At 33.8% G+C, this 115,343-nt stretch carries 93 protein-coding genes, 1 tRNA gene and 1 pseudogene (2 of these 95 running past the window's edge); 46 read left to right on the forward strand and 49 right to left on the reverse strand.

Annotation, left to right across the window (positions count from 1 at the left end):
* On the reverse strand, positions 1-454 hold the 5' portion of the coding sequence (locus QYS47_RS03720) for a chemotaxis protein (RefSeq protein ID WP_322347768.1). Its footprint begins 143 nt before the window's first position; the window shows 454 of its 597 coding nt (coding positions 1-454); the start codon lies at positions 452-454; its stop codon lies off the left edge, out of view.
* A 171-nt stretch (positions 455-625) separates the two neighbouring features.
* On the opposite strand from QYS47_RS03720, the gene QYS47_RS03725 reads away from it, so the two are divergent.
* The 6 genes from QYS47_RS03725 to QYS47_RS03750 all read left to right on the forward strand — a co-directional run bounded on the left by QYS47_RS03725 (position 626) and on the right by QYS47_RS03750 (position 5,283).
* Positions 626-955, forward strand: a complete 330-nt coding sequence (locus QYS47_RS03725; RefSeq protein WP_302127816.1) for an ArsR/SmtB family transcription factor — start codon at positions 626-628, stop codon at positions 953-955.
* Between the two features lie 45 nt (positions 956-1,000).
* Positions 1,001-1,468, forward strand: coding sequence for a DUF6428 family protein (locus QYS47_RS03730; protein ID WP_322347769.1), 468 nt, complete (start codon positions 1,001-1,003; stop codon positions 1,466-1,468).
* A gap of 29 nt (positions 1,469-1,497) precedes the next feature.
* A complete protein-coding gene (locus QYS47_RS03735; RefSeq protein WP_322347770.1) occupies positions 1,498-2,112 on the forward strand; it encodes a low molecular weight phosphatase family protein in 615 nt (204 codons plus the stop codon).
* Positions 2,112-3,158: an ACR3 family arsenite efflux transporter gene (arsB, locus tag QYS47_RS03740; RefSeq protein WP_322347771.1), complete on the forward strand. Its 1,047-nt coding sequence runs from the start codon at positions 2,112-2,114 to the stop codon at positions 3,156-3,158. Before QYS47_RS03735 ends, arsB begins: the two co-directional genes overlap by 1 nt.
* A 174-nt stretch (positions 3,159-3,332) precedes the next feature.
* On the forward strand, positions 3,333-4,799 hold the full coding sequence (locus QYS47_RS03745) for an alpha/beta hydrolase family protein (RefSeq protein WP_322347772.1): 1,467 nt from the start codon (positions 3,333-3,335) through the stop codon (positions 4,797-4,799).
* Positions 4,800-4,953: 154 nt separating this feature from the next.
* Positions 4,954-5,283, forward strand: coding sequence for a hypothetical protein (locus QYS47_RS03750; protein ID WP_322347773.1), 330 nt, complete (start codon positions 4,954-4,956; stop codon positions 5,281-5,283).
* Positions 5,284-5,307: 24 nt separating this feature from the next.
* Here QYS47_RS03750 and QYS47_RS03755 read toward each other — a convergent pair whose 3' ends face one another.
* Positions 5,308-6,447 carry a hypothetical protein gene (locus QYS47_RS03755; protein ID WP_308357712.1) on the reverse strand — a complete coding sequence of 380 codons (1,140 nt, stop codon included), beginning with the start codon at positions 6,445-6,447 and terminating at the stop codon, positions 5,308-5,310.
* A gap of 342 nt (positions 6,448-6,789) precedes the next feature.
* Between QYS47_RS03755 and QYS47_RS03760 the strand changes: the two genes are divergently transcribed.
* Complete coding sequence (locus tag QYS47_RS03760) at positions 6,790-7,935, forward strand: Na/Pi symporter (RefSeq protein WP_322347774.1); 1,146 nt, start codon at positions 6,790-6,792, stop codon at positions 7,933-7,935.
* Here the strand turns inward: QYS47_RS03760 and QYS47_RS03765 are convergent.
* The gene (locus QYS47_RS03765; RefSeq protein WP_322347775.1) at positions 7,924-8,154 is read right to left on the reverse strand and encodes a cytochrome b5 domain-containing protein; all 231 of its coding nucleotides are present in this window, start codon (positions 8,152-8,154) and stop codon (positions 7,924-7,926) included. The genes QYS47_RS03760 and QYS47_RS03765 overlap by 12 nt on opposite strands.
* Before the next feature lie 268 nt (positions 8,155-8,422).
* Between QYS47_RS03765 and QYS47_RS03770 the strand changes: the two genes are divergently transcribed.
* A complete protein-coding gene (locus QYS47_RS03770; RefSeq protein ID WP_322347776.1) occupies positions 8,423-8,806 on the forward strand; it encodes a SpoIIAA family protein in 384 nt (127 codons plus the stop codon).
* A gap of 122 nt (positions 8,807-8,928) precedes the next feature.
* On the opposite strand, the gene QYS47_RS03775 is transcribed toward QYS47_RS03770, so the two are convergent.
* Together QYS47_RS03775 and QYS47_RS03780 are read right to left on the reverse strand one after the other, a co-directional pair.
* Positions 8,929-11,238, reverse strand: a complete 2,310-nt coding sequence (locus QYS47_RS03775; RefSeq protein ID WP_322347777.1) for a M1 family metallopeptidase — start codon at positions 11,236-11,238, stop codon at positions 8,929-8,931.
* Between the two features lie 20 nt (positions 11,239-11,258).
* Complete coding sequence (locus QYS47_RS03780; protein ID WP_322347778.1) at positions 11,259-11,846, reverse strand: HupE/UreJ family protein; 588 nt, start codon at positions 11,844-11,846, stop codon at positions 11,259-11,261.
* A gap of 85 nt (positions 11,847-11,931) precedes the next feature.
* On the opposite strand from QYS47_RS03780, the gene QYS47_RS03785 reads away from it, so the two are divergent.
* Positions 11,932-12,432 carry a DUF6702 family protein gene (locus tag QYS47_RS03785; RefSeq protein WP_302127807.1) on the forward strand — a complete coding sequence of 167 codons (501 nt, stop codon included), beginning with the start codon at positions 11,932-11,934 and terminating at the stop codon, positions 12,430-12,432.
* A 39-nt stretch (positions 12,433-12,471) separates the two neighbouring features.
* Here QYS47_RS03785 and QYS47_RS03790 read toward each other — a convergent pair whose 3' ends face one another.
* From QYS47_RS03790 to QYS47_RS03800, 3 genes are read right to left on the reverse strand one after another with little or no spacing between them, the layout of a single operon-like run.
* Positions 12,472-13,350 carry a YicC/YloC family endoribonuclease gene (locus QYS47_RS03790; protein ID WP_322347779.1) on the reverse strand — a complete coding sequence of 293 codons (879 nt, stop codon included), beginning with the start codon at positions 13,348-13,350 and terminating at the stop codon, positions 12,472-12,474.
* A gap of 9 nt (positions 13,351-13,359) precedes the next feature.
* Positions 13,360-16,620, reverse strand: a complete 3,261-nt coding sequence (locus QYS47_RS03795; protein WP_322347780.1) for a hypothetical protein — start codon at positions 16,618-16,620, stop codon at positions 13,360-13,362.
* Position 16,621: 1 nt separating this feature from the next.
* A complete protein-coding gene (locus QYS47_RS03800) occupies positions 16,622-17,680 on the reverse strand; it encodes an NAD(P)/FAD-dependent oxidoreductase (RefSeq protein WP_322347781.1) in 1,059 nt (352 codons plus the stop codon).
* Positions 17,681-17,814: 134 nt separating this feature from the next.
* On the opposite strand from QYS47_RS03800, the gene QYS47_RS03805 reads away from it, so the two are divergent.
* From QYS47_RS03805 to QYS47_RS03830, 6 genes are all read left to right on the forward strand, one after another.
* Entirely contained in the window at positions 17,815-18,459 is a 645-nt protein-coding gene (locus QYS47_RS03805; RefSeq protein WP_308357702.1) for an MBL fold metallo-hydrolase, read from the forward strand.
* 6 nt (positions 18,460-18,465) lie between these two features.
* Positions 18,466-19,149, forward strand: a complete 684-nt coding sequence (gene pssA, locus QYS47_RS03810; RefSeq protein WP_322347782.1) for a CDP-diacylglycerol--serine O-phosphatidyltransferase — start codon at positions 18,466-18,468, stop codon at positions 19,147-19,149.
* A gap of 41 nt (positions 19,150-19,190) precedes the next feature.
* Positions 19,191-22,565: a type IX secretion system sortase PorU gene (gene porU / locus QYS47_RS03815; RefSeq protein ID WP_322347783.1), complete on the forward strand. Its 3,375-nt coding sequence runs from the start codon at positions 19,191-19,193 to the stop codon at positions 22,563-22,565.
* A 25-nt stretch (positions 22,566-22,590) separates the two neighbouring features.
* Entirely contained in the window at positions 22,591-23,763 is a 1,173-nt protein-coding gene (porV, locus tag QYS47_RS03820; RefSeq protein WP_308357699.1) for a type IX secretion system outer membrane channel protein PorV, read from the forward strand.
* A 31-nt stretch (positions 23,764-23,794) separates the two neighbouring features.
* On the forward strand, positions 23,795-25,054 hold the full coding sequence (locus tag QYS47_RS03825) for a M16 family metallopeptidase (RefSeq protein ID WP_308357698.1): 1,260 nt from the start codon (positions 23,795-23,797) through the stop codon (positions 25,052-25,054).
* 73 nt (positions 25,055-25,127) lie between these two features.
* Positions 25,128-25,733 carry a YkgJ family cysteine cluster protein gene (locus QYS47_RS03830; RefSeq protein ID WP_322347784.1) on the forward strand — a complete coding sequence of 202 codons (606 nt, stop codon included), beginning with the start codon at positions 25,128-25,130 and terminating at the stop codon, positions 25,731-25,733.
* A 63-nt stretch (positions 25,734-25,796) separates the two neighbouring features.
* Here QYS47_RS03830 and lpdA read toward each other — a convergent pair whose 3' ends face one another.
* Genes lpdA through QYS47_RS03850 form a run of 4 tightly spaced genes read right to left on the reverse strand, consistent with a single transcriptional unit; the run spans position 25,797 to position 31,998 of the window.
* Positions 25,797-27,200, reverse strand: coding sequence for a dihydrolipoyl dehydrogenase (gene lpdA, locus QYS47_RS03835; protein ID WP_322347785.1), 1,404 nt, complete (start codon positions 27,198-27,200; stop codon positions 25,797-25,799).
* 46 nt (positions 27,201-27,246) lie between these two features.
* Positions 27,247-27,597 carry a four helix bundle protein gene (locus QYS47_RS03840; protein WP_302103428.1) on the reverse strand — a complete coding sequence of 117 codons (351 nt, stop codon included), beginning with the start codon at positions 27,595-27,597 and terminating at the stop codon, positions 27,247-27,249.
* A gap of 51 nt (positions 27,598-27,648) precedes the next feature.
* Entirely contained in the window at positions 27,649-29,232 is a 1,584-nt protein-coding gene (gene odhB, locus QYS47_RS03845) for a 2-oxoglutarate dehydrogenase complex dihydrolipoyllysine-residue succinyltransferase (protein ID WP_322347786.1), read from the reverse strand.
* A gap of 27 nt (positions 29,233-29,259) precedes the next feature.
* Positions 29,260-31,998, reverse strand: a complete 2,739-nt coding sequence (locus QYS47_RS03850; RefSeq protein WP_308357694.1) for a 2-oxoglutarate dehydrogenase E1 component — start codon at positions 31,996-31,998, stop codon at positions 29,260-29,262.
* A gap of 606 nt (positions 31,999-32,604) precedes the next feature.
* On the opposite strand from QYS47_RS03850, the gene QYS47_RS03855 reads away from it, so the two are divergent.
* From QYS47_RS03855 to QYS47_RS03890, 8 genes are all read left to right on the forward strand, one after another.
* Complete coding sequence (locus QYS47_RS03855; RefSeq protein WP_308357693.1) at positions 32,605-33,201, forward strand: 30S ribosomal protein S16; 597 nt, start codon at positions 32,605-32,607, stop codon at positions 33,199-33,201.
* 12 nt (positions 33,202-33,213) lie between these two features.
* Positions 33,214-33,750 carry a ribosome maturation factor RimM gene (rimM, locus tag QYS47_RS03860; protein ID WP_308357692.1) on the forward strand — a complete coding sequence of 179 codons (537 nt, stop codon included), beginning with the start codon at positions 33,214-33,216 and terminating at the stop codon, positions 33,748-33,750.
* On the forward strand, positions 33,740-34,420 hold the full coding sequence (gene trmD / locus QYS47_RS03865; protein WP_302127784.1) for a tRNA (guanosine(37)-N1)-methyltransferase TrmD: 681 nt from the start codon (positions 33,740-33,742) through the stop codon (positions 34,418-34,420). Before rimM ends, trmD begins: the two co-directional genes overlap by 11 nt.
* A gap of 102 nt (positions 34,421-34,522) precedes the next feature.
* Complete coding sequence (gene rplS / locus QYS47_RS03870) at positions 34,523-34,873, forward strand: 50S ribosomal protein L19 (protein ID WP_308357691.1); 351 nt, start codon at positions 34,523-34,525, stop codon at positions 34,871-34,873.
* A gap of 121 nt (positions 34,874-34,994) precedes the next feature.
* Positions 34,995-35,834: a hypothetical protein gene (locus QYS47_RS03875; RefSeq protein ID WP_302103431.1), complete on the forward strand. Its 840-nt coding sequence runs from the start codon at positions 34,995-34,997 to the stop codon at positions 35,832-35,834.
* The gene (locus QYS47_RS03880; RefSeq protein WP_322347787.1) at positions 35,827-36,429 is read left to right on the forward strand and encodes a class I SAM-dependent methyltransferase; all 603 of its coding nucleotides are present in this window, start codon (positions 35,827-35,829) and stop codon (positions 36,427-36,429) included. The genes QYS47_RS03875 and QYS47_RS03880 overlap by 8 nt, the downstream gene beginning before the upstream one ends.
* Positions 36,430-36,503: 74 nt before the next feature.
* Positions 36,504-39,317 carry a carbamoyl-phosphate synthase large subunit gene (gene carB / locus QYS47_RS03885; RefSeq protein WP_308357689.1) on the forward strand — a complete coding sequence of 938 codons (2,814 nt, stop codon included), beginning with the start codon at positions 36,504-36,506 and terminating at the stop codon, positions 39,315-39,317.
* A gap of 108 nt (positions 39,318-39,425) precedes the next feature.
* Positions 39,426-39,668 (forward strand): DUF4834 domain-containing protein, encoded by a 243-nt coding sequence (locus QYS47_RS03890; protein ID WP_322347788.1) that lies wholly within the window; start codon positions 39,426-39,428, stop codon positions 39,666-39,668.
* Here QYS47_RS03890 and QYS47_RS03895 read toward each other — a convergent pair whose 3' ends face one another.
* The 8 genes from QYS47_RS03895 to QYS47_RS03930 form a co-directional block, all read right to left on the reverse strand.
* Entirely contained in the window at positions 39,669-40,571 is a 903-nt protein-coding gene (locus QYS47_RS03895) for a bile acid:sodium symporter family protein (protein WP_302127779.1), read from the reverse strand.
* A gap of 51 nt (positions 40,572-40,622) precedes the next feature.
* Positions 40,623-43,487 (reverse strand): excinuclease ABC subunit UvrA, encoded by a 2,865-nt coding sequence (gene uvrA, locus QYS47_RS03900; RefSeq protein WP_322347789.1) that lies wholly within the window; start codon positions 43,485-43,487, stop codon positions 40,623-40,625.
* Positions 43,488-43,557: 70 nt separating this feature from the next.
* Complete coding sequence (gene lgt, locus QYS47_RS03905; RefSeq protein ID WP_302127778.1) at positions 43,558-44,364, reverse strand: prolipoprotein diacylglyceryl transferase; 807 nt, start codon at positions 44,362-44,364, stop codon at positions 43,558-43,560.
* Positions 44,365-44,367: 3 nt separating this feature from the next.
* Positions 44,368-44,835, reverse strand: a complete 468-nt coding sequence (locus QYS47_RS03910) for an Lrp/AsnC ligand binding domain-containing protein (protein WP_322347790.1) — start codon at positions 44,833-44,835, stop codon at positions 44,368-44,370.
* 830 nt (positions 44,836-45,665) lie between these two features.
* The gene (locus QYS47_RS03915) at positions 45,666-45,929 is read right to left on the reverse strand and encodes a hypothetical protein (RefSeq protein ID WP_302127777.1); all 264 of its coding nucleotides are present in this window, start codon (positions 45,927-45,929) and stop codon (positions 45,666-45,668) included.
* A gap of 220 nt (positions 45,930-46,149) precedes the next feature.
* Positions 46,150-48,708: an ATP-dependent Clp protease ATP-binding subunit gene (locus tag QYS47_RS03920; RefSeq protein WP_308357683.1), complete on the reverse strand. Its 2,559-nt coding sequence runs from the start codon at positions 48,706-48,708 to the stop codon at positions 46,150-46,152.
* A gap of 92 nt (positions 48,709-48,800) precedes the next feature.
* On the reverse strand, positions 48,801-49,430 hold the full coding sequence (locus tag QYS47_RS03925; RefSeq protein ID WP_302127776.1) for a WbqC family protein: 630 nt from the start codon (positions 49,428-49,430) through the stop codon (positions 48,801-48,803).
* A 52-nt stretch (positions 49,431-49,482) separates the two neighbouring features.
* Positions 49,483-50,103 carry an L-threonylcarbamoyladenylate synthase gene (locus QYS47_RS03930; protein ID WP_302127775.1) on the reverse strand — a complete coding sequence of 207 codons (621 nt, stop codon included), beginning with the start codon at positions 50,101-50,103 and terminating at the stop codon, positions 49,483-49,485.
* A gap of 94 nt (positions 50,104-50,197) precedes the next feature.
* Here QYS47_RS03930 and mltG point away from each other — a divergent pair, with 94 nt between their 5' ends.
* The 5 genes from mltG to QYS47_RS03955 all read left to right on the forward strand — a co-directional run bounded on the left by mltG (position 50,198) and on the right by QYS47_RS03955 (position 53,817).
* Entirely contained in the window at positions 50,198-51,232 is a 1,035-nt protein-coding gene (gene mltG, locus QYS47_RS03935; protein WP_322347791.1) for an endolytic transglycosylase MltG, read from the forward strand.
* Positions 51,233-51,234: 2 nt separating this feature from the next.
* Entirely contained in the window at positions 51,235-51,639 is a 405-nt protein-coding gene (locus QYS47_RS03940; RefSeq protein ID WP_308357680.1) for an acyl-CoA thioesterase, read from the forward strand.
* Positions 51,636-52,565, forward strand: coding sequence for a YihY/virulence factor BrkB family protein (locus QYS47_RS03945; RefSeq protein ID WP_322347792.1), 930 nt, complete (start codon positions 51,636-51,638; stop codon positions 52,563-52,565). Before QYS47_RS03940 ends, QYS47_RS03945 begins: the two co-directional genes overlap by 4 nt.
* A gap of 89 nt (positions 52,566-52,654) precedes the next feature.
* A tRNA-Ser gene (locus QYS47_RS03950) sits at positions 52,655-52,739 on the forward strand.
* A gap of 217 nt (positions 52,740-52,956) precedes the next feature.
* Positions 52,957-53,817, forward strand: coding sequence for a TlpA family protein disulfide reductase (locus tag QYS47_RS03955; RefSeq protein WP_322347793.1), 861 nt, complete (start codon positions 52,957-52,959; stop codon positions 53,815-53,817).
* Positions 53,818-54,111: 294 nt separating this feature from the next.
* Here QYS47_RS03955 and QYS47_RS03960 read toward each other — a convergent pair whose 3' ends face one another.
* The 18 genes from QYS47_RS03960 to QYS47_RS04045 all read right to left on the reverse strand — a co-directional run bounded on the left by QYS47_RS03960 (position 54,112) and on the right by QYS47_RS04045 (position 79,345).
* Positions 54,112-54,933 carry a hypothetical protein gene (locus QYS47_RS03960; protein ID WP_302127772.1) on the reverse strand — a complete coding sequence of 274 codons (822 nt, stop codon included), beginning with the start codon at positions 54,931-54,933 and terminating at the stop codon, positions 54,112-54,114.
* A gap of 502 nt (positions 54,934-55,435) precedes the next feature.
* Positions 55,436-56,110, reverse strand: a complete 675-nt coding sequence (locus QYS47_RS03965) for a CPBP family glutamic-type intramembrane protease (RefSeq protein ID WP_322347794.1) — start codon at positions 56,108-56,110, stop codon at positions 55,436-55,438.
* A gap of 47 nt (positions 56,111-56,157) precedes the next feature.
* Positions 56,158-57,156, reverse strand: coding sequence for a DCC1-like thiol-disulfide oxidoreductase family protein (locus QYS47_RS03970; protein ID WP_322347795.1), 999 nt, complete (start codon positions 57,154-57,156; stop codon positions 56,158-56,160).
* Positions 57,157-57,213: 57 nt separating this feature from the next.
* Positions 57,214-57,753: a hypothetical protein gene (locus tag QYS47_RS03975; protein WP_308357675.1), complete on the reverse strand. Its 540-nt coding sequence runs from the start codon at positions 57,751-57,753 to the stop codon at positions 57,214-57,216.
* 59 nt (positions 57,754-57,812) lie between these two features.
* Positions 57,813-58,892, reverse strand: coding sequence for a hypothetical protein (locus QYS47_RS03980; protein ID WP_322347796.1), 1,080 nt, complete (start codon positions 58,890-58,892; stop codon positions 57,813-57,815).
* 98 nt (positions 58,893-58,990) lie between these two features.
* The gene (locus QYS47_RS03985; protein ID WP_322347797.1) at positions 58,991-61,936 is read right to left on the reverse strand and encodes a BspA family leucine-rich repeat surface protein; all 2,946 of its coding nucleotides are present in this window, start codon (positions 61,934-61,936) and stop codon (positions 58,991-58,993) included.
* A 406-nt stretch (positions 61,937-62,342) separates the two neighbouring features.
* Positions 62,343-63,086 carry a LytR/AlgR family response regulator transcription factor gene (locus tag QYS47_RS03990; protein WP_322347798.1) on the reverse strand — a complete coding sequence of 248 codons (744 nt, stop codon included), beginning with the start codon at positions 63,084-63,086 and terminating at the stop codon, positions 62,343-62,345.
* Positions 63,087-63,105: 19 nt separating this feature from the next.
* Positions 63,106-65,949 (reverse strand): sensor histidine kinase, encoded by a 2,844-nt coding sequence (locus QYS47_RS03995; protein ID WP_322347799.1) that lies wholly within the window; start codon positions 65,947-65,949, stop codon positions 63,106-63,108.
* A gap of 51 nt (positions 65,950-66,000) precedes the next feature.
* The gene (locus tag QYS47_RS04000) at positions 66,001-68,502 is read right to left on the reverse strand and encodes a glycoside hydrolase family 3 protein (protein WP_322347800.1); all 2,502 of its coding nucleotides are present in this window, start codon (positions 68,500-68,502) and stop codon (positions 66,001-66,003) included.
* Positions 68,503-68,768: 266 nt separating this feature from the next.
* Positions 68,769-69,467: an energy transducer TonB gene (locus QYS47_RS04005; protein ID WP_322347801.1), complete on the reverse strand. Its 699-nt coding sequence runs from the start codon at positions 69,465-69,467 to the stop codon at positions 68,769-68,771.
* 231 nt (positions 69,468-69,698) lie between these two features.
* Positions 69,699-71,261, reverse strand: a complete 1,563-nt coding sequence (gene rny, locus QYS47_RS04010) for a ribonuclease Y (RefSeq protein WP_322347802.1) — start codon at positions 71,259-71,261, stop codon at positions 69,699-69,701.
* A 50-nt stretch (positions 71,262-71,311) separates the two neighbouring features.
* The gene (locus tag QYS47_RS04015) at positions 71,312-71,596 is read right to left on the reverse strand and encodes a cell division protein ZapA (RefSeq protein WP_308357666.1); all 285 of its coding nucleotides are present in this window, start codon (positions 71,594-71,596) and stop codon (positions 71,312-71,314) included.
* 16 nt (positions 71,597-71,612) lie between these two features.
* Positions 71,613-71,909, reverse strand: coding sequence for a hypothetical protein (locus QYS47_RS04020; RefSeq protein ID WP_302127751.1), 297 nt, complete (start codon positions 71,907-71,909; stop codon positions 71,613-71,615).
* A 1-nt stretch (position 71,910) separates the two neighbouring features.
* A complete protein-coding gene (gene pheT / locus QYS47_RS04025; protein WP_322347803.1) occupies positions 71,911-74,328 on the reverse strand; it encodes a phenylalanine--tRNA ligase subunit beta in 2,418 nt (805 codons plus the stop codon).
* A gap of 390 nt (positions 74,329-74,718) precedes the next feature.
* On the reverse strand, positions 74,719-75,333 hold the full coding sequence (locus QYS47_RS04030) for a DUF1684 domain-containing protein (RefSeq protein ID WP_322347804.1): 615 nt from the start codon (positions 75,331-75,333) through the stop codon (positions 74,719-74,721).
* A 20-nt stretch (positions 75,334-75,353) separates the two neighbouring features.
* Entirely contained in the window at positions 75,354-76,670 is a 1,317-nt protein-coding gene (gene rseP / locus QYS47_RS04035; RefSeq protein ID WP_322347805.1) for an RIP metalloprotease RseP, read from the reverse strand.
* Positions 76,670-77,827: a 1-deoxy-D-xylulose-5-phosphate reductoisomerase gene (locus QYS47_RS04040; protein ID WP_302127749.1), complete on the reverse strand. Its 1,158-nt coding sequence runs from the start codon at positions 77,825-77,827 to the stop codon at positions 76,670-76,672. Before QYS47_RS04040 ends, rseP begins: the two co-directional genes overlap by 1 nt.
* 21 nt (positions 77,828-77,848) lie before the next feature.
* A complete protein-coding gene (locus QYS47_RS04045) occupies positions 77,849-79,345 on the reverse strand; it encodes a GH3 auxin-responsive promoter family protein (protein WP_322347806.1) in 1,497 nt (498 codons plus the stop codon).
* 216 nt (positions 79,346-79,561) lie between these two features.
* Here QYS47_RS04045 and lepA point away from each other — a divergent pair, with 216 nt between their 5' ends.
* The 10 genes from lepA to cas6 all read left to right on the forward strand — a co-directional run bounded on the left by lepA (position 79,562) and on the right by cas6 (position 93,334).
* Positions 79,562-81,346, forward strand: a complete 1,785-nt coding sequence (lepA, locus tag QYS47_RS04050; protein ID WP_322348414.1) for a translation elongation factor 4 — start codon at positions 79,562-79,564, stop codon at positions 81,344-81,346.
* A 41-nt stretch (positions 81,347-81,387) separates the two neighbouring features.
* Complete coding sequence (locus QYS47_RS04055) at positions 81,388-82,284, forward strand: bifunctional 5,10-methylenetetrahydrofolate dehydrogenase/5,10-methenyltetrahydrofolate cyclohydrolase (protein ID WP_302127748.1); 897 nt, start codon at positions 81,388-81,390, stop codon at positions 82,282-82,284.
* Positions 82,265-82,888 carry a 7-carboxy-7-deazaguanine synthase QueE gene (locus tag QYS47_RS04060; protein ID WP_322347807.1) on the forward strand — a complete coding sequence of 208 codons (624 nt, stop codon included), beginning with the start codon at positions 82,265-82,267 and terminating at the stop codon, positions 82,886-82,888. Before QYS47_RS04055 ends, QYS47_RS04060 begins: the two co-directional genes overlap by 20 nt.
* Positions 82,889-82,934: 46 nt before the next feature.
* A complete protein-coding gene (locus QYS47_RS04065) occupies positions 82,935-84,791 on the forward strand; it encodes an OmpA family protein (protein ID WP_322347808.1) in 1,857 nt (618 codons plus the stop codon).
* A gap of 229 nt (positions 84,792-85,020) precedes the next feature.
* Positions 85,021-88,026, forward strand: coding sequence for a SusC/RagA family TonB-linked outer membrane protein (locus QYS47_RS04070; protein WP_322347809.1), 3,006 nt, complete (start codon positions 85,021-85,023; stop codon positions 88,024-88,026).
* 18 nt (positions 88,027-88,044) lie between these two features.
* Positions 88,045-89,448, forward strand: coding sequence for a RagB/SusD family nutrient uptake outer membrane protein (locus tag QYS47_RS04075; protein WP_322347810.1), 1,404 nt, complete (start codon positions 88,045-88,047; stop codon positions 89,446-89,448).
* A 94-nt stretch (positions 89,449-89,542) separates the two neighbouring features.
* Positions 89,543-90,259, forward strand: a complete 717-nt coding sequence (locus QYS47_RS04080; RefSeq protein WP_322347811.1) for a hypothetical protein — start codon at positions 89,543-89,545, stop codon at positions 90,257-90,259.
* Positions 90,260-90,287: 28 nt separating this feature from the next.
* Positions 90,288-91,379 carry an AI-2E family transporter gene (locus QYS47_RS04085; RefSeq protein WP_322347812.1) on the forward strand — a complete coding sequence of 364 codons (1,092 nt, stop codon included), beginning with the start codon at positions 90,288-90,290 and terminating at the stop codon, positions 91,377-91,379.
* Positions 91,380-91,392: 13 nt separating this feature from the next.
* Positions 91,393-92,490: a redox-regulated ATPase YchF gene (ychF, locus tag QYS47_RS04090; protein ID WP_308357647.1), complete on the forward strand. Its 1,098-nt coding sequence runs from the start codon at positions 91,393-91,395 to the stop codon at positions 92,488-92,490.
* 64 nt (positions 92,491-92,554) lie between these two features.
* The gene (cas6, locus tag QYS47_RS04095) at positions 92,555-93,334 is read left to right on the forward strand and encodes a CRISPR-associated endoribonuclease Cas6 (RefSeq protein WP_322347813.1); all 780 of its coding nucleotides are present in this window, start codon (positions 92,555-92,557) and stop codon (positions 93,332-93,334) included.
* Here cas6 and QYS47_RS04100 read toward each other — a convergent pair.
* Positions 93,312-94,628: a type IX secretion system plug protein gene (locus QYS47_RS04100; protein ID WP_322347814.1), complete on the reverse strand. Its 1,317-nt coding sequence runs from the start codon at positions 94,626-94,628 to the stop codon at positions 93,312-93,314. The two genes, cas6 and QYS47_RS04100, sit on opposite strands and share 23 nt — an antisense overlap.
* Positions 94,629-94,686: 58 nt before the next feature.
* Between QYS47_RS04100 and QYS47_RS04105 the strand changes: the two genes are divergently transcribed.
* Complete coding sequence (locus QYS47_RS04105) at positions 94,687-95,235, forward strand: RNA polymerase sigma factor (protein ID WP_308357644.1); 549 nt, start codon at positions 94,687-94,689, stop codon at positions 95,233-95,235.
* A complete protein-coding gene (locus QYS47_RS04110) occupies positions 95,219-96,628 on the forward strand; it encodes an outer membrane beta-barrel protein (protein ID WP_322347815.1) in 1,410 nt (469 codons plus the stop codon). Before QYS47_RS04105 ends, QYS47_RS04110 begins: the two co-directional genes overlap by 17 nt.
* Positions 96,629-96,641: 13 nt before the next feature.
* On the opposite strand, the gene QYS47_RS04115 is transcribed toward QYS47_RS04110, so the two are convergent.
* The 9 genes from QYS47_RS04115 to QYS47_RS04155 form a co-directional block, all read right to left on the reverse strand.
* A complete protein-coding gene (locus QYS47_RS04115) occupies positions 96,642-97,091 on the reverse strand; it encodes an arsenate reductase family protein (protein WP_322347816.1) in 450 nt (149 codons plus the stop codon).
* A 385-nt stretch (positions 97,092-97,476) separates the two neighbouring features.
* On the reverse strand, positions 97,477-98,181 hold the full coding sequence (locus tag QYS47_RS04120; protein ID WP_322347817.1) for a DUF6048 family protein: 705 nt from the start codon (positions 98,179-98,181) through the stop codon (positions 97,477-97,479).
* Positions 98,168-98,803 (reverse strand): hypothetical protein, encoded by a 636-nt coding sequence (locus QYS47_RS04125; RefSeq protein WP_322347818.1) that lies wholly within the window; start codon positions 98,801-98,803, stop codon positions 98,168-98,170. Before QYS47_RS04125 ends, QYS47_RS04120 begins: the two co-directional genes overlap by 14 nt.
* Before the next feature lie 46 nt (positions 98,804-98,849).
* The gene (locus QYS47_RS04130; protein WP_322347819.1) at positions 98,850-99,506 is read right to left on the reverse strand and encodes a DUF4159 domain-containing protein; all 657 of its coding nucleotides are present in this window, start codon (positions 99,504-99,506) and stop codon (positions 98,850-98,852) included.
* Position 99,507: 1 nt separating this feature from the next.
* Positions 99,508-100,152, reverse strand: coding sequence for an HAD family hydrolase (locus QYS47_RS04135; RefSeq protein WP_322347820.1), 645 nt, complete (start codon positions 100,150-100,152; stop codon positions 99,508-99,510).
* A gap of 57 nt (positions 100,153-100,209) precedes the next feature.
* A complete protein-coding gene (dprA, locus tag QYS47_RS04140; RefSeq protein ID WP_322347821.1) occupies positions 100,210-101,316 on the reverse strand; it encodes a DNA-processing protein DprA in 1,107 nt (368 codons plus the stop codon).
* Positions 101,317-101,340: 24 nt separating this feature from the next.
* The gene (locus QYS47_RS04145; protein ID WP_308357637.1) at positions 101,341-101,676 is read right to left on the reverse strand and encodes a MerR family transcriptional regulator; all 336 of its coding nucleotides are present in this window, start codon (positions 101,674-101,676) and stop codon (positions 101,341-101,343) included.
* Positions 101,677-101,682: 6 nt separating this feature from the next.
* The gene (locus tag QYS47_RS04150) at positions 101,683-102,891 is read right to left on the reverse strand and encodes a CapA family protein (protein ID WP_322347822.1); all 1,209 of its coding nucleotides are present in this window, start codon (positions 102,889-102,891) and stop codon (positions 101,683-101,685) included.
* Positions 102,892-102,964: 73 nt separating this feature from the next.
* Positions 102,965-103,942 carry a M23 family metallopeptidase gene (locus tag QYS47_RS04155; RefSeq protein WP_302103505.1) on the reverse strand — a complete coding sequence of 326 codons (978 nt, stop codon included), beginning with the start codon at positions 103,940-103,942 and terminating at the stop codon, positions 102,965-102,967.
* Between the two features lie 167 nt (positions 103,943-104,109).
* On the opposite strand from QYS47_RS04155, the gene alaS reads away from it, so the two are divergent.
* The 5 genes and pseudogenes from alaS to QYS47_RS04180 all read left to right on the forward strand — a co-directional run bounded on the left by alaS (position 104,110) and on the right by QYS47_RS04180 (position 110,930).
* Positions 104,110-106,740: an alanine--tRNA ligase gene (gene alaS, locus QYS47_RS04160; protein WP_322347823.1), complete on the forward strand. Its 2,631-nt coding sequence runs from the start codon at positions 104,110-104,112 to the stop codon at positions 106,738-106,740.
* A 3-nt stretch (positions 106,741-106,743) separates the two neighbouring features.
* Positions 106,744-108,207: an Asp-tRNA(Asn)/Glu-tRNA(Gln) amidotransferase subunit GatB gene (gene gatB / locus QYS47_RS04165; RefSeq protein ID WP_322347824.1), complete on the forward strand. Its 1,464-nt coding sequence runs from the start codon at positions 106,744-106,746 to the stop codon at positions 108,205-108,207.
* Positions 108,208-108,210: 3 nt separating this feature from the next.
* Positions 108,211-109,347, forward strand: a complete 1,137-nt coding sequence (locus QYS47_RS04170; protein ID WP_322347825.1) for a peroxiredoxin family protein — start codon at positions 108,211-108,213, stop codon at positions 109,345-109,347.
* A gap of 152 nt (positions 109,348-109,499) precedes the next feature.
* Positions 109,500-109,909 (forward strand): annotated as a pseudogene (locus QYS47_RS04175) (GxxExxY protein).
* A 193-nt stretch (positions 109,910-110,102) separates the two neighbouring features.
* Positions 110,103-110,930 (forward strand): helix-turn-helix domain-containing protein, encoded by an 828-nt coding sequence (locus QYS47_RS04180; RefSeq protein ID WP_322347826.1) that lies wholly within the window; start codon positions 110,103-110,105, stop codon positions 110,928-110,930.
* 65 nt (positions 110,931-110,995) lie between these two features.
* Here the strand turns inward: QYS47_RS04180 and QYS47_RS04185 are convergent, their stop codons facing one another.
* Positions 110,996-114,433 (reverse strand): amidohydrolase family protein, encoded by a 3,438-nt coding sequence (locus tag QYS47_RS04185; protein ID WP_322347827.1) that lies wholly within the window; start codon positions 114,431-114,433, stop codon positions 110,996-110,998.
* 168 nt (positions 114,434-114,601) lie between these two features.
* On the opposite strand from QYS47_RS04185, the gene QYS47_RS04190 reads away from it, so the two are divergent.
* Positions 114,602-115,343 carry the 5' portion of a DUF6503 family protein gene (locus QYS47_RS04190; RefSeq protein WP_322347828.1) on the forward strand. It continues 59 nt past the right edge of the window, so only the first 742 of its 801 coding nucleotides appear in the window; the start codon lies at positions 114,602-114,604; the stop codon falls past the right edge of the window.

Raw genomic sequence — 115,343 nt, forward strand, 5'->3', positions numbered from 1 at the left:
TCTGAATTTCCGAGAGTTGTTTTAGATGTTGATTTGCGATTTTAATTTTATCGTTTAGATTTTTGTTGTTTTTAAAATCTTTAGTATCAATATTCTTTTCAAGTTCAATAATACTGCTCAAATCTGTTTGTAAATCATTAAAAACTCTTTCCTCTTTTTTAGTAAGTTTCGTTTTCTTGAATTTTTCAAGTTCAGAATTGAGTTCCTTATTTTTTTGAGAATTAATGATAGAAAAGTATGCGGTATCATATTCCACAAGTGCTATTTCTTTTTCATGCAAAATATTAGAGATATTAAAAATGATTTCTTTAGCTAAGAGCCTGTCCTCATAAATACTAACCACTGAATCCCTAACTCGTTGGAAATTTTTTCTGTCTATAAGGTTGGTGCTGATGATTAAAATAAAAACCATTAATATTCCTAAAATCCATTTTATTTTATTGATTAACGACATAGCAGTGATATTAAAATCTTTCCACTAAAGATAAGAATTCAGGACAGTTTCTATTAACGAAGCACATTATTTTTCAAAGTTTTTATTATATCTAGTATGTTTTTTCAGTTGTTACGATTATATCTCTTTTTAATCTGAAACATTAATCGTAATATTACGATTATAAAAATTATGGGAGCATCTAAGACCAACATATTTTCCGACCAACAAAATGAAGTAGCTCGATTTGCAAAAGCCTTTGCTCACCCAGCACGAGTAGCGATTATTGAGTATCTGTTTAAATTAAATGCTTGTGTTTGTGGTGATTTAGTAAGCGAAATAGGCTTGGCTCAAGCTACAATTTCTCAGCATTTGAAAGAATTAAAAAGCTTAGGAATAATCAAAGGAAATATTGAAGGAACGAGTGTTTGTTATTGTATTAATGAAGAAGTCTGGGATAAAATGACGCATATTTTAGATACTTTCTTTAATCAAAAATTGAGCACAACGGAGTGTTGTTAAAAAAATTTGACTCTATTAATCGTAATATTACAATAAATATTAATTATGAATTTATCAAAAATTAAAAAAGAACTCAACGGATTAACAGAAATTAGTTTTCAATTGCCAAGCGGGGAATTAGTTCCAGAGCATTTTCATGTAACCGAAGTAGGGAAAATCACTAAAAACTTTATAGACTGTGGAGGAACCGTTCGAAAAGAGGAGGTGGTTAACTTTCAATTATGGAATGCTAATGATTATAACCACCGTTTGCATCCTGAAAAACTGGTAAAAATTATTGAATTGTCTCAACAGACTTTGAATATTTCTGACGATCTGGAAATTGAAGTTGAATACCAAGGTGAAAGTATTGAAAAATACGGATTAGATTTTAATGGAGGTGCTTTTTTATTGACCACCAAACAAACTGATTGTTTGGCAAAAGATAATTGTGGTATACCTAATAGTAAACCAAAAGTTAAGCTAGCTGATCTAAATGAATCAGTTTGCGATCCAAACGGAAACTGCTGTTAATAGAAGATAAAAATAGAAACTAACATACCGTGTTTGAAAATCTAATAGTAACAATAGAGGAAATTCGAGATTTTTCAATTTCTTTAGAAAGACAAGAAAATCTAAAACCTCTTATTGAATATATCCAGCATAAAATTAATAATCAGGAAAAGGTTAATTTGAATTTTATTTGCACCCATAATTCGAGAAGAAGTCATTTATCGCAAATTTGGGCTCAAACTTTTTCTTATTATTTTGGCATTAATGGAGTTAACTGTTATTCAGCAGGTACTGAAGCTACCGCTTTGTTTCCAGCGGTGATTAATGTATTAGAATCTTCGGGATTTGTGATAAATAAACTTTCTGAAGGCTCCAATCCTGTTTACAGTATTAAATATGCTGATAATGCACATCCTATAATAGGATTTTCTAAGGGCCTTAAGCATAATTTTAATCCAAAATCAAACTTTGGTGCCATTATGACCTGTGATGCTGCATATGAAGCTTGTCCTATTGTGAATGGTGCGGACCAGAAATTTGCTATTACTTTTGAAGACCCTAAGCAATTTGATAATACCGAAATCCAGAAAGAAAAATATATAGAAAGAAGTATGCAGATTGCATCAGAGTTTTATTATGTATTCTCTCAAATTAATAATAGATAATGGCAGTGAAGAAATTAAGTTTTTTAGATAAAAACCTAACACTTTGGATTTTTGCAGCGATGGCTGCAGGAGTTGGTATAGGTTACTTTTTTCCTAATTTACCTGAAGTTATCAATACATTTAAATCAGGTACTACAAATATCCCAATTGCAATTGGATTGATTCTAATGATGTATCCACCTCTTGCAAAAGTTAATTATGCATTACTTCCAAAGGTCTTCAAAAACGTTAAAATACTATCCACTTCACTTGTGTTGAACTGGATTATAGGTCCATTTTTAATGTTTTTCCTGGCTATCATTTTTCTAAGTGATTACCCAGAATATATGGTGGGCTTAATTTTAATAGGATTAGCTCGTTGCATAGCCATGGTTTTAGTTTGGAACGACCTAGCTGATGGGAATAGTGAATATGGAGCAGGATTAGTAGCCCTAAACAGTATTTTTCAAGTTTTCGCCTATTCATTTTATGCATGGATTTTTATAACCATACTTCCGCCCTATTTTGGATTTGAAGGATCTATCGTGGATATTTCAATTACTACAATTGCTGAAAGTGTAGCGGTATATTTAGGTATCCCCTTTTTATTAGGAATACTAAGCAGAATTATTTTAGTGAACTGGAAAGGAGAAAAGTGGTATAAAGAAATATTTATACCTACTATTTCTCCCTTAACTTTAATTTCACTGCTGTTTACGATTCTTGTTATGTTTTCTTTGAAAGGAGAACTAATTGTAAAAATACCAATGGATGTTCTTATTATAGCCGTTCCTCTATTAATTTACTTTGCTTTAATGTTTCTAATAGGCTTTTTTGTTTCAAAAGCTGTAGGAGCAAAATATGATAAAACGGCTTCTGTAGCCTTTACGGCAGCGGGTAATAATTTTGAATTAGCCATTGCAGTTGCGATTGCAGTTTTTGGGCTAAACTCAGGTCAGGCATTCGCGGGAGTAATTGGACCACTAGTTGAAGTTCCAGCACTAATTTTATTGGTAAAAGTATCTTTTTGGCTGCGCAATAAATATTTTAAAACACAAGTAGTTTAGATAGCGAATAGGATACATATAGAATTCTTCAGTTATCAAAATCACTAAAATGATTTTGATTCTCAGTTAATTTTAGAATTATCGATAGATAACTTATTTAAGGTGTTATATGACATTGATTTTAAAATAGTCTAGTTCTAGCTTTGGTTCATATAGAATCAAATCAAGAACATTATGAGACTCTTTGAAATTATATTGTTGTTATCTGTTACAATTCTTCCATTTATTAAGCGCCCTTTATTGCAAAGGATTAAGTCGAACTATTTAGTTGCAATTTTAGGATCAGTTTTAATTCTACATCTTTTAATAGAAGGAGTTCGATGGCAAATGTTTCCAGCTTATTTGCTTGTAGTTATATTAGTATGGCGCATTAAAGCTGTAGATATTACTCAAAAAGCTAAGTTTAGTTTTTTAAGAGGATTAGGCTATTTTTTCATGCTTATAATATTAAGTATTTCTTGGCTTTTACCTATTGTATTACCCGTTTTTGATCTCCCGAAACCTACTGGTGAGTACAAGGTCGGATCTGAATCCTTTTATGTAAAAACTAATCTGGATGAATTGATTACAGAAGATCCTACAGATAAAAGAGAACTAATGGTGAAAGTCTGGTACCCAGTTCAGACAGAAAAAGAAGAATTAGAAGCTGAACGCTATGTAGACCAAGCAAGTAGAGAAGGCTTTGCCACAAAGTATGGTTTACCTGCATCTGCTCTTAATTATTTAGATCAGGTTGAAACATTTGTTTATAAAAATGCTCAAGTAGCCGATGGGAAATTTCCAGTAATTTTATTTTCACACGGTTATGGTTCTAAAGCTACAGCTTATTATGCTTTGCTAACTGAACTTGCTAGTCATGGTTATGTAATTATTAATATGAACCATACTTATGAAAGCCTGGGTGTTACTTTTCCAGATGGTCGTAAAAAATATTTTGATTATGATTATCAGAGAAAGATATCAGCTCATTTCATGGAGAAAATGGGGCCTGTTATTGAGGCTTTTAAAGATAGCCTGAGTTATGATCAAAGACACCCGATCGTTAGAGATGCAATCCAAGACTATTTTGAAGGTCATATTCAAGATCGCTGGGCAAAAGATATGTTTTATATCACCAATTTACTGAATGATTGGAACAATGAAGGTTTATTGAAAGGAAAGCTTGATTTGGATAGGATAGGGGCATTAGGCCACTCTGTTGGAGGGGGTACAGCTGGGAATTTGGCGATGAAAGATAATAGAATTAAGGCTGCTGTTAATTTAGATGGAATTCAATGGGGAAAGAAAATTGATACAGTTTACCATGTCCCGTATTTATATGTTTCCGCAGATTGGCCGGCTGATCATGAAGACATCAACTCCCATATCTATAAGAAAAAGAGTACTGATTATTTCTATGAAACAAAGTTATTAAAATCAGCTCATGCAAATTTCATGGATATACCTTTCATGGTAACACTTAATTCAGTAGCAGGAACGGGTGAGATTAATCCTTATTTAGGAAATAGAATAATAACTGAGTTGACGATCTCATTTTTCGATCGACACTTAAGAGGAATAGAAACAAAAGGTCCTGAAAGAGTAGCTGCTGAATATGATCTATTAGAAATGGAAATATTTAAAGGGGACTCTCTTTTATAATATAGATTCTAGTTCTTATTCTTTATTTTAACTTCCAACTAATTATTAGTTATGGTTGTCAATCACTAAAACTCAAGTTATGCGGCCTTTAATATTTTTGATAATTTCCTGTTTATTTGCGTTAATATCATTCCAATGTTCAAGTATCAATGACTTGAATGCTAATTTTTCAGGTAAGATTTACAATCATCTTTTTTATGATACCCAAGAGGAATGTGAAAAAGCTCAAGTTGATTCTAATTTTTTCATTAATTGCCATCAGCAACTTGAGTTCATTGATGAAGATAATGCCACGATTATGTTAACCGATATAATTTATGAGGTTAGATATACTGTTAAAAAAAACAAAGTCATCATCTTTTCAGAAGAAGGTGGTAATTCCCAATTTGAAAATATTGAATTTAAAATTATCCAGAATAATGAATTATTAAAAACAGACGATTCAACAGTTTGGAAAGAACAGACTGGTGAGTCTATCTGGTAGAATTCACTTAGCTAAAAAGAGTATTTAAAACACACTTGTGATACTTTCCAAAACGTCTTCTCTTAAATCAGAATTAATAGCGAATGCTAATAGTAAAGAAAGAATCAGTCCTATAGTAGCGTAAAGGAAATCTCTTCCCAAGAGTTTACCTGCCTTAGCAGAAGACTTCTTGCGTTTCTTTGCTCGTTTTTTTCCTAGCGCAATGGCTAATTCTCTTCCGCCCAATAAACCTATAAATACCCACGTAGTACTGATAGGGATGGTGCTTATTACTTTGAAATAGTATAAAAGTATGGCATATATTAAGTCAACTAAAGTAGCAGCTCTTACATCGGTTACTCCAGCTTTTTCATTTACAATGCCTTGAATTCGATCTCCTTTAAGGAAGAATAATACACCTAAACCAATAAAAATGAATCCTGCAAATCCAATAAATTCATAAATCCCTAAACTTCTAGGTAAAAATACGGCAATGTTAGCAGCATCTTGAGCAATCCAAATGGACCAAAGGGCTCCACTTGTTACCCATTGCAAAGGAGTCCAGAATTTTGCAGGCTTTCTACTTGTAAAATATTTTGAGACTAACTTTTTAACTAAAATCCATACTATAAAAGCCACTACAAAAGCTAAAATGTAACCCGAGAAGCTTTTTGATAATACTTTCCCTATTGAACTTGCCTGAGTAGAAAATGCACTTAAAAGTAGTACAGAAGTAGATACAGGCATTCTTAATCTGGTTAAGATTAAGAGTAAAACAGGAGCAGCTAATTGTAAAAAGCTAAATGTTTCAGGGGCTTCATTAAATCCTTTTGAGGCTAATCGCTGATGACTCACATCTCCATCATATACAACCCAACTGTAGGTAACCGTTGCTAAAAATATTAAGCCCATGAATAACCAGAGAATCCACCATTTTCTATGGCTGTTAGAAGCGATAAAGGTTCCTATAGTTTGAATACTGTCATTTGCAATTGCGGAATAAGCAGCAATACCAAAACCTATCCACATTGCAATATTAGGATAAGGAGTAAATATTCCACAAAGGAAAGTTAAAACAGCGATAAGGGTAATAAAAGCTTTTTCTCTTCTGGCAATCTCAAAGGTGCGGTAAGTTACCTCTGTGACCCGGCTTCTATTATACTTTTCAAATGCTTTTTTAGCCATAAAATAATATTATTCAATATTGCCGCTTAAGCAATTTTATTTTTCAAGCACAAATCTAATTATTCTTAGTGAAACAATGAGTTAAAAAATGATTAACTATGTTACTTAATTATTAATAGTATTCACATTAACTTAATTTACTTTTAAGTTAAAATTTAAAAATAGCTTTATTTGCTGTTTTTCTGCACTTTTATTCTTAACAATTGTTTTACTTCTTAAATGCAAAATTCCTTTTTTAAGATTATATTTTTGCACTTTGAAATAACCTTAAAATATTAAATCATAAAAACCTCTGTTCTACATACTAAACAAAGTTGGCAATCGATCCTGAAAAGGGGAGCATTGATTGCGTTTAATATTTTTCTATTTCTATTAGCTATAGATTTTATAGGGTATTCTTTCCGACTTTTAAATAAAGATGTTGCTGATTCTATCATTAACCTTACAGCAAATCCATTTATTAGTTTGTTTATTGGCTTATTAATTACTGCCATAATTCAGAGTAGTAGTACAAGTACTTCCATGATAGTGGCAGTGGTGGCTTCTGGCTCTTTAGATTTTTCCGATGCTATTCCCATGATAATGGGAGCTAATATTGGAACTACTTTAACCAGTACTCTGGTATCTTTAAGCTTTATTACTCAGCGAGATGAATTCAGAAAAGCAATTAGTGCAGGGGTTGTCCATGATTTTTTTAATATACTAGTTGTAGCAATATTATTCCCTTTGGAATATAATTATGGAGTATTATCTAGTTTATCTTCGGCTACCTCAAGTTTTATTTTAGGTGCTGATTATGTTGCTCAACAAAATGAATTTAGATATTTCTTATTGACAAAACCCTTTGTTCTTTATTTAGGTGAATTAATTCCATATCCGTTATTGTTAGCGACTTTATCTTTTGTTTTACTTGCTGTAGCGGTTAAGTTTCTATCCAAAACTTTGTATAAATCTATCACAGGTGGCTCAAAAGAATTTTTGCAGCGTTACTTCTTTGGTAGTCCTTATAAATCATTTTTTTGGGGAACCGTTTTTACTGCTGGTGTTCAAAGTAGTTCGGTAACTACCTCAGTAATTGTACCTTTTGTGGCTACTCGTAAAATTAATTTAAAACAAAGTTTCACTTTTATCTTAGGGGCTAATATTGGCACTACGATCACGGCATTAATTGCAGCTTTATTTAAATCAGAAGCAGCAGTAAGTATAGCATTAGTGCACTTATTCTTTAATTTAATTGGAGTTTTAATATTCCTTCCATTTCCAATCATTAGAAATATACCGGTTAAAATGGCTAAGTCATTTGGCAGGTTAGCGATGAGATTTAGAATAGCAGGTTTTGCTTATATTATTCTGACCTTCTTTTTAATTCCGTTTATCCTAATATCTTTTAATAAAGAAGATGGCATTGAAGCCAGGGATCATAAAATTGAATTGAATGGAGAACAAGATCAAACTAATAATTCTGATAAAAAAGATTCAGTTCGTTAGTTTCCCTATAATTTTAAGTTTTTCGAAGACTCTTTCTGTGTGCGGGGCATCTTTAAGCTCATCCGTTAAATCTTGACCTGACCAGTGTTCGTAATGTGTACCATTTTTCCACAACCTAGAATTGCTAACATCATATATAATACCTTTGTAAGCAATCCATATTTCCTCTCTATCTTGTCCGTTCCTCAATGCTAACTGCTGGGGGCTATAGTTTTTCATTCAGTTAATTTTATAGGCGAAATTAAATAAAACAAAATTTTATTACGTCTCCATTTAAAGCAGAATTCAAAAATAATCAATCGGTAATTATTGTTTCTTAATCCTTAAGTATTTTAAATGATACTATATAACAATAAATCAGATTCATCTAAATGAAAAACTTGTAAAAAGGGCTTTTTAACTACTTCTGTAATTTTATTAAATTCCTGCTTCCTTTTATCTTATAATTATATATTAGCTTTGTACTATTATTTATTTCTAATTGAACATGACTACAACAATTTCAGAAAACATTAAAATCGAAGAAGTACAAGAATTAAGTGCTGCAATGATCACTTTCAAAGGGGCTGTTTCAACTGATGAATATCGCCAGGCAATGGAAGCTAATTACGAATTAAGTAAAAAACCAGAAATCAATAATTGGTTACAGAATAATACTGATGCTGGTGTTTTATCATTACAAGATCAACAATGGGTTTCAAATGATTTGATACCTCGTGCTGCTCAAGAAGTAGATAAGATTGCCGTTGTAGTTTCAAAGGATGTATTTAGAAAGTTTGCGGCAAAAAATATTTTAGATAAGCAAAAAGGGAAACTCAACTTTCAATATTTCAATAGCTTAGAAGAAGCTAGAACTTGGTTGAAATCTTAACTAAGAATTTATAGGATTTAAGTACTATACAGGTGTGTGTTTTATTTTAGTGTAGGTTAACAATAATTAAAAAGGCAGGGGTGGTTCCCTGCCTTTTTGTTTTTTCTGATATTTTATTCCTATTATTTATTTCTACTCATTTCGTTATCAGCTGGCGACTGACCTCTAGGAGTATCATTTCTTCTTTTATATAATTCGAATTTGTTAGGAATATTTCTTGGTGGCCAATAGTTGTTTTCTTCGTCAGTATCAGCTGTTTCTCTTTTTGGATCTAACTGAAACTGAACCACTTCTTTTTGAGTGATGAAAACTTTTGTAGCCTTATTTTCACTTCTTCTCCATATTTCAGCTGGGTAAGTTACTGTTTCAGTACTGCCATCCTTATATGTTGCTTTAAGAATAATTGGCATTACTAAACCGCCTTTATTTTCATAGTGAATTTCATAGAAATTATATCCGCCATCTAAAAGCTCTTTTTCCTTTGAAGATAATGAAGCCCTGAAAGTCTTATATGCTTTTCTATCATCACTATCCACACTGTATGGATCATATGAATTATAGAAATCTTTTAATTCAGGATGTTTTTCCACTACAGTGGTAACTCCTGCAGCTTCATTTTTATCAGGAGTAACATGATAACTTCCTGCTTCAGCTCTTTCTTTCTTGATTTTATTTTCTACATCAGGATTTTTTGAATCGAATTTATACCATTCTACATCATTAATCGCAATGTCTACATGATCCACACTATAGAACCATCCTCTCCAGAACCAATCTAAATCAACTGCAGAAGCATCTTCCATAGTTCTAAAAAAGTCCGAAGGAGTTGGGTGTTTGAATGCCCATCTTTCAGAAAAAGTTTTGAAGGCTTTATCAAAAAGCTCTCTTCCCATCACAGTTTCTCTTAAAATATTTAAAGCGGTAGCTGGCTTTCCGTAAGCATTATTACCAAACTGAATGATATTTTCAGAGTTGGTCATGATAGGACGGATATTTGCTTTATCTCCTTTCATGTATGAAACAATGTTTCCAGCAGGGCCTCTTCTACTTGGGTAATTGGGTTCCCACTCTTGCTCAGCAATGAATTGAACAAAGCTATTTAAACCTTCATCCATCCATGTCCACTGACGCTCATCAGAGTTAACAATCATTGGGAAGAAGTTGTGACCCACTTCGTGCGTAATTACACCGATCATTCCGTATTTAGTTCTTGCAGAATAAGTGCCATCTTCAGCAGGACGACCGTAGTTGAAACAAATCATTGGATATTCCATACCATTTGCTGCCTCAACTGAGATAGCAACTGGGTAAGGATAAGGAATAGTCATTCTTGAATATACTTTTAAGGTATGAGCAACTACTCTTGTAGAATACTTATCCCATAAACCCCAAGCTTCTTTAGGATAATATGACATCGCCATTACTGTTCTGCCTTCAATGTCAACTCCCATTGCATCCCATATGAACTTACGAGATGATCCGAACGCGAAATCTCTTACGTTTTCAGCCTTATAAGTCCAAGTTTTAGTGCCTGAAGCTTTACTTTTTTCTGCTTTCTCAGCTTCTTTTTTCGTTACGATTAAAACCGGATCATCAGAAGTTTTTGATTTCTCCCATCTTTCCAATTGATCTTCAGTTAAAACCTCTTCAGCATTTTGCAATTCACCAGTAGAAGCAACAATGTGATCTTCAGGAACTGTTATATTTACTTCATAGTCACCAAATGGTAGGGCAAATTCACCTCTTCCAAGGAATTGTTTATTTTGCCATCCTTCAAAATCATTATACACTGCCATTCTTGGAAACCACTGAGTAATGGTATAAACGGTGTTATCATCGCCTTCGAAATAATCGAAACCACCACGGCCGCCCATTCTAGCTCTGTCGTTAATGTTATAATACCAGTCAATTGAGAAAGAGATTTCTTCACCTGCTTTTAAAGGCTCTTCTAAATCAATTCTCATCATAGTATTGTTGATGGTATATTCCATATCATTTCCTTCAGCATCAACTAACTTTTGAATTTTATGACCACCATCATAATCTGGATAGCCCATCATTCCGTCAATTTGCCCTTCAGTAGCTCTATCCGGCACACTGTTTTCAGCTACATCATATGTCATGCTATTTTTAGCACGCATATTTTGATCAAGCTGTACCCATAAATAAGTTAATTCATCAGGTGAATTGTTAACATATGTAATGGTTTCAGAACCTTTAATTTGATTCTTTTTCTCATCTAATGTAACATCAATTTTATAATCAGCTCTTTGTTGCCAATACATATGACCAGGTGCACCAGAAGCTGTTCTGTAAACATTCGGTGACCTTAACATATAATCTAACTGCTCGAATTTGCCCTGGTTTTGGTACTCTTGTGCAGTTGCAGCAAAAGCAAAAAATGCCAAAAAGGCTGTAAATAGTCTTTTCATATTAATTTATTATTTAAAACTTACCAAAATTTCGTTTCCATCATGATTGTAATGGCTATTCCACCAATAGCACTTGATATGATGAGTACCCAATCTCTTCTTTTTGTTCCTAATATGTCTATAAAGATAAAAGATATAAGTAAGAAACTAAGTACTACTATAATTTGACCGATTTCAAGTCCTATGTTAAAAGCTAATAACTCCATTACAATAGAACTGTTTTTACCTAGTATGGCTTTTAAGTAATTACTAAACCCTAAGCCATGAATCAGCCCAAACAACAATGCAAAGATATAATTCAATTGCATACTGCTTGATGATTTCAGGCTTCTCTCTTTCTTAAAAAGATTAGCAAATGCGGTAATAAATATTGTAACTGGAATTAAAAACTCTATTAATTCAGCTTTTATGGCTACAATATTTAAGGTTGACAAAGCTAGTGTAATGGAATGACCAATAGTAAAAGCTGTAATCAAGATTAGTACTTTGCGCCAATCTTTCATTAAGTAAATAGCTGATAAGGCCAAAACAAATAAAATGTGATCATATCCGTTAACATCTAAGATATGATGAAATCCTTCAAGAAAGTAGGCTTTAAAAGTAGACATATCCACCTATATAATTTTCAGTTTAATTTGTTTAGAAACCATAATATTACCATAATTTTGCAAAACAGACATAAGACTTTTTAAAATGATATATAGCAATTTTATAATCGGTTTTTTATGGGTGCTTAGCGGAGTTGTTCATCCCTTTTATGTTTCCATTTCTGATTTGGTCTATAAAGAAGAGACCAAATCTGTTCAAATCATGCATAAAGTATTTGTAGATGACTTCGAACAGACTTTGAACAAGCATTATAATGTAAATCTCGATATTCTGGCTATGAAGAATACGGCTGAAATTGATGAGATGTTAGAAGATTATTATTCAAAAAGATTTTCCGTTGAGATAGATGGGAAACTACAAGAGATCACTTATATCGGTAGTGAACTAGAAGAAAATGTTCTTTGGATTTATCAAGAGATTTACAAAGTGCGAAAACCGAATAGATTTAAAATTACAAATACTGTATTATTTGATGAATTTGATACGCAATCGAATTTAGTCCATACAGAAGTGGGAGGAGAGATCAAAACAGTTAGGCTGGTTGATGGGGATGAAACCCAGGAGGTAGAATTTGATTATTACTAAAAAATAAAGGCTTGGTATTTTAGTGCCAAGCCTTTCATTTTATAAAACATTTAAAGATTGTTCTTTAATTTTTTCAAGCTCTTCCTTCATCTGAATCACTTGCTCTTGTAAGTCTGAATCATTTGCTTTTGATCCCAGAGTATTGATTTCACGACCTATTTCCTGACTGATAAACCCTAGTTTTTTGCCATGAGATTCCGCTTTACTGTTAAGTGTATCAGAGAAATACTTTAAGTGAATAGCTAATCTCTCCATTTCCTCATGAACATCTAATTTTTCTGAGTAATAAATAAGTTCTTGTTCCAGTCTATCTTGATCATAATCAACTGACTGGGTAAGTTCCTTAATATTGTTTTGTAGCCTAGTTCGGATTTTCTCTAACCTTTGAGGTTCAATCTTTTTAGCATTTTCTAATTTTTCCGCTATGGTATCCACATAACTTCCTAGAATAGAACCTACTTTTTGACCTTCTGATTTACGAAAATCATTACAGCTATCTATAGCATTATTTAGCGTATCATTTATTAATTTTAAATCTTCTTCAGAAAGGTTCTCATCTTCAAACTTCATGATTTCTGGAGCCTCTAAGGTCATCTTCATAAGATCATTAAACTTTCTTCCATTAGTCTCCTCAAGATCTGAAAGCTTTTCATAGTAAGCCGTGAATAATTCTTGATCAATGTTAGGTAATGCTAATTGTTTATTCTTAGTGCTGATTTTTATGCTGACAGCAGCTTTTCCTCTAATTAATTTCTGATTGATAACATTGCGAATTTCAATCTCTTGTGCATTAAGAGTTTTAGGGAGTTTTAATGATAAATCTAAAAATTTAGAATTGAGTGTTTTAATTTCTACTTCAACAGAAATATTCTCGTTTTGTGCTTCAGCATTACCAAAGCCAGTCATTGATTTGATCATGGAAAAATATTAAAAATCGTATCCTATACTTAAACTAAGTTTTGGGTCTTGAACAATATAATCTTCAATAGGATAAGCGTAATCTAATCTTATATAATAACCTAATAAAGTTGTTCTAAGCCCTAATCCGAGCGAAGATAACCAAGGGTTTTTGTAATTTCTAATAACAGCTTTGAAATTATCAGCTTCTATATTCTGGCGGTTTATACTATTGTCTTGTGCCCAAGGGCTTCCTCCTAACCAGGCCGTTCCTATATCATAGAATCCTATAACTTGGAAATTGCGAGCAAAAGTAGAATTCATTGAATTATTACTTAACACTCTAAAAATAGGAAATCTTAATTCATTGCTTAAGAGGATAACATTTTTGCCGCTGAATTCATTTAGCTGAAAGCCTCTTAAGCCAGTTACAAATTCATGGAAAAGTAAATTCTCATTGTAGATAGGACTTTCAGATGAAGTAATTGATAAAGGATTCTCCTCTACTGTAACTTCATCTCCAGGAGCGGGCTGATTAATTCTTCTGAAAACCCAGTTTTCAACTCCACCTAACATAAAATAGGGTGAATTCTGACCTAAAAATCCGCCAACATAAAGTCTACTGGCAAATGTGATTTCTCTAAATATCTTTTGATAGTTTCTAACATCTAAATAAATTTTACTAAATGATTGACCTGCCGCAAAACCACTTGTATAATTCTCGAAAGCAACTTTTCCTCTTAAACCCTGGCGCATATTTAAACCAATGGGTTCTGAATCATCATAGATATATTCGATTTTACCTCCAAAAAGCCAATCATTTGAAAGTGGGCTTTTAGCCAAATTGTTACCTTGAGTCAGAACATTAAAGCTACTTTCTATAAACTGTCTGTAGATAACATGAGGCTTAACACTTATTCTACTATTATTTGAAAAGGGGAAAGCCCCACCAAAACTGATATTATTTAATGCATAAGTTTGATCTGTAAATCTGTCATTAAGTTTTGTAGCATAAACATCTCTTTCAAACCTTACACTATAATCAACCAATCTTTCAAGATATTGGTATTCGCCAAAAATAGAACCGCTTCTAAAATCCTGTAGAGATAAATCAAATCCTCCGTAGAATTTATTATTCTCCCTTAAGTCATTCATTTGATATCTTGAATACATGGAAAGTCCTATTAATGGATCGATTTTCCATGAGGCGGTAACATTATTTGTTGTGAAGGTAGGTTCATAATCAAAAGGCCCCATTAAGCTTGCAGTACTTCTTAGTTTGCTTAAATTCTTTAAAAGTGAGCTTTCTTCTTTGTCTTGTTCAAATTTTTGTGCTTCAAATTCAAAGTTATCTGCATCTAGCTTGGTAGAGTTTTCATTTCCTTGATTAAGCTTTTTTTGAAGACTAGATAGATTTGAATCCTCTTTAAAGTTTTTATCCTTGGGTATTTCTAAGTTATTGCTTTTCCCTGCCCCTTGATTCTTAATACTTGGATTAGGATTTAATTTTCGGCTTAATTCAACTTGCTTCCTTAATGTGGAAGGTAAAAACTTAGCTTCATTAGCATTGAAATCATCTTTTAGATAGAGTTTTTCAGTATCATTTTGATTCAGAACTACAGAATAGAGTTTCAGCTCAGGTCTGAGATCATAATTTTGAACCCCTGTTCCATAGGCAGAAATTTGGGTTGAGGTCTCTTTTTCTAGGTCGAATCGGTACAGATTGTTAATGCCTGATTTATCGCTAACATAAAAGAGGGTAGAACTATCTGGAATTACGATTTGAGTATTTTCTCCGAAGTCTTTGGTAATTTGTTTAAGCTCATTTGGCTTATCAATATCATATTCAAATAAGTTAAAATTTCTTACCATGTCTGAATATCCATAATCTATGGAGACACTATCAGTTTTTCGATTACTTGAGAAAACGATACGTTTTGTATCTGGAATAAAAGCAGGGTATAAATCGTCAAAAACATCATTAGTTAATCTTCTGATATTAGGTCTTCCTGTACTAATTAAATAAAGGTCGGATTGAGCATTAATATTAGCACTTACAACCGCTGTTTTACCATTTGGATAGATGTCAATTTGATTCACTTGATCAAATTTTCTTAAGTCACGTTTTTGAATTTTATCAGTATAAGGATTGTAAAGATTAAGAAGATTTACACCTCTATTGTAACTAACAATACCCAAAGTAGCACTATCACCCCAGTCCATAGCTGGAGCAAAAGTTTCTTCAGATTTTTCTAACCTTTTCTGTCCCCCTCTAAAAATAACTTTTTCTTGCCCGCTGCTTATCTTCCTAAGTTTAACTTTAAAATGCCCTCTGTTATTTATTGAATATGCTAAGAAGTCACCATTTGGGCTAATTTTAGTTTGGTATTTTACTTCACCTATCCACGGTTTGGAAATTTGATTTTTAGAAGATAATTCTTCTGTATCCATATTGGTGAAGTTATTAATGTAGAAATATTTATACTCACTTAAAAAGGCTTTAAAAGGTATTCCTAAGGTGTTGGTAATACTTTTTTCTTCATTCCTTATAATTCTAGTAAGGTTGAGAGTATTTGAAATATTAATTCTTCCATATTTTTCTGAAATAAAATTCCATAGTGATTGACCGGCTAGTTCAGCTTCTTTTCCTTCCAAATTTTCAATGCTTGAGGGATTATGATCAATCAAATAATTCCTAACGAAATCATCCATTTCTGCATTCCATCCATACGCTATGTAGGCTGCTGCGCCATTAATGAACCATTCTGGCACTGTAAACAATGAATTGGATTGGAAAACTTCAGATACTAAGCCCCCGCCAAAAAGCATGTCTTTGATGAATAGCTTTGAAACTTTGTAATTAATTTCTTTCCTAAGTGTTTCGAATGAACCGGAGAAGGCAACTTCTAAATGAGTTTTGAGGAAATTAGTTTGTCCACTTATGTCAAACTGAGCCTCATTGAGTCCAACATTACTTTGATTGTAATCAATATTGCTATTAAAAATAAAAATTTTGGTTTTACTATAAGGTGCATAACCCATGATGTCTGTAATCCGTAGGAAATCCTCTTCTATAGTGCTAGCAACTTGTTTAGCAAGTTTTTGTCCACCATAGTAATAATAAACATCAAAATGAGAAGTGCTATAATATTTCCAATCGAAAAATCTGTATTGAATTCTACTTTTACCAAATGTTTCCTCACTGTTTTGTGCTCGTAAAGCTTGAGGCGTAATACTTGCAAAAGTTATACTTACTATTAATAAAATGAATGTAAAGGTTCTTAATCTCATACTAACTTGAATATAATGGATAATAACGTTTAATGTTTACTTCATCATTTAATTTTTTTGAATTAATTATTGATTCCACAAACTCATTAGCAAAATATGGGGCTAATGATACACCTTTAGTACCTAATCCATTGAATATAAAAACGTTCTTATGAGCAGGATGGTTTCCAATTAAAGGTCTCCTATCTTTTGTTGAAGGTCTAATTCCTGCTACTTGATCTATAATCTCATATTTTACATTTAGTAGGTCATCTAATTTTTCTGTAAGCTGATTTCTAGCTTTTGAAGTAGGTTCATATGTAAGATTTTTCCATTCATAAGTAGCACCCACTCTGTAATAGTCTTGATGAGTATTTTTTACTACAAAAACTCCTCTATTAAAAATTACATCTTCCGGTAAAGCTTTTTCAGTTTTAATATGTAAAATCTCGCCTTTCACTGGTGCAGTAGGAACCCAATCAAAATACGAATTTCCGCTTAGGGGTCCATCGCAAAAAATTATATTTTGAGCTTTAATTTCTTGATATACAATAGTATCATCAGTTATAATCAGGCTTTTGTAGTCAAACTTTTTTTCAATGAAGGCATTAATGGAAGTTAAATACTGCTGATGAGCTTCAAGCATAGATTTCACATCTAAAAAGCCACTATGCTTCAATAATACGCCTCCAAATGGATCTTTAATAAAGTTTGTGAAATGAGATTTGGTGTAAGTATGCTTTATAAATGCTGTAGCATCATCTTCTCTACCCATCCAATCGTTCTGATCTTCTAAAGATAGAAAAGGTCGATATATGGCTTTGTCATATAAGAATTTAGTATTTAATGATTTTTCTAAATTACTATAAAAGCTTTCCAGATAGGGGAATAACTGTTCTGCTAACCAGGTTTTTTTCATTTTTCTTCCGGTAATCGGGTTGTATAAACCTGCTGCAACTTTTGAACTAGAATTAGGATTGTTTTCTGAAATAACAACAAACGACTTTCTATGAAGCTTTAAATGCTCTACTACAGAAACTGAAGCAATTCCGTGACCCACTATAATGTAATCAACTTTCATAACGAAATTTTACTTTTCAAAAGAATTAAATTATTAAAGACTATGATTGTTTCAATCCAAATCACCTTCTATAATTAAATATATTTTAGGCAATCAGCTTTAATTTCAACAAATTTGCATCAAACTATAGAGATATGATACACATTAAGCAATTTGTTTTCAATCCTTTTATGGAGAATACTTATGTGGTTTATGATGATAATAAAAATGCTGCCGTTATAGATCCAGGATGTTATGAAGGTTATGAGCAAGATGAGTTGGTAAACTTCATAAAAGATGAAGGCTTGAATGTTCAGCAATTAATAAATACACATTGTCATATTGATCATGTTTTAGGAAACCAATTTGTGAAGGATAAATATGGCGTAAAGCTATATATGCATGAGAAGGATAAACCGATTTTAGAGGCAGTCCCTACTTATTCTGCCGCATATGGATTTGCCAATTATCAAATTTCTAAACCTGATATCTTCCTTAAAGAAGGCGATATTCACAAGATTGGAGATATAGAATTTGAGGTGTTGTTTTTACCAGGTCACGCTCCAGGTCATATTGGTTTAATGAATGAAAAAGAGAAAGTATTTATAGGAGGGGATGTTTTATTTGATGGTAGCATAGGTAGAACAGATCTTCCTGGTGGTGATCACGATACTTTAATCAGTAGTATTCAAAATAAACTATTTAAATATGATGATGAGGTAGTTGTATATTGTGGACACGGTTCAACTACAACACTCGGAAAAGAAAAAGCATCAAACCCTTTTTGTGCTATAAAATAAACTGCTATGATAAAAAAGAATATACCTAATGCTATTACAGCAGCGAATCTATTTACTGGTGCAGTAGGAGTTTATTTTACTAGTCAGTTTGAATTCGAATGGGCAGCTTTTTGCATAGTGTTGGCTGCTATTTTTGATTTTTTAGATGGAATGTTAGCACGATTGCTCAAGGTTCATTCTGAAATTGGAAAACAATTAGATTCTTTAGCTGATATGGTTACCTTCGGTTTTTTACCTTCCTACATACTTTTTCAATTTCTTCAATTGAATGAAGCTGAGGTATGGAGTTTCATTGCCTTTTTAATAGCAGTCTTTTCAGCATTCAGATTAGCTAAATTCAATATTGACACTCGTCAGTCGGATGAATTTATAGGTTTACCAACTCCCGCTAATGCCTTATTCATAGGTTTTTTGATTTTTTTAAAAGGTAGTTTTTTCTCGAAATATCTGTTTGATACAGCTAGCTTAATTCTAATAGCGGTTCTTTTTTCATATCTGCTTGTGGCAGAAATCCCAATGATTGCACTGAAGTTTAAAAATTTGAAATGGCAGGATAACATCTTCAGATACCTGACTATAATAATGGCTATAATTTTAGTGGCAATTTTTCAATTTTCAGCTGTTCCAATCGTTATTCTGATTTATATCATTTTATCAATTATAAAATATTCATTCTTCTCTAGAAATTAATTTGGAAAAAACACTGTTAGAACTTTGTTTTGAGAGTTTTAATGAGAATCTCCTTCACTATCATATTGACCCTTTTCATACAAATTTTGTATGCTCAATCCGTTTTGAATAAGAATGGGATGATAAAAGTAGCTACTTCAACGGAAGGAGTTTATAAAATTGATTCTCAATTTTTAGAGGCAGCAGGAGAAAATCCTTCTGAAATAAATCCTAATAAAATTCAGGTTTATGGAATGCCCGGAGGTCATATTCCACAATCAAACTCTATAGATTATCCTTATGACCCGCAACCTTTAGCTATAAAAGTTAAGGCCAATACAAATGCTGTGTTTGAGGAGAATGAAGCTGTTTATTTTTATGCTGATGCTGTAGATAATATCGACTATAATTTTGAAAATGAATTTTATGAGTATAGCAATAATGTATACAGTGATTCAATTTACTTTTTTATTGATATAAATGCAGAACAAACCAATTCAATTGCTTCAATAAGCTCAGAAAATATCAATGTAGATCAAAGTTTTAATTGGTATGATGCTGTTTATTTTCATGAAGTAGATGAAGTAAATATTTTAAGATCTGGAAGAAAATGGTTTGGTGAATCTTTTAGTATAAATAGAACTCAAGATTTTACTTTTGAATTAAATAATGATATTGCTTCATCTGATGAAATAAGCCTTACTACTCACTATTTAGCACAAACTTATAATGAAGCAAATCTAAAAATCAGGTTAAATGAATATGAGTTAGCCAGTGAGTCACTTGAAAGAGTATCAGATTTTACAATCTTTCCTTATCGTGAAAAAGGCAAATTGCTTGAAAACCGATCAACAATAGCAAGCTCATTAGTTTCAGGATTAGAATTAAATATTTCGCTTACACATGAAGCTTTGGGTGCTGGTAGGTCTGATGGATATCTGGATTATTTGTTTCTAACGGTTCCTCAAAAGTTGAATGTTTTAAATTCTCAAATCGTAATTAGAAATAGGGGATTTCAGCAAATTGGTAATTATGAATTAAAAATAGGTAATCTTTCAAATGATCATTATGTATGGGAAGTGAGTGACCCTATTAATTCTAAGGAATTAATCATGAATAATGGGTCTTTTAAATTTTCTCAAACTGAGGAGAGAAGGGAAAGAAAATTCGTAACTTTTAATGCTAATTCTGCATTACGCCCGGAATATATAGGAACATTAAATTCACAAAATCTAAAGAAATCTACCTCTCCCGATTATTTAGTCATTACTTTTGACGGCTTTAATGAAAGTGCACAAAAGCTAGCTTCATATCGAGAAAATCATAATAATTTTAGTGTGGAGGTTGCTAAAATTTCTGAAATATTTAATGAGTTTGGTTCAGGTAGAAGAGACGTTTCTGCCATCCGAAATTATATCCGCTATTACTATTTAAAAAATCCAGACAAACTTAAATATGTGCTTCTTTTGGGTGCATCATCCTATGATTTTAAAGATAGAATAGCTAATAACACTAATTTAGTCCCAGTATATCAATCTAGAAATTCGCTACATCCGGTTTTTACTTATGCCTCTGATGATTTTTATGGATTCATGAATCAAAATGAAGGCTTTTGGGCAGAAGAATCGAATAATATTGATGAGCTTGACCTAGGCATTGGAAGAATACCCGCAAAAACAAAAAAGGAAGCTGCGGACGCAGTAAATAAAATAATTTACTATGAAACGAATCCTCAAGCCTTTAACAAATGGAGAAATGATATTTATTTCATTGCAGATGATGAAGATGGCAATATTTTTCATCGTGATTCAGAAGAACTAAGTAAATATGTAATTGATAATTTTGGATTTTATAATATCAACAAACTCTATTTAGGAGCATTTGAACAGGAAGTTTTTGCCAGTACACAGCGTTCACCAAAAATGAGAGAAGCCATTAATGATATGGCAAATAAGGGTGCTTTAATAGTGAATTACATTGGTCATGGTTCGGAAAGTAGCTGGACGAATGAATCTATTCTTAATGTAAGCATGGTTGAGGAATGGAATAATATTGATAAACTGCCGCTATTTGTCACAGCAACTTGCGAATTCGGCCGATTTGATAATCCAAATATAGAATCAGGCGCTCAGAGAATGTTACTTAAACCTGATGGTGGTGCTATTGCATTATTAACTACTTCAAGGCCTGTGGAGTCAAGTTCAAATGCCACTTTAAATCGATCTTTTTTTCAACATGTATTTAAATCTCAAAACACTAAACCTAAAAAATTAGGGGATATTATTAGGCAAACTAAAAACTCAGGGATTGTAGGGGTTAAGAACCGAAATTTTATTTTGCTAGGTGATCCAGCTGTAACTTTGGCTGAACCTGAAAGTAATGTTCAAATTACCAATATTATGAATGAAGAGGGTGAAACGGATACTCTTAAAAGTATGTCTAAAATCACAGTATCGGGTTTAATTGAGAACAATCTAAAACAAATCATGTCAGATTTTGATGGTGAACTAACTATTGAACTTTATGATAAGCCCCAAGCAACTTCTACAATCGATAAAGCAGAAAGTGAATTTAACTTTATGACATTTGATCAAGTGATCTTCAGAGGGAAGTCAAGTATTCAAAATGGGGAATTTAGCTTCAGTTTTTATGTTCCCACTGAAATAGATTACCGCATTGATAAAGGCAAGTTTAGTTTTTATGCGAAGAATGACAATCAATTAGAAGATGCATCAGGTTTTAATAATGATTTCATTGTAGGAGGTAGTTCTCTCATGTCAAATAATGATACTGCTGGTCCTGATTTGGCGTTATACCTAAATGATAGAGAATTTGAAAATGGTAATAGAGTAGGGAATGATGCTTCTTTAATAGTAGATTTGTTTGATGAGCATGGAATAAGTATTTCAAATAGCAATGTGAATCCAGGTATTACCTATTCAATTGATGGTGGGGAAGATATAAAACTTAATGATTTTTTCTATTACGATAAAGATTCCTACCAAGAGGGGACCATTGAATATGATCTACAAAATTTAAAAGAGGGGAATCATTACATAACTATTAAAGCCTCTGATGTTTATAATAATAAATCACAAGCGACTATAGAGTTTGAGGTAATTGGTGAGGACGATATCGAATTGTTAGATTTTACTATATATCCAAATCCAGCCCAATCCAATGTTAATATTCGATTACGTCAGAATAGAAAAAATGCGCAGGTTATGGTTCAGTATCAAATCATAAATAATCAGGGTCAATTAGTGTATTCCCATGAATACACTACTAATGAAGACTTCAGAATAGATCAATGGGACTTAAGAAACCAAAATGGCGAAAAACTTTCACCAGGATTATATTTTGTCAGGCTTTTTGTACGTTCTGTAGAAGATAATGCAAAAACTGACCAAATTAAAAAGCTAATTATAATCAATTAAGTATATTTGAGTAAACCAAAATAAAATGCGAGCAGCGAAATTAATATTTTTAACGGCTTTAACCGTTTTATCAACCCAAGCTTTAGGCCAAATTACTGGTCCACCTACTACAATTTCTGGGCAAGATGCTGAAAGAAATGTTATCACTACAGCTATGCCTTTTTTATTAATATCACCCGATTCCCGTTCTGCAGGAATGGGAGACGTGGGCGTAGCGCTTTCGGCTGATGCTAATGCTATGCAATGGAATGCTGCTAGATTAGCATTTGTTGATAATGAAATTGGCGCTTCTATTTCTTATTCCCCATGGTTAATGAGTATAGGCGTTACGGATATGTCTATTTCATATTTAAGTGGTTATTATAAAATATCCAAAGAGCAAGTAGTTGGCTTATCAATGAAGTATTTCGATTTAGGAAATATATTCTTCACAGATGATGGTAATACAGGGACTGATTTTTCTCCAAAAGATTTTTCAATTTCTGCTGCGTATTCCAGAAAGTTAAGCGATAATTTAAGTGCATCTTTGACAGGTAAATTTGCTAGGTCTAATTTATTTGGAAACTACACGAATAATAATCAATCAAATCCAAGCCCAGCAACAGCGGTAGGGGTTGACTTGGGAATTTTCTATACAAAAGAATTATTGTTTAGTGGAAAGGATTCTGAGTTCTCTTCAGGAATGCAGATCGCTAATATTTCTAATAAGGTTTCGTACAGTGGAGATGATAATGAACAGTTCTTACCGATTAATTTGAAAATAGGATCAGCTTTTACCTCTAATTTGGATCCTTATAATAAATTAACTATTTCAGTTGATTTTAATAAATTAATGGTTCCTACACCTAATGAAGGAGATACTATTCCAGCAACTCTACTTGAAGGTATGTTTGGTTCATTTGGTGACGCACCTGCTGGTTTTCAAGAAGAATTAAGAGAAATTACAATTTCTTCAGGTGTAGAATACTGGTATAATAATATTTTTGCGGTCAGAACCGGATATTTTTACGAACATATTACCAAAGGAGGTAGACAATATTTCACTGCTGGATTAGGATTCAGATACCAAGTGTTAGGTTTAGATTTTTCTTACTTAATCCCAACTCAGCAAAACAATCCATTAGCAGAAACGCTTAGGTTCACAGCGGTTTTCAAATTTGAAAACTTAGGGATTGCAAAAGCCTCTGTTGCAGAGTAATTCCAAGTAAATTTTCATTTAAAAATTCATTATGCTTAATAGACAAGTTGCTCCAAAAGCATATATGCTGAAGGATTTATCATTAACAAAGCCTGAAGTTAAAAAGCTTTCAAATGATGTTTCAGTTCATATTATTCAGGATGATACTAATCCTGTTTTAAAAATTGATATACTATATCCTGCTGGAAGAACAAATGATAATAAACCAGGGGAATCGCTTATATGTGCAAAGGTTTTAGTAGAGGGAACAAAGAGCTACCCTGGAAGTGAACTGCAAGAATTGTTAGATCATTATGGAGCGCATCTGGATTTTGCAGTAGATTATGATTATACAACCGTAAGTCTTTTATGTTTAAAAGAACATATAAATACCTTATTGCCTGTTCTAAAAAGTGCTATCAAAGAACCGCTTTTTGAAGATAAGGATTTTGAAAAAATAAAGCTTCAGCAACTTCAAAAAATTAGGGTTAATAATCAAAAGAACTCTTTAATCGCTACTCGAAATCTTAGGAAAAACCTTTTACAAGGAACACCTTATGCTAGCATACTTGAGGAAGATGAGTTAAATGCCATTCATAAGGAAGATATAGAAAATTATTTTAATAAGTATTTTGCTCTTCAGCCTGATATTATTGTAGCAGGTGATTTTGATGAAGATATTTTTAACTACTTTGATGAGTATTTTGGTAACCTGGAATTTAAACCAAATGAACCGCAGTATACAGGTAAACTTAATCCCAATTTAGAGGAAAAGAAGATTGAAAGAGAGGGCTCTGTTCAAGCTTCTATAAGAATGGGGGCTATTTCTATTCCTAGAGACCATCCAGATTACTTTGACTTATCTATTACCAATGAAATACTAGGCGGATATTTCGGTTCTCGTTTAATGAAGAATATTCGAGAAGATAAAGGATACACATATGGTATTTATTCTGTTTTAATCAATTATAAGCATGTCGATTATCATATAATCGGAGCTGATGTGAAGATTGACCACATAGAGGACACTATTCAGGAAGTGTATCATGAGATGGAAGATCTAAAAACTAATCGGGTGCCTGAGGAGGAGATTGAAACCATTAAGAACTATATGCTCGGTAAAATAGCCAGTAGTTTGGATACGGTTTTTCACCAATCAGAGAATTACAAAGTTAAGCTATCAGAGGGCGCTGATTACATTGATTATTTTGATGCCTATGTTAAAAGTATCAGAAATATCACGGCTGAAAGGATTTTAGAAATCAGTAAAAAGTATTTTTCTGAAGAATATTGTGTGATTAAGGTCGCTTAATCTCACTCGAAGAAAATATTTTGATGATGTAAATCTAAGCCATCGTTTTTAGGATTACATTTGTGTTCAAAATATGACCATCAAACAAAAAGTTGAGGCGGTTGAAAAATTATTCAATAGCCTCGATCAGGAGATATCCCGTTTTAAAAGTTTTACGGGAATATATTGTTATTCTTCATGTGGGAAATGCTGTAATAAACAAGATATAGAGGCAAGTCCACTGGAGTTTTTGCCACTTGCTTTTCATTGGTTTAAAACTGGCCGAGCACAAGAATTTTATGATAAGCTTGAAAATAATCAATCCTTAAACTGCATAGTTTATAGTCCGTTGTCAATTCTAGATCAAAACCAAGGCAGTTGCAGTGAATATCCTTACAGAGGATTAATTTGTAGATTGTTTGGCTATGGCGCAAACCGAGATAAGTACGGAGAACTAAGATTATTAACTTGCAAATTGATAAAAGATGGCCAGATTGAAAATTATACTAAAGCTATCGTTTTATTGAAAAATAATGTAAAAGTACCTGTGTTTACTGAATACTATCAGAAATTAATGCAAATAGATTTTCAGTTAGCCAGGGATATATTACCCATAAATAAGGCTATTAAAATAGCATTAGAAACTGTGATGCAATATTATGCCTATCGACCTTATTCTTCAGGCAAAGGAGCAGCTTAAAAGATTCAAAATAAAAAAATCCCGATAGTTTTATCGGGATTTTTTAAAACTGCAAAGCCTATTTTACATATGAATAGGTCTATTATCTGTTGCGGCTAGGCAAGCCTCCTTAACTGCTTCCATATATGTAGGGTGTGCATGAGACATACGAGAAACATCTTCAGCGGAAGCTCTATATTCCATAGCAGTTACACCAGCAGCAATCATATCAGCCGCTCTAGCTCCAATAATATGGATACCTAATATTTCATCGGTATTTTTATCAGCGATTACTTTAACTAAACCTTCCAAATCCATACTAGCGCGAGCTCTACCTAATGCTTTATATGGGAATGAGCCAGTTTTATACTTTCTTCCCTCATCCTTTAATTCTTCTTCAGTGTAGCCAACACCCGCAACTTCTGGCCAAGTGTATACTACATTAGGAATTAATTTGTAATGAATGTGAGGTTTTTGTCCGGCCATAGTTTCAGCTACAAAAACGCCTTCTTCTTCAGCTTTATGTGCGAGCATAGCACCTCTTACGACATCACCAATTGCATAGATGTTATCAACTTCAGTTTTGAGATTATCATCAACTGAAATTTTACCTTTATCATCAGTTTTTAGGCCAGCAGCCTCAAGATTTAACCCATCTGTATAAGGTTTCCGACCCACTGCCACTAAGCAATAGTCTCCTTTGATAGTCTCTTCTTTTCCTTTATCTGTCTCAAAAGTAACTTCTACTTCTTTTCCTTTATTTTCAACTTTAGTTACTTTATGTTTTAGCTTTACATCCATTCCGAGCTTTTTCATGCTCTTCTTCATTTCTTTCCCCATGCTTCCATCCATAGTAGGAATAAGGCTGTCAGCAAATTCTAATACAGTAACATCCGCACCAATTCTTTTATACACTGAGCCTAATTCTAAGCCGATTACACCACCCCCGATAAGAATCATATGTTTAGGCACTTCCTTTAACTCTAAAGCCTCAGTACTGCTGATAATTCTTTTCTTATCAAATTTAGCAAATGGCAACTCTATAGGTTTTGAGCCTGTTGCAATAATTACTTTGTCAGTGCTGAGTTCTTCCGTTTTGCCATCTGACTTTGTGACTACAACAGTGTTTTTATCTTTAAATGATCCAACACCAGTATGTACATCAATTTTATTTTTCTTCATTAAGAAGGCAATACCGTCTACATTTTGTTTCACAACATCTGCTTTGCGGTTGATCATCTGCTTAATATCTACTTTCAGGTTGCTCAGGTTTATCCCGTGCTCTTTAAAAGTAGTTTCAGCATTATGGTAATGCTCTGAAGAATCTAACAATGCTTTTGATGGGATACATCCAACATTAAGACAAGTTCCTCCTAAAGTATTATATTTTTCAATAATGGCTGTTTTCATGCCTAGTTGTGCGCATCTGATAGCTGCCACATAACCACCAGGACCAGAACCAATTACTGTTACATCGTATTTTGACATTTCTTTTTATTTTAGGTACTAAGTACTAAGTACAAAGTACAGGGTTTTAAATCAGTTTTTGTTGTAAAGAGTAAGTCATTCTTCTTATTTCACTTATTCTTTCTATTATTTCTTCAAAACTCTTTTCATTAATATATGAAAGTCGGTTAGAAAGATTGCTTTGAGTTTCTAGTTCTGCTAGAGATCCCAAAGCAATTCCTAAGAATTGATAAAATTCTTTAGGGTTATTTCTACCAGCACCTTCAGCTATATTAGAAGGGATTGATACCGCACTTCTCTTCATTTGGGATGTTAGTCCAAATTTTTCTTCATTAGGAAAAGCTGATGTTATTTTATAAATAATTTCAGCAAGATTCATTGACTGTTTCCATATTTGAAGATCTTGAAATTTATGCATTTTATTCTCAATACTTTGTACTTATATCTCTGTACTTTTGATATCAAAGCGTTAAACTCCCAACAATAATCTAGTTGGATCTTCAAGTAACTCTTTTACTCTTACCAAGAAGCTTACTGACTCTTTTCCATCAATAATTCTGTGATCATAGCTTAAGGCTACATACATAATAGGCCTGATTTCCACTTGCCCATTAATTGCAACTGGTCTTTCTACAATATTATGCATACCCAGAATTGCTGATTGAGGAGCGTTAATTATAGGAGTAGAAAGCATTGAGCCAAAAATACCACCATTAGTGATGGTGAAGGTACCTCCGCTCATTTCCTCTATGCTCAATTTACCGTCTCTAGCTTTTTTAGCTAGTCTTACTACTTCTCCTTCAATTTCATTGAAAGATAGTTTCTCTGCATTTCTAATTACAGGAACTACTAAACCTTTTGGAGATGATACAGCAATTGACATATCTACATAGTCCGAATATACCATTTCATTACCATCAATTTGAGCATTAACCGCTGGCCATTCTTTTAGAGCCATAGTACAAGCTTTTGTAAAGAATGACATAAAGCCTAAGCCTACTTCATATTTCTCTTTAAATTGCTCTTTGTATTTTTTACGTAAGTCCATGATTGGCTTCATATCCACCTCGTTAAAAGTGGTTAACATAGCCGTTTCATTCTTAACGCTTACCAATCTTCTTGCGACAGTCTTACGTAAGCTCGACATTTTCTCTCTGTTCTGAGCTCTTGCTTCTGATGAAGCTGGAACACTCTGAGTTTCAATTTTGTCTTCAGCTTTTTCTTTTTGAGGTGATGGTTTAGACTGCTGCTTTTCTGCATTTTCCGCATCTTCTTTTGTGATGCGACCGTCCTTACCCGTTCCTTTTATGTTTGCTGGATCAATACCTTTCTCCTTCAATATTTTTGCGGCAGCGGGAGAGGCATGTCCTGTTGCATAAGTTTCTTTTCCATCTTCCTGACCACTTGATGATGATTCACTTGAAGATGAACTACTTTCAGAAGAAGAGTCGCTAGGAGCACCTCCTTCAGTTACTTCGATTTTACAAATAGTAGCACCTATTTCGATGGTATCATCTTCCTGAGCAACAATTTTCAAGAATCCGTTAGCTTCTGCTGGTAATTCAAAAGTAGCTTTATCAGACTCTACTTCAGCGATTACTTCATCCATCTCTACATAATCACCATCAGACTTTAACCATGAACTAATGGTAACTTCTGTGATAGATTCTCCCACAGTAGGAACTACCATTTCATGAACTTCACCTGTCTTTTTAGGACCGCTGCCTGAAGAAGAATTACTACTATCAGATTTTGGTTCTGACTTTTCTTCTTCTTTCGATTCAGCCTTATCTTCTGATTTAGATCCCGAACCTTCAGCATTTTCATCAATCTCACAAATTACAGCCCCTACTTCGATGGTTTCATCTTCTTCGGCTTTTATTTTTAAAACGCCAGACACTTCAGCGGGTAGTTCGAATGTTGCTTTATCAGATTCTAATTCTGCAATAATTTCATCTTGTTCAACATAATCACCATCTTTCTTTAACCATGATGCTATGGTAACTTCAGTGATTGATTCGCCTACTTCAGGTACTTTTATTTCTAAACTCATGTTTTCTGAATTCTATCTTAAAAAATTTTATTTCTTATTATCTAAATCAAAAGCTTTTTCAACTAATGCTTCTTGTTCTGCCTTATGTACTTTTGCATATCCTGTAGCTGGAGATGCACTAGATTTTCGTGAAATCAACTGCAAGCCTGCTTTATTCGCAATAGTTCTTAGCATATAAGTCCAATATCCCATATTTGAAGGCTCTTCTTGTACCCAGAATATTTCAGGATCTTTGAATTTCTTCAATGCTTTATCGATTTGATTCATCGGGAATGGGTGTAGTTGCTCTATTCTTATGATGGCAACATCTTTACGTTTATCAGCTTGTTGCTTTTCTAAAAGGTCATAATATACTTTACCAGTACACAACAATACTCTTTTTACGTTTTTATTTGTTACATAATCATCTTCATAAATTTCTCTGAATTTACCATCAGTGAATTCTGATATTGGAGAAATTACTTTCGGATGACGTAGTAATGATTTTGGAGCAAATTGAACCAATGGTTTTCTAAACTCCCATTTTACCTGTCTTCTAAACATATGGAACAAGTTTGCCGGAGTAGTAATATTGGTTACTACTAAGTTTTCCTCTGCTGCTAATTGTAAGAACCTTTCAGGTCTAGCATTCGAGTGTTCCGGTCCTTGTCCTTCATAACCATGCGGAAGAAGCATTACAAGACCATTCATTCTCTGCCATTTACTTTCTGCTGAAGTGATGAATTGATCAATCATTACTTGAGCACCATTTGCAAAGTCACCAAATTGTGCTTCCCAAATGACTAATGCATTTGGAGTAGCCATGGCATAACCATATTCAAAACCTAATACGCCAAATTCTGATAATAAAGAGTTAAAGATTTTGAATTTCTGCTGTTGATTTTCTTCAATATGATCAAGATTGCAATAAGGTTCGTTTGTTTCTGCATCAAAAACATAAGAATGTCTGTGAGAGAAAGTTCCTCTTTTCACATCCTGACCAGACATTCTAACGATAGTATTTTCAGATAGTAAGGAACCATAAGCTAATAATTCTGCATCAGCCCAGTTTAACATTTTCTCATCAAAGAAATTCTTCTTTCTATCCTTAAATAATTTATCAATTTGCTTAAGAGGTTTGAAACCTTTTGGTAGACTTGTTAAAGCTTTTCCAATTTTGTCAACCAATTCTTGAGAGATAGAAGTGTCTGGAGATGCTAAAAAATCGTCAGATTTAGCTCTTCTTAGCTGTTTCCATTCTTCTTCTATTTTTTGAGGTTTATAAGGTAATGGCTTTTGTTTAACCTCATTCAATCGATCTTGAAGTTGCTTTTTGAAATCCTTTTCAAGTTTTTTGATTGAATCATTGTCTAAATCACCTCTTTCAGTCAATTTCTTTACATAAACCTCTCTAGGGTTGGCATGCTTTGCAATTTTATTGTAAAGTTTAGGCTGAGTAAATTTAGGTTCATCACTTTCATTATGTCCATGTCTTCTGTAGCATAATAAATCGATGAAGATATCTTTATGGAATTTTTGTCTGTATTCAACTGCTAAATTTGCGGCAAAATTTACTGCTTCTGCATCATCGCCATTTACGTGTAATACAGGAGCATCAATCATTTTAGCAATATCTGTACAATAGATTGATGAACGTGCATCGTCATAATCAGTCGTAAAACCTACTTGATTATTGATTACTAAATGGATGGTTCCTCCAGTAGAATACCCTTCCAATAATGACATTTGAGTAGTTTCATAAACTATTCCTTGTCCGGCAACAGCTGCATCTCCATGGATTAAAATTGGAACTGCTGCATCTGCATTGTCATTGTATTCGTCATCAATTTGTGCTCGAGTGTATCCTAAAACAACGGAATTTACAGCTTCAAGGTGAGAAGGGTTAGGTGTTAATTTAACATAAGTTTTTTTGCCACTTGTAGTTTCTAAATGACTTGAATACCCCATATGATATTTTACATCTCCATCTCCCATAGTAAGATCAGGATCTGTGTTTCCTTCAAACTCCGCGAAAATTTGCTCGTAGGTTTTATTCATAATGTTAGCTAAAACATTTAACCTACCTCTGTGAGCCATCCCGATTACTACCTCTTTCGTACCCAATTCAGAAGATCTATTAATAACTTTATCTAAAAATGGGATGGTGTTCTCTCCACCTTCAAGTGAGAATCTTTTCTGACCTAAGAATTTTGTATGCAGGAAGTTTTCAAAGACAACTGCTTCATTTAGTTTTGATAAAATTCTTTTCTTTTCTTCTAATTGAGGCTGATAGTCACCTTTTGATTTTTCAGCTTTATCAATAAACCAATCCACGATTTTTGGATCACGTATATGCATATATTCGAACCCTATGGAACCAATATATATTTTATCTAAGGCATCAACTATTTCTTTTAAGCTAGCTTTACCGATTCCTATTTCTTGTCCAATTGAGAATTTCTCGTTCAAATCCTCCTTTTTAAGGTCGAATTCTTCTAAGCTTATTCTAGCATCATGCGGTCTTCTTTCTCTAACCGGATTGGTTTTAGATTTCAAATGACCTCTCATTCTGTATGCCTGTATCAGATTACGAACATGAGTTTCTTTTGAAGAGACCTTTAAATCTGTAGCTTCGCCATTTCCACCAAAATCTTGTTGAGAAAATTCAAAACCTTCAAAGAACTTTTGCCATGAATCATCTACTGATTCAGGATCATTTTTATATGATTGATAAAGTTCCTCGATATAATTGCCATGTGCATTGGCTATATAGGTGTATTTATCCATTATGGAATTGTTTTATTTATTGATAAGCAAATATAAACACTTATGAAAAACTATTAAAATTGCTTATGCGATTAAGCGGAATCAATTGATTTTCAAATATGTTGGCACTAATAACGGTCTTAATACACTTGGTGTTTTAAAAATTGGCAATTACTTAATGTAGATCTAGATTGTGCAAAGTTTTAATAGGCAATAGGCTTTGGTCGTTTATAATTAGTAGTCATTTCAAAAGACTTTAAAAGAGTTAATATTATCTATATTTTGAATATTTTGGTATCGCGAATTGTGATTTAGGAATGGATTTGCGGTAATTTATTGTTTTAATGTAATCAGGAAAGACTCAAACTTAGATTTACTCATCGTAAATGAATCGTTGAAAAGCTTAGAAGGTGGGAAAGAAGCTGATTCAAAGGATTTTGAAAACACTAATTTTATTTGAGAATTTTAGCATAAACTCATTAACTTATTGATTATTAAGTTCCTACAGATTATAACTAATTTTTAAAAATTACTAAACTTGTGTTTCTTTTCAGAAAATTATATACCTTTGCACTCCAAATATAAAAGAGGGACGTGATCCTTCGTAATTGCTAAATAAAATAGAAAATGGCAGTAAAAATTAGATTGGCCAGAAGAGGCCGTAAAAAACTGGCGATATACGATGTAGTCGTAGCTGACGCCCGTGCACCACGTGATGGTCGCTTTATTGAAAAAATAGGTACTTATAACCCAAATACGCCTGTTGCAGCTATCGAGCTTGACAACGACAAGGCTTTTCAGTGGTTAATGAATGGTGCTCAGCCTACTGATACAGTTAGAGCTATGCTATCATACCGTGGATTGCTTTATAAAAAGCATTTACAAATTGGTGTGATAAAAGGTGCTTTAACTCAAGAAGAAGCTGACAAAAAACTAGAGGCTTGGTTAAAGGATAAACAAGCAGCTATCGAAGGAAAAGAAAAATCTATTGCTGATAAAACAGCAGCTGAGAAGAAAGCAAGATTAGAAGCAGAAGCTAAAGTTAATGAGGCAAGAGCGGAAGCAATCCGTAAGCGTCAAGAAGAAGCTGAGGCTGAAGCGAAAGCTGCTGAAGCTCCAGCAGAGGAGGCAACTGAAGAAGCACCGGCTGATGAGGCTGCTACTGAAGAGGCTCCAAAAGCTGAAGCATCTGAAGAAAACTCAGAAGAGAAAAAAGAAGATTAAAATAATTTCCCCATGAAGCTTGACCAATGCTTTCAGTTAGGTATGGTATTGAAGCCTCATGGTTTAAAAGGAGAATTATATATCTCTTTGGATACTGATTATCCAGAGGATTATGCGGAAATGGAATCAGTCTTTCTATCACAAAATGGAAAGTTGGTTCCATTTTTTATTGAGCGTATTCAATTAAAAAATAAAGAAGCCTTAGTAAAGTTTGATGATATTGACAGCAAGGAATCAGCCTTAAATTTAAGAGGATCAACGCTTCATTTGCCACTAACACAATTACCTGAATTAACTGGCAATCAATTTTATTTTCATGAGATTGATGGATTTAAGGTTTTCGATGTACAGAAAGGTGAGTTAGGGATTGTTAAGGAGGTGTTTGAAGCAGGTCATCAAGATTTAATAGGTATGGAATATCAGGGGAAAGAAGTTTTGATCCCTATTAATGATGATGTAATTCTTAATGTCAATAGAGAAGAATCAAGCATAGAAGTGAATTTGCCTGAAGGTTTACTAGAGTTATATTTAGAAGAAAATGAGGATTGATATAATCACTTGCTTGCCCAAATTATTAGAGGGTCCATTTTCTGATAGTATACTTAAAAGAGCTCAAGAAAAAGGATTAGCTCAAATTTATGTGCATGATTTAAGACAATATTCAACCCATAAGCAGAGAAGTATTGACGATTATGCTTATGGTGGTGGAGCAGGAATGGTTTTGCAAATTGAGCCTATTGCTGCTGCCATTGATGACCTTAAATCTCAACATGCGTATGATGAGATAATCTATATGAGTCCTGATGGTGAACAGTTTAGTCAACCTATCGCTAATGAGTTAGCCTTAAAAGGCAACTTACTTATATTGTGTGGTCACTATAAAGGAGTTGATGAGCGTGTAAGAGAGCATTATATTACTCGTGAAATTAGTATTGGCGATTATGTGATTTCTGGAGGGGAGTTAGCTGCAGCGGTAGTAACTGATGCGGTGATCAGGTTAATTCCTGGAGTACTGTCAGATGAAACCTCAGCCTTAACAGATTCCTATCAGGATGGATTATTAGCACCGCCAGTGTACAGTAGACCAGCGGAATTTAAAGGATTGAAAGTTCCAGATGTGCTTCTTTCCGGTCATGCTGCCAACATTGAAAAGTGGCGTTTTGAGCAAGCTGTAAAAAGAACTGAGGAACGAAGGCCAGATTTATTGAAAAAAGAATAAAAAAATATTAATATGAGATGCAAAGAATAAAATTATCCTTATATTTGCACTCCATTTTTCGGGATATAGAACCGAAACCATTATCGGAAAAAAGAAAGAGCCATGAGCGATTTGATCAAAGAAATTGAAAAAGAATATCACGAAGCAGTAAGCAAGTTTCCTGAATTTAAAGCAGGGGACACAGTGAATGTTCACGTAAGAATTAAAGAAGGAAATAAAGAGCGTATTCAGCAATACCAAGGAACTGTAATTCAAAAAAGAGGTTCTGGTAACTCTGTTACTTTCACTGTAAGAAAAATTTCTAGTGGAATTGGTGTTGAAAGAATTTTTCCTTTAATCTCTCCTGCTATCGATAAAATCGAAGTGGTAAGAAGAGGTTCAGTTAGAAGAGCAAAATTATACTACTTAAGAGGTAGAAAGGGTAAATCTGCTAGAATTAAAGAAAAAATCTAAGGATTTACATTCAACATACAAGAGGCGATTATGGAAACATAATCGCCTTTTTTTTTCGATTAGGATCATATTTAAAACGATTAAGTGAATAAATTCTTAGATTTATTCTATTTTTACACTGATGTTTGCTAAGTTTTATCAATACATAAGAGCCTTCAGTTTAGATGTGGTTGCAGGTGCTGTAATCAGCGCTCGATGGATTGGAAATTACTTTAATGCAGATATCCCTACCGAAGCAATTTTAGCCCTTGGTCTCACTGTGTGGCTAATTTATACTATTGATCATTTGTTGGATGCCAGAAAGCTCAAATCGAAAGACGTATTCCTACGACATGCTATTCATCATAAAAATGCTCCGTATATATTTGGCTTAATTGCGGTGGTAACTATGGTTTTAATTTTTATTTTACAAAGTTTAAAACCCTATCTAATTGGCTATGGATTAGCTTTAGGATTTGTAGTCTTTTGCTATTTGATTTATGTTCATTTCATTCAAAAAACTGCAATCTGGGCAAAAGAATGGTTCATTGCACTAGTTTATGCTTCAGGTATATGCCTTCCTACCTTTTCTTATATACAAGAAATCCCGCTTATCTTAATTTACTTTTGGTTGCAGCTTTTTATTCTGGCAAGTATTAATTTGATACTGTTTAATATGATTGAGTATAAAACGGATAAGCAAAATGGTTTTAATTCATTTGCTACCATTAAAGGAGCTGATTTTTCAAGAAGAGTCATTTTATTTTTATTGTTTGCTTTTGTCCTCATTTGGTCATCATCCTTTTTATTATTTAAAGCGGAGGAGCTTTTAGATTACCAAGCGATGTTTATTTTCATGGCATCCGTATTAGCAATGGTGTTAAGTAAGGAGATTGTTCTACGACAAGAAGAATGGTATAGGGTAATAGGTGATATAGTTTTTGTATTACCAATATTAGAAATTCTTTTAATCGATGGCTAATTTCAATCGCATTGCTGGGATTTATGATGCTTTGAAAAAAATAGTTTTCAAAGATCAACTAGAAAATGCAGCTCAACACTTCTTGAAGGATATATCTCAAAATAGCTCGATTATAATAATAGGTGGGGGCAGCGGGCAATTATTAAAGGGCTTTGATAATACTCACAAAATAAGCTATGTTGAGCTGTCATCTAAAATGATTGAAAAAGCTAAAAAGGTAAGAACTAATGCTGAAGTTAAATTTATTAATGCAGATATTTTAAATTTTCATTCTATTCAGCATTATGACTACGTTATCACTCCTTTTATACTAGATTGCTTTAAAGAAAATGAGTTAGAGATTATATTCTCAAAGATTGAAGCTATTAATCATACAGCTACAGTCTGGATTCATACAGATTTTTACCCCAAAAAGATATGGCAAAAAGTTTTAGTGAAGCTAATGTATTGGTTTTTTAATTTGGTCACAGGTTTAAGCACATCAAAACTACCCGATTTTGATACCATTTTTAAAAAGCATGATTTTATTTTGAAATCAAAAGCCTCTTTTTTCCATTCTATGATAGAATCCAAAATTTATCAAAAGATTGAATGACGAACTCCTTTCGATTTCGGAATTATCATCTTAATTTTGCCCAATTTATTTAGCCCAACACAAATAAAAATCTCATGCCTAAAGACAACAGCATCAAGTCAGTTCTTATCATCGGTTCAGGTCCTATTATCATTGGTCAAGCTTGCGAATTCGATTACTCCGGTTCTCAAGCATCAAGATCTTTAAGAGAGGAGGGAATAGAAGTAACCTTAATTAACTCCAATCCGGCAACTATTATGACGGATGAGGTTACAGCAGATAATATTTACCTTAAACCGCTTACTAAGAAATCAATAGTTGAAATTCTTGAAAAGCATGATATTGATGCAGTATTACCCACTATGGGAGGTCAAACTGCCTTAAACCTCGCTATAGAATGTGATAAATCAGGGGTTTGGAAAAAATACGGAGTAAAAATGTTAGGTGTTGATGTGGATGCCATTGACACTACTGAAAATAGAGAGTTATTCCGTTTGAAGATGGAAGAGCTTGGTGTAGGAGTTTGTAGAGGAGAGACTGCTACTTCTTTCTTACAAGGAAAAGAAATCGCACAGAAAATAGGCTTTCCATTAGTATTAAGATCATCTTTTACGCTTGGTGGATTAGGTGGGGCTATTGTAAAAGATCCCGCAGAATTTGATAATGCTCTTAAAGATGGTTTACATGCCTCTCCAATACATGAAGTCCTAATTGAACAGAGTATTTTAGGTTGGAAAGAATATGAATTAGAAATTCTAAGAGATAATATTGGGAATGTAATTGTGATATGTTCGGTAGAGAATTTCGATCCAATGGGAATTCATACTGGAGATTCCATTACGGTTGCACCTGCTCAAACTTTACCTGATACAGTTTTCCAAGAAATGAGAAACCTGGCCATCAAAATGATTAAAGGCATAGGTAATTTTGCTGGAGGGTGTAATGTACAGTTTGCAGTTAATCCTGAAAATGATGATATAATCGGTATTGAAATTAATCCTAGGGTTTCAAGATCATCGGCTTTGGCTTCAAAAGCAACTGGTTATCCAATTGCAAAAATTGCAGCTAAATTGGCAATCGGTTATGATTTACATGAATTAAAAAATCAAATTACAAAAAATACTTCTGCATTTTTTGAGCCATCATTAGACTATGTGATCGTGAAAGTGCCAAGATGGAACTTTGATAAATTCCCTGGCTCTGATAGAAGATTAGGTTTTTCGATGAAATCAGTAGGGGAAACTATGGGGATTGGAAGGAATTTCCAAGAGGCCCTACAAAAAGCTTGTCAGTCTTTAGAGATAAAAAGAAATGGACTGGGAGCCGATGGGAAAGAATTAAGAAAGCAGGATGAAATTCTTTACAGTTTAGAAAACCCAAGCTGGAATAGATTATTCCATATATATGATGCCTTTAAATTGGGAATCCCTTTCAAAACAATACAAAAACTTACCAAAATTGACAAATGGTTCTTAGAGCAAATTGAGGAGCTATTAGTGCTTGAGAAAGAGGTTGAGAAATATCATATAGAAAACCTTCCGAAAGAGTTGATGCTCGAAGTGAAGCAGAAGGGCTATGCTGACAGACAAATTGCCCATTTGGTAAGGTGCCTTGAAAGTGAAGTCTATAAGAAAAGGGAGGAGATGGGAATCAAGCGAGTTTATAAATTGGTTGATACTTGTGCTGCAGAGTTTGAAGCCCAAACGCCTTATTATTACTCTACTTTCCAGGAAGAGAATGAATCTGAATCCAGCGATAAAAAGAAAATCATCATTTTAGGTTCTGGACCAAATAGAATTGGTCAGGGAATTGAATTCGATTATTCATGTGTTCATGGTGTATTGGCCGCTAAAGAATGCGGTTATGAAACTATCATGATCAACTGTAATCCTGAAACAGTTTCAACCGATTTTGATACTGCTGATAAATTATATTTCGAACCTGTATTCTGGGAACATATTTATGACATTATCCTTCATGAAAAGCCTGAAGGTGTAATTGTTCAATTAGGAGGTCAAACAGCTCTTAAATTAGCTGAGAAACTAAACCGTTATGGTATCAAAATCATAGGGACTTCTTATGAAGCCTTAGATCTAGCAGAAGATAGAGGTTCATTCTCTAAGTTGTTAGCTGATAATGATATTCCGTATCCTAAATTCACCGTAGTGGAAGATGCAGATAATGCTCTTGAGGTTTCTAAGGATATTGGGTTTCCTATGCTCGTAAGGCCATCATACGTATTGGGTGGACAAGGAATGAAGATTGTGATCAATGAGCAGGAGTTGGAAGAACATGTTGTAGATGTTTTAAGAGACATTCCAGGTAATAAAGTATTGTTAGATCATTTCTTGGATGGTGCTATTGAAGCGGAAGCTGATGCAATTTGTGATGGTGAAGATGTTTACATCATTGGGATAATGCAACATGTGGAACCGGCCGGGATTCACTCTGGTGATTCATATGCTGTATTGCCTCCTTATAATTTGGGAGATTTAATCATCACACAAATTGAAAATTACACTAAAAAGATTGCCTTAGCACTAGAGACTAAAGGTTTGATCAATATTCAGTTTGCAATTAAGAATGATACAGTTTATATAATTGAGGCAAATCCGAGAGCTTCCAGAACCGTTCCATTTATTTGCAAGGCTTATAATGAGCCTTATGTAAATTATGCTACTAAGGTGATGTTGGGTGAAAAGAAAGTGAAAGATTTTAAATTTAATCCAACGAAGAAAGGATACGCTATTAAAGAGCCAATATTCTCCTTCAATAAATTCCCGAATGTGAATAAGGAATTAGGTCCAGAAATGAAATCAACCGGGGAATCAATCTATTTTATTGATGATTTAATGGATGATTATTTCCTTAAAATTGTATCAGAACGAAACCTTTACTTAAGTAGATAGTAAATATTAATAGCAAATTCCTTTGGCTTAGCAGGAACCTTAGCTAAAGGAATTTGTTGTTTTTTATAGTAATGTACTAATTTTGGCAATAGCCTTAGAAAAAGAAATATGTTTAAGTTTTTATTAATTCTCTTTTTAATTGGATACTTATTTTTCAAGATAGGAGGATTTATATTCAGATTATTTTTAGGAAGAACAGCAAAAGCTGCCCAGGAAAGACAATATCAGCAAAATAATAAAGGAAGAACCACTAAAGATGGAGTTCATATAGATCATATCCCTAACCAAAAGGGTAAAAGATCCGGAGGTAATTTTAAGGGTGGTGAATATGTAGATTACGAAGAAGTATAATTACTGAGCAAATACTTTTCTTCCTGACCAAATAAAAGCGATGGTAAGCCCGGCAATAATATGCCATATTCCCCACCAACCTGCAATTATCGCCATTCCACCTATACCATCAAAAAAGTTGAAAATTAAAACAAGGCCAAGACCTGAATTTTGTATTCCAGTTTCAATAGAAATGGCCTTTCTTTCTTTTTCTTCTAATCCACTTAATTTCCCCATCCAATAGCCACTTAAGAATGCTAAGCCATTATGGAATAAAACAATTACAAAAATGATGTGAATGAATTCAATGAAATAATTGGCGTTTTTCATAAAAGCAATCACAACAAAAGCAGCAAAAATAACAATTGAAAGGATGTTCACGGGCTTTCTGATTTTGTTTGCAATCTGGGGTTTATATTTAGCAAAGCTAACTCCTAATACCACAGGTATTAAAATGAGATATAAAATGGTTGAAAACATATCCCATACATTAAGGGAAATGCTGCTCTTTAAACTTTCAGCACTTGATATAAATGATGACCAAAAAGCAAAGCTAAATGGTGTCATGAAAATAGCAGCTGAAGTGGTTAATGCTGTTAAACTAACTGATAACGCTGCATCGCCTCCAGCTAATTTGCTGATAAAATTACTAATATTACCGCCAGGACAGCAGGCTACCAGAATCATTCCTAGTGCCATACTAGGGCTTGGCTCAAAAATAAAAATAAGGATTAACGTTATGATGGGTAAGATAACCCACTGAGAAATCAGCCCAACTAATGATGCTTTAGGGTTTAAAAGAACTCTTTTAAAATCTTCCACTCTCAAGTCTAGTGCAACACCAAACATGATAAAGCCCAACAAAAAATTTAACAACAATAAGCTTTCGCTATTGAAATTAAGCGTTACTTCATCCATATTCATAAAGCGAATATATGAAAATTTATAATGCTGGCCTTGAAAAAATTATCACATTCAAGCTTTCAATTCAGCTTTTAGAAATTTGCCTGTGTAGCTATTTTTTAATTTAATAATTTTTTGTGGTGTACCTGTGAATACAATATTTCCACCGCCAGTTCCACCTTCAGGCCCTAAATCAATTAGATAATCAGCCACTTTTATCACATCCATATTATGTTCAATAACTAGAACAGTATTTCCCTTATCAACCAGTTTTTGCAAAACTGTTAAAAGGTGCTCAATATCTTGGAAATGGAGACCTGTTGTCGGTTCATCTAAAATATAGAATGTATTTCCAGTATCTTTTTTCGATAGTTCAGTGGCTAATTTTACTCTTTGAGCTTCACCCCCTGAAAGAGTAGTAGCATGTTGGCCAAGCGTAATGTATCCTAAACCAACTTCTGATAATGTCTTTATTTTTCTTAAGATTTTAGGTTGATTAGTAAAAAACTCAACTGCTTGTTCAACCGTCATATCTAATACATCCGAAATAGATTTACCCTTAAATCGAACTTCTAAGGTTTCCCTATTATATCTTTTGCCTTTACAGGTTTCGCAAGGAACGTGAACATCTGGCAAGAAGTCCATTTCAATTAGTTTCATTCCTGCTCCTTCACAGGTTTCACATCTTCCTCCTTTTACGTTAAATGAGAACCTACCCGGTTTGTAACCTCTAATTTTAGCTTCAGGAAGATTACTAAATAATGCTCTTATGTCAGTAAAAACTCCAGTATAGGTAGCCGGGTTTGATCTTGGGGTTCTGCCTATAGGGGACTGATCTACTTCAATTACTTTGTCTAAGTGCTCTAATCCTTTGATTGAGTCATGTTCCATCGGATCTTTTTTAGATCGATAGAATTTCTGATTCAAAATACGGTAGAGGGTATCATGTATCAGAGTAGATTTACCACTACCTGACACACCCGTAACGCACATCATCGTTCCTAAAGGGAAGTCTACATTAACATTTTTAAGGTTATTTCCTTTGGCTCCTTTTAATTGAAGTTTCTTGCCATTTCCTTTTCTTCTTTCCTTTGGGATTTCAATGGCTAATTCTTCTTTTAGGTATTTAGCGGTTTTACTGTTTTGTTTTAAGAATTCATCAGGATTACCTGCTGCAACAATCTTTCCGCCATGTCTGCCGGCTCCTGGCCCAATATCTAATATAAAGTCTGATGCCAGCATCATATCTTTATCATGTTCGACTACCATAACAGTATTCCCTAGGTCTCTTAGGTCTTGCAGAGCAGCTATAAGCTTTGTATTATCTCTCTGGTGTAATCCAATACTAGGTTCGTCTAAAATATAAAGAACGCCTACTAATTGAGTTCCTATCTGTGTGGCAAGTCTTATTCTTTGTGCTTCTCCACCCGAGAGTGTTTTTAAAGGTCGGTCTAAGGATAAATAGTCAAGCCCCACATCAAGCATAAAACCTAATCGCTTCCTGATTTCTTTTAATACTTCAGCTCCAATCAGATTTTGTTTTTCTGATAATCTACTTTCAATCCCCTCAAACCAATTCCCTAAATCTCCTATGCTCATTAACGCTAATTCAGAGATGTTTTTACCATCAATCAGAAAGTGAAGTGATTCTTTTTTTAGCCTAAGACCATTACAGTCAGGGCATTTCTGAATGACGGTATATTCTTCAAGCCAGTCACGCATTTTATCTGTCCCACTTTCCTGCTGCTTTTGGAGAAACTTAATAATTCCTTCGAAACTAGTACTCCATTTTGTGCCTGGATATTTTTTAGAATTAACCTCAACCTTCATTTTACTCCCATAAAGTAGTACATTTAATACTTCTTCTGGAAATTTCTCGATTGGGGTACTGAGGTTTACATCCGTATTCTTTAATAAAGCATCTACCTTTTTAAAGATCCATATATCCCTATATTCACCTAGAGGAGCGATTCCACCCCTGCTAATGCTCAATTTAGGATTAGGAATAACGGTTTCTTTTGTAATGTTCTCTAATTCTCCTAAACCTTTACAAGTCGGACAGGCTCCATAAGGAGAGTTAAATGAAAAACTATTAGGAGCAGGTTCGTCATAAGCTAAACCTGTTTCAGGATCCATCAAGTTTTGAGAGAAATGATGAACATTTCCATCAGTATCTCTCACCATCATGATGCCATTACCATGCTTTAAGGCTGTTTTTACAGATTGGGTGATACGATATTTATCTTTTTTATCTACAACAATACGGTCAACCACTATCTCGATATCATGGGTTTTGTATCGGTCAACCTGCATACGAGCATCTATTTCTAGAATCACTCCGTCCACACGGGCTTTTGTAAAGCCCATCTTTCTAATTTGTTGAAAGAGTTCTCTGTAATGACCTTTTCGTCCTTTTACAACTGGAGCTAAAATGCTAAGTTTTGCATCAGGGAATTCACTTATTAGATGCTCAATAATTTGATCTTCAGTCTGGCGCTGCATTTTCTTACCCGTTTTGTAAGAAATAGCCTCTCCAGCTCTTGCATACAAAACCCTCAAGAAATCATAAATTTCGGTTAGGGTGCCGACAGTTGATCTTGGGTTTTTAGAGGTAGTTTTTTGTTCTATTGAAATAACAGGGGATAGTCCATTAATTTTGTCAACATCGGGTCTTTCCATATTCCCAATAAAAGAACGGGCATAGGCAGAAAAGCTTTCCATGTACCGTCTTTGCCCCTCTGCATAAATTGTATCAAAAGCTAAGCTTGATTTACCACTACCGCTAATACCTGTAACTACTACAAGTTTATCTCGAGGTATCGATATGTCAATATTCTTTAAATTATGCTCTCTGGCACCAATTACTTCAATAAACTCTTCCTGACTTGCTGTAGTAGCGTTTTGTGTATTATTTTTGGCTTCTTTTGTTAAACTCATCCTCTAAATTTCTAACTTGCTAATTTACAAAATAGCATAGAGGATTGTTTCGTTTTAGGAAAGATAAATTCTAATTAGATTTTTTGATTCCTCTATAAATAAATATCCAGCCTATAATAAAATAAGGAATACTGAGCCATTGCCCCATATTTAATGTCATATCCGCTTCGAATGCAGATTGATCAGCTTTCACAAATTCAATGAAAAAACGGGCAATGAATACTAATACAAGCATTAAACCAAATACAAATCCGTTTTTATATTTCTGCTTTTTGTCTACCCAAAATAGAATTCCAAATATTAAGAGATAGGATAGAGCTTCATATAATTGTGCTGGATGTCGGGGAATGTTATCTATTTGTTTAAAAATAAATGCCCAACTTACATTCGTGGCTTTACCTATAATTTCTGAATTCATAAGGTTGCCTAGGCGGATAGAAGCACCAGCCAGTGGGACTACCAAGGCAATAGTGTCAATCATCCATATTTTACTGATTTTATTTTGCCAGGAGAAAATAATAAGTGCTATAATAACTCCAGCTCCACCGCCATGACTAGCTAAGCCTTGATATCCAATAAACTCAAAAGTAGGGGAGAATCGAAAAGGAAGTAAAATTTCTAAAAGATGGTTTTGATAATATTCCCAATCATAAAATATGCAATGCCCCAACCGAGCTCCTATCACTGTTCCGATTACTAAATAAACAGCTAAATTATCTAGTAGTTTAGTATCAACATTATCTCTTTTAAAGCGCCATTTTACGAATTGATAGCCTAAAACAAATCCTATTCCGAAAAGAATGGAATACCATCTTAATTGATAGAAACCAAAATCAAATACTATTCCGTCAGGATTCCAGATAATGTAGTTGAGCATTATTTATGATTTATTTAGTTGAACTTGCCTTTTTATACTTTCCTCCAAAGATATAAAAGTCTCTGTTCTTTCTATCCCGGAAATAGGTTGAATTGAATCATGTAATATGTTTTTAAGGTGATTGGTGTCTCTACAAACTATTTTTACAAACATAGAATATGCTCCTGTAGTATAATGGCAATCGACTATTTCAGGTATTTCCTTTAAGGCTGCTACCACATCATCGTATAAAGAGCTTTTTTGGAGATACACTCCTAAAAATGCCGTTACATCCAAACCTAGTTTTGACAAATCAACTTGTAGCTGAGAATTTTTAATTAAGCCTAGTTTTTCCATCTTTCTCATTCTGACATGTACAGTCCCTGGAGAAACAAATACTTCTTCGGCTACTTCAGTGTAGGGTTTTCGCGCATCCTGCATTAGGATATTTAATATGGCTAAATCTGTATTATCAAGTTGATAATTTTCCATATGGTTTGTGATTATAAATTACATAAAAATTAATAAATATCATCTAAAATTATTGAATCTGTATTTATTATCAAATATTATTAAATAATATTTAAGTAATTGATCTTTTTATTACCTTTGAAATATCAGAAAGGCAAAAAGTGCTGATCAGAATAAATTTTGTAGAGTGATGGAATTGGCAAACATGCCCTCCTGTCTCGGGGGTGGAGATTTGGGATAAAGCACAGTCGTTTCACGATAATTTCCTTTTGGGAATCTCAAAGTAGTTTATCGTGGAAACTGTAGCCTAACTACTCCTTGGAGGTTCGAATCCTCCCTTTACAGCAAAAAGTATAAACGGTTTACTTTTTATTAAAATAAATTGTAAGGTGATGGAATTGGCAAACATGCCCTCCTGTCTCGGGGGTGGAGGTTTGGGATAAAGCACAGTTGTTTCACGATAATTTCCTTTTGGGAATCTCAAAGTAGTTTATCGTGAAATCTGTAGTCTAACTGCTCTTTGGAGGTTCGAATCCTCCCCTTACAGCAAAATGCAATGAAGAGCTTTGTATTTTATCAATTTGATTGTTGAAATCTCTAGTGATCAGAGTTGAAAGGTTAACTTTTATTAAGCGTGGTTATTTGACAAGTACAATCTTTTGTACTTGTCGTTAACTTAAGCTATTACACTGTAGGGTGATGGAATTGGCAAACATGCCCTCCTGTCTCGGGGGTGAAGGTTTGGGATAAAGCACAGCTGTTTCACGATAATTTATGTATCCCAAAGTAGTTTATCGTGGGATCTGTAGCCTAACTGCTTCTTGAAGGTTCGAATCCTTCCCTTACAGCTTTTATCTGTATAGATATATTCCGTTATAATTAGATTTGCTCATATTACAAGTCTGAACTCCTTGAGCAATGAAATGAAATAAGATTTCTTTTGCCTCATCAATTTGTACTTTTTGGAAAGATATTTCGTCTTTAACGTTAAGAAGTGATGCTCGTTCAATGGAAGCTATTCCAATTTTCCATTCAGAACTGTTCCCACCACTTAAATCAATTAAGCTGCTGAATTTATCAATTATATTTTCTTTTTTTGATACGGCTGTGTGCATGATTCCCTATTTTATTTAAGTTAAATCTCGTTTAATAAATCTTAAATTCAAATTAATTCTATTAATTATCGGTTAAGTGCAACAAATAGGGTATTAATTCCTCTAATTCTAGGATAGAAATCTCATATTACATATGTAATATTTCATGAAATTATTGAAATATATTATTAGTAGGATGTTAGTCATAAAAAAAGACCGATATTTCTATCGGTCTCTTTTATTATTTCGTATCCTCTTTTTTATTTTCTTTCTTATCGTCCTTCTTCTTTTTCTTCTGCTTGATGAAGAGGTGTTCGCTCTTGCCATCGTGATCTGCTATGATGGAATCGCCAATTTTTATTTTTTCATTTAATATTTCTTCCGCTACTAAATCTTCTAAATATTTCTGAATAGCTCTGTTCAATGGTCTTGCGCCATATTGTTGATCATATCCTTTCTTAGATAAGAAGTCTTTAGCTGCTTCAGTTAAATCAATATCATATCCTAAAGAAAGCATTCTGTCAAATACTTTTTTCAATGAAATATCAATGATTTTATGTAAGTGCTCTCTTTCAAGACTATTAAATACAATAACATCATCCAATCTATTTAGGAATTCAGGACTAAATGCTTTTTTCAAGGCATTTTGAATGGTTGATTTCATCACCTCATTAGAGTTCTCCTCTTTTGCGGCTGTTGAGAATCCTATTCCAGCACCAAAGTCTTTAAGATCACGCACTCCAATATTTGAAGTCATGATGATAATTGTATTTCTAAAGTCTACCCTTCTTCCTAAACCGTCAGTAAGGATCCCATCATCCAATACTTGAAGCAATAGGTTAAACACATCAGGGTGAGCTTTTTCAATCTCATCTAATAAAACTACCGAATAAGGTTTTCTTCTTACTTTTTCAGTAAGCTGACCACCCTCTTCATACCCAACATAACCCGGAGGCGCACCCACTAGTCTTGATACGGAGAATTTCTCCATATACTCACTCATATCAATTCTGATTAGAGCATCCTCTTTATCGAATAAATAAGTAGATAAAACCTTTGCTAACTCAGTTTTACCAACACCAGTTGGGCCTAAGAAAACGAATGAACCAATTGGTTTTTTAGGATCTTTCAATCCAATTCTGGTCCTTTGAATTGCTTTTGAAAGTTTTTGAATTGCTTCATCCTGACCAATTACATGACCTTGAAGGTCATCTGCCATTCCTTTAAGTTTAACGCTTTCGTTTTCAGCCACGCGTTTAGTAGGAACGCCAGTCATCATAGCAATTACCTCAGCAACATTCTCTTCCGTTACGGTATATCGCTTTGCTTTGGTTTCATCTTCCCACTTTCTCTTTTCAGTTTCTAAGTCCTCAATAAGCTTTTTCTCAGTATCTCTTAATCGAGCTGCTTCTTCGTATTTCTGACTTCTTACAACTTTATTCTTTTCTTTTTTGATGTCCTCAATTGAAGCTTCTAACTTAACAATTGAATCTGGAACATGGATATTATTTAAGTGAACTCTAGCCCCAGCTTCATCCATCACATCAATTGCTTTATCAGGCAAGAATCTATCAGAGATATATCGATCACTTAACTTCACACACGCATCAATAGCCTCGCTAGTGAAATTTACATTATGGTGATCTTCGTATTTATCTTTAATATTGTCTAATATCTCTTTTGTTTCTTCAGGAGTAGTAGCATCTACCATTACCATTTGGAAACGTCTTGCTAATGCACCGTCTTTTTCAATATATTGACGATACTCATCTAAAGTTGTGGCACCAATACATTGTATTTCGCCTCTTGCTAAAGCTGGCTTAAACATATTGCTCGCATCTAATGATCCTGATGCACCACCAGCGCCAACTATAGTATGAAGCTCGTCAATAAATAGAATGACATTTGGAGATTTCTCCAATTCATTCATTACAGCTTTCATTCTCTCCTCAAACTGTCCACGATATTTGGTACCCGCCACTAATGAAGCAAGGTCTAAGGTAACTACTCTTTTATTGAAGAGTACTCTTGATACTTTTCTTTGAATAATTCTTAAAGCAAGACCTTCAGCAATGGCTGTTTTACCAACACCTGGCTCACCAATTAAGATTGGGTTGTTTTTCTTTCTTCTTGATAAAATTTGGGCTACCCGTTCAATCTCTTTTTCACGGCCTACAATAGGATCAAGCTTATCTTCCTCTGCCATTTTGGTTAAATCACGGCCAAAATTATCTAAAACAGGTGTTTTAGATTTTTCACTTGATTTCGATCCTCCTGAACTACCGGATTCTCTTGAACCTCCGCCAAAAATTTTACCAGAATCCTCATCGCTGTCCTCAGTATCAGAAGATGCCATAGGATTTTGTGTTTGATATTCTAAAAGCTCTTTAATAACGTCATAATTAACATCAAACTTCTCCATTACTTGAGAGGCAATATTGTCCTCATCTCTAAGAATAGAAAGTAATAAGTGCTCAGTACCAATTAATTGACTTTTAAAAATCTTTGCTTCTAAATAAGTAATTTTTAATACTTTTTCAGACTGCTTCGTAAGAGGAATATTTGCTAAGTTTTTAACATTATTTGTAGCAGTTCCTCTTGTACTTCTTTCTAATTCGCCACGAAGTTCATCGAGCGAAACGCCAAGCTTTTTCAAAAGACTGATCGCCACACCTTCACCTTCTCTTACCATTCCTAAAAGTAAGTGCTCTGTACCTATATAGTCGTGGCCCAATCTTAAAGCCTCTTCTCGGCTTAAAGAAATAACCTCTTTAACTCTGTTTGAAAATTTTGCTTCCATATGCTTACTGCTCGATATTCTAAAATTATATGTCCGAAGACATAATTAAATGTAACTATTATAAAAACTAAATAAAAAACTTAAGGTTTAATTTATTTAATTTTTGACTGTTTAATAACAGTTTTTGTGTTTGGTCCTTCATTCATGATCAAGTCCAATACACTTAAATTTGACTCAAATTCATTGCCAAAACTTTGGCCATAGGGAATGGACTTATAAAATTTGTTTAAAAAATTGGCTTTTTTAGGATGTATTAACGATCTGGCGTCTATAACGTTTCCTGAAACACTTTTTTTATAGCTGACTGATTCGGTAATTTTTATAGGTTGATTTGTGATTTTGAGACAGATTGTCAGTAAATCAAAATTTAAATCCCATAACAAATTATATTTCTTCTCATAGATGGATTTAAATTCTTCAGCAAAAAATTCGAAAAAAGGAGATTTACCATAGCAGGTTTGAATGGTTCTCCAGTGTTTTTTATTCCAAGATTGAGAATTATCTATTTTAATATCCTTGCTTTTAATTTTTTTATTTGCGCCAAAGAGTGGAACAGTCAATACTTCAATTTGCTGTGAGGATAATAAATGACACCTATTTCTGTAGGTTTGCTTTTCAAAATATTCCTCTGCTTCAAGAATTAATTCATTTTGACCTTCAATAGCAGAAAAAAAAGCAATAGAAGGAAGGTATTGTAAGTCTATTAATATGGAGTTTTCCATGAATATGTGATTTTCCAAGTTGATTTGAAAAATAAAGAGTTGAGAAATAGGATTATTGAACCTCTCCTAGTCCTTCACGGATAATTTCTGCTGGCTCAACAGTGCAGTCAATAACGGTAGATGGGATATTTTTACCATAACCACCATCAATCACGATATCCACAAGATTTTTAAAATTCTCATAAATCTTTTCAGGATCAGTTGGGTATTCCACTATGTCATCATCTTCACGAATTGAGGTCGAAATCAAGGGGTTTCCTAAACTTTTCACTATTTCAATAGGAATATTATTGTTAGGGATTCTTATCCCAACCGTTTTTTTATTCGCATTTACGATTTTAGGAACATTACTGTTTGCAGGTAAAATAAATGTAAAAGGGCCCGGTAAATTTTTCTTCATGATTTTGAAGGTAGGAGTAGACAGGTTTTTTACATAATCAGAGATATGGCTCATATCTTCACATATAAAAGACAAATTAATCTTTCCTGGCTTTATTCCTTTTACCCAGCATAGTTTATCAATGGCTTTTCTATTGGTTAAATCACAGCCTAATCCGTAAATAGTATCAGTAGGGTAGATGACAACGGCACCATCTTTTAATCGCTCAACTATGTGCTTGATTTTCCTAGGATCAGGATTTTCTTCAAATAATTTTATAAATTCTGCAGCCATATACAATTATAATCAATTTGAAGTGAATTAAGATAGTTCTAGCCCAAACAAAATTTCTAAATTTGCATTTTAAAATGTAGAAATCAATAAGTGTATGAATAGAAATAAATTTTTAATAGGTTTTGTAGTAGTGTTTTCTATCTTACTAACATCCTTTGTCTTTTACTTCTATCAAGTGTTCTTCTCTGAAAATATTTTAGTGGAAAAGGGAGATGAAATTATTTTGATAGAAGAGGATATGGATTTCAAGGATTTGCAGGATATGGTGTATGATAGAGGAATTGTAAATGATATGTTGTCCTTTAGTTTTGTGGCTAAAATTCTGGAATACCAAGAGAATATGAAGCCGGGTTTGTATTTGATGAAAAAGGATATGACCAATCTTCAAGCAGTAAGAATGCTTAGGGCAGGTAATCAGGTTCCTACCTCTACTACTTTTAATAATGTTAGATTAAAACCGGATTTAGCAGGCAAAATTACGGATAATCTTCAGGCAGATTCAGCTCAGTTTCTGAAGTTATTGAATAATGATTCATTGATTACTGCATATGGTTTTAATCAGCAAAACATCATGAGTATGTTCATTCCTAATACTTATGAAGTGTATTATACTATTTCAGAGCAAGCCTTATTTGATAAAATGTATGCCGAATATCAAAGGTTCTGGACAGACGAAAGAAAACAAAAAGCAGAAAAATTAGGTCTAACGCCTTTAGAGGTAAGTGCTTTAGCTTCTATCGTTCAGGCAGAGAGTGTTCAGTCAGATGAAAGACCAAAAATTGCTGAAGTATATTTAAATAGACTGGAGCGAAATATGGCACTTCAGGCAGATCCTGCTTTAGTATATGCAGTGGGTGATTTTACTATTAAAAGAGTGCTAAATGTTCATAAAGAGGTAGATTCTCCCTACAATTTGTATAAATACAGAGGTTTACCACCAGGGCCAATTAATTTACCTGAAATAGAATCAATTGATGCAGTTTTGAATCCCGATGATCATAATTATCTTTATTTCTGTGCGAAGCCTGATTTTTCTGGATATCATACTTTTGCCACTAATTTAAGGCAGCATAATATTAATGCCAGAGCTTATCAAAACGCATTGAATCGTTCAAATATTTATAGATAATTATGTATCAATTTGAGCATAAAATGAGAGTCCGCTATGCGGAAACGGACCAAATGGGTTATGTTTATTATGGTAATTACGCTACTTATTTTGAGGTAGCCAGGGCTGAATCTATTCGTAGCCTTGGTTTAACTTACCGAGAAATTGAGGAGGAAGGGGTGATAATGCCTGTGTTAGAAAATTATTCGAAATATTTAAGACCTGCTCGATATGATGATGAATTGACTATTAAATTGTCAATCCCTAAATTACCTGATACCCGAATCAGATATGAATATGAACTTTATAAAGAAGAGAAGTTAATTCATAAAGGATATACAGTTTTAGTGTTTGTAGATAGAAATACAGGGAAACCTTGTAAAATGCCTGAAATTTTAGCTAAAATTATGAATCCCTATTTTAAATGAAGTTTAAATATTTAAGAATCATAATGTCTATTGGCTTTTTAAGGAATTTAATTCATTTCTTAAAAAGAAAGCGTTTGAAAAGGAGTGGTGTTTCCTATTTTACTCTTGTCAAGATATTTTTGAATGAGTTAGGGGATCATAATTTGATAGAAAGAGCCAATAATGTCGCCTTTCAATTTACTCTGGCCATTTTTCCTGCGATAATATTTTTATTCACACTTATCCCTTATTTGCCGATAGATAATTTACAGATGGAGGTCATGGGCTTGTTAGAAGAAACCATGCCGGCATCTGTTTACGAAGTTGCTCAATCAACCATCATTGATATTTTGTCAAAGTCGAGAGGAGACTTACTTTCTGTCGGTTTTATTTTTGCATTGTATTTTGCAACGAACGGAACAAGTGCACTGATGACTGCCTTTAATCAGACTTATCGAACAAAGGATAGTAGAGGGTTTATCAAAGCAAAAGCCATTGCTATTGGCCTGACTTTCCTATTAGCCTTTGTACTTGTAGCTTCTATTCTATTATTAATTGTAGCACAACAGATCATTTTTTTTCTTGAAGATTTTGGCATAATAAATGACAACTTAGAAGTTTACATATTTATAGGGTTACGGTTTTTAGTTATCTTTTTCTTATTCCAAATTGCTATTTCGGTGATTTATTATTGGGCACCTGCCATTCATAAGAGATGGCATTTTTTTAATCCTGGTTCTATTTTAGCTACTTTTTTATGTTTAGCAGCCTCTTTTGGCTTTTCGTTTTACATTAATAATTTCGGAACCTATAATAAATTATATGGGTCTATTGGAGCCCTTATTGCGATTATGATTTGGTTCTCGTTTTTATCCTTATTTTTAATAATTGGACTAGAGTTAAATGTGACTTTAGACAAGGCAAAAGAGAATAAAATTGATTGTTGAAAATATTTTTTAAAAATACGTTTGCACAAAAAATATTTTCGCATACATTTGCAGTCCGATTCGCGCAAAACGAATCATTCTTATTATTTAGAGGCGTGGCAGAGTGGTCGATTGCGTTGGTCTTGAAAACCAATGTACCGCGAGGTACCGGGGGTTCGAATCCCTCCGCCTCTGCAAAACAAAAACCCTGATAGCGAAAACTATCAGGGTTTTTTTATGCTCAAAATAAAGCTTTAAGATTTGAATTATTTTAAGAGAGTGCATAATCGTTGATAAGAATTTCAAAAGCTATTTGATAATGGATTTTTGTATTTGACCCTTGTGATTTTCGAATATGGTATAATTATTGAAACTTATTAATAGTATTTATTAGCCATTAAATCCATTACAATTGAATCCAAACTTTAAATCTAAATTACTTCAAGTATTCTATTCATTGCTTCTTATTCCATTATGGGGATTAGGCTTATTGCAGATTGATATTGCCAATGATTTTACAAGATTGCTCACCTTTTTATTTACAGCATATATAATTCTATTTTTGAAATATAAGCAAATGATTAATAAAGGGGTATTATTGATAGGTCCTACATTCTATATGGTAGCAACTATTATAATCCGGCCCATTGATGAATTGATACTTTTTCCAATTACTTGGATTTATTTCATGTTTATTATTCTTCTATTATTTGGGGAATTAAAATTATTGCGCAGCCATATTTTTATACTTTTTATCATAATAGCTTTTATTTTTAAGGATGAATTAAAGGAGGAAGAATCAAGCTTTTCAAATTTCAGCAAAGAATATGATTACATCAGGAAACCTGATTTGTTGTTAGAATATGAATTTATAAATTATCTGAAAGATACTGTCCATATAGATACTCAAGGGAAGCCAGTGTTAATTGAAACCTGGAATGAAACGTGTAAACCATGTATTGCCTCTATTCAGGAAATGGAAGATGATTTAGGTTCATATAATAGCTTTCATCACATTTATTTATATCAATCTAATTCATTAAAGTCATTAGCATTAGATTCCATAATAAATTATAAATTCATAACTGACAAATCCAAAATATACGTAGATGTGAATAATCGCTTATTGAAAAGTATGGATTTAAAATCATATCCTTTCTTCATTATTTTTAATTCGGAAGGAGAAATGAAAAAATACTTTAGTGGGTATAAATCAGAATATAAAAATGAAATATTAAATAAGCTTTTAAATGAAATTGCTAAATCAAAATGATATACCAAAGAAGCATAAAAAAGAGTTTGATGACTATTCAAACTCTTTCTAAATTCCAAATCAGATTATCTTTTTAAATAAGTGAATGGGTGTATCTTTTATTGGTCAATTGGATATTCTTGACCATTTTCCTTGTTCCATTAAGGAGAGTTTCCACCTATTTCACACAAGTACAAAACGCGCTTTATACAGAAAAACCCCTAATTACCGTCACAGCCAGGCTTTGCATCAAGATCAGATTCTAAGCGAATATTGCTAAGCCCAATTGAGAATACTGCTTAGCTTCTAAAGCTGCTAATCCTCCAGGTGCAGGTATTTTCTTATCTCGGATTCAAAATTTTCTTTATTGAAATCGATTAGCTCATCTGTAATGGTCAGAAAATTATTCAGCGGTTGACTGTTTCCAGAGTTTATTAATTGTAAAACACCATTTTTGCCATGTTTTTGTTCGATAGTATCTATTATAATGGAACTTATGAAAGATCGTATTGATATATAAGGTGATATATGATTCATAATATTATCATCTTCAATAAATAACTTTTGTATATCCTTATCAGAATTGTTTTTCATGTAAATAGTAAATTCTTTGTGAAGTTGATCCATACTTATTGTATGCCCATTTCCCTGATTATAATAGGCATTTCCCCAAAGGTAAGCAGTACCTTCCTCAGCTAACCAATTTCGGTTATTATTCACCTTCTTGGAATAATAATGAACTAAATCATGCGAAAAGTCTTCATTACCCCCAACTGCAAAAATAGTATTGTCTACCACCCCATAACCATCCATGTAATCTACATTTGCATTAACTGAATACCGAAAACCTCTGAGTTGTAAAATCTCCTGGTAATTATCAGTGAGGTAAAACTCAAAGTCCTCAGGCTGAAGCCCAAATTTTTCTGCTATTATTCTATTTTTAATAACAAATAGTTGAGCATTTTCTTTATTTAACTTATCCCTAAAGTAATAGGTTATATTGCCCACTTGCTCCTTCTTCCAATAACGGGTGTAGTATTGTAAAGGAATAGAGAAAAGCACTCTGCCTTCTTTAAAAATGGCTTTAAGATCTACTATGTATTTATTTATATATGTATTATGAAAAAGTAGATACATAACCTATTGTAATTAAATATTCATTAGCTGCGGTCGGTTTTAAATTCATTAGCTGTTTTTGGGATATTCCGTTTTTTTTATTCTCCCAATTGACCAGTTGATTAAGGGTAGCAATAGTAAGTTTTTTATTTTTGCTAACAAGCATACTTTCATTTATATCTCCTTTTTCTAATTCTGAGAAAAAAGAATTTAATTCATTCCAAATTAAATCTATTTGTGAAGAATCACCTATTACATTAATGAAATCAGGCCTTAGGATAGGGCTCTGCGCATTGCCGAAGGAACAGCTAAAGAGAAAAATTGAAATAATACTAACTATATATTTATTAATAAAATTAAAGAATTGACTTAGATAAAAGGGTTAATAACGGTTGGTGTTTGGTGTCGTAGCGGATTACTTGAGATTTAACTTTCAAAATAGCACCGAAATACGGGCGAATGATAAAGCTCCAAAATCTTACTGAACCCGCTATGCACTATAGCACATATTGTTGGCATTTTGTTATAAAATCATTTGTGGTACTCCATTTACTAATCCGTGTAAAATTATAGCTCCAACTATACCATATTTTATCCTTGTATATCCAAAGATAAAACCTCCAATAATTTGAGGTGTACAAATAAGGATAGCGAATATAAATATTTGAAAATTTGTATAATCGTAATTATAGATATGAACTAGTCCAAAAAAAAATGCTGAGGTAAAATACAGTGACTTAAATCCTAATGAAATTGTTTTGCTTCTATAAATAAGCAAGACCAAGAAGGCAGTAGAAAAACTAATTACAGTTCTCAGCACTCCATATTCCTCCAACGAAAAGGAAGATGTTTGAAAAATAAATGCCGAAGAAATCATATGTGTTATAAATAAACTAGAGATAAAAATATTTAAATTACTTCGAAGTAAGTAAAGTCTAAAGGCTAATTCCTCCATGATCGGAAAAAGAATTGCAACAAATAAAATATTGCTTCTTATAGCCTTTGTCGTTTCGTCATATTCTCTAACATATTGTGGAATGAGTCCCGAATTCCTTAGTAGTTCTGTTAAAAACAATGCAATGGCTCCTAAACCTATACATAAAAAGAAAAGCACAATGAATTCCAATATCATTTGAAAGATTGATTGGTCTTTCTCAATTTTTTCTTTTGGATTTCTTATAAATTTAATAATGTTCATTTGTTTGTTCGTAATAAAAGCCAACTTAAGAGTTGCAGCAGTATATTTTAAGAAATTTTACATGTACGACTATTTGCTACTTTCCGATAAATACTCCGCCCTATTTTTGATACTAGTTCCAGCTTCATGATCGGGTACAGTAATGAAAAAACAGGAATTCTAGAAAGAATTTCATGGTAAGTATCATAGCCGTAATAAGATTTTTCCATACTTTTTGAGGCTATGTAAGTGTAGGCCATCTCTTGATTAATCTCATTATTAGCTTCCTGTAATAAGGATAGCTTTAAATAGCTCGAATTAAGTGTTTCGAAGATTTTGTAAACTTTCATGCAGATACCACAATTTTGGTCAAAATATACTGTGAGAATAGTAGTCTTATGAAATTTCAAGATTACTAAAGTCAGCATGAGTCCTATTATTGGTCCTAAAACATCGAATATTCCAAATGATATCGAAACTACTATGCCAAATGCAGTTGCTATTGGTAATGAAGCACTTAACCCCAAGAGTAAAAATGTGAAAGATAAAACTACAACAGTAGTTTTAACAATTAGATTTAAGTACGGTATATTTACAAACTCACTGATGACGTTTAGAAACTCCGATTTGTGCTCTGTACTAAACAAGTCGGGCGTTAAATTTGTAAAAAGAGCTCCCGCTAAAATAAAACTACCTATAATTCGTCCAAAAAGTAGTTGAGGCTTCTTGAGGTTAAGCTGATTAACAAATATCCAGATGAATATACAGCATGAAGCAATATGATGTTGAATGCTAACAGAGTCGGAGAGAACAATCTGTACTAAACAAAGAACAATACCTATAAAGTAGAAGATCCTTTTTTGAATAAATAAACATAATAGAATGAATAAGTCTAATTGCAGTGGGTTTATTGAATATACTAGTTTTGCTAAAAATTCACTATCCCCTTGGTTATAATCAAAATAATGCAATCCAAATTTTGTATAAAAAATATACTTACTCCACAAAAAAAAGAGTAAAACTATCGAATATTTATTATCTGTGAATTTTGCGATTATTGATTTCATAGTAAAGCTTTTAGGGCTCAAATGCTTGAGAGTTTTGAGTATCTATTTCTGATTTTTTTAAGGGATAGTGATGTAGTATTCAAAAACTCTTACGACAACAAAGATTCCGAACGCCAATAGCAACTTTGTAAAAACTTTCCTCTTAGTTTGAGTCGCTCTTTGTTCAGAGGTCATTAAAATCTTTATACTTTTGATTATTTTTTCTTTGTTCAGCCACAGAATAATCAATATCAAAATTTGATATAGTATTGCAGCTTTTAAAGCTCCTAAGTGAACTCCGAAATAGATGTCTTGAAGAATGACATTAAAAAGAATAGCGGTTATAAATAAGCAACCTAGTAATCTAGTTCTTTTAATCAGAATCAAAACTCCTCCTATTACTTCAAAAATTCCTAAAGTAATTACAAATGACTTTGAATAGCTGTAAAAGGCCCACATCAATTCCATGCCAGTCATCTCGGCTACCGTTTTGCTAGGATCAACAGCATCCACAAATTGCACCATTTTCCCCCCACCGTAAATGAACATGGCCATAACTACAACCCAGCTTATCGCATTTTCAAATATTTCAATTTTGTCTTTTTTAGAGAAGTTCATTGTAAAAGAATTTGTATTAACAACACACAGAAGTATTAAGAGAAATTATTTTAGCGTGATTATAGTACTGTAATTGTATCTCCACAACTTTGGTTGGCACTCACAATTAGACTCCCTTTTGTAGTACTACAAGTATTTCCATTCATCTGCCCATAGTATATGTCTTTACTACATTGGAAAGAGGAAGAACCGCCTGGCCCAATGGTTTTTGAGCTTCCTCCGGTGGTCACACAAATAGTTCCACCCGATTCATTTTTAAGAGTTACTGTACTATTTGCTCTTGCTTGGTCTGCTGCTTCATTATTCGCCTTTATACGCCTGTATTCTTCAGAATTGTAATATTCCTCTTTATCCTTTTTATAGAATTTAATCATGGTTTCTCTGATTAACTCTACATTTTCTACAAACTTCGCATTCCCCGGATTTTTAATCCAAGCAGCATATTCTTTTTCTTGCTTGGCAAAAGCAGCATCTAAATAATCTTGTAGCATCTTCGGTGCATTTGCATTATGTAGCGCTCGATACTCTGGGCTCATTGCACTTTCTTGTAAAGCTAGAAGTTTACCTTTCAAGCCTTTTTTCTTTTTGTCATTTATATTCTCTTCTGCTTTTTGCTTTTCTTTCAGTGCTTCTCTTTCCTCATTCGATAATTTTGGAATGGAAATAGTCCAAAGGGTATAATCATCTTTATTTTTCCAATCAGATAGATTAAAAATCCATCCATTTAAATACACTACTCTTTCTTCATGATTATCATTTTTATGGATCTTCTGAGGAATATAGCCAAAGTCTTCTTGCATCTGCTTATTGCCTTCATATCCTTTCTGTATGTAGGTGGCAGGAAATGCCCAGTTATCGGGTAAGAATGAAGCACTTGAGTTTTGTAGTTTTCCCAATACTTGAAAGTGTTCATTAGGAAAGTTTTTTTCTGGTTTCTTTTCGGTGATTGCATCCACATAGTCAAAGCTTTCAAAAGTGGCGCTTCCATTCTCTTGAAGAATGACACGATACACATTATACTCCCCAATTTTCATGTTTCTTATCTCTTCACTTTGGCTAAGAATTTCTTGTGCAATTCCTCGTAATTGAAAAGAAAATATGGTAATTAAAGTGATCATTGATAAACGTAAATAATTCATTTTTATAAAAATTTAAATAGATAATAATATGAATGTTATAGTGTAAACAGAAGGCAGCAGGCGCTGCCTTCTGTTAAATAAGTTGTTATTTGAATTATTTATTGGGGCGAATCACCATCGAAAACCCAATTGAACTGGTTAATCAATTTGTCTCTTCCAACTGCTCCAGTGGGAGAATAGGTAAGTCCATCAGCTCCAAGCGTGATATTAGATGGCGTATTAGCTCCATTGGCCCAGCCATTCAGAATAGCATCATAATTTGAGATAGAAATATTGGTATTATAGAGCATTCTGGACATATCTGTTACACTAGAAAGATTCCAATTTCCAAGGTTTTGATCAAAAGCATTAGCACCATCAAGCATAAATCTCATACTAGTTACGTTACTTACATCCCAAGAAGATATATCTTGATTAAAAGCAGTATTAAAAGTGAACATTCCTTCCATACTAGTAACTAGAGAAACATCCCAATTACTTATATCGCCATTAAATGAGCTGCTAGCAAACATATAATTCATATTCCTTACACGTAATAGGTCGGGAGTATCTGTGGCATTATAGGAAAGATTCTGACAGCCCCAAAAAGCGTTCTCCATTGACCTCCACTCTATATTACCCCATTGTTCAATGGATAGTAAACGGCTTTTTATTGCAGCATTACTTATGTGTATAGCAGCAAATTTTCCTGTAATACTAACAGTATAAGTTCCTGGCAATGCATAGGTATGGGTAGGATTAAAATTTAGACCACTCTCAATTGTTCCATCTCCCCAGTCTACAGTATAATTGTAAACAGGAGTTCCATAATTCGGATTTGTGGGGATAATAATGGTTTCATTGGAGGTTAAAGTCTGCCAAGTGGTTATGAATGGAATTGAACCTGGAGCAGCTTCAAAAACATCATTAAGGTTTACGGTTATAGTACCAGTGGCACCTAAAGAACCATTGCTTGCAGTACCGCTAACAGAATATGTAGCTGATAAAACAGTATTTAATTCGTAGTCAAACTTTGAGCTATTTGCCACACTTAGTTCTCCTGTATTGGGGTCTAAACTAAAAGGTGAATTACCAAGGAGTTGATAGGTAAATGTGGGAGCCCCATCTGCAGTGGCACTCAAGACGCCAAGTACTTGATTATTAGTAGGATTTTCATCTATGGTAACCTCAAAGGGGTTTGCAATGATAGTTTCGAATACATCATTCAGATTAACAGTAATACTAGCTTGTGCTGATGTTGTACCATTACTCACTTCATAGTTGGCTGTTAAACTCGTTTTACTTTCATAGTCAAACTGAGCTACATCATCAATAGTTAGTTCACCAGAATTAGCATCAATCGCAAATGCAGTAGCATCATCTCCACTAACCATGGAATATGTTAGCGTAGCATTATTGGCAGAAGAAGCAGAAACAATACCTATTACTTGACTTGCTGTAGGATTTTCATCTATGGTAACTGTAAAATCATTAGCTGTTATTGTTTCATTAACATCATTCAAATTAACTGCTATGCTACCTTGTGCACTTTCAGTTCCGTTACTCACCTCATAGGTGGCCGTAAGTATTGGATTAGTTTCAAAGTCAAACTGAGCCACATCGGCTACAGTCAATTCCCCAGAACTAGCGTTTATAGCAAATGCCGAAGCGTCTCCGTCTGCTACTAAGGAATATGTTAAACTAGTACCATCTGCAGTAGTGGCACTTACTTTTCCCAACACCTGATTAGCAGCAGGATTTTCATCTATAGTCACTGTAAATGCATTAGCAGTTACTCCCTCTGCTAAATCATTCAAAGTTATAGTAATACTACCTTGTGCTGTTGTAGTTCCATTAGTAGCCTCGTAGATGGTAGTTAATGTAGGATTGGTTTCAAAGTCAAATTTGGCTATATCGGCTACAGTTAATTCTCCAGAACTAGTGTTTATCGCAAATGCTGAAGCGTCTCCATCTGCTACTAAGGAATAAGTTAAGCTAGTTCCATCCGAAGAAGTGGCATTAACTGATCCCAACACTTGGTTAGCTGCAGGGTTTTCATCTATAGTAGCTGTAAAAGGAGAGGCTGTAATGGCTTCAGCTACATCATTCAAATTTACTGTTATGGTACTTTGTGCTCTTACAGTCCCATTACTCACTTCATAACTGGCTGTTAATTTTGGTTTTGTCTCAAAGTCAAACTGAATAGGGTCAGCTACACTGAGTTCACCTGTAGTATTATTGATATTAAAGGCTGTTGCATCTTCACTACTCAAAATTGAGTAAGTAAGTGTGGCCCCAGCATCTGATGATGCAGTAACAGTGCCAAGTACTTGATCAGTACTTGGGTTTTCATTAATGGTCGTAGAAAATGGAGCTAGATTAATTGTTTCGGTTATATCTTTTAGATTTATAATAATGGTATCCTTTGCAGTCACCACTCCATTTTCAGCTTGGTAATAAGCCATTAGTATTGGATTTATTTCGTAGTCAAAATCACTAGGTTTTGCAACAGATAGCTCACCTGTATTTTCATCTATAGCTAAGGCATTGCCATTTAAGTCCGGTAAAAGATTATACACCAAATCAACGTTGCCATCAGTTATAGCCGAAACCGTCCCGATACTTATATTAGCATCAGGATTCTCATCTAAATCTATTATGAAGCTTGAAGTGGTGACTGTTTCTGGCATGTCATTGATAGTAATTATAAGATTAGCTGATTCTGACTCATCTTCTACAGCAGCCGAAACAGTTGCAGTTATGGTTTGATGGTTTTCAAAATCGAAAATGCTGGCATCAGCTATATTAATTTCTCCCGTGGCTGGATTAATCTCGATAGCGCCTTCAGGAGACTGAGAGTCTATTGAAAAGATAATTTCACCAAAAGAGGTGCTGGCATTTATAGAACCAATTATGACATCTTCATTACTGTTTTCATCTATACTTAGAGATGTGTCACTTATAGTGATGATAGCATCTATACCCTCCTCATCTCTTTTACAATTAGTAAATATCAAGATCGAGATTAGAAAAAGAAGTAAGTTTAGCCTTGAGTTTGTTTTCATAATTTAAAGTGTTTGTTAAAATAAGCTGGCTTTAGCTTGATTATCAGTGCATTAATGGATTGTCCTAAATAAGATGAAGCTGGTAGGTGTTTACCCTCTTTCCTAATACTTATGAGAAGTATTTCTTATAATAGGCTGTAATTAATGATAGAATTCAAGCTTTAGTTTGCATTCACAAAACAAATCTATGAAGGACTTTTCGCTATATTTTAGCTATCTAGTAAGCGCTAGAGTTTATTGATTTAGTGTTAGTTTATCTCGAGTTAGTGTTTTGAGAAGTGATGAGATAAAGAAGATAAATACTGATTTTTATTAATCTTAATGATTCTAGAGGATAGTTTTAATATGTACCAAATATATTGATTCCAACACTATAAGATTTTTATTTAATGGCTTCAAAAATTAACTAAAGCTTACTTAAAGCCTCAATTAAAAGATTCTTACGTCTAGTAGCTAGTGGAACATCACTACCATCTTTGAGAAAAATTGTTCCACCATCTTTCTTATCAAGTCGGGTAAAATAGTTCAGATTAATTAGATGAGATCTATGTACTCTGAAGAATCCATTTGCTTCAAGAATTTCTTCATAAGATTTCATTGTTTTAGCAATCAGTATTCTTTGATTATCTACTAGGTGAAAACGTGTGTAGTTGCTCTCTGATTCACATCTAATAACATCTGAAATGTCTATCAAGTAGAAGTTTTCAGCATCAGACAATATTAGTTTTTCAAGTTTTTTGTTAGATTTCGTGTTTTTTAGTAGAGTTTGAATTGTTAATTCATTGTTGAGCAGTGTGCTTTGTTCTTTTGCCTTGTTTATTGTATCAATTAAGTTTGATGAATCAATAGGTTTTAATATGTAACCTATAGCGCTACTCTGAAATGCTCTTATTGCGTAACCATCATGAGCTGTTATAAATACAACTACAAATTCCGGATTCTTATATAAGTTAAGTAGGTCAAATCCTGTTCCATCACCCATTTCAATATCCAACAGTACAAGTTCTGGTTTAGTATTATTAATACATTTAAATCCAGTTTCAACACCATCAGCTTCTCCAATAATATCTATTTCAGGAGTATATAAACTAAGCAATGTTTTTATCTTCTTACGAGTAGGTTCATTATCGTCAATTATAACTGTGCGCATATTGGTGACTATCTTTTTATCAAAAAGCTATTTCATAGGGTACGTTTAACTCAACTCTCGTTCCAATAACTCCCTCATTATCATCTTTTAATTCATAAATTAAAAGTTTTAAGTTGGTTAAATATTTTTCATTGTAGTTACTTATTCTTTCTCTAATAATATCAGTACCAATAGATTTGTGCTCCTCATTTTTTCTTTTTTTGGCTTCTGATAATCCTATACCATTATCTGTTATTTTTATATTAATGAAGTCATTCCTAAGCTCAAAATCTAGCGTTATTAATCCGGCATTTCCAAGTATGCCATGTTCAAGTGCATTCTCCAAAAAAGGTTGTATAAGCATTGGAGGTAACATAAAGGTCTCTTGATCAATGTTAGGGTCAATATTTATTTGATAAGAAAAACTATTTTTATAGTAGATCTCCTGAAGTTCTAGATAGGTTTTAACTACATCTATTTCTTCTTTTAAAAGGATGAATTTCTTTCTAGAGTGTTCAAGAACTGTTCTCATTAAATTGGCAAATTTAACTAAGTAATCATTGGTTTTGATCACGTTTCCATCAAGTACCATATTTTGAAGACAATTAAGGGCATTGAATACAAAATGAGGGTCAAGTTGGGATTGTAAAGCCTGAAGTTTGGCCTCGTTTAATTCCTTCAATTGGAGAGCTTTTTCTGCTAATCGTCTAATTCTAAACCTGAAGAATAAATACGAGATGGTCACAATTAGACAAATTGATAATGAAATAAACCAAATTGTTTGCCAATAGGGCTTTTCTATGATAAAGCCAATCGTTCTTACATCTTGTTTTACACCTTTCAGTTTTAAAATTACTTCAAATTCGTATTTACCTGGTGGTAATCGTTTATATTCAATGATGTTTTCATTATATGATTGATTTTTCCAATCATCATCAATACCGGATAGTTTGTAATCATAGCTCAGATCATCGCTCTTTGCTAAAGAAGGTGCATATATTTTGAATGCTAATTGATTAGTTGAAGAAGGTAGACTGAAAACTGCTTGATAATCTGCGTATTCATTATCGACTATTATGTCAATATTTTTAATGCTTAGTTTATTATCTTCATTAATGAAGATATTCTCAAGAGCGATTTTTTGAATTCCTTCAGAATGTAGTAGGTAGAGTTGTTTTTTATGAAGATGAAAATTCTTGATATGGGTGCTGGAAAGCCCGTCAGAAATACCTACGCTGCCAATTAGTTTGCCTAATTGATTAAACACTTGAAGGCCTTTTGAAGTAGCAACATAAATGGTATCATTGTAGGTCTTCATTTGATTGATATTATGTGATAATAATCCGGATTCCTTATCAATGAAGTTGTTTAAAGTCCCATCATTTAGTTTTAGTATCCCGTCTTTAGAGCTAGCAACTAAAAGTGATGTTTCCAAGAAAACTAATTTTTTCGCTACTATACTCTTTTGTTTATACTTGATATCCCTTGAAATACCTGTCTCTAAGTTAATATCTTTAAGTCCTCTTTGACTACCAACAAAAAGTGTAAGACTGTCTTTGTATGCAAGAGAATTTCCTCTTTCAATATCGGTATTTAAAAAAGTGTAGATTGAATCTTCCTTTAGAATAATACCGAGTGTACTGTAAAGGAGAATTTTGTTTTTATCAATCGGGTATATTGATTTGGTTGATCCAAAATTGTACTTCTTAGTTTCATTTTTTACAACATCGTACTCTGCTAATTTTTCAGCTTCTATATAGAGTTTATCAGTAAGAGGGTAGTACTCTAATAATTCAATTCTAGAAGATCTGGATTTGAAAATTTTACGGGTTTTATCTCCCTTCGAAATGTAGACATTACCTTCTTTATCTGCTGAAAAAAGTTCACCATTCTTACCAATAGAGAAATGAGTAATATCAATATTTGGTAGAAGGTCATTTTCGATGTTTACCTTTGGAATAACTATAATACCATCACCAAAGGTGCCAAGCAAGATATTACCATCAGTGTCTTCAAATACATAAGAAATGAATTGCTTTAGGAAGATAGATTTCAAGGTGGAACTTTCAATATTGTAATAACTAACCCCGAGAATTCTGTCTGCAAACCATACGTTGTTAGAGGTTTTATAAACTCTACTAATATTCCCCTCAGGTTTAAATATTTTACTCAATTCTATTTCACTAGGAGAGATTTGCTTAGCACTAAATAATTGTCCCTCCGTACTAACAGCAATTAATTCATTTTTGTGGCAAAAGAATGAAAGTGCTTCTCTATCTGTCATTTCAAGGCCTATTAATTTGAATTCTTCGGTTGCATGAGAGTTGATACGAAAGAGAGAATCAGTACCAATATGGGTCAAGAGGTTGTTGTTGCAATCTTTTGTAATTGCCACTGTGGTATTTGAATTGGTTAAGATGTATTTTTTATCTAATTCTTTATTATTTACTAATCTGTATTGTTGATATCCCCTGATATATAGGGAGTTGTCAGTAAGGAAGTTGTAGTTTGGATATTTTCCTATAGAAGGGTTACTATGAAATAACTCTAAAGAATCATTCTTTACGCTAAAGATTTGTCCATTGAGATTATTACAGTATATATTACCATCATAATCTATTTTCGGATTGAAAAGAGAGGCACTTAACTGTAAAGGACTTTGGTAATTCTTAAATGCATATCCATCAAAACTAAACAATCCTCTATTGGTAGTAAACCAATAGACACCATCGGGTGTTTGATTGATGCCATAAACATCTATACCCGCGAGTTCGTCACTTCCGAGCCTAAAATGGAAAGGGTTTTGAGCCTTTCCCGTCAAAGCAACAAAAAAAAGTACTGTATAAATAAGCTTCTTTATTCTAGATGGATTCTTTAAACTCATTCTATAAGTGTTTTCTAAAATGCAGCCTCCAACTCTTAGGCGGAATAAAATTTACTTACCGTCACAGCCAGGCTTTGCATCAAGATCAGATTCTAAGCGAATGTTGCTAAGCCCAATGTCAATACCTTCTTCAGCTGTAATCATGAAAGCAGAGCTTATTTTAGTCATGTCGACACCAAGATTTTCAAAGCAACTTAGGCTTATTCTATATTCTTGCCAGTCTCCAGCTTCAATATTAATCTCCAGAGTTTTATTACAAGAATTATTTGAATCACACATACCGATTTGAACAAGAGCTTTACCCTCAGTAAATGATTTTGCAGAAAAAGTAAGCTCCATTGCACCATTTGCTTGTCGAGCCATATCACTTGGCTGAGCAGTAGATATCCGGATTTGCTCTTGGCTAGAATTTGTCCATTTTATTTTTAATGCATCTTCTTGCGCCATATGGTCAGTTTTACTAATAATCAAGCCGCCAAAAGACGTAGGGAAACTGGCGATTTGCTTAGCTAAATCTCCTGATTTAAACCAAAGCCCCCAAGGCGCAACTGCAATACCTTTGCTGAAAAATTCTCCTGTTGATTTTACTTCAGTATTTTCTAAGCCTGAGTCTTCTGAAAGTTGATCAATAACCTTTGTAGTATTATAAGTAAGACCATAGCCTAATTTGAATAAAGGTTCAGCATCTTCTGTTACTACAGCGCTTGAAGGCCAAGAAAAAGGTAAACGGCCAGTAAAATCAAAGGATGAATCTCTTTGAAATAACAAGTCTGAAACACCACCACCTTCGCTTCCTGGCAACCATGCTGCAATAAAAGCATCTGATTGATTTATTTCAGGATTACACCAAAGAGGACGGCCTGATAAAAACACAGAGACAACAGGCATATCTTTGCTTTGAAATTCAGCCAATTTACTAACATCAAAATTATTTGGTACAAAGTCTAAATTTTCTTTATCACCTTGGAATTCGGCATATGGATCTTCTCCATAAATAGCGATTACAAGATCGGCATCAATAGTTGTATCTCCATTTTCTGAAAAAATCACCTTGCCTCCGGCACTATTAACCGCTTCTTTAATACCATCTAGTATGGATTCGCCATTGGGGAACTCATCATTAGTATGACCTGTGCCTTGCCACGATAATGTCCAGCCACCAGATGCTTTTGAAATACTTTCTGCCCCATCACCTATTACCAAAATGGTTTTTGTAGGATCAATGGGTAAGATGCTATTATTATTTTTAAGTAAAACCATTGATTCTCTAACCGCCTGACGTGCAATAGCTCTGTTTTGGGGAAGTCCTAAAAGACTTTCATCTCCTGCATTTTTTCGAGTGCTAGGTGCGCCTTTCGTAAATATACCTGAGGCAATTTTTACTCTTAGAATTCTACGTACCGCATCATCTAAACGAGACATAGGTATTGTTCCCTCCTTAACATGTTTTAAGGTGCTTTCGTAAACACCTTTCCAACTGTCGGGAGCCATATACATGTCTAATCCTGCATTCAGTGATTGTGCACAATCGGTATTGTTACATCCGGGCACCTGGCCATGACCATTCCAGTCGCCCACTACGAAACCATTAAATCCTAGTCGTCCTTTTAATATATCTGTTAATAATTCTTTGTCGCCATGTAGTTTTCTTCCCTGCCAGCTTGAGAAAGAAGCCATTACCGTTTGTACACCTGCCGGTATAGCGCTATAATAACCTGCAGCATGAACGTTGATGAGCTCTTTTTCACTGATTTGGGCATCCCCTTGATCTACTCCTTTTTCTGTAGCACCGTCAGCCAAAAAGTGTTTCGCACTGGAAATGACGCGGCCTTCTCCCATAAAATCATCTTGACCAATATGACCTTGCAATCCATAAACTATTCGGTCAGCATAAGACTTTACAATTTCCGGATTTTCGGAAAATCCTTCATAGCTTCTACCCCAGCGAAGGTCTTGAGGTACTGCTAAAGTTGGAGCAAAGGTCCAATCATGACCGGATACTGTAAGTTCATGAGCAGTAATGGCAGCAATTTCCTCTATAAGGTCAGGATTATTCATAGCGCCAAGTCCTACATTGTGAGGAAACACGATTGCTCCTTTGAGATTAGCATGCCCATGTACTGCATCTATCCCCCATATAGTAGGGATTGCAATTTCTACTCCTTCTGGATCAATGGAGGCATAATAATATTTGTCTGCCATTTCTAGCCAACTTTTTGTATCTGCATAAGGTAATGGTCCGGGGGCAGAATTACCGCCACTAAGCACAGAACCCAGTCGATATTGCTTTACTTCTTCTGGGGTAACTGATCCATTGTCGGCCTGAATTACTTGACCTACTTTTTGTTCCAATGTCAGTTTTGGCAATATTGAATCTATTTGTGCTTCAATTTCGGGATCCAATGGTATCGGTGTGATACTCGGCCAATCTTGGGGGTTCACGAGATTTTCAGAATTTTCCGTAGCAGTAGTGTTTTCCTGTTGAGAACAGCTTGAAATTAGGATGATTAAGGTAAATAATAAAGATACAGAATTAAATATTGGTCTGTTCATATGTGTTTTACAATTGATTATAATAGTAGGGGAAGTTAAGTTATTTTTTCAAGGTATTTATATTAATATAGTTCATTTCTTGATATAACTCTTAAACTAATGAAGTAGATTATTAATTGACTTTAAGATGAAATAAATATTATTGACTATCTATTTTATTCCACTGTAGATGGAGAAATACTATTGATTAGATAAGGAGAGATGTTAAAGAAAAAGAGTTTGATATTTTACCAAACTCTTTTAAACTGTCTGAATTTAGATTTCACTTAAGAATCTTTCAGCATAAATCTAATAGGTATTACTTTTCTTGATCTAACAGGGACTCCTCTTTGTTTACCAGGTTTCCATTTAGGTGAATTCTCGAGTACATGAACCGCTAATTCATCACAGCCACCTCCTATACCTTTTACAGCTTCAACTTGGGTTATGGTCCCATTTTTTTCGATTACGAATTGAATGTAAACAACTCCTTGTATTCCCATTCTTGCAGCTGCAGGAGGATAATGATCCGCTAATTCTCCTGCCACATAATTGTAGAATGATTTAATACCGCCTTCGGGTTCAGCCTCTTCTTCCACAATCATGAATATTTTATCAACTTCCTCTTCTTCTTCATCGTTTCCAAAATCGTCACTAAATTCTACTTCCTGAATTTTAGTTTCTTGATTCATTTCTATATCAATATTCAGTTCTATATCCTCCAACAATATTTCCTCATTAGCCACTTCTATAATTTCAGGCAACTGAATCTTAGGTGGAGGTGGAGGAGGTTGTGTAGTAGGAGGTATATCGATCACCTCATGTGTTAATTCTGTTACGTTTCCTAAGTCAACTATACCTTCATTATCATATGTTTTAAACTGAAATACGACAAATACGGCAGATATAGAAACGACTAGTCCCAAATTGAAAAATACATTTTTCAATCGGTATATATCATATTTTGGATTTTTCTTGAGTTCCATGATTTCTACCTTTTAAAGTTCAACAACATCTACTTCTGACGACTATTTTCTATACTTAAATTACGATTATTAAATCATTATGTGTAGTTAAGTATCAGATATTAAGCACTTTAGTTTAATTATCATGGTTTTTCATGACCTAAGTCATGAAAAATGAGTTTAGATTCTTTAAAAATAAAAAAGCCATCTTCCCAAAAGGAGATGGCTTTAAATAATATTTTTTATTGATCTTTACTTGGCGTATGAAACAGATCTCATTTCTCTAATTACAGTAACTTTTATCTGACCAGGGTACTGCATATCTTTTTCAATTTTTTGTGAGATATCAAATGAAAGCTGGCCTGCTTTTTGATCCGATACATTTTCAGCATCTACCATCACACGTAATTCACGACCGGCCTGAATCGCATAACATTTATTAACTCCATCAAAGTTTAAAGCAAGCTCTTCAAGCTCTTTCAATCTTTTGATGTAACTATCCATGATTTCTCTTCTAGCGCCTGGTCTTGCGCCTGAAATAGCGTCACAAGCCTGTACGATAGGAGAGATTAGGGAAGTCATTTCAATTTCATCGTGGTGAGCACCAATTGCATTTAATACATCTGGGTGTTCTTTAAATTTCTTCGCGAACTCCATCCCTAAGATAGCATGTGGTTGCTCTGGCTCTTCTGGCCAAACTTTTCCTATATCGTGTAACAGACCAGCTCGTTTTGCTAGCTTCGGATTTAAACCAAGTTCAGAAGCCATTGTAGCACACATATTTGCTACCTCTCTTGAGTGTTGCAATAAGTTTTGTCCATAAGAAGATCTGAATCTTAATCTCCCCACCATTTTAATTAATTCAGGATGTAATCCGTGGATTCCTAAATCTATCACAGTTCTTTCTCCGATCTCAACGATCTCCTCATCTATGTTTTTGGTAGTCTTATTTACGATCTCCTCAATTCTAGCTGGGTGGATTCTTCCATCTTGAACCAATCTATGCAATGATAATCTAGCAATCTCTCTTCTTACAGGATCGAAACCTGAGATGATAATGGCTTCAGGAGTATCGTCTACAATGATTTCTACTCCGGTAGCAGCTTCAAGTGCTCGAATATTTCTACCCTCTCTACCAATGATTTTACCTTTAATATCATCACTTTCGATATTGAAGATCGATACGCAGTTTTCTACTGCATGCTCAGTAGCGGTTCTTTGAATGGTAGAGATTACAATTTTCTTAGCTTCTTTGGTAGCTGAAAGTTTAGCCTCTTCCATTATATCTTTGATTAAAGAAGATGCTTTTGTTTCAGCTTCATCTTTAAGCGTTTCTATTAATTGCTCTCTGGCTTCGTCTGCAGTTAAATTAGCAGCCTTTTCTAGTATATTAATTTGCTGCTCTCTTACTTTTTCTAATTCCTCTTTTCTTTTGGCAATTACATCAAGTTGAGCATTAAGATTTTCCTGAAGTTTCTGAGTTTCATGCTCTTTTCTTTTAAACTGCTCAATTTCTTTTGATAAGTTTTGCTCTCTTTGTTTTAGCTTATTTTCGTTTGAAGCAAGTTGTCCTTTACGTTGACTTACTTCATCTTCAAAGTCAGATTTCTTTTTCAAGAAATGCTCTTTTGCCTCGAGCATCTTATCCTTTTTGGTGTTTTCAGCATTTATATTTGCCTCTCTAATGATCAAAGCGGCTTTATCTTGCGCTTCTTTCTCTAATTTACTGAGTAGACTTTTTAGGGCTATTTTGCTGAGCAAAAAGCCTAGAAGTAGTCCTACTACTCCGGAAATGATTATGTATATGGTTCCCATTTTACTTTATATTTAATGGGAAGTTGTGACTCTAGTCTGAAAGGAAGGGTTTAGATTGCCTGATTGATTAAATGTTCAATAGATTTAATTTTATTTAAAATGGATTCGTCATTGCTGTTCAAATTATCTTCAATGCCAAATCTATCTACAATGGCATCAAAAGCTACCATTGAAAGCAAGTCTTGCTTGTCATCAATACCAAATTTCTCTCTATATGATTTTAATCTTTCATTAATTAATTTCCCGGCTCTTCTCACTCTTTCTTCCTCTTCTGCTTTCACTGTCATAGGATATTCCCTGTCAGCTATCTTAATTTTGATTGAAAGTTCTCTCATATAAACCGGTTATAATCTATCTTGTTAAGTGCAAAATACACTTATCAATCTCTTTAATGTAATCGTCAATTTTTCCCTTCATCTCAGAAGCTTCTGCTTCACTCTTCCCGATACTTCCTACAATTTTACTAATTTTATCTTGATTTTGAAAGTCGTTAATTTTCTCGTCTTTTTGCTTTAAAACAGCCTTTAACTCCTCATTTTCTGCTTTTAAACTCTTCAATTCATTCTTTGCGTTTTGATATTCACTCAAAAGCAATTGAACTTTCCTTTCTAAGGCATTTAATTCGTTATGTGTAGCTGCTTGACTCATTTTATTTTCTGATTACGGCTCCGATTTCTTTTTCGAAAGCTTTCATCAGCTTGTCCATTGTTTTATCTATAATTTTATCCGTCAATGTTTTTGTTTTGTCTTGTAAAGTGAATGAAAGCGCATAAGCTTTTTTTCCTTTTTCTATTTTATCACCTTGATAGACATCAAAAACATCTATATTACTGATTAAGTACTGCGCTTGTTTCAAGCTTATCTTTTTAATTTCATCATAAGAGATGTTTTCATCAATTACCAAAGATAAATCTCTTCTTACCTCAGGAAATTTACTTACTGCTTCAAACTGGATATTCGTATTTACTAATTTCAATAACGCATCCCAGTTAATATTAGCATAGAAAACTTCTTGCTTCAATCCGCTCAATTTCAAGGCCTTTTTACTGATTTTACCTAGTTCAGCGACTGTTTTTCGGTTGATTTTCAACTTCAAGCCATAGTCGAAGCAATCATCATGAAATTCTTCATTTTCAATACTTTCCGCATTAAATTTATTGAAAATTTTTAGAACAGCCGAATACAGATCGTGAAATTTTACAGATTCATTTTTCCGGATCCAGTTTTCTGCTTCGTTTTTCCCTGTTAGATAAATCCCAAGGCGCATTTCTTCCTTATATTTGGCATTTATTTTTTTATAAATTTTTCCAAATTCATAAAATTTAAGATCGGTTTGCCTTCTATTGATGTTGTAAGCTAAAACATCTAGGGCTGTAAACATCAAATCTTGACGCATAACGCCTAAATCTTCACTTAGCTTATTCAGAATTTCAACATTTTCCTCCGGATTAAAGCCGTCTAAAGTCTCACTAAATACTGACTTCGTTAAGGAATTAGTCATAATTTCCTGAAAACCATTTGCGGTCAATAAAAGACCGGCTTCCTTTCTCATTTTAACTGGATCAACTTCAGGAAAGCTGGCCATATAACTACTAGAAAGTGTTTCAGGTAAGTCGATATTATTAAATCCATAAATACGGATAATCTCTTCGATTACATCCGCTTCTCGGGTCACATCTACCCTGTAAGGTGGGACAATAGCTGTAAATCCTTCTTCAGTTTTGCTTTCTGTTTCAATATCCAATCTGGTAAGAATGGTATGGATTTCATCCTTTTTTAATTTCTTACCGATTAAGCGGTCGATATTTTTATATTTCATCGCTATTTGGCGATCTGCTATTTCGGTAGGATAAACATCTTGGATTTCGCTACTGATTTTTCCTCCTGCTACTTCCTGAATTAATAGAGCAGCACGTTTCAATGCATAAACTGTTATATTAGGGTCAGTTCCTCTTTCATAGCGAAATGAAGCATCTGTTTTTAGCTGATGAGTTTGAGATGTTTTTCTCACACTGTCAGCTGAAAAGTAGGCAGATTCAAGAAAAACCTTAGTTGTGTCATCCTTAACTCCAGAATCTATTCCTCCAAATACTCCTGCTATGCAAAGAGGGTTAGAATCACCATCACATATCATCAAGTCCTTTTCTGATAGTTTTCTCTCCTTCTCATCCAGGGTGATGAATTTGGTTCCCTCAGCTAGGTTCTTAACCTTTATGGTGTTTCCTTTAATTTTATCAGCATTGAATGCATGAAGTGGTTGGCCCAATTCATGCATAACGAAGTTAGTTACATCTACTACATTATTGATAGGCTGGAGACCTATGCTTTTCAAAGCATTTTGTAACCACTCTGGACTTGGAGCTACTTCCACGCCTGAAATGCTAACCCCACTATATCGAGGGCAAGCTTCTTTATTTTCTATTTCAACCTTAATTTCTAGGTCTTGATTTTCAACTTCAAAATCTAATATAGAGGGGAAGTGGACTTCCTCTCCAGTTACCGCTTTGATGTCTCGGGCAGCACCGATATGTCCCATTGCATCAGCACGATTTGGAGTTAATCCGATTTCATACACTATATCTGATTCAATATTGAAATATTCAGCTGCTGGAGTCCCATTTGCTTTGTCGGTATCTAACACCATAATGCCATCATGGCTAGTACCCATTCCTATTTCGTCCTCAGCACAAATCATTCCCATGCTAACTTCACCTCTAATCTTAGATTTTTTGATTTTAAAGGGCTCGTCAGGTTTTGGGTATAAAGTAGAATTCACGGTAGCGACCACTACTTTTTGTCCGGCTGCTACATTTGGTGCACCGCAAACAATTTGAACGGCTTCTTCTTCTCCGATATCAACAGTAGTAATGCTTAATTTATCTGCATTAGGATGTTTTATACATGTTTTTACTTCGCCAATAACAAGTCCTTTCAAACCTCCTGGAACAGTTTCAATTTCTTCCATTCCTTCTACTTCCAAACCTGTATTGGTTAAGGTTTCTGAAAGTTCCTCAGGCGATTGGGTAATATTTATATATTTCTTTAACCAGTTTAAAGCTATCTTCATTTCTAAAAGTTTATCTTCCGAATTACTAATATGGGAAGTTTAAAATCCCGTTTTTAATTTCCAAAAACAAAATTAAAGAAATGATTGATAAGGAGAATGATTAATTACGCTTATTCGTAATTTTTCCTGTTTTATTTGCTGTCCCAAACTATGGGACACCCCACCCCCTTCTCATCGCCAGCTGGCGGGGGAGTCGCACAGAACTTATTGTAATTTTTTAATTTGATTTAAAATCATGGTTGATAATTGACAAAAAGTGATGAAACTTTTTATTTCCTACTAAAATAAATCTGTGATATTGTCCCCTTGAGGGGACTTTAGGGGTGTTGGTTGGAAATATGATATACTGTTGTAATAGTAAACAAAATAGAAAAGGCTAAATACCCACCCTCATTCATAATTCTTCTCACCGGCATTAATTGGAATAGAGATATTGTTCTCTGTAGGAGGTACAGGACAGGTGTATCCTGTAGTATAAGCACAGTAAGGGTTGTAGGCTTTGTTGAAGTCTAATATTACACTGTTTTGCCCTTTTTTGTAACTGATTTCTAAATATCTGCCCGCACCATAAGTTGTGATTGATGAAGTCTCATCATAGAAAGCTAAGAAATAAAGTCCATCGTCTGCTGATTGTAATAGCGTTAAATCTTGATGAGATCCTAATAAGTCAAAATGAAGAATAGCTACAGCCTGAAAAGTTTTAAGCCGATCATCACTAGTTCTTAAGTCATAAACTTTACCATTTTCTAAGGCTTCAACAGACGCTTTAACTTTATAACTCTCATCAATATCAAAATAATTTAAGCCTTTATATTCTATAGCTTGTTCAACAAAGGGTGATTTTTCGTTATTTCTCATGAAGCTATCTTTATCATGGCGGTATGATTTAAGTTCTTCAAAATAATTGCTTTCAATTGGCTTTTCGCCATTATCCATTAAACTAAAAACAGCAATCAAAATGACTGCTGCTATTACTATGTAGGTTAAAACTTTTGTGGGCTTCATAAGATAGTATTCTAAATGAATTAGAAGATAACTTTCCAGATGTCATTAAATATAGCAAATGCCATTAAAGAGAGGAGTAAAACCATTCCTACTTTTTGCGCATTTTCTAAGAATTTATCTGAAGGTTTTCTACCTGATACAATTTCGTAGCTTAAGAACATCACATGTCCGCCATCTAATGCTGGGATTGGAAGAAAGTTCATAAAAGCTAATACCATAGATAATAATCCAGTGATGCTCCAGAATTTTTGCCAGATCCATTCACCACCAAAAATTTGAGCAATACCAATTGGACCTGATAATGAATCAGAAGCAGAAACTTCACCTCTAAAAATTTTTCCAAAGCCTTTAATGTTTAACCAAATCACATTAAAGGCTTTCTTAGTACCCTCAGGAATAGATTCAGCAAAACTAAATTCTTCATGTTCTAATTCTACTTCCATTCTAGGTCTGAAACCTAATAAACCGTCATCTCCAACTAAAGCAGTTAATTGCTCTGGTTTTTCATTTCTTCGTACAGTAAGATTGATTTTCTCACCTTTGTTCTCTTCTAAAATTTCTCTGAAGAATTGGAAGTATTTAACTTCATTACCATTAATCGCAATGATCTTATCGCCTGGCAATAGCCCAGCCATATCAGCATTGCTCTGTGGTTGTATATTGTCAACTTCAAATTCGTATAATGGCTGAATAAATGGTACTCTTTGGTTGTCTTCAGATATTCTAGCAATCATATCATTTGGGATAGGAATAACTTTTTCTTCTCCATCTCTTAGAATAGTGTAATAACTATCTGATTCTAGCAAAACATCTGAGCTAGTTAAATCACTTACTCTTTCGTAATCTTTACCATTTACATTGATGATGATATCACCAGTTTGTAAGCCAATTTCTTTTGCAGGTTCGTAAGCGTAAATACCGTTCTCAGTTATATTCTCTTTCGATTCGTAAGTTTCACCATAACCGTATTGAAGGAAAACGAAAATTACAATACCTGTAATGACGTTCACAATTATACCTCCCATCATTACGATAAGTCTTTGCCAGGCTGGCTTAGCTCTAAATTCATAAGGTTCAGGTTCCTGACTTAAGTTTTTGGTATCCAAAGACTCGTCTATCATTCCTGATATCTTAACAAAACCGCCCAAAGGAATAGCGCTAAGTGCGTACTCGGTTTCACCGTATTTAAAACTAAAAATTTTCGGAGGAAAGCCAATTGAAAATTGTTCAACCCTCATACCAAAAGCTTTGGCCGCCAATAAGTGACCAAACTCGTGCAATCCTACTAAAATAGATAAGCCCAATATTAATTGGGCGATCATAATAATTGTTTCCATTAATTTATAAACTCTAAAGCTTTAATTCTAGTTTCTTTATCTGTATTTATGTAATCATCTAAACTTGGTGTTTTAACAAAATCCACTTTATCTAAACACTTTTCGATTACTTCCGACATCCCTAAGAAAGATATTTTATCCTCAAGGAAGGCCGAAACTACTACTTCGTTCGCTGCATTCAAAATACAGGCTGCATTTCCTTCACGGCCAAGGGCATGGAAAGCTAAAGCTAAATTACGGAATGTATCACTGTCGGGTTGTTCAAATGTGAGCTGCGGATAATCCATAAAATTAAATCGTGGAAAATCAGCCTTCAAACGGTCGGGGTAACTTAAAGCGAACATGATTGGAACTCGCATATCAGGTAAGCCCATTTGAGCTTTGATTGAACTGTCCTCAAACTGAACCATACTATGAATAATAGATTGAGGATGAACTACTACATCAACCTGATCTTCTCTTAAATTAAATAGCCATTTTGCTTCAATTACCTCAAGACCTTTGTTCATTAAACTAGCGGAATCAATGGTGATCTTAGCTCCCATATCCCAGTTAGGATGTTTTAATGCTTGCTCTTTCTTTACTGATTCCAGGAATTTACGGCTTCTACCTCTAAATGGGCCTCCTGAAGCGGTTAAGATGATTTTTTCAATAGGATTATGAAACTCACCTACTAAGCATTGGAAGATAGCCGAATGCTCAGAGTCAACGGGGTAAATATTAACTCCTTTTTCTTGTGCTAAGGAAGTAATCAATTCTCCAGCCACCACCAAAGTCTCTTTATTGGCTAAAGCAATGTGTTTTCCCGCTTCAATTGCTTTTATGGTAGGAAGTAAACCTGCATAGCCAACCAATGCCGTAAGCACTACATCAATAGTGTCCATTTGCACTACGCTAGCCAAGGATTTTTCACCTGAATAAACTTTTATACCCAGTGGGTCTAAAATATTGAAAATCTTATCGTAGAAAGCATCGTTGCCTATTACTACAGCATTGGGTCTGAATTCAATAGACTGTTGAATTAATAAGTCAACATTATTCTGAGCGGTTAATACTTCTACTTGAAAATTTTCTGGATGTGTTTTAATAACCTCTAAGGCTTGAGTTCCGATTGAACCGGTTGAGCCTAATATGGCTATTGATTTTTTATCTGACATATATCAATAAAATGATTTTATTTAATGTGTATATTGTTCCATAGCATCTGCTATTTTCCGATCGTTTGATAATCTAGGTACTTTATTTTGGCCTCCTAATTTTCCTTGCGATTTCATATAATTTATAAAGGATGACTTTTTAAGTGTTTTGATTTTTAACGGTCTTAAAATGCTTCCTGAAATTAAATCATCATAATAACTATTCAATTTCCTAAGATTGTCATCTAATTCCTTGGCGAATACATCTAAATCTATTGGAGGATTATCAAATTCTACATACCATTCATGCAATGGCAAACCTTCATTTGGTGTAACCTGAGGAGCTACCGTAAATTCAGTGATTTTAACACCCTCATATTTACTCACTACAGCTTTCATTGCTTTTTCAACTTCTTCCCCAATTACATGTTCGCCAAAAGCAGAAATAAAATGTTTTATTCTACCTGAAACAACCACTCGGTATGGATTGGTAGATACAAACTTAACTGTATCACCTATTGAATATCCCCATAGTCCTGCGTTACTATTAATGATTAATGCGTAATTTTTATCCAATTCTACTTGGTCAATCATCAAACGAGTTGGATTTTCATCAAAGTATTCTTCAGCTGGTATAAACTCAAAAAATATCCCGCTGTTTAATAAAAGTAATAAACCATCTTCTTTTTGAGAATCCTGATAGGCAATGAATCCTTCCGATGCAGGATAGGTTTCTATTGAATCTACTTTCTTACCAATGCTTTCATAGAGCTTGTTTTTGTAAGGTTCAAAATTAACACCACCATAAACAAACATCTCAAAATTTGGAAAGATGTCTTTTATAGGTTTGTTAACTCTGGCTTGAATTTTATCGAAATACATTTGTACCCAAGGTGGAATCCCTGAAATTAGACTCATATCTTGATCAATTGTCTCATCTATGATTCGCTCTAATTTCTCTTCCCATTCCTCAATGCAGTTGGTTTCATATGAGGGCATTTGGTTGGTTCTCAAATATCCAGGTACGTGATGATTTACTATTCCGGAAAGTCTGCCCGTATTGATCCCTGCTTTTTGAGTTAAGGTGGGAGCCCCTGAAAGAAAGATTAGTTTTCCGTCTAAAAATTGAGATTTCCCAGTTTCGTGAACATAATTCAGTAATGCGTTTTTTGCGCTATTAATATGGTTCGGAATGGAGTCTTTAGTAATAGGTATATATTTCGTTCCAGAAGTAGTACCGCTGGTTTTAGCAAAGTAAGCGGGTTTCCCTGGCCATAATACATCTGAATGACCTTCAAGAATTTTATCAACATAAGGTTTTAAACCTTCGTAATCTCGGATAGGAACTTGCTTTTTGAAGTCTTCATAATTCTGAATGTTTTCAAAACCATGGTCTTTTCCAAAAGATGTGTTTTTAGCCTTTTGTATAATTTCCTTAAAAATCTTCAGCTGAGACATAGCTGGCTGTTGTGCCCATTTCTGTTGTTGGTTCACAACCAAAGCGGCTAACGGCTTACTGAGTACTGCTCTTATTCCCATGAAGCCAAAATTAAGAAAATAATGTTGAACCCTTTTTGATTCTTTATGCTTTTGTATAATGAATTCAAAAGAATGCTGAATAAAAACACAGTGTAAAGCTCTAAATACTAGGCTTTTTGACTATTGTAAGATGTTGAGATTAATTCTATATAAAATAGAAAGTTCTCATTATTATATCTCAGCCTTATTACGTACTTTTGCACTTCGATTATGAAGATGAAGAACATTAGAAACTTTTGCATTATTGCGCACATTGATCATGGTAAAAGTACCTTGGCGGATAGACTGTTGGATGCTACTCAAACAGTGAATGAGCGTGAAAAGATGGAACAGCTATTGGATAATATGGATTTGGAGCGTGAAAGAGGTATCACGATTAAATCCCACGCTATCCAAATGGAATATAAATTAGATGGTGAAGAATATACCTATAATTTAATTGACACTCCAGGTCATGTGGATTTCTCATATGAGGTATCACGATCTATTGCGGCTTGTGAAGGCGCTTTATTAATTGTAGATGCTGCCCAAGGAATTCAAGCACAAACTATATCCAACCTTTATTTAGCAATTGAGCATGATTTAGAAATCATTCCAGTTTTAAATAAAATCGATTTACCAGGAGCAATGCCAGAGGAGGTTTCAGATCAAATTATTGACCTTATTGGATGCAATAAAGAAGATATTTTACATGCTAGTGCAAAAGAGGGGATAGGAATAACAGAGATATTAGAAGCAATCGCTCATAGAATACCAGCGCCAGTTGGAGATAAAGATGCTCCACTTCAAGCGATGGTTTTTGATTCTGTATTTAATCCTTACAGAGGTATAGAAGTATATTTCCGAGTATTTAACGGTGAAATTAATAAAGGCGATCAAATTAAATTCATCAATACTGGTAAAACTTATGAAGCGGATGAGATCGGTATTCTGAAATTAACGCAACAGCCTAAAGATACTATCAGTACTGGGAATGTTGGCTATTTAATAAGTGGTATTAAAGTAGCGAAAGAAGTTAAAGTGGGGGATACCATCACTCAGGTTGAAAACCCTGGTCAGCCGGTTCAAGGTTTCGAAAATGTTAAGCCAATGGTTTATGCAGGTATTTATCCTGTTGATACATCAGACTTTGAAGAGCTTCGTGCTTCAATGGAGAAGCTTCAATTAAATGATGCCTCTTTAGTATGGGAACCGGAAACATCAGCTGCCCTTGGATTCGGATTTAGATGTGGATTCCTTGGAATGCTACATATGGAAATTGTACAGGAGCGTTTAGAGCGTGAGTTCGATATGACGGTGATTACTACCGTTCCTTCTGTACAATTTCATGCTTACAAAAAAGATGGAGAGATGGTGAAAGTAAGTGCGCCATCAGAATTGCCCGATTTAGGAAGTATTGATCACCTAGAGGAGCCATATATACGAGCTCAAATTATTACTAAGGAAGATTTTGTAGGTCCTGTAATTTCTCTTTGTATGGATAAAAGGGGAGAAATTAAAAATCAAGTTTACCTTACTCAAAGCAGAGTGGAATTAACCTTCCACCTACCTTTAGCCGAGATTGTATTTGATTTCTTCGATAAATTAAAGACCATTTCTAAAGGGTATGCTTCACTTGATTATGAATTAGTGGGTTATCATACTAGTAATCTAGTGAAACTTGACATTCTGTTGAATGGAGATAAGGTAGATGCATTATCTGCCATAGTTCACAGAGATAAAGCTTACGAATGGGGTAAGAAGTTATGCGAGAAATTGAAAGAATTGATTCCTAGGCAACAGTTTGAAATTGCTGTTCAAGCAGCAATTGGTACTAAAGTAATTGCTAGGGAATCAGTTAAAGCTTTACGTAAAAACGTATTGGCAAAATGTTATGGTGGAGATATATCTCGAAAGAGAAAACTCTTAGAAAAACAGAAGAAAGGTAAGAAAAGAATGCGTCAGGTGGGTAATGTAGAAATCCCACAGGAAGCTTTCATGGCCGTTCTCAAGCTAGATTAAATTCGAAGCAAAATCATTATTTATTATTTAAGCATATTAGCATGCCTATTATATTAGATGGGAAGAAGATTTCTTCTCAAATCAAGGAAGAGTTAAAAGAAAAAGTTGAACTTCTTAAAAAAGAAGGAGGAAAGGTGCCTCATCTTTCAGCTATCTTAGTAGGGAATGATGGTGCAAGTCAAACTTATGTAGAAGCAAAAGTAAGAGACTGCCAGGAAATAGGCTTCGAATCTTCAAAATTAGTGTTTGATGATTCCATTTCAGAAGAAGAGCTTTTAGCTGAAGTTGAAAAGCTTAATAATGACGAAAGAGTTGATGGTTTTATAGTACAGTTGCCACTTCCAAAACACATAAATGTAGATAAGGTATTAAATGCAATTAATCCTGAAAAGGATGTGGATGGCTTCCACCCTGTTAATTATGGTAGAATGGCATCTAATTTACCGGCTTATATTCCTGCTACTCCATTTGGAGTAATGGAATTTTTAAAGAGATATGAAATTCCAACTAGGGGAAAGCATTGTGTGGTAGTAGGTAGAAGTCATATCGTAGGTTCACCAGTATCTATTTTGATGGGAAGTGCTAATTACCCTGGTGATGCAACGGTTACACTAACGCATAGATATACCGAAAATTTAGCTCAATATACTAAACAGGCAGATATTTTAATTGTTGCGGTAGGAAAACCAGGATTAATCACAGGAGATATGGTTAAAGATGGCGTGATTGTGATTGATGTGGGAACCACAAGAGTTCCTGATACAACAAAGAAGTCTGGTTTTGCACTTAAAGGTGATGTTATTTTTGAAGAGGTATCTAAAAAAGCATCTCATATATCACCAGTTCCTGGGGGTGTAGGTCCCATGACAAGGGCTGGATTATTAATGAATACCTGGTTAGCTGCTCAAAAAGAAGTATATGGAAAAGAACTTGTTTGATCCAGAAGTAGAACTTCCAATAATGGAAGCTTTTTACACCATCCAAGGGGAGGGGTATCATAGTGGGAAACCAGCATATTTTATTCGATTAGCCGGTTGCGATGTCGGTTGCGTTTGGTGCGATGTGAAAGATAGTTGGGATGCTGAAAAATGGCCAATTAAAAATATTAATGAGCTAGTAGATGAGGCTTACAAATATGAGTCAAGGTTAGCGGTTATTACAGGAGGTGAACCTTATATGTATGATTTGCATGGCTTAACAAAAAGATTATTACAAAAAGGCTTTCATGTAAATGTAGAGACATCTGGAGCGCATCCCTACACAGGTATGACAGATTGGGTCTGTCTTTCCCCTAAAAAGTTTAAGGCCCCTTTGGATGAATGGTATGAAGTAGCTAGTGAATTAAAAATCATTATTTATAATAAGTCGGATTTTAAATGGGCTGAAGAGCATGCGGCCAAAGTGAATGAAGACTGCAAATTACTCCTTCAGCCAGAATGGGGTAAAAGGGAAGAAATGATGCCACTTATTGTAGAGTATTTGAAAAATAATCCACAATGGAACATTTCATTGCAAACGCATAAATATCTTCAAATCCCATAATAATATAAATGCTTTTGAAATTCTGCCGTAAGCGGTATCTTGGGGTATGGATTTCAAAAAAATAACTTTTCTAATATCTCTAATCTTAATATCGTTTAGTTCATACTCACAGGATTATAAGCGAAAAACAGAGAGGCTATTAAATAAGTCAGAAGAGGCTTTAGGTCAAAGAGACTGGCCGGGAGCTGTTCGTTACATGGAAGAAGCCATTTCGGTAGAGCCTCAAAATCATTACTTGTATCTTGAAAAGGCCAGTTTACTTTATACAATAAATGATTTACCTAAAGTTTTAGAAGCCCTTCAAAAAGCGTTTTCTATTGAAGAAAATTGGCCAGCTCGATATACCGACTACTATTTTATTCTTGGAAAAGAGTCATTTGATAAGGGGAAATATGAACAAGCTAAAAGACCTTTGGAGATATATGAGCAAAGAGGATATAAGGATGATTATGTAAGGATGAGTAAAATCATTCTTAAATCGATTGATTTCGCCCTTTCTGAAATAGAAAGTTATCAAGAAAATTCCAATCCAGTAAAATCTATTAATTCAGAGAGTATCTTCAGGAGCATATATTTTCCTTTTTTCACATTGTACCCATCTGAGTTTTTGTACTTCACCGGGCAAAGAGTTAGAAATATAGAAGAGGGAATTTACAGAGCGAAAATTTCTGGTACTGAATTTCAGAAATTAGAAGAAGTACCTGTCATTAATTCTAAAGAGAATGAAGGGGCGGCTGCAATTTCTGCTGACGGTCGAGTAATGGTATTTACCAGTTGTAATAGGCGTGACGGTTTTGGCAGCTGCGACCTTTATATATCATATTATGAAGGAGATTCGTGGCAAAAACCAGTGAATTTGGGAGAGAAAGTAAATACTGCAGCCTGGGAATCGCAACCCTTTTTATCATCAGATGGGCGATTTCTTTTGTTCAGCTCTAATAGAAGAGGAGGTTATGGGAAACGCGATCTTTATTATTCATTAAATATTAATGGAGAGTGGTCTAGAGCTAAAAATCTAGGATCAAAAGTAAATACATTTTCCGATGAAATTTCTCCTTTTCTAAAACTTTCTAACGATTCGCTTTTTTTCAGTTCTAATGGCAGAGTAGGAATGGGAGGATTTGATTTGTATAAAACAGCATGGCCCTTAAATGTTGATAGCATAGAAAATGTTGGTTTGCCTATTAACACTTATAATAATGAATTATCATTTCACGAGAAATTTGATGGAGATAGATATTGGTCAAGGGAGTTAGATAGCGATGCTAAATATCCTCCAGCCAAAGTGTTTTTTCAAAAGCATGAAAAAACTGAAAGAATCAATCTGGTTTTTGGAGAGGTTACAGATGCGACTACTGAAAAAAATATTAAAGCAAGAATCCAAATTTATGATTTAGAATTAGATAGTTTGATTCAAGAAACCTATAGTAATTCTAATAGTGGCCTTTATCAAGTAATTATTCCTAAACCATCAGACTATTCTTTTTATGTAGAAGCTCCTGGATATTTGTTTACCTCTCGAAAGTTAGATGTTAGTGAGGAAAGAACTGAATTAAATTTCAAATTAAAACCTATTAAAGAAAACGAGACTGTAATATTAAACAATATATACTTTGAGTTTGATAGCTACGAATTATCAGAAAAATCGAAAAATGAGATTAATAAAATTGCTGATTTTTTAATTAATAATCCTCAAGTTAAGATTGAAATTGGTGGGTATACTGATCTGGTTGGATCTAAATCATACAATAAAACACTTTCGCAAAAGCGTGCTAATGCAGTTTATAATAGCCTTTTAGAATTTCCAGAAATTGAAAAAGATAATATTTCAGCAAGAGGGTATGGAGCTACAAGTTTACCAAATGGGGAGTATAAAAAGACTGTGGTATTTAAAATCCTGTAAATCAATAAGATGTTAAAATAATAATATTAAAACAATTTTTATATTATCGGTTTTTTCTGAATCTATTGTAAAAGAATGTCTCATATCAATAATAGACTATAGCTAATCGAGATATATCTTTTTTATTTGGCGATTAATTTTCAGGAAAAATTTATATTTTGTTAGGTATTTTAAATTATTGTTGTGTACATTTAAGCTTTAATTATTGTTAACCTAAACTAAAATAAGTATGAAGAAGATTCTACTAACATGTTTCATGTTGGTGTTCGTGTTACATGCATGGGCACAGGATCGCACCGTTAGTGGTAAAGTGACTGACGCTGATACTGGCGAGTCATTACCAGGTGTGAACGTATTATTAAAAGGTACTGGTACTGGTATTACCACTGATTTGGATGGTAATTATAAGATTTCAGTTCCTTCTGATGGTGGTGTATTAGTATTTACATTCATTGGAATGGAAACTCAAGAAGTTGAAATCGGATCAAGATCTGTAATTAATGTAGAAATGACTACTGATATTGCAGAACTTAGCGAGGTTGTAGTTGTTGGATATGGTGCGCAAAATGCAAAACTTTCTACTCAATCTGTATCTAAAGTTGATTCTAAGGCATTTGAAAATATGCCAATACTTTCTGCACAAGAAGCCTTACAAGGACAAGCTGCAGGTGTTCAAATGACAGCTTCTTCTGGGGTTGCTGGTGGTCAGCAAAACATTAGAATTAGAGGGGTTTCTTCAATCAACGCTGGGGGTCAGCCTTTATTCGTTGTAGATGGAGTACCTATGAATGATGGTAATGCTATTTCGTATGGTCAAGCACAAGGTGGTGCAACACTTAACCCTTTACAAGAACTAAACCCTAACGAAATTGAGTCAATAAACATTTTAAAAGATGCTTCAGCAACCGCTATTTACGGTTCTAGAGGTTCGAATGGTGTTATTGTAATCAATACTAAAAAAGGTAAAGCTGGAAAAACTAAAGTTAATTTAGATCTTTACACTGGTGTTCAGGATATCAATAACAGAAGACCTACTATGACTGCTGATCAACATAGAGGTTACATTGCCGATTTGTTTGGTGTTTCTCAACAAGATGTAATTGATGCAGGCCTAGCTACTGATGGTTCTTTTGATTGGCCAGATGCTGTAATTCAGCAAGGTTCTGTTTCTAATGCTAACTTAAGCGTTAGTGGTGGTGATGAGAAAACTCAGTATTTCTTCTCAGGTACTTATTTCCAACAAGATGCTTATGCTATTGGTAATGAGATTGAAAGATTGAATACTCGTATGAATATTCTTCATAATATTACGGATAAGTTAAGAGTGGGTACTAACATAGGTATTGCTAAAGTAAACAATGATAGAATTGGTGCAGATAATAACACTTTCGCGCCTTTAACATCATCTTATTTACAATTACCTTGGGTAGAGCCTCGTACAGATAACGGAGCTTACGTAAATACTGGTTTTATTGCTAACGTTTTAGCGATTGAAGAATTGAATACCAACAGAGTTGTTAATAGAAGATTAACAGGTAATGCTTTTTTTGAATATGATATCATCCCTGGATTATCTTTAAAAACTGATTTTGGTACAGATCAATTCCAATTAGAGGAAAATAGAAGAGATGTTGATATTGTATCGCCAGGTGGTTATGGTTATTATGGAATAACTCAGGATAATAAGTGGTTGAATACTACTACTTTAAATTTCAACAAAACATTTGGTGAAAATTACATTAGCGCAATTGGTGGTTATTCTTATGAAGAAGCTAATTACGCTCAAATTCAAGTAGAAGGTTCAGGATTCTTATCTGATGATTTACCTAACGTAGCATCTGCTGCAACACCAACTTTTACGTCAAATGAAAAAAGTGGATGGAGATTAAACTCTTTGTTCTCGAGGGTATCCTACAGATGGAATGATAAGTTATTAGCAGAAGGTTCGATAAGAAGAGATGGTTCTTCAAGATTCGGTGCTGGTAATAGATTTGGTATTTTCTGGGCTGGTTCATTAGGATACGTATTATCTGAAGAAGCTTTCATTCAAGATATCAGTGCAATTAGTTTCTTAAAATTAAAAGCTAGTTATGGTACTACTGGTAATGATCAAATTGGTAACTTCCCTTCATTAGGTTTATATGGTGCGGGTAATGATTACAATGGTGTACCAGGAATCGTTCCTACTCAAGCAGCTAATCCTCAACTATCATGGGAGGAAACTACTCAGTTAGATATTACAATGAACTTAGGATTATTTAATGACAGAATTACATTAGAAGCATCGTATTATGATAAGCTTACTGATGGATTACTATTGAATGTTCCAGTTCCTTACACTACTGGTTTCGTTTCTATTACTCAAAACGCGGGTGAAATGAAGAACTCTGGTTTTGATGTATTATTAAATACTAAAAACTTTGACGGTGATTTCAAATGGGAAACTAGTTTTAATATTGGTTTCTTAAATAATGAAATTACTTCATTGCCAGGGGCTTCGGTTGATGATGAAGGTAGAGAATTTGTAATTGGTTCTGCTTCTCAGAGAGCTATTGTTGGTCATTCTGTAAATACTTTCTATTTAATCAGATATAGCGGTATTAACCCAGAAACTGGAGATGCTGAATGGTTAACTAAAGATGGAGAGGTTACCAGTACACCTACTGCTGCTGATAGAGTTATTGTTGGGAGCGCGATTCCAGATTTCACTGGAGGTTTAACCAATACTTTCTCTTATAAAGGAGTTTCTTTAAGTGGCCAGTTTACTTTTGTATCTGGAAATAGCGTAATGTATGATGATTTGAGATTTACTGATAACCCAAATAACTGGGGATTCTTTAACTTAAATCCAAGATTATTAGATTACTGGCAAAATCCTGGAGATGATGCATACGCACCTGCTCTAACTTCACCAACTTTTGGTACTTTTGGTCAAAGATCAACATTACAGCTAAGAGATGCTTCTTACTTAAGATTGAGAAATGTAACCTTATCATATACAATTCCTAAGTCTGCTGTAGAAAGAATTGGCTTAAGATCTGCTAGAGTATATGGTCAAGCTCAAAACTTGTTAACGCTTACAGCTGCTAATAAAGGTGAAGCTTTAGGTGGTGTTGAAAAAGAGTTAGAGCCAGAAATCAATGGTGGTGGTGGTACCAACTTAGGAGCTGGTGAATCATTCTTTACTTTGCCACAGGCTAAGTCATTCACTGTAGGTGTTTCATTAGGATTTTAATATAAAATGATTATGAAAATGAAAAATTTAAAATATATCTTAGTTCTATTTGCTTTAACTGCCTTTATGGGTTGTGAAGAGCAGTTAGAGTTTAAGCCACAGCAGTCATTAGATACTGATCTAGCATTTGCAAATGGTCAAGCTGCAGATGGTGCTTTAGTTGGTGTATACAGCGGTATGCAAGATTTAGAAGTAATGGGCTCTATGCCTCAATTAATTTCTGAATATATGGCAGATAATGTGAATTTCATTGGTTCATTCCCAACTTTACAGGAGATTAATCAATATAATACACTATCTAACAATACTTCGATCGATCAGCTTTATGAGGATAATTTCGAAGTTATTACTGATGCTAACTTTGTAATAGCAAATACTGCAACAGTTGATGATCCATTATTCAGTGATGAACAAAAAACACAAAATATTGCTGAAGCAAGATTTTTACGTGCTTTTGTTTATTTTAATATGGTGAATTTATTCGCTCCTCCATTTAACAGTCCTGGTGGTCCAAATGCTGCTGCATTACCATTAGTTACTGAACCATTTGATGGGGAGATTATTGAGTATTCTAGATCTACAGTATCAGAGATTCATGCTCAAATTATTGCTGATTTAGATTTTGCTATTGCAAACTTACCAGGGATTAATTCAAATAGAGGTTTAGCTTCTTCAGGTGCTGCAAAAGCCTTGAAGTCTAGATTACATTTATACAGAGGGGAGTATGCTGAAGCTGCTCAGTTGGCTGGTGAAGTTATCAATCAAGGTGATTATGCTGCTGCTGGAGACTTAAGTTTCTATCCTAGTGTTGCTAACCCAGAAGTTGTATTTGGTATTATAAATACAGCAATAGATAACGGAAGAACTGGTTCTGGTGGATGGGATTCATACTTTAGTCCAGCAGAGGCTGGCGGTAGAGGTGACGCTCCTTTCAGTGCAGATTTATTAGCTACATATGATGCTAATGATTTAAGAGTTACATCTCTAACAGAAGTTTCACCTGCAGGTAGAATTTATACCACTAAATACAATGATGCAGTAAACAATACTTCTGATTATTTAGCAATTAGAGTTTCTGAAATGCATTTAACAAGAGCGGAAGCTTTAGTTGCTACAAATGGATTAGGTTCTGCTGCTGAAGCAATTGCTTTGGTAAACCCTATTAGAACAAGAGCTGGATTAGCTGCTTGGGCTGCTGGTGATTTTGCAGATGCTGCTTCTTTATTAGCTGCTATCAGAAACGAAAGAAGATTAGAATTAGCTTTCGAGGGTCACAGAAGAATGGATTTATTAAGAATCGGGGCAGCTTTAAGACAAGGATTCGCTCCTGCTGCATTTGGTGCTGATAAAACTATTTTACCAATTCCTCAAAGAGAAATTGATATTAACCCTAATTTAGCTCCTAATAACCCTGGTTATTAATTGTTAAATTAGATATTTAAAAAGGCAAGGGTTTTATCCTTGCCTTTTTTTTGGTATAAATTTTGTTATGTTGTAATAAACAAAAAGCTTTATCATGAAATCAAAAAACTACAAAATTAAAATTATTTTATTGCTAATATTTGCAATAAGCCCTTTATTCACTATTCATAGCCAAGTATTTACAGATGATTTAAATATGGGGGGTGCAAATTTGAATTCACAATTTGCATTAATGGATAATTCAGAGAAGTTTGAAAAGATTAAAGGGAATCCATTCATTTTCAAAGAATTTAAGAATGGTGATGTTCAATTTATATCTAAGGTTATAAAAAATGTTCCTTTACGAGTTAATTTGTTAGACAACAAGATTGAATTTTTAAAAAATGAAAACGTCTATCAGTTTACAAATTATACATCTGTTAATTTTTTCGAAATTGCTGGATTAAAGTTTGTCCCTTCAAGAAATAACGAAACAGGTGAGACAAAAATATTACAATTAATTTATGAAGATGAAGAGTTTAATTTAGTTAAGCTTCAGAATTATGTATATCAAGAAAGAATACCAGCAAAATCAAGTTATGAAAAGGAGATTCCTGCTTCATTTGTAGAGCAAGCAGTAAGATGGTTCTATTATCCGAAAGAAGATCGAGATCATCTTATTGAGATATCTGATAAAAGACAAATAAAGGAGGATGAAGTACTACCTTACAATTCAATTAAGAAGATATTAAGAAATAATAAGTTGAAAACTGATCAAGATATAATAGATTTTTTCCTTGAGTTAAAAAAGAATGATTTATTAGCTATATAGCTCATTTATTATCTATTAACTTAGATTTGTGAATAGACTTAAACCAATATTATATTTAATAGGAGGCGTTCTAGTTCTTTATTTAGTAAGTCTCCTTTTTTCTGATATTTTGATATATATCATTATTTCTATGATTATATCAACCATTCTAAGGCCTTTGGTAAGCTATTTAAATAGTCTGTATTTTTATGGTTACAAGCTACCGAAAATATTTACTATTATTATTTCTTTTAGTGTTTTAATTGGTTTTATAATCCTATTTGTAGGTTTGTTTATCCCCTTAGTATCTGAACAAATACAAATTTTAAGTAAACTTGATTATGATAACCTTTACAGCAAAATCACAACTCCTATACAAGCTGTAGAGGTTTTTTTAATTGATTCCATTCCTAACATTGGATCAGAAGGCTTTATAATCGACAGACTTAAAGATAGCATTTATAGCTTTGTTCAAACAGTGGATGTCAGTTATATACTTAATAATTTAATATCAATTACAGGGAGTATTTTTGTTGCAATTTTAGCGATTAGCTTCATTACTTTTTTCTTATTATATGAAAAAGGATTAGCTAGAAGAAAGCTAATTCAACTAATTCCAAATAAGTATTTTGAAGTCTCAATGGGAGCAATTTATAAAATTGAAAAGCTTTTATCTAATTATTTATTAGGGCTTCTTTTTCAGATGATCTCAATATTTACAATTGCTTCTGTTGGCTTGAGCATTTTAGGAATAAAATATGCTATAACAATTGCAGTTTTTGCAGCTGTTGCTAATTTGATTCCCTATGCGGGACCAATTTTAGGAGCCTCTTTTGGTATTATCGTAGGGGTTACTACAGGAGGTATATTTGAATTCAATAACGAATTGCTTATTCTAGTTATAAAAATTATTTCTGTTTTTGCAGTAGTTCAGATTACTGATAATATACTTTTACAGCCATTAATTTTTTCAAAAAGTGTAAAAGCACATCCATTAGAAATTTTTGTTATTATCTTTGCAGGCGCATCCTTGGCGGGAGTAATTGGAATGGTAGCAGCCATTCCAGTGTACACCATAATTCGGGTTATTTTAATAGAGCTTTACCAAGGATATACACAATATAAAATTTTTCAGAATTAAATAATTATATTTCATGGGTTTACAATGCGGAATAGTTGGTTTGCCAAATGTGGGTAAATCTACTTTGTTTAATGCACTTTCTAATGCAAAAGCTGAAGCAGCAAATTTCCCTTTTTGTACTATTGATCCTAATGTGGGAGTTATTAGTGTTCCTGATGAAAGATTAGGTATATTAGAAGAGCTAGTAAACCCAGATAAGGTAGTTCCAACCATTATTGAATTTGTAGATATAGCAGGGCTTGTTGCAGGAGCTAGTAAAGGAGAAGGTTTAGGAAATAAATTCTTAGGCAATATTAGAGAAGTAGATGCTATCGTTCATGTTGTTAGATGCTTTGAAGATGACAATATCACACACGTTTCAGGAAGAGTTAATCCTGTGGCTGATAAAGACATAATTGATACTGAATTGCAATTAAAAGATTTAGAATCAGTCGAGAAAAAAATTCAAAAGTGTGAAAAAATTGCTAAATCTGGTGATGCAAAAGCCAAAAAGGAATTAGCAGTATTAAATCAGTATAAAGCTGTTTTGGAAGATGGTAAAAATGCCAGAACATTAAAATTATCTAAGGAAGAAAAAGAACCAGTTAGAGATTTAATGCTTCTTACAGATAAGCCCGTTATTTACGTGACCAATGTAGAAGAATCTGCTGCTGTTGAAGGGAACGATTTGGTTAAAAAGTTCAAGGAGTATGTAAAAGATGAGGAAGCAGAGGTAATTATTGTAAGTGCTGCAATTGAATCGCAAATAGCAGAGTTTGATGAGCCTGAGGAGAAAGCAATGTTTTTGGAAGAATATGGTTTAACTGAATCAGGCTTAAATAAATTGATTAGAGCCTCATATTCAATATTGGATCTTATCACCTATTTTACTGCTGGAAAACAAGAAGTAAGGGCATGGACTATTAAAAAGGGATGGAAAGCCCCACAAGCTGCTGGAGTAATCCACACTGATTTTGAGAAAGGTTTTATTAAAGCTGAGGTGATCAAATTAGATGATTATAAGCAATATAAGACAGAGCAAGCTTGCAAAGAAGCAGGAAAAGTTTCGATTGAAGGGAAGGAATATGTAGTAAAAGATGGCGATATCATGCATTTTAGGTTTAATGTGTAAATTTTTATAAGATTATTCAAACAATTTTCTTGCACGCTTGGTCTAAAAAAATAAAGAAGAGGCTGTGAGAGTTAGATTAATTTTTAAGAATAAGGAAAAGGGAGCTAATGTTCCGTTCCATCATCAATACTATTTATTTAGATTTTTTAAAGGTCTAATCAAAAAGTGTGGGAGAGAGGAGTATGCGAATTTTAAACATTATAATTTTTCTGGTTTAAAAGGGCAGACTACTGTTAGTAAATCAGGTTTACATTTTTATAGTTCTAAAATAACAGTTGTTTTCTCGTGTTCTGATAAAAATTTTATTGATTCTATCATAGAGGTTCTATTTAGTTTACCTGAAGTTAAGCTTAATGGACTAACTATTATACCACATGAGGTAGAGCTCGAAAACCATATAGAATTTGGTGAAGAAACTAAATATATTTGTATTTCACCTTTGATTTTATTAAATCCGGAATTTTCAAGCGATATCGGGAAGCGTTTTATCCATCCTGAATCTGATGAGTTTGTTAATCAGCTTGAATCAGCATTATTTAGTCAAGAGACTTTGAGAGAGTTGGGAGGTTTTGAATTTTTACCTGATAAGAACTATCTCAAAAAATTAGAAGATAGAGGAAAAAAATATTCCAGAGTTTATCCTTTATTCGATCAAGATGTCCCTTACGAGGTAAGAGGATATACATTTCCATTTACACTCAAAGGTTCACCTGAATTGCATCAATATTTATTTGAAAACGGCCTTGGCTTATTTAACGATAAAGGATTTGGAATGCTTGACCTAGCGGAGGTAACTCCTGGTAGTAAGACTATTCCTTATTTTACTGGGCAGCTCGAGAATTAAACTGAGTATACCCAATTAATCTATCATACCTCAATTGAGGACTATGATAGTATATTAAGATATCATAGTCATTTTCGGTAGCATAGAAATCTCCTTCTACACTAGTTGTTTTGTCATTTTTAATAAGGTAGCTGTATTCGTAATAACCTTGTTTTAAAAGAATATTATTATAATAAATTCCAGTATTAGGATTGAACTTCATTCTACTGTCATTATTGATATGCCAATTATTAAATTCTCCTACAACATAAATTTCTTCTTCTATTCGAGGATATTCAAGTCTAAATTCTGTTAAAAAATAATCAGAAACTAGCGCTGTATTTTGTCTTTCTCTATTTCCAATAGCAAATGTACCATTTCGGTCTTGCCATTCTCTGTATGCCTGTAAATTTCTTTCTTGATCTATATTTAGTGTAATGCTAATAGGTTTTGATTCTTTATTGATGTTTGTAACTCCATTTCCTTTGAAATTCACAGTAGATATATCAAAGAATCTATATTCATTATTGCCAGGGAATGTTAATTCACCATTATAAAATTTATAAGTAAGTTGATTATTTCCATTAGATATTCTTAATGGGTCTGGGGCTACTTTTGAATAAATCCAGTTGCTGTTTTGGCGAATTACGGCCTGAATATCAGTAGCAGGATTTAAGACATTAATATTTCCTAATCCAACTTCAAATTCTAGTTCTTGATGAGTCCTTCTTTTTGTTACGACATTAGGTGTAGAAATTTTATAATTTATTCCTGCTTTATTTTCATAAACCATAAAACGTTCACTCAATACAATATCCCTTTCATCATTACCATTATTTACTACTATTAAATAATTTCCCGATAACTTTACTTCTGGAACCATCCATTCATAGTGGATATAGCCTAATTTTGTATCAAATGAAAATTCGAACTCTCGGATCGGGAATTGGTTAAACTCTTCTAAATAGTCCATTGCTTGTAGATTACTTTTACCACTCCAATCTTTATTGCAATGGTAAATTTTTGCAAAATACTGCTGTTGTTGGTCGTTGATGTCGTCAAACGTTAAGACTAGTCTTTCATTTTTGCCTAATTCCAAAACGGGATTATTAGTAGAAATCATCTGTGATGCTCGGAATTTCACTAGTTGTACAGTTCTTATTTGTTCTTTATAGCTAGTATTAATGTATTTTAAATCGGGATAATATCTATTTGTATTTGAATTATCATAAGTAGACTGGTTTACTGGGACACAACGAAATAGTAAAAAAGCGATTCCCAATACGGTAATTAAAATTTTTAAATTTAGTTTCATTCCAACCTTTAATTTGTAATTTGGGTCTAATATAAACAGAATCCTTAAGGTTTTTGTCATGCCTAAAACCACAGAACTTATTAAGGGTTGCCAAAAAGGTAACAGAAAGAGTCAATATGAGCTCTACCAGCAGTTTTCCTCAGGGATGATGGCGGTAGCTATGCGCTATTCTAAATCAACCTTAGAGGCAGAAGACATTCTGCAAGAAGGCTTTATTAAGGTATTTGAAAATATTAAGAAGTTCAGAGGTGATTCAAGTATAGGCTATTGGATTAAAAGAATTATCATCAATACTGCACTAAACCATCAGAGAAGTAAATTATATCTTTATCCGATGGTTGACGTTGAGGAAATTAGAGAAGGAGTTGACTCTCTTTCGGTAGATAATTTGGCAGTAGAAGATCTTATGGAATTAGTTCAAAATTTGCCAACTGGTTGTCAGGTTATTTTCAACTTATATGCAATAGAAGGTTATCAGCATAAGGAAATTGCAAAGATGCTTGATATAAGTATAGGAACTTCAAAATCACAGTACGCCAGAGCAAGAAAAATATTAATAGAACAAATTGAAAAGCAAAGTAAGTGGGGGAATGAAAGATTTCAATAAAGATAATTTTAATAACTCAATCCGTAAAAAGTTTGCGCAAGCTGAAGTACAGCCAGGTAATGGTGTATGGGAAGCTATTGAAGCAGATCTTTTAAAGCAGGATAATAGAAGAATGCAAAAAAGAGCTGCTTTTTATAGAAATCTTGCGGCTGCAGTTATATTCATTGCTTTGATTTCTATCTATTTCAATCTTCAAGACTTTACAATCGGAAATAAAAATAGCACACAAACTTCTATAATCCCGATAGAGTTGAATGATGATAATGCTCAATTAACTGTAAGTGATAACGATATAGTTGTAAGTCAACCTGAGGCAGGAAATAAATCTAAAAGTCAGTTCGTGGATAATGGCAGACAAAATAGGAATCAGTTTGCATTGATTGGGGATAAGCAAAATCAGAATAAGAAAGGTGCCATACTAGTAGCAAAGAATGATAATTTTGATAATGAGTTAAATCAAATTTTTGTTCCCAAATCGTCTAATAGTATTGCTAGCCTAGACAAGCTTGATAGTAGAACCCCTATGGATTTTAAACTACCAGAATTTGAAATAGAAGTAAATGAGGTAACTTATTTTGCTGTTAGTGAAATTGTTAACAAAGAAAAATCAGGCCTTTCGTGGAATACCAATTTAAATTTAGGATCTGGTAATTTCAATCCTAATTCTGAAATAACAGAAACACCAGTGTTTTCAACAGTTTCTTCCTTAAACAACCCTGGAACCAGTGGTAGAACTACTGCAGAATTTATGGATGTTGTAAATGAAGAACGAGAAGCTGTGGAAAATTCAAGTTCTGCACCAATGGAAGGAAGCTTGTCCTTTACATTTGGTGTTAATTTTGGAGTGTTGTTAAATGAAAGATGGAATATTAGATCAGGTGTGCAATATGGATCTTACAGGTCATCATCTATGAGTAGTACTGTGTTAAGAGATAGAAATAGCGATGAACTATATCCTTATCATGGAGCCAGCAGCTCAACAGAAATTTCTGATGGGAGAGTAGTAAACGTTACTTCCGAATATGACCTTTATAATGATTTTCAGATATTCACTGTACCTTTAATGGCTTCATATAAAATAATTGATAGAAAGTTTGATGTTTCCCTTGTTGCTGGATTATCAGCTGATGTTATCGTTAGTAATACACTAAAGGGTGCTACTGAAAAAATAAATGAAGTTAGATTTGATAGAAAAGACAGGCAATCGTATAAAAATATGTTTGCCAGTAGTCTAGCAGGTTTGGAAATTAGTTATCCATTTAGTGAAAAATATGCAGTTAGTGTAATGCCTACTTATAAAAGAGCACTTTCAAATATCACATCTGAAAATGCTACTTTTAATAGTACTCCTTCATTTGTAGGTCTTAATATGAGTCTAAACTATATGTTTTAATTATCAGATTAGATTAATCATCTGATTCTCCTTTATTGGCATATTCACCTTTAATTTCTTTAAATGCCATATCCAATTCATTTAAATCGTAAGGAGATTTAATGAATTTTGCAGAAGCTTTCGATTCTAAAATCGGAGTCTTTACTATTTGAGGATGATCTTTAATTAAGGTTAATAAATCATCTTCATCAAATTCTTTTCCCTTTAGAATATCTTGATAATAGTCATTATTAGTATTGATTAAATCTTGGATTTCTACACCAAGCTTTTGAGCAATTTCTGCCCATTGTCTTTCCGTTAAATAAACCTTTTCAATATCAATTTCATTTATATAATGTTGATCAATTGATTCAGCATATGCTAAAGCTTCTCTCTCTTTAATTTGATTTTTATTATAAATGAATTTGAGTTCCATATCTGATTTTTTCATTTCATTATCCATATGTATATATACTATATGCATATGTTAATGTTTAGCTAATGGCTTAAAAATCAATCGTATACTCTAAGGTAAGATTAAGATAGGCATTTGCATATCCAATCTTAATAACTGAAAAACTTTGTTATTGGTGGTTCCTTTTGGGAGATGAAGTAGAATCAAATATGTATTTATTTGATTGCTCGTTTATAATTGGTTTGAGGGACATTATCTTCTATATTAGGTATAGTATTAGAATTTCTGTCATAACTTCAAATAAAAGTTTAGAGTCTTCAGCTACTCATAACAGCTTAATTTCAGGATTTTATTGTAGGGGAACAACTAAGCTTGACTGATGGGATCTAAGAGAATAAAAATCTCAATTAAAAGTTTGCTTAAACTACAAATAAAAGTTTTAGACTATATAAAATTAAAATAGCGGAATTCTAAATTTAATATATAGGTTAAATTCAGGATTTAGTGCAATATTGGTTCTTCCGTAACCAGGTATATTCTTTACTTTTACTATATCAAAATTGTCATATTCTTGAAGATATTTCAGTCTGAATTTAAATCCAGCAGATAAAATGTCTGGAATTTCTGTGCCAAATAATCTTCTAACATTTTTTTCTGAGGACATTACGAATTCAAACCAAGTAGCTTTTAAGTTTGGTCTTGATAATTCATTTGTTTCATTAGGGAATACTGGATTTTCTATTTCATAAGAAATCGTTTCATCAAAAGAGGCTTGCGCATATCTTAATCCTAGAAGTAGAAAATTGTTAGGTATAACGGTTAAGTGATAATCTACCCCCACTCTGTAATATTTACCAGATGAGATATAATCTGCATTATTATATGCTTCTTCAGGCCTTAATTCTGCAATTCCATATTCTCCTATTGCCGATACTTTATCAAAAAACTTTAGATTAAGTGCACCTTCCCACTTCTGGCTTTCATCAATCAATAAAGTATGTAATTTAAGATAATCAAATGCAATACCTAAACTTAAAGTTTGAGCTACCTTCTTATCTTTCTCAGTGGTATTAACAGCAGTTGAATCTTGAGCAGAAACCTTTGTTAAGATTAAGGAAAAGCTTAATAGTATAAGTAGGATTAATTTAGATTTCAACATAAATTTCTAGTTGATTGCTTATGCATTCATTAATTGGTGTGCAACCGAATGGGCCTCTAATTGAATCAAAGCTGTGTTCGATTATTTCAAGACTTTTAGCTGATTTAGTTATTTTATTATTGATGATCGTATCAAACAATTCATATTTTATTTTTAGATATTCTTCCTTTTCAACAAACTCAATAGCAATAGCATAATCTGATTCATCTTGATTTGTATTAATAGGGATTCTGAAAAGCTTTAAGCTATCAGATCCATTTTTATCTTCAAATAAATTTTTTTCTCCATTAATAGAGGCTATGCTAATTAATTTGCTGTTAGTGTCTTTAATTAAATCATTTATTAAAGTTAAAGAATCACTTTTCACTGTTTTAGCGTTATTCAAAGCTTGCTGAATAGAAGAATTATCCGGATTCGCCAAAGCATCATCTATCGAATCGATTTCAGTTTCTATTCTTGCTTTATCTGCTATTAAAGTATCTAATGAGCTCTTGTTGAGAATGCTTAATTTAAAGTAGGGGTAGGTATTTCCAGGACCACAATCATCACATGGTTCACATGCCCAAAATAGTGTGGAAAAAATAATTATGTTTAGTAAGACTTTTCCAGCAATTTGCTTCATGGATGCAAAATTAAACTTTCTAATTGATTTTTAATATGCTTTTGGATTAATCCTGCGTGAAGGCAAAACTTATAATATTAGCTCCCATTTTTAAAGCTTTTTGTCTTACTGACTCAGGATCTTTATGAATACTTGGATCCTCCCAACCATTCCCTAAATCACTTTCATAGGAATAAAAGCATACAACTCTGCCTTCATGAATAATGCCAAAGCCTTGCGCTGGTTTTCCATCATGCTCATGAATTTTGGGCAAACCATCGTCAAAATCAAATTTTTGATGGTAGATAGGATGATCGAAAGGGATCTCAACAAAATCAGATTCAGGAAAAACCTTTTTCATTTCTAATCTGATAAATTGATCTAGTCCATAATTATCGTCTATATGTAAAAAGCCTCCTGATATTAGATAATTCCTAAGGTTTTGGGCTTCATTATCTGAAAAAACAACATTTCCATGTCCAGTCATATACACATATGGGTATTGATAAATTTCATTACTTCCCACTTCAACTACATAGTTTTTATTATCAAAAGGAATCTTTAATTCTTCTTCACAGAAATTAAGAAGGTTGGGCAGAGCTGTTTTGTTGGCATACCAATCTCCTCCTCCATTATATTTGAGCTTCGCAATTTTAATGTCCTGAGAATAGGCAAAGCTTAGAATTGAAGAAAGTAATATTGTTAATGAAAATTTTTTAATCATTTTAAATCAATTCAGTAAAGTCTTTTGCTTTTAATTTAACATCATCAGGCAATTCTTCCTTTTTAAGAGAAGTATATAATCCTATGACGTCCATTCCTGCATTTTTAGCGGATTGTATACCTGCTAATGCATCTTCTAACACAACGCAATTTTCCGGAGAAATATTCAGTTCTTCAGCTGCTTTTAAATAAATCTGAGGATCAGGCTTTCCTTTTATTACCATAGTGCTATCAATTACTGCATCAAAATAGCTTCGTATATCTAAGCCATCTAAAGTGAAATCTGCATTTGCAGTAATGGCAGAAGTAGCGACTGCCATTTTTAATCCTTGTTTTTTGGCATCTTCTAAAAACTCAAGCAATCCTTTTGTGGGAGCTAAATCTTTACGGTACAAGTCACGGTAAATCTTCTCTTTTTCCTCTGCTAATTCCATCACTTCTGAATGTGTAGCGTTCGGTTTTAACTCCAATATAACCTCTTGAATGGTTCTACCATTATATTGATTTTGAAATTCCTCATTGGTAACGATTTTACCGAATTGTTTTAAGAATAGTTGTAAAGCTTCAATGTGATACGAAATATTATTGATGATCACACCATCCATATCGAATATGATGGCTTTTTTATTGGAGAATAATGGGTGCATATAAAAGATTTAGAATTTAGAATTTAAATCTATAGATTAATTATTGATTTTAGAACTTTATGCCATTTTAAACCTATTTCCAGGTAGCGATTTTATCAATCCTTGCATTTCTAAATTCAAGAGTATTCCTGCTAATTTATTTAGACTTATTTGACTTTTAATACTTAAAATATCTATAGATAACTCTTTATTGTTTTGAAGAAGGGTATTAATTACATTTTGCTCGTCTTGACTTAAAATACTTAAATCAATTACTTTTTGTTTAATCTCGGCTTGCTTTTCCAGCTCCCAGTTCATTACGTATAAAATGTCATCCACTGTCTCTACTAAATGCGCTTTATGCTGTTTTATAAGCTTATTACATCCCTCGGAATATTTGTCCCCGATTCTTCCTGGAAATGCAGCCACTTCTCGGTCGTATGAATTAGCTAATTCAGCTGTAATTAAAGCACCGCCTTTTTTGGCAGCTTCCACTACAATCACTAAGTCGGCCATTCCTGCAATAATTCTATTTCTGGCAGGGAAATTAAATGCATCAGGCTTTGCTCCAAAAGCTTGTTCACTAATGATTCCACCTGAATTCAGCATTTCATTTACGCTTGCTTTATGAGCAGATGGGTAAATAACATCAATTCCAGAGCCTAATACAGCATAAGTAGATAATTGATTCTTAAGAGCAGCCCTGTGCGCATAAATATCAATTCCATATGCTAATCCACTTAAAATAATGGGGTTTAAAGGACTTAGCTTTTTTACTATCTCTTCCGTTAATCTTTTACCATATTCCGTAGCATTTCGAGTACCCACAATTGCTATTGTGGGTTGTTTAGCATTTAAAGGGAAATTACCTTTTGTATATAAAAGAATCGGAGCATCTGGGATTTGCTTTAATCTGTAAGGATAGTTTTGATCAGTATAACTAATGATTCCGACATTTTGCTGTTTGGCTTTTAGATATTCTTTTTCTGCAAAGTCAGTAATTTCAGCACTTTTTAAACTGTCAATTGTTTTTTTACCAATTCCAGGAACCTTGATAAGTTTAGAATAGGGAAGATTCAATACAGCTTGTGCAGAGCCACAATAGCTGATTAAATTTTTGATGGTGACATTTCCAATTTTGGGGATAAGATGAAGGCTCATCAATGCCTTTTCTTCGGCATTCATATGGGTTTTGGTTGATGATTGTTTTTAAATATTCTCTTTAATCTCGGTTAAAAAGGTTCTTATTTTTCTCAATGAATCGAGCATTTCCATTTTATCTCTTACCTCATTAGAATCATTTTTAAGCATATCTTTTGCACCTTGTAAGGTAAAGCCTTTTTCCTTCACCAAGTGATAAATGAGCTTTACATTTTCAATGTCTTCTTTTGTGAATTGTCTATTACCTTTTCTATTCTTTTTAGGCTTGATAATATCAAATTCCCCCTCCCAAAAACGAATTAATGAGGTGGCAACATCAAATTGTTCAGCTACTTCACCAATGGTGTAGTATTTTTTCTCTATGGTTTTTTCCTTATATGGCACAGTTTCTTAAAATTGATCTTGAATATAGCGAATATTACCTTCGGGGTCAATTAAAATTTTAGAATCCTCGAAATCTTGTTCAGTTAATTCTTTAATTTTTTGTGCAGCCTTATGGCTTATATCTATCTCAGGTATTCCAGCACCCTTTTGGACTGCTGAAATAATTTTTCCGTTTATAAAATGTCCATCATCCGTTATCCAGATTTTTGCGATTGGAGCTAATCCATTTTCGCCTCTTAAATTAAATCTTCCGTAGGTAGCGAAGTTCCCTAAACTGTAAGCAATAAATCTGTTTTTATATACCTCAATGGCTCTGGCAACATGGGGCCCATGGCCAAAAATAACATCAGCACCTTCATCTATAAGGGCATGTGCAAATTCATATACGTTTCCTCTATTTTCACCATAGAAATATTCTCTTTCTCTGGTTACATGCTGATATTTTTTTCCTTCAGCCCCACCATGGAAAGACACAATAATAACATCAGTCAAACTATCTAAATGCTTGATTATTCCTTTTGCAGTCTCCAAATCATTTATGCTTTGTGTTCCATTATTCGGTGAGAAGGCTGCAAAACCATAGCTTACTCTATCTTTTTCAAAAATTGTATAAGGTTGAGCCAATTGGCCTGCATGGTAAATACCGAGGCTGTCTAGAACTCGCATTGTATTTTTTCTTCCTGTTTCACCAAAATCACCAGCGTGATTATTTGCAAGGCTCATCATATCAATCCCAGCATCCACATAATGTTGTGCTAGGTATTCAGGACTTCTAAAAATATAGCATACTGAAGGATCTGAACAATGCTTTGCTTCTCCTCCTTCATTCAAGATAACTCCTTCCTGATTTCCGAAAGTTAAGTCTGCATCTCTTAAAACATGATCTACAGAAGAAAGCATGTATTTTCCTGAATCTTGCGGTAAGTAACCTTCATGAGGGAAATTGGTACCGATCATGATATCACCAACTCCAATTAAGCTAATAGTATCCTGTTCCTTAGGATAAATGGCAAGGTCTACCTCTTCCTGAATTTTAACGGTATCTTTTGACTCTATTTTAGTGGTATCGACTAATGACTCTGAAGGCTTTGGATCTAGCTCTTCTCTTAATTCCTCTTTATTTACATCATTTTTTGAGCTTTGAACAGTTTGACTTGTTTTACATGCTGAAAAAATAAATATAAAAGCAATAAAGATAAATAGTCTATTAATCATTGTATTGTAATGAATATTAAAGGATAAAAAAAGCAGTCGGAAAGACTGCTTTTCATATTTGATGAATGTTAACTTATCCTAAAGATTGATTTTCTCTAGATGATAATTCTAATAGTTTTTCGTATTCCTCATCCGAAACATCCTGATAGAAATAGTGAACCGGATTGATAGGACTGCCATCTTTATGAATTTCGTAGTGAAGGTGTGGAGCAGTTGATGTACCTGTAGTGCCTACAAAACCAATACAATCTCCTCTTTTCACTTTATCACCTCTTTTCACATTGAATGATGACATGTGGGCATATTTAGTAACGAAACCATAGCCATGGTCTATCACTACTAATTTTCCGAAACCACCGAAGGTTGTTCTTACTAATACAACTTCACCATCGCCAGTAGCATAAATTGGAGTTCCTCTAGGAGCAGAGAAATCGCAGCCTTCGTGCATTCTCACTACTTTTAGGATTGGATGCATTCTCATTCCGTAACCAGAGGCTAATCTTTTTAATTCTTTATTTGGGATAGGCTGTATAGCAGGTATAGAAGCCATCATTTCTTCTTTGTTCTCAGCCATCTCTAAAATCTCATCATAAGATTTTGTTTGGATGTACATTTGCTTCTTCACCTTATCCAATTCCTGCATCATGCCAAGAATAAGATTTTCACGCTCTAATTCACTTTCAATAATATTTTTGTAACGCTCAGCACCCCCAACACCAGCAGATCTAATGCTAGAAGGGATAGGTTCAGCTCCCATTATATTACGGTATACTTCATCATCTCTTTCTTGTAAAGAGGATAATACCTTCTGAACATTATTTACTTCTTTTTCCATCATTTCATAATAGAATTGAAGTTCTTTGTTCTCTTTTTTCAATTGAGCCTCTTTTGGAGAGTCAAAATAAGCATTATAACCAATTATAATACCTACTGCTAAAATTAGCGAGACAGACAAAAAGCCCAGTAAATTCAAAAAAATGTCCCACTTTGATACTTTTACTCGCTCGTATCTACAAGTTTCTGTATCGTAATAGTATTTAATTCTTGCCATTCCGTTTTAGACTCGTTAAAAACTTCTAATTTTGTGTCCGGATTATTTAATCCGCAAAATTGCATAAAGGTTCATCAAAAATCAAATTTTTTGTTGATTCTCAACGCGATAGGCAAATATAGAAAAAATATTTTAAAGTAAAACATTAAATACAAATACTTTACTCTATGACTTCCAGGGAGATACGTAAAAAGTTCTTGAATTTCTTCGAAGAAAGACAACACAAGATAGTGCCTTCAGCACCAATGGTAATTAAAGATGACCCTACCTTAATGTTTACAAATGCAGGGATGAATCAATTTAAAGATTACTTTTTAGGGAACAAAGTGGCCGAAGCAACCCGTGTTGCTGATACTCAAAAATGTTTGCGCGTATCCGGTAAACATAATGACTTGGAAGAAGTAGGTCATGATACTTATCATCATACCATGTTCGAAATGCTAGGAAACTGGTCTTTCGGGGATTACTTTAAAAAAGAATCGATTGCTTGGTCATGGGAATTGTTAACTGAAGTATTTAATCTTCCGAAGGAAAGATTGTATGTGACTGTATTCGAAGGAGATGAAAAAGATAATATTCCTTTTGATCAGGAAGCTTTTGATTTTTGGAAGGCTCATATTGATGAAAGCAGAATCTTAAAAGGCGATAAAAAAGATAATTTCTGGGAAATGGGCGATACAGGTCCTTGTGGTCCTGCATCTGAAATACATGTGGACTTAAGAGATGAAGCTGATATTGAAAAAATCCCTGGAAAAGATTTAGTAAATAACGACCATCCGCTAGTAGTTGAAATATGGAATCTGGTATTTATTCAATTTAACCGAAAAGCGGACAGCAGTCTGGTTCCTCTGCCAGCTAAACACATTGATACTGGAATGGGCTTTGAACGTATTTGTATGGCAGTACAAAACAAAAAGTCTAATTATGACACCGATGTTTTCACTCCTTTATTGGATGAAGTAGCAAAAATTTCTGGAAAGAAATATGGTGAATTAAGTAAGACTGATATTGCTTTTAGAGTAATTGTAGATCATATACGAGCAATATCGCTTTCAATTTCTGATGGGCAATTGCCTTCCAATAATAAGGCAGGTTATGTGATTAGAAGAATTTTAAGAAGAGCGGTTCGCTATGGCTATACTTTCTTAGATTTAAAAGATCCATTTTTATACAAGCTGGTTCCCATTCTGGCTCAACAATTTGAAGATGTATTCCCAGAATTAAAAGCACAGCAAGAGTTGGTTGAAAAGGTAATTAAGGAAGAAGAAACAGCTTTCTTAAGAACTTTAGAAAATGGATTGAAAAGATTGGAGTCTATCAAATCTGAATTATCATCTTCTAAAAATAAGTTGATCTCAGGTGATGTGGCTTTTGAATTGTATGACACTTATGGTTTTCCATTAGATTTAACAGCACTAATTGCGAAAGAGAATGGCTTAGAAGTGGATGAAAAAGGCTTTGAGCAGGAAATGGCCAAGCAGAAAGATCGCTCTAAATCAGCGGCTAAAATGGAGACTGGTGATTGGCAGATTGTAAATGAAGGCAGTGATGTTGAATTTATAGGATATGATGAGGTAAAATCAACATCAAAAATTTTAAGATATAGAACGGTTAAAAATAAAAATAAGGAGCAAATACAGTTAGTACTCAATAAAACTCCTTTCTATGCTGAAAGCGGAGGGCAAATAGGCGATACTGGTATTTTAAAAGTTGGGGATGAAACCATAAAAGTTTTAGATACTAAAAAGGAGAATGACCTGATCGTTCATTTTGTAAATAAAGTGCCTTCAAATTTAGCAGCAGAGGTACAGGCTGAAATTGATGAAGATAGAAGAAGAAGGATTGTTTATAACCACTCTGCTACTCATTTATTACATGCAGCTCTAAGAGAAGTTTTAGGGGATCATGTTCAGCAGAAAGGTTCATTGGTTTCTGAAAAGCTTTTACGCTTTGATTTTTCTCATTTTTCTAAAATGACGGATGAAGAAATTCTTAAAGTAGAAAGAAGAGTAAATGAGAAAATCCGTGAGAATATTCCTCAGCAGGAAGACAGGAACATACCAATTGCAGAAGCCAAAGATAAAGGTGCTATGGCCTTATTTGGTGAAAAATATGGTGATTTCGTAAGAGTAATCACTTTTGATCCTAATTATTCTGTTGAGTTATGTGGAGGAGTTCACGTACCTGCAACAGGTAATATTGGTCAATTTAAAATCACGACTGAAACTTCAGTTGCAGCGGGAATTAGAAGAATTGAAGCGGTTACGGGGGAAAGAGCAGAAGAATATATCTTAGACCAAGAGGATGTTTTGAATCAAGTGAATGCTTTATTGAAAAATCCTAAAGACTTAGCTCAAGCTGTGGAGCAATTGATGAAGGAGAGAAATGAATTGCAGAAAGCTTTAGAAAAGGAACAGTCAAAACAAGCAGGTCAATTAAAAGATGAGTTGGTAAAAGATGCCGAAAAAAGAGATGATATAACTTTTATCATTAATAAAATCAGTTTACCTAATGCAGACGCATTAAAGAAGCTTTCTTTTGAATTGAAAAATGAAGTTGATTCCTTATTTGCAGTTTTAGCATGCAATGTTGACGGTAAACCTCAAATCTCAGTGGTAATTTCTGAGAGCTTGGTTGAAGCTAAAGATTTAAATGCAGGTAAAATAATCCGTGATTTAGCGAAAAATATCCAAGGTGGCGGTGGAGGACAGGCATTCTTCGCAACTGCTGGAGGTAAAAAGTTGGAGGGCTTATCTGATGTAGTGGATCAGGCTAAAACATTAGCAGCTGGAATTTAAATTATGTCTTTAGAAAAATCCATAAGAGATAAATATACGGTCGTAATAGGGCTGGAGGTACATGCTCAATTGCTTACGGAAAGTAAGTTGTTCTGTGCGGATGATACTTCTTTTGGGGCAGAACCTAATACCCATATCAGTCCTATTTCATTAGGTCATCCTGGCACACTGCCTAAGCTTAATAAAAAGGCAGTAGACTATGCTATTAAGATGGGATTAGCTTGTGAGTCAAAGATCACAAAGCATAATGTTTTTGCCAGGAAAAATTATTTCTATCCGGATTTACCTAAAGGATACCAAGTGACTCAGGATAAAGCACCTATTTGCGTAGGTGGAAAGGTATGGATAAAGCCTAAAGATTCAGATAAGGAAAGATCTATTGCTTTAAATAGAATCCATATGGAAGAAGATGCAGGTAAATCTATCCATACAGAAGATGAAAAGGATACGCTGGTCGATTATAATAGAGCCGGTGTACCTCTTATTGAAATAGTCACTGAACCAGATTTGCGCAGTGCTGATGAAGCCTATGCTTTTCTCACAGAGGTAAGAAGAATAGTGCGCTATCTTGAAATATGCGATGGCAATATGGAAGAGGGTTCTTTAAGATGTGATGCGAATATTTCAGTCATGCTTAAAGACGCAAAAGAATATGGTAATAAGGTGGAGGTTAAAAACATGAACTCCATAAGAAATGTGCACCGAGCCATAGAGCATGAAGCGGAAAGGATTATTGCATTATTAGAAAATGGTGAAAAAATCATTTCGGAAACAAGAGATTTTGATGCAGCCAGTGGTACTACTTCCAGCTTAAGAACCAAAGAAGAATTAAACGATTATCGCTATTTTCCTGAACCAGATTTATCTCCACTAATAGTGGATGAAAAGTGGGTAGCTGAAATAAAAGCACAAATGCCTAGCTTGGCTCATGAACTGAAGCAAAAATTTATCAAGGAATACAAATTACCTGACTATGATGCAGATGTATTGGTGGATACTAAAGAAATAGCTACTTATTTTGAGTCCATTTGTAAACACACCAAAAATTATAAATCTGCTTCAAACTGGTTAATGGGCCCCATAAAGTCTTATTTAAATGATAAGAATATTAGGATTACTGAATTAAATATGGAGCCTAAGCAATTGGCTGAGATAATTCAATTGGTCGATGATGCTAAAGTAAGTAATACGGTAGCTCAACAACAGATTTTTCCAAAGATGTTGCAAAACAAAGGATTGTCTGCGGAGACTATCGCAATTGAAGATAACTTATTACAAGAAAGTTCGTCTGAAAATATTCAGCCTATTATTGATGAGGTTATCAATGATTTTCCTGATAAAGTGAATGCATATAAATCAGGAAGAAAAGGTTTGATTGGTTTTTTTGTGGGAGAAGTAATGAAAAGAAGTAAAGGAAAAGCCGATCCTAAAAAGACAAATGAATTAATACAACAAACTCTAAATTAGAATATGAGAAATATTTTGAAAAATTCTGCAATAGCATTAGTAGCCAGTTTACTGATGTTTTCTTGCGGCAGCAGTAATGAAGACAAAGCAGGAACTACGATAAGTGGGACAGTTGAAAATCCTCAAGACCAAGGTGTAATTACACTAGCTAAAATCAGCGCTGGGAAAAGAGAGGTGTTAGATACCTTATACCTAGATGCTAATAATACTTTTGAAACTACAGTAGAAACTCAAGGTCCTGAATTCTACCAATTAAATTTCTTTAATGCTCAAGTTGCTACTTTAATTGTAGATAATGAAGATCTAGAAGTGATTGCTGATGGTTCGAGTAGAAATGGTAAGTTAGAAATCTCTGGTTCAAAGGACATGGAATATATGGAGCAACTTCAAGATATCATGAAGAAGCAAAACGAAGAGGTTCAAAAAATCAATCAGGAGTTTATGGCTGCAAGAAATGCCAAGGATGATGAGAAGATGAAAAACATCCAAGACGATTTCTTATTGATGCAGGAAAAGAAAAAGGAGGATATTAAAAAGAAAGTAGAAGAGATGTTACCTTCATTAGCAGCAATTCAAGCTATGAATTTCTTCAACCCTAATGATGATTTTCAGTTCATGAAAGATGTAGCAGATCGCATTGCTGAAGCACATCCTAATTCAGAAATGGCTTCATTCTATAAAAAGCAAATGGATGAAATGGCTAAAATTTCAGTAGGAGCACAAGCCCCTAATTTCACTATGCCTAATCCTGAAGGTGAAGAAGTTAGCTTATCTGATTTCAAAGGGGATTATGTGTTGGTAGACTTTTGGGCTGCATGGTGTAAACCTTGTAGAGCTGAGAATCCTAATATAGTGGAAGCTTACAATAAGTATAAAGATCAGGGATTCCAGATTTTAGGTGTTTCATTAGATAAAAAGAGAGAAGATTGGTTGAAAGCCATTGAACAAGATAATTTAGATTGGACACAGGTTTCCGAATTGAAATACTGGCAAACTCCAATTGTTCAAGAATATAAAATTAATGGTATTCCATTCTCTTTACTTTTAGATCCAGAAGGTAAAATTGTTGCTAAGAATTTAAGAGGTGAGAGATTGCACGAAAAATTAGCTGAGATTTATGGTGATAAGCCAGCAAGCTAATCATTAGAAGAATTGAATAATTTGTAAGCCTTGGTTCAGATTTGAATCAAGGCTTTTTTGTTTTTTACCACAAAAGAGCAAAAGAACACAATAGTGATAAGAATTAGATAAATTAGGAATACTAAATTGATTCAACCAAAACCTTACTATCAATGGAAATTACTAAATCTTATGTAAATGATCTAACATATAAAATTAACGGAGCTGCTATTGAAGTTCATAAAGAATTAGGTCTTGGCTTACTAGAAAGCGTTTATCATCATGTCTGATTCATGAATTAAAAAGTCAAAACATTAAATTTCAAACAGAAAAAGTAATTCCCATAAATTATAAAGGACTTCAATTAGAGTCTAATTTGAGATGCGATTTGATCATTGAGGATTGTATTTGTTTAGAATTAATGGCAGTTAAGGAATTATTACCAGTTCATAAAGCGCAGCTATTAAGTTATATGCAGCTTTTAAAAGTACCGAAAGGGATACTCTTCAATTTTAATGTTTACAACTTATATAAAGACGGTCAAAAAACATTCGTAAACGATTATTTCAGATGGTTGATGTAAGTTGATGCATCCCTCTATTACAATTAATGTAATCTTAAGTGTTCTTTATTTCTTTTGTGGTTAAACTTAAAAAACCTTTAAATTAGCTCTTGAAGGCATTTGTCGGGTTAATGCCGTATGTAATCCAGCCGAAATAATTTTATTTTTGAGTTCATTCTAACTATTTGCCATGGTCAACAAAACAGTATATAATATGAAACAACCTGAATTAGGCCATAAAATCCAAAATTGGAGAAAGGCAAAAGGACTAACACAAGAAGAACTTGTAGAGAGATGTAATTTAAATGTTCGTACTCTTCAAAGAATTGAAGCAGGAGAGGTGCTCCCCAGAAGCTATACCGTAAAATCAATTTTAGATGTTTTAGAAGTAGATTTCTCAGCATTAAATCTTCCGGATACTTCTGAAAAAGATATCTACACATTATTAAAGCCTAATAAGAAATTTATCCAATGGGCTGCAGTTTTAGGAGTATTGTATTTATGCTTATCCTTTGTGGAAGGATTTATTGAAATAGGTTATTTCTATGATTTTGGAATAGAAGTATCTGGAGTTACTTACAGTTTAATAAAACTGGGGATTATGTTAAGTTTTTCAGTTTTCTACTATGTGTTTTATATCATAGGTAAAAAGCTGGATGATGGTTTATTAAAAGTAAGCGCTATTATTTTAATAGGTTTAATTGTGATAAGTAGTATAAATGATATTTCCGTTTTTTATACAGAATATATATCGATTGAATTTTCATTAATGATGACCTCCGTTGTTTTCGGAATAGGCTATACTTTATTAGGAATTGCTTTATTAATGAGAAAAGAGCTACTCGGGAATTTAGCGTTAGTTAGTGGGATTTTCGGAATAGTTTCAGGTGTTGGCTTCACTACCATCATTATGGCAATACCTGCATTATTTACTTTAACAATTTTTGAAATTTTACTGATTGTACTGATCGTGAGATTGGTAAGTAGTAATTCTAATGAATTAGCTGAATCAGTCACAGAGGTTTCAGCGGTAAATTCATAAAACTAATTACAAAAAAAGGGAGCTGATTAAAACCAACTCCCTTTTTAATTTATGATAATTCTATATTAGTCTTTCTGTATGCCCGGAACATTTTCAGGGCGTTTTGTTTGCCACTCAAATGTTTCCGCTTTCTTTTCTCTAGGAGCCACTTCATCTAAAGTATTAGAATCATACACTCTACCATTTTTAATCACATGCGTTAAAGTGTTGGTATTTCTGATCTCCTCCAATGGATTTTCTTCCATAATTAATAAATCAGCAATTTTACCTTCTTCTATACTTCCTAAGTCACCTTCTAAACCTAAGGCTTCAGCTCCTAAAATAGTAGCCGTTCTTAAGGCATCCATATTAGTCATTCCACCACTAGCTACTGACCAAAGCTCCCAGTGATATCCTAAACCTTGTAACTGACCATGACTCCCTACACCGCCTATTCCATCTGCTTCCACTAAATCTTTCATGAATTTAGCATGCTTAGGAAATACATGTTCCTCTTTCATAAACCAAGCACCTCTTCTTCTAGATTTTTGAGCTAATTCTTCATAAGGTGTGAAATACTGAAGCTTTTCATCATGATAAACATCTTCAGTAGCATAATAATATTCTTCAGCCCATGGTCCACCATAAGATACCAATAAAGTAGGAGTTACCGCCATTTTGGATTCTGCAATCGTTTGAACGGCATCTTTGTAAATCCCTACGATCGGTAAACTATGCTCATGACCTGGATATCCATCCAATAATTGAGTCATATTCAATTTATAATCTAATCCACCTTCAGTAGTTGGCATTAACTCCAACTCTTTAGCCGCCATGATAATCCACTGGCGCTGCTGACGATTTCCTACTAAATACATCTTAATACTTTTTGTATTGTAGTATTCGCTGTATTGTCTTAAAACATCTTTAGCATGTTCTAAAGATTTGATTTTATACATCCAATACCCCACACCAGGACCTGTACTATACACTCTAGGCCCATGAATCATTCCTGCATCTACCATATCAGAATACGTTAATACATCAGTGGTAGCGGTCTGTGGATCGCGAGTGGTAGTAACACCATAAGCCAAGTTAGCAGAATAAATCCATACTTGATTTTTGTGTAATCCCCAGTTTGGCCACATGTGCGCATGAGTATCCACAAAACCAGGTGTGATGGTTTTACCCTTAGCCTCTATGGTTTTAGCTCCTTTAGGAACTTCTAAGCTCCCACTTTCACCTACTGCTTTAATACGGTTATTTTCAATTAAAATATCGCCATTTTCGATCACTCCTTTATCTGTCATGGTGATGATGCGAGCGCCTTTAATTAAGATAGTTCCCTCTGGAATATCTTTTTTATAGGCTACCTTAATTTTTAACTCTTTAGCAGTGTAGCCTTCATCTTTCTTCTCTTCTTTTTTATCATCTGCTTTCTCGTCCTTGTCTTCTTCCTCTTTGTCTTCCTCAGAGTCTTTATCTTCTTCCTTCTCTTCTTTTTTCTTTTTAGCCGCTTCTTTTTTGGCTGTGGCTACGCTATCCGCATAAGCTTTACCTTCAGCCAAATCATAAATAAAGTGACTTGCACCTAATGACCAGTGTACTTTTTTGCTATCACCAGACCAAGCAGGGAATTCGCCTCCCATAACGGTTAATTTCATCGCAGGGAAAGCAGCATTGTCAGCTTTAGCTAATGAAATTTTAGGGGTTTGTCCGTATTTTGGAATGGTTACCGAATACACATCATTATTGATTTTCGCTAAGGCAGTTTCACCATCTGGCGAAATTCTGATTTCAGATGGTCTTGATGCTTTGTTGTTTTCTCTCCATGCTTTTTCATCACCAGGCAAAATATTATGAGAACCATCGTGCGCATGAATCATATCAATTGATGAGCCATAAGTGGTAATTCCGGTCAATTGCAAATGTTCTTTCTCATCCGTACCGTCCCATCTGATTGAAATCAGTCCTTTAGATCCATGATTTAAATAGATTCTATCGGATACTTTAGAGAAGTGAGGGGTGCTTCTGCCTTTTGCTTTGTCGATTAGCGTTACTTTTCCACCGTCAGCTGAAACCCACGCAATATCTTCCATCATTAAAGAGCCAAAAGGATCAATGGCATCCTTATACACTTGATTAGCTCCTCGGTTAAACACGATTCTGTTTTGGGTGTAAGACCATTCAGGATCTAAATATAAAGCTGGGTTTTGAGTTAATTTAACTGGCTTTCCTCTTCCACTCGCACTCACTTTATATAAGTGACCTCCTTCTTTTTCTTCCCAGGTAGCGAAAACGATCTGGCTTCCATCTGGTGACCAGGCAGGCATTGCCTCTGTAAATTCATGTTTCGTAACTCTTTTAGGTTCACCATCCGGTAAATCCATCACGTATAATCGGTTTAAAGCGGTAAAAGCTAATTTCGTTCCGTCCGGAGATGGAACCCCATCTCTGATTTGCGTTACAAAAGCTTCTTTTTCATCAGAAATAGGATAGTTGAATTTCAATCTTGGTCCTAATTCTAATTTTAAATCTACTTCGAAAGGAATTTCGGAAGCCGTTTTAGCATTGATATCTATTTTATGGATTTTACCTCCATAAGAAGCAATTAAGAATTTACTGTCCGGAGTGAATGACATAGCCGGGTAAACACCTAAAGGAGCAATAGACTCTTGCTCATCGCGCTGAACAGGATAGGCTAACCACTCTTCATCACCTGTTTTTAAGTTTCTTCTCACTAAGCCGGTTTCGGTTTCAAAACGAGTACCATACACTAACCATTTCCCATCAGGAGAAATAGTTGGAGTAAAGGCTGAGCCATAGCGTGAGGTGATGGTAGCCATATCACCATCTTCCATATCATAAGTTCCTATTTGATATTGTGGGAATTGTGCATTGTAATTCCAGGCTGATCTTCTTCTTGAGAAGTAAACTAATTTACCATCAGGGCTAACCGCAGGGTCAGTAGTTTTTAAATTATCTGGTTTATCAATTAGTTGTGCACCAGATCCACCTTCTTTATGGTAGATGTGTAGTTTAATATTTCTTCTACCTTTTGCGCCTACTATGTATTCGCCATCAGGCGTCCAGTCGGCTGAGAAATAATTTTGATTGTTATCTTTTGTGATTTGCTTCATTTCCTCAGAAGCTAAATCCATAGTCCAGATGTTGTCAGATCCACTTTTATCAGAAATGAATACGATGGATTTACCATCCGGGCTGTAACGAGGATGCACGTCATAAGCCATTCCTTCTGTAATCTTAGTGGCTTTTCCACCTGCAAAAGGAATTGAATAGATGTCTCCCATCATATCAAATAGAATGGTGGAGCCATCAGGACTCACATCTACAGAAAGCCAGGTACCTTCCTTGGTATTAAATTCAATTGTTCTTTCCGGCTCAAGCGGAAGTTCTTTCGTTGCTTTTTTTGTGCTGTCTGCTTTTTCCTCATCCTGAGCAATAGCTCCGAAATTAAGTAGAATTAAAGCAATCAGCCATGATAATATTTTATAATGCTTCATAGATTAATTGATTTATAAGAATAGAAATGTAGTGAATTTTGGCCATAATGTGTTTTAAAATGTTAGGAATGGTTTATATCCTACTTTTATGAATTTTATGAAATGCTAAATAGCTGACATTTTTATATGATACGCATCTTTAAATTGCCACTCTAATTCAAAAATGATATGAGAATACTAATAATACTTTCTAGCTTATTTCTAATGGCTTGCTCTAATCAAACTGAACAGAAGACTGAACAAGCCCATACCAATGATATTAAAGTCCAAAAAATAAATCCATTAGTGGCCTCAATTCAAGAAGCTCACCAGCTTGATGAATTGAGAAAGAAAGAGATTGTTTCTTTTGATATAAAACTGACTTTCAGAGGCAATGAAAGATTAAATGCAAGGATTTACTCTACTACCAATTCATCCAAAGTATTGGTTAAGAATTCAGAAAACACACGATTGCTATTTGATGGAAATGAAATTTGGATTCATCCTAAAGACAGCTTGTATGAGGGTGCAAGATTTGATGCTTTAACCTGGTCTTATTTTTTCATGGCCCCATTTAAGCTTAATGATCCTGGGACCCATCATACTCAAGCTGAGAAAATGAGTTACCAAAATGAGGATAGCCTTATGAGTTCGAAATTAACTTTTGGGGAGAATATAGGGGATGCGCCAGATGATTGGTACATATTATATCAAAATGAGAATAGTAATTTATTAGAAGCCATGGCTTATATCGTTACGTTTGGCGGTCGCGAGCAAGAGAAGGCTGCTCAAAATCCTCATGCTATTAGTTATTCTGATTATAAAAAAGTTGAAGGAATACCTTTTGCACACAAATGGAAATTCTGGAATTGGAGTGAAAAGAATGGTTTAGAAGATCAGTTAGGGGAGGCCACTATTTCTAATATACAAT

The organism is Marivirga arenosa (assembly GCF_030503875.2).
GTDB classification, from domain to species: Bacteria; Bacteroidota; Bacteroidia; order Cytophagales; family Cyclobacteriaceae; genus Marivirga; species Marivirga arenosa.

What these genes read in the sequence shown, in the direction of transcription:
- QYS47_RS03725 (WP_302127816.1), top strand. Translation starts at nt 626, where the DNA reads ATGGGAGCATCTAAGACCAACATATTTTCCGACCAACAAAATGAAGTA.
- QYS47_RS03730 (WP_322347769.1), top strand. Translation starts at nt 1,001, where the DNA reads ATGAATTTATCAAAAATTAAAAAAGAACTCAACGGATTAACAGAAATT.
- arsB (WP_322347771.1), top strand. Translation starts at nt 2,112, where the DNA reads ATGGCAGTGAAGAAATTAAGTTTTTTAGATAAAAACCTAACACTTTGG.
- QYS47_RS03745 (WP_322347772.1), top strand. Translation starts at nt 3,333, where the DNA reads ATGAGACTCTTTGAAATTATATTGTTGTTATCTGTTACAATTCTTCCA.
- QYS47_RS03755 (WP_308357712.1), bottom strand. Translation starts at nt 6,447, where the DNA reads ATGGCTAAAAAAGCATTTGAAAAGTATAATAGAAGCCGGGTCACAGAG.
- QYS47_RS03765 (WP_322347775.1), bottom strand. Translation starts at nt 8,154, where the DNA reads ATGAAAAACTATAGCCCCCAGCAGTTAGCATTGAGGAACGGACAAGAT.
- QYS47_RS03770 (WP_322347776.1), top strand. Translation starts at nt 8,423, where the DNA reads ATGACTACAACAATTTCAGAAAACATTAAAATCGAAGAAGTACAAGAA.
- QYS47_RS03775 (WP_322347777.1), bottom strand. Translation starts at nt 11,238, where the DNA reads ATGAAAAGACTATTTACAGCCTTTTTGGCATTTTTTGCTTTTGCTGCA.
- QYS47_RS03780 (WP_322347778.1), bottom strand. Translation starts at nt 11,846, where the DNA reads ATGTCTACTTTTAAAGCCTACTTTCTTGAAGGATTTCATCATATCTTA.
- QYS47_RS03785 (WP_302127807.1), top strand. Translation starts at nt 11,932, where the DNA reads ATGATATATAGCAATTTTATAATCGGTTTTTTATGGGTGCTTAGCGGA.
- QYS47_RS03790 (WP_322347779.1), bottom strand. Translation starts at nt 13,350, where the DNA reads ATGATCAAATCAATGACTGGCTTTGGTAATGCTGAAGCACAAAACGAG.
- QYS47_RS03795 (WP_322347780.1), bottom strand. Translation starts at nt 16,620, where the DNA reads ATGAGATTAAGAACCTTTACATTCATTTTATTAATAGTAAGTATAACT.
- QYS47_RS03800 (WP_322347781.1), bottom strand. Translation starts at nt 17,680, where the DNA reads ATGAAAGTTGATTACATTATAGTGGGTCACGGAATTGCTTCAGTTTCT.
- QYS47_RS03805 (WP_308357702.1), top strand. Translation starts at nt 17,815, where the DNA reads ATGATACACATTAAGCAATTTGTTTTCAATCCTTTTATGGAGAATACT.
- pssA (WP_322347782.1), top strand. Translation starts at nt 18,466, where the DNA reads ATGATAAAAAAGAATATACCTAATGCTATTACAGCAGCGAATCTATTT.
- porU (WP_322347783.1), top strand. Translation starts at nt 19,191, where the DNA reads ATGAGAATCTCCTTCACTATCATATTGACCCTTTTCATACAAATTTTG.
- porV (WP_308357699.1), top strand. Translation starts at nt 22,591, where the DNA reads ATGCGAGCAGCGAAATTAATATTTTTAACGGCTTTAACCGTTTTATCA.
- QYS47_RS03825 (WP_308357698.1), top strand. Translation starts at nt 23,795, where the DNA reads ATGCTTAATAGACAAGTTGCTCCAAAAGCATATATGCTGAAGGATTTA.
- QYS47_RS03830 (WP_322347784.1), top strand. Translation starts at nt 25,128, where the DNA reads ATGACCATCAAACAAAAAGTTGAGGCGGTTGAAAAATTATTCAATAGC.
- lpdA (WP_322347785.1), bottom strand. Translation starts at nt 27,200, where the DNA reads ATGTCAAAATACGATGTAACAGTAATTGGTTCTGGTCCTGGTGGTTAT.
- QYS47_RS03840 (WP_302103428.1), bottom strand. Translation starts at nt 27,597, where the DNA reads ATGCATAAATTTCAAGATCTTCAAATATGGAAACAGTCAATGAATCTT.
- odhB (WP_322347786.1), bottom strand. Translation starts at nt 29,232, where the DNA reads ATGAGTTTAGAAATAAAAGTACCTGAAGTAGGCGAATCAATCACTGAA.
- QYS47_RS03850 (WP_308357694.1), bottom strand. Translation starts at nt 31,998, where the DNA reads ATGGATAAATACACCTATATAGCCAATGCACATGGCAATTATATCGAG.
- QYS47_RS03855 (WP_308357693.1), top strand. Translation starts at nt 32,605, where the DNA reads ATGGCAGTAAAAATTAGATTGGCCAGAAGAGGCCGTAAAAAACTGGCG.
- rimM (WP_308357692.1), top strand. Translation starts at nt 33,214, where the DNA reads ATGAAGCTTGACCAATGCTTTCAGTTAGGTATGGTATTGAAGCCTCAT.
- trmD (WP_302127784.1), top strand. Translation starts at nt 33,740, where the DNA reads ATGAGGATTGATATAATCACTTGCTTGCCCAAATTATTAGAGGGTCCA.
- rplS (WP_308357691.1), top strand. Translation starts at nt 34,523, where the DNA reads ATGAGCGATTTGATCAAAGAAATTGAAAAAGAATATCACGAAGCAGTA.
- QYS47_RS03875 (WP_302103431.1), top strand. Translation starts at nt 34,995, where the DNA reads ATGTTTGCTAAGTTTTATCAATACATAAGAGCCTTCAGTTTAGATGTG.
- QYS47_RS03880 (WP_322347787.1), top strand. Translation starts at nt 35,827, where the DNA reads ATGGCTAATTTCAATCGCATTGCTGGGATTTATGATGCTTTGAAAAAA.
- carB (WP_308357689.1), top strand. Translation starts at nt 36,504, where the DNA reads ATGCCTAAAGACAACAGCATCAAGTCAGTTCTTATCATCGGTTCAGGT.
- QYS47_RS03890 (WP_322347788.1), top strand. Translation starts at nt 39,426, where the DNA reads ATGTTTAAGTTTTTATTAATTCTCTTTTTAATTGGATACTTATTTTTC.
- QYS47_RS03895 (WP_302127779.1), bottom strand. Translation starts at nt 40,571, where the DNA reads ATGAATATGGATGAAGTAACGCTTAATTTCAATAGCGAAAGCTTATTG.
- uvrA (WP_322347789.1), bottom strand. Translation starts at nt 43,487, where the DNA reads ATGAGTTTAACAAAAGAAGCCAAAAATAATACACAAAACGCTACTACA.
- lgt (WP_302127778.1), bottom strand. Translation starts at nt 44,364, where the DNA reads ATGCTCAACTACATTATCTGGAATCCTGACGGAATAGTATTTGATTTT.
- QYS47_RS03910 (WP_322347790.1), bottom strand. Translation starts at nt 44,835, where the DNA reads ATGGAAAATTATCAACTTGATAATACAGATTTAGCCATATTAAATATC.
- QYS47_RS03915 (WP_302127777.1), bottom strand. Translation starts at nt 45,929, where the DNA reads ATGCACACAGCCGTATCAAAAAAAGAAAATATAATTGATAAATTCAGC.
- QYS47_RS03920 (WP_308357683.1), bottom strand. Translation starts at nt 48,708, where the DNA reads ATGGAAGCAAAATTTTCAAACAGAGTTAAAGAGGTTATTTCTTTAAGC.
- QYS47_RS03925 (WP_302127776.1), bottom strand. Translation starts at nt 49,430, where the DNA reads ATGGAAAACTCCATATTAATAGACTTACAATACCTTCCTTCTATTGCT.
- QYS47_RS03930 (WP_302127775.1), bottom strand. Translation starts at nt 50,103, where the DNA reads ATGGCTGCAGAATTTATAAAATTATTTGAAGAAAATCCTGATCCTAGG.
- mltG (WP_322347791.1), top strand. Translation starts at nt 50,198, where the DNA reads ATGAATAGAAATAAATTTTTAATAGGTTTTGTAGTAGTGTTTTCTATC.
- QYS47_RS03940 (WP_308357680.1), top strand. Translation starts at nt 51,235, where the DNA reads ATGTATCAATTTGAGCATAAAATGAGAGTCCGCTATGCGGAAACGGAC.
- QYS47_RS03945 (WP_322347792.1), top strand. Translation starts at nt 51,636, where the DNA reads ATGAAGTTTAAATATTTAAGAATCATAATGTCTATTGGCTTTTTAAGG.
- QYS47_RS03960 (WP_302127772.1), bottom strand. Translation starts at nt 54,933, where the DNA reads ATGTATCTACTTTTTCATAATACATATATAAATAAATACATAGTAGAT.
- QYS47_RS03965 (WP_322347794.1), bottom strand. Translation starts at nt 56,110, where the DNA reads ATGAACATTATTAAATTTATAAGAAATCCAAAAGAAAAAATTGAGAAA.
- QYS47_RS03970 (WP_322347795.1), bottom strand. Translation starts at nt 57,156, where the DNA reads ATGAAATCAATAATCGCAAAATTCACAGATAATAAATATTCGATAGTT.
- QYS47_RS03975 (WP_308357675.1), bottom strand. Translation starts at nt 57,753, where the DNA reads ATGAACTTCTCTAAAAAAGACAAAATTGAAATATTTGAAAATGCGATA.
- QYS47_RS03980 (WP_322347796.1), bottom strand. Translation starts at nt 58,892, where the DNA reads ATGAATTATTTACGTTTATCAATGATCACTTTAATTACCATATTTTCT.
- QYS47_RS03985 (WP_322347797.1), bottom strand. Translation starts at nt 61,936, where the DNA reads ATGAAAACAAACTCAAGGCTAAACTTACTTCTTTTTCTAATCTCGATC.
- QYS47_RS03990 (WP_322347798.1), bottom strand. Translation starts at nt 63,086, where the DNA reads ATGCGCACAGTTATAATTGACGATAATGAACCTACTCGTAAGAAGATA.
- QYS47_RS03995 (WP_322347799.1), bottom strand. Translation starts at nt 65,949, where the DNA reads ATGAGTTTAAAGAATCCATCTAGAATAAAGAAGCTTATTTATACAGTA.
- QYS47_RS04000 (WP_322347800.1), bottom strand. Translation starts at nt 68,502, where the DNA reads ATGAACAGACCAATATTTAATTCTGTATCTTTATTATTTACCTTAATC.
- QYS47_RS04005 (WP_322347801.1), bottom strand. Translation starts at nt 69,467, where the DNA reads ATGGAACTCAAGAAAAATCCAAAATATGATATATACCGATTGAAAAAT.
- rny (WP_322347802.1), bottom strand. Translation starts at nt 71,261, where the DNA reads ATGGGAACCATATACATAATCATTTCCGGAGTAGTAGGACTACTTCTA.
- QYS47_RS04015 (WP_308357666.1), bottom strand. Translation starts at nt 71,596, where the DNA reads ATGAGAGAACTTTCAATCAAAATTAAGATAGCTGACAGGGAATATCCT.
- QYS47_RS04020 (WP_302127751.1), bottom strand. Translation starts at nt 71,909, where the DNA reads ATGAGTCAAGCAGCTACACATAACGAATTAAATGCCTTAGAAAGGAAA.
- pheT (WP_322347803.1), bottom strand. Translation starts at nt 74,328, where the DNA reads ATGAAGATAGCTTTAAACTGGTTAAAGAAATATATAAATATTACCCAA.
- QYS47_RS04030 (WP_322347804.1), bottom strand. Translation starts at nt 75,333, where the DNA reads ATGAAGCCCACAAAAGTTTTAACCTACATAGTAATAGCAGCAGTCATT.
- rseP (WP_322347805.1), bottom strand. Translation starts at nt 76,670, where the DNA reads ATGGAAACAATTATTATGATCGCCCAATTAATATTGGGCTTATCTATT.
- QYS47_RS04040 (WP_302127749.1), bottom strand. Translation starts at nt 77,827, where the DNA reads ATGTCAGATAAAAAATCAATAGCCATATTAGGCTCAACCGGTTCAATC.
- QYS47_RS04045 (WP_322347806.1), bottom strand. Translation starts at nt 79,345, where the DNA reads ATGGGAATAAGAGCAGTACTCAGTAAGCCGTTAGCCGCTTTGGTTGTG.
- lepA (WP_322348414.1), top strand. Translation starts at nt 79,562, where the DNA reads ATGAAGAACATTAGAAACTTTTGCATTATTGCGCACATTGATCATGGT.
- QYS47_RS04055 (WP_302127748.1), top strand. Translation starts at nt 81,388, where the DNA reads ATGCCTATTATATTAGATGGGAAGAAGATTTCTTCTCAAATCAAGGAA.
- QYS47_RS04060 (WP_322347807.1), top strand. Translation starts at nt 82,265, where the DNA reads ATGGAAAAGAACTTGTTTGATCCAGAAGTAGAACTTCCAATAATGGAA.
- QYS47_RS04065 (WP_322347808.1), top strand. Translation starts at nt 82,935, where the DNA reads ATGGATTTCAAAAAAATAACTTTTCTAATATCTCTAATCTTAATATCG.
- QYS47_RS04070 (WP_322347809.1), top strand. Translation starts at nt 85,021, where the DNA reads ATGAAGAAGATTCTACTAACATGTTTCATGTTGGTGTTCGTGTTACAT.
- QYS47_RS04075 (WP_322347810.1), top strand. Translation starts at nt 88,045, where the DNA reads ATGAAAAATTTAAAATATATCTTAGTTCTATTTGCTTTAACTGCCTTT.
- QYS47_RS04080 (WP_322347811.1), top strand. Translation starts at nt 89,543, where the DNA reads ATGAAATCAAAAAACTACAAAATTAAAATTATTTTATTGCTAATATTT.
- ychF (WP_308357647.1), top strand. Translation starts at nt 91,393, where the DNA reads ATGGGTTTACAATGCGGAATAGTTGGTTTGCCAAATGTGGGTAAATCT.
- QYS47_RS04100 (WP_322347814.1), bottom strand. Translation starts at nt 94,628, where the DNA reads ATGAAACTAAATTTAAAAATTTTAATTACCGTATTGGGAATCGCTTTT.
- QYS47_RS04105 (WP_308357644.1), top strand. Translation starts at nt 94,687, where the DNA reads ATGCCTAAAACCACAGAACTTATTAAGGGTTGCCAAAAAGGTAACAGA.
- QYS47_RS04110 (WP_322347815.1), top strand. Translation starts at nt 95,219, where the DNA reads ATGAAAGATTTCAATAAAGATAATTTTAATAACTCAATCCGTAAAAAG.
- QYS47_RS04115 (WP_322347816.1), bottom strand. Translation starts at nt 97,091, where the DNA reads ATGCATATAGTATATATACATATGGATAATGAAATGAAAAAATCAGAT.
- QYS47_RS04120 (WP_322347817.1), bottom strand. Translation starts at nt 98,181, where the DNA reads ATGTTGAAATCTAAATTAATCCTACTTATACTATTAAGCTTTTCCTTA.
- QYS47_RS04125 (WP_322347818.1), bottom strand. Translation starts at nt 98,803, where the DNA reads ATGAAGCAAATTGCTGGAAAAGTCTTACTAAACATAATTATTTTTTCC.
- QYS47_RS04130 (WP_322347819.1), bottom strand. Translation starts at nt 99,506, where the DNA reads ATGATTAAAAAATTTTCATTAACAATATTACTTTCTTCAATTCTAAGC.
- QYS47_RS04135 (WP_322347820.1), bottom strand. Translation starts at nt 100,152, where the DNA reads ATGCACCCATTATTCTCCAATAAAAAAGCCATCATATTCGATATGGAT.
- dprA (WP_322347821.1), bottom strand. Translation starts at nt 101,316, where the DNA reads ATGAATGCCGAAGAAAAGGCATTGATGAGCCTTCATCTTATCCCCAAA.
- QYS47_RS04150 (WP_322347822.1), bottom strand. Translation starts at nt 102,891, where the DNA reads ATGATTAATAGACTATTTATCTTTATTGCTTTTATATTTATTTTTTCA.
- QYS47_RS04155 (WP_302103505.1), bottom strand. Translation starts at nt 103,942, where the DNA reads ATGGCAAGAATTAAATACTATTACGATACAGAAACTTGTAGATACGAG.
- alaS (WP_322347823.1), top strand. Translation starts at nt 104,110, where the DNA reads ATGACTTCCAGGGAGATACGTAAAAAGTTCTTGAATTTCTTCGAAGAA.
- gatB (WP_322347824.1), top strand. Translation starts at nt 106,744, where the DNA reads ATGTCTTTAGAAAAATCCATAAGAGATAAATATACGGTCGTAATAGGG.
- QYS47_RS04170 (WP_322347825.1), top strand. Translation starts at nt 108,211, where the DNA reads ATGAGAAATATTTTGAAAAATTCTGCAATAGCATTAGTAGCCAGTTTA.
- QYS47_RS04180 (WP_322347826.1), top strand. Translation starts at nt 110,103, where the DNA reads ATGAAACAACCTGAATTAGGCCATAAAATCCAAAATTGGAGAAAGGCA.
- QYS47_RS04185 (WP_322347827.1), bottom strand. Translation starts at nt 114,433, where the DNA reads ATGAAGCATTATAAAATATTATCATGGCTGATTGCTTTAATTCTACTT.